This window comes from Streptomyces sp. S.PB5, assembly GCF_030403745.1.
GTDB lineage: Bacteria > Actinomycetota > Actinomycetes > Streptomycetales > Streptomycetaceae > Streptomyces.
In genome coordinates this window covers 1-111959 of record NZ_JAQMWP010000022.1, presented here as the reverse complement: position 1 = coordinate 111959, position 111959 = coordinate 1, and the positions used below count along the sequence as shown (strand labels likewise).

General features: G+C 69.5%; 109 protein-coding genes and 1 pseudogene (1 of these 110 running past the window's edge). 46 read left to right on the top strand and 64 right to left on the bottom strand.

The features are described 5' to 3' along the window. Positions 1 to 322, top strand: partial view of an ATP-binding SpoIIE family protein phosphatase gene (locus PH203_RS41220; protein WP_289927178.1) — the end only. 1763 nt of this gene lie to the left of the window's left edge; only the last 322 of its 2085 coding nucleotides appear in the window; its start codon lies beyond the left edge, outside the window; it ends in the stop codon at positions 320 to 322. A 62-nt stretch (positions 323 to 384) separates the two neighbouring features. Here PH203_RS41220 and PH203_RS41215 read toward each other — a convergent pair whose 3' ends face one another. Beyond that, positions 385 to 2667, bottom strand: a complete 2283-nt coding sequence (locus PH203_RS41215; RefSeq protein ID WP_289927177.1) for a transglycosylase domain-containing protein — start codon at positions 2665 to 2667, stop codon at positions 385 to 387. A 259-nt stretch (positions 2668 to 2926) separates the two neighbouring features. Here PH203_RS41215 and PH203_RS41210 point away from each other — a divergent pair, with 259 nt between their 5' ends. The 5 genes from PH203_RS41210 (at position 2927) to PH203_RS41190 (ending at position 7752) form a co-directional block, all read left to right on the top strand. Next, a complete protein-coding gene (locus PH203_RS41210; protein WP_289927175.1) occupies positions 2927 to 3859 on the top strand; it encodes an SPFH domain-containing protein in 933 nt (310 codons plus the stop codon). Next, on the top strand, positions 3856 to 4095 hold the full coding sequence (locus PH203_RS41205; protein WP_289927173.1) for a hypothetical protein: 240 nt from the start codon (positions 3856 to 3858) through the stop codon (positions 4093 to 4095). Before PH203_RS41210 ends, PH203_RS41205 begins: the two co-directional genes overlap by 4 nt. Positions 4096 to 4211: 116 nt before the next feature. Beyond that, positions 4212 to 4736: a PadR family transcriptional regulator gene (locus PH203_RS41200; RefSeq protein ID WP_289927171.1), complete on the top strand. Its 525-nt coding sequence runs from the start codon at positions 4212 to 4214 to the stop codon at positions 4734 to 4736. Further along, positions 4733 to 5419, top strand: a complete 687-nt coding sequence (locus PH203_RS41195; protein ID WP_289927169.1) for an ABC transporter ATP-binding protein — start codon at positions 4733 to 4735, stop codon at positions 5417 to 5419. Before PH203_RS41200 ends, PH203_RS41195 begins: the two co-directional genes overlap by 4 nt. Continuing rightward, entirely contained in the window at positions 5416 to 7752 is a 2337-nt protein-coding gene (locus PH203_RS41190; RefSeq protein ID WP_289927167.1) for an FtsX-like permease family protein, read from the top strand. Before PH203_RS41195 ends, PH203_RS41190 begins: the two co-directional genes overlap by 4 nt. Positions 7753 to 7826: 74 nt before the next feature. On the opposite strand, the gene PH203_RS41185 is transcribed toward PH203_RS41190, so the two are convergent. From PH203_RS41185 to PH203_RS41155, 7 genes are all read right to left on the bottom strand, one after another. Beyond that, positions 7827 to 8255: a hypothetical protein gene (locus PH203_RS41185; RefSeq protein ID WP_289927165.1), complete on the bottom strand. Its 429-nt coding sequence runs from the start codon at positions 8253 to 8255 to the stop codon at positions 7827 to 7829. 4 nt (positions 8256 to 8259) lie between these two features. Beyond that, complete coding sequence (locus PH203_RS41180) at positions 8260 to 8646, bottom strand: roadblock/LC7 domain-containing protein (RefSeq protein ID WP_046262351.1); 387 nt, start codon at positions 8644 to 8646, stop codon at positions 8260 to 8262. A gap of 114 nt (positions 8647 to 8760) precedes the next feature. Further along, positions 8761 to 9624 (bottom strand): MarR family transcriptional regulator, encoded by an 864-nt coding sequence (locus tag PH203_RS41175; protein WP_289927158.1) that lies wholly within the window; start codon positions 9622 to 9624, stop codon positions 8761 to 8763. A gap of 310 nt (positions 9625 to 9934) precedes the next feature. Continuing rightward, positions 9935 to 11254: an AI-2E family transporter gene (locus PH203_RS41170; RefSeq protein WP_289927157.1), complete on the bottom strand. Its 1320-nt coding sequence runs from the start codon at positions 11252 to 11254 to the stop codon at positions 9935 to 9937. 178 nt (positions 11255 to 11432) lie between these two features. Continuing rightward, positions 11433 to 12134, bottom strand: coding sequence for a transglycosylase SLT domain-containing protein (locus tag PH203_RS41165; RefSeq protein ID WP_289927155.1), 702 nt, complete (start codon positions 12132 to 12134; stop codon positions 11433 to 11435). Positions 12135 to 12515: 381 nt separating this feature from the next. Next, complete coding sequence (locus tag PH203_RS41160; protein ID WP_289927153.1) at positions 12516 to 13841, bottom strand: PhoH family protein; 1326 nt, start codon at positions 13839 to 13841, stop codon at positions 12516 to 12518. 344 nt (positions 13842 to 14185) lie between these two features. Beyond that, positions 14186 to 14959, bottom strand: coding sequence for an isoprenyl transferase (locus PH203_RS41155; protein ID WP_289927152.1), 774 nt, complete (start codon positions 14957 to 14959; stop codon positions 14186 to 14188). 807 nt (positions 14960 to 15766) lie between these two features. Between PH203_RS41155 and PH203_RS41150 the strand changes: the two genes are divergently transcribed. Then, positions 15767 to 16912: a winged helix DNA-binding domain-containing protein gene (locus tag PH203_RS41150; RefSeq protein ID WP_289927150.1), complete on the top strand. Its 1146-nt coding sequence runs from the start codon at positions 15767 to 15769 to the stop codon at positions 16910 to 16912. A gap of 1 nt (position 16913) precedes the next feature. On the opposite strand, the gene PH203_RS41145 is transcribed toward PH203_RS41150, so the two are convergent. From PH203_RS41145 to PH203_RS41135, 3 genes are all read right to left on the bottom strand, one after another. Then, positions 16914 to 17738, bottom strand: a complete 825-nt coding sequence (locus PH203_RS41145) for a class I SAM-dependent methyltransferase (protein WP_289927148.1) — start codon at positions 17736 to 17738, stop codon at positions 16914 to 16916. 216 nt (positions 17739 to 17954) lie between these two features. Beyond that, positions 17955 to 18227, bottom strand: a complete 273-nt coding sequence (locus PH203_RS41140) for a hypothetical protein (RefSeq protein WP_289927147.1) — start codon at positions 18225 to 18227, stop codon at positions 17955 to 17957. A gap of 44 nt (positions 18228 to 18271) precedes the next feature. Then, positions 18272 to 19042, bottom strand: coding sequence for a hypothetical protein (locus PH203_RS41135; RefSeq protein WP_289927145.1), 771 nt, complete (start codon positions 19040 to 19042; stop codon positions 18272 to 18274). Positions 19043 to 19528: 486 nt separating this feature from the next. On the opposite strand from PH203_RS41135, the gene PH203_RS41130 reads away from it, so the two are divergent. Further along, positions 19529 to 19834 (top strand): hypothetical protein, encoded by a 306-nt coding sequence (locus PH203_RS41130; RefSeq protein ID WP_289927144.1) that lies wholly within the window; start codon positions 19529 to 19531, stop codon positions 19832 to 19834. A gap of 566 nt (positions 19835 to 20400) precedes the next feature. On the opposite strand, the gene PH203_RS41125 is transcribed toward PH203_RS41130, so the two are convergent. Continuing rightward, complete coding sequence (locus PH203_RS41125; protein WP_289927143.1) at positions 20401 to 20955, bottom strand: hypothetical protein; 555 nt, start codon at positions 20953 to 20955, stop codon at positions 20401 to 20403. Here PH203_RS41125 and PH203_RS49805 point away from each other — a divergent pair. The 6 genes from PH203_RS49805 (at position 20890) to PH203_RS41100 (ending at position 24790) form a co-directional block, all read left to right on the top strand. After that, complete coding sequence (locus PH203_RS49805; protein WP_354671304.1) at positions 20890 to 21381, top strand: DUF6082 family protein; 492 nt, start codon at positions 20890 to 20892, stop codon at positions 21379 to 21381. The genes PH203_RS41125 and PH203_RS49805 overlap by 66 nt on opposite strands. Positions 21382 to 21406: 25 nt before the next feature. Then, positions 21407 to 21721, top strand: a complete 315-nt coding sequence (locus tag PH203_RS41120) for a hypothetical protein (protein ID WP_289927141.1) — start codon at positions 21407 to 21409, stop codon at positions 21719 to 21721. Between the two features lie 3 nt (positions 21722 to 21724). Next, on the top strand, positions 21725 to 23029 hold the full coding sequence (locus tag PH203_RS41115) for a putative T7SS-secreted protein (RefSeq protein WP_289927139.1): 1305 nt from the start codon (positions 21725 to 21727) through the stop codon (positions 23027 to 23029). Positions 23030 to 23148: 119 nt separating this feature from the next. After that, the gene (locus PH203_RS41110; protein ID WP_289927138.1) at positions 23149 to 23496 is read left to right on the top strand and encodes a hypothetical protein; all 348 of its coding nucleotides are present in this window, start codon (positions 23149 to 23151) and stop codon (positions 23494 to 23496) included. Continuing rightward, positions 23493 to 24140, top strand: a complete 648-nt coding sequence (locus tag PH203_RS41105) for a hypothetical protein (protein ID WP_289927137.1) — start codon at positions 23493 to 23495, stop codon at positions 24138 to 24140. The genes PH203_RS41110 and PH203_RS41105 overlap by 4 nt, the downstream gene beginning before the upstream one ends. Next, a complete protein-coding gene (locus tag PH203_RS41100; protein WP_289927135.1) occupies positions 24137 to 24790 on the top strand; it encodes a hypothetical protein in 654 nt (217 codons plus the stop codon). The genes PH203_RS41105 and PH203_RS41100 overlap by 4 nt, the downstream gene beginning before the upstream one ends. A gap of 72 nt (positions 24791 to 24862) precedes the next feature. Here the strand turns inward: PH203_RS41100 and PH203_RS41095 are convergent, their stop codons facing one another. Together PH203_RS41095 and PH203_RS41090 are read right to left on the bottom strand one after the other, a co-directional pair. Further along, positions 24863 to 25894, bottom strand: coding sequence for a hypothetical protein (locus tag PH203_RS41095; protein WP_289927134.1), 1032 nt, complete (start codon positions 25892 to 25894; stop codon positions 24863 to 24865). Then, positions 25882 to 26538: a hypothetical protein gene (locus PH203_RS41090; RefSeq protein WP_289927132.1), complete on the bottom strand. Its 657-nt coding sequence runs from the start codon at positions 26536 to 26538 to the stop codon at positions 25882 to 25884. The genes PH203_RS41095 and PH203_RS41090 overlap by 13 nt, the downstream gene beginning before the upstream one ends. A gap of 557 nt (positions 26539 to 27095) precedes the next feature. On the opposite strand from PH203_RS41090, the gene PH203_RS41085 reads away from it, so the two are divergent. Next, positions 27096 to 27461, top strand: coding sequence for a DUF192 domain-containing protein (locus PH203_RS41085; RefSeq protein WP_289927130.1), 366 nt, complete (start codon positions 27096 to 27098; stop codon positions 27459 to 27461). A gap of 56 nt (positions 27462 to 27517) precedes the next feature. Here PH203_RS41085 and PH203_RS41080 read toward each other — a convergent pair whose 3' ends face one another. Together PH203_RS41080 and PH203_RS41075 are read right to left on the bottom strand one after the other, a co-directional pair. After that, on the bottom strand, positions 27518 to 27718 hold the full coding sequence (locus tag PH203_RS41080) for a DUF397 domain-containing protein (RefSeq protein ID WP_289927129.1): 201 nt from the start codon (positions 27716 to 27718) through the stop codon (positions 27518 to 27520). Positions 27719 to 27726: 8 nt separating this feature from the next. Next, positions 27727 to 28563, bottom strand: coding sequence for a helix-turn-helix transcriptional regulator (locus tag PH203_RS41075; RefSeq protein ID WP_289927128.1), 837 nt, complete (start codon positions 28561 to 28563; stop codon positions 27727 to 27729). 180 nt (positions 28564 to 28743) lie between these two features. On the opposite strand from PH203_RS41075, the gene PH203_RS41070 reads away from it, so the two are divergent. Together PH203_RS41070 and PH203_RS41065 are read left to right on the top strand one after the other, a co-directional pair. Continuing rightward, entirely contained in the window at positions 28744 to 29157 is a 414-nt protein-coding gene (locus PH203_RS41070) for an ATP-binding protein (protein ID WP_289927127.1), read from the top strand. 287 nt (positions 29158 to 29444) lie between these two features. Then, positions 29445 to 30215: a DUF899 family protein gene (locus tag PH203_RS41065; RefSeq protein WP_289927124.1), complete on the top strand. Its 771-nt coding sequence runs from the start codon at positions 29445 to 29447 to the stop codon at positions 30213 to 30215. A 218-nt stretch (positions 30216 to 30433) separates the two neighbouring features. Here PH203_RS41065 and PH203_RS41060 read toward each other — a convergent pair whose 3' ends face one another. From PH203_RS41060 to PH203_RS40995, 14 genes are all read right to left on the bottom strand, one after another. Continuing rightward, positions 30434 to 31066 carry an OmpA family protein gene (locus tag PH203_RS41060; protein WP_289927123.1) on the bottom strand — a complete coding sequence of 211 codons (633 nt, stop codon included), beginning with the start codon at positions 31064 to 31066 and terminating at the stop codon, positions 30434 to 30436. A gap of 8 nt (positions 31067 to 31074) precedes the next feature. Further along, the gene (locus PH203_RS41055; RefSeq protein WP_289927121.1) at positions 31075 to 31662 is read right to left on the bottom strand and encodes a hypothetical protein; all 588 of its coding nucleotides are present in this window, start codon (positions 31660 to 31662) and stop codon (positions 31075 to 31077) included. Positions 31663 to 31696: 34 nt separating this feature from the next. Continuing rightward, on the bottom strand, positions 31697 to 32296 hold the full coding sequence (locus PH203_RS41050) for a pilus assembly protein TadG-related protein (protein WP_289927120.1): 600 nt from the start codon (positions 32294 to 32296) through the stop codon (positions 31697 to 31699). Then, a complete protein-coding gene (locus tag PH203_RS41045) occupies positions 32296 to 32490 on the bottom strand; it encodes a hypothetical protein (RefSeq protein ID WP_289927119.1) in 195 nt (64 codons plus the stop codon). The genes PH203_RS41050 and PH203_RS41045 overlap by 1 nt, the downstream gene beginning before the upstream one ends. A 152-nt stretch (positions 32491 to 32642) precedes the next feature. After that, positions 32643 to 33437, bottom strand: coding sequence for a response regulator transcription factor (locus PH203_RS41040; RefSeq protein ID WP_289927118.1), 795 nt, complete (start codon positions 33435 to 33437; stop codon positions 32643 to 32645). Between the two features lie 44 nt (positions 33438 to 33481). Continuing rightward, complete coding sequence (locus tag PH203_RS41035; protein ID WP_354671303.1) at positions 33482 to 34849, bottom strand: histidine kinase; 1368 nt, start codon at positions 34847 to 34849, stop codon at positions 33482 to 33484. Between the two features lie 104 nt (positions 34850 to 34953). After that, positions 34954 to 35841, bottom strand: a complete 888-nt coding sequence (locus PH203_RS41030; RefSeq protein ID WP_289927116.1) for a DUF5936 domain-containing protein — start codon at positions 35839 to 35841, stop codon at positions 34954 to 34956. 13 nt (positions 35842 to 35854) lie between these two features. Next, entirely contained in the window at positions 35855 to 36799 is a 945-nt protein-coding gene (locus PH203_RS41025; protein WP_289927113.1) for a type II secretion system F family protein, read from the bottom strand. An 8-nt stretch (positions 36800 to 36807) separates the two neighbouring features. Continuing rightward, positions 36808 to 38145, bottom strand: a complete 1338-nt coding sequence (locus tag PH203_RS41020) for a CpaF family protein (RefSeq protein ID WP_289927111.1) — start codon at positions 38143 to 38145, stop codon at positions 36808 to 36810. A gap of 13 nt (positions 38146 to 38158) precedes the next feature. Further along, on the bottom strand, positions 38159 to 38509 hold the full coding sequence (locus PH203_RS41015; protein WP_289927110.1) for a TadE/TadG family type IV pilus assembly protein: 351 nt from the start codon (positions 38507 to 38509) through the stop codon (positions 38159 to 38161). 1 nt (position 38510) lies between these two features. Further along, positions 38511 to 38879: a pilus assembly protein gene (locus tag PH203_RS41010; RefSeq protein WP_289927108.1), complete on the bottom strand. Its 369-nt coding sequence runs from the start codon at positions 38877 to 38879 to the stop codon at positions 38511 to 38513. Continuing rightward, positions 38876 to 40105 carry an AAA family ATPase gene (locus PH203_RS41005; protein WP_289927107.1) on the bottom strand — a complete coding sequence of 410 codons (1230 nt, stop codon included), beginning with the start codon at positions 40103 to 40105 and terminating at the stop codon, positions 38876 to 38878. The genes PH203_RS41010 and PH203_RS41005 overlap by 4 nt, the downstream gene beginning before the upstream one ends. 5 nt (positions 40106 to 40110) lie before the next feature. Next, entirely contained in the window at positions 40111 to 40818 is a 708-nt protein-coding gene (cpaB, locus tag PH203_RS41000; RefSeq protein WP_289927106.1) for a Flp pilus assembly protein CpaB, read from the bottom strand. A 39-nt stretch (positions 40819 to 40857) separates the two neighbouring features. Further along, positions 40858 to 41787 carry a hypothetical protein gene (locus tag PH203_RS40995; RefSeq protein WP_289927228.1) on the bottom strand — a complete coding sequence of 310 codons (930 nt, stop codon included), beginning with the start codon at positions 41785 to 41787 and terminating at the stop codon, positions 40858 to 40860. 261 nt (positions 41788 to 42048) lie between these two features. Here PH203_RS40995 and PH203_RS40990 point away from each other — a divergent pair, with 261 nt between their 5' ends. Then, entirely contained in the window at positions 42049 to 43737 is a 1689-nt protein-coding gene (locus tag PH203_RS40990) for a glycoside hydrolase family 18 protein (RefSeq protein ID WP_289927105.1), read from the top strand. A gap of 100 nt (positions 43738 to 43837) precedes the next feature. Further along, entirely contained in the window at positions 43838 to 44038 is a 201-nt protein-coding gene (locus tag PH203_RS40985; RefSeq protein WP_289927104.1) for a hypothetical protein, read from the top strand. Between the two features lie 36 nt (positions 44039 to 44074). Here PH203_RS40985 and PH203_RS40980 read toward each other — a convergent pair whose 3' ends face one another. Further along, complete coding sequence (locus PH203_RS40980; protein ID WP_289927103.1) at positions 44075 to 44431, bottom strand: hypothetical protein; 357 nt, start codon at positions 44429 to 44431, stop codon at positions 44075 to 44077. 152 nt (positions 44432 to 44583) lie between these two features. On the opposite strand from PH203_RS40980, the gene PH203_RS40975 reads away from it, so the two are divergent. Both PH203_RS40975 and PH203_RS40970 read left to right on the top strand, forming a co-directional pair. Then, positions 44584 to 45093 (top strand): SigE family RNA polymerase sigma factor, encoded by a 510-nt coding sequence (locus PH203_RS40975; RefSeq protein WP_289927102.1) that lies wholly within the window; start codon positions 44584 to 44586, stop codon positions 45091 to 45093. A gap of 73 nt (positions 45094 to 45166) precedes the next feature. Next, on the top strand, positions 45167 to 46426 hold the full coding sequence (locus tag PH203_RS40970) for a hypothetical protein (protein ID WP_289927101.1): 1260 nt from the start codon (positions 45167 to 45169) through the stop codon (positions 46424 to 46426). Between the two features lie 9 nt (positions 46427 to 46435). On the opposite strand, the gene PH203_RS40965 is transcribed toward PH203_RS40970, so the two are convergent. Both PH203_RS40965 and PH203_RS40960 read right to left on the bottom strand, forming a co-directional pair. After that, positions 46436 to 47755 carry an Nramp family divalent metal transporter gene (locus PH203_RS40965; protein WP_289927100.1) on the bottom strand — a complete coding sequence of 440 codons (1320 nt, stop codon included), beginning with the start codon at positions 47753 to 47755 and terminating at the stop codon, positions 46436 to 46438. 91 nt (positions 47756 to 47846) lie between these two features. Next, positions 47847 to 48395 (bottom strand): ATP-binding protein, encoded by a 549-nt coding sequence (locus PH203_RS40960; protein ID WP_289927099.1) that lies wholly within the window; start codon positions 48393 to 48395, stop codon positions 47847 to 47849. A gap of 263 nt (positions 48396 to 48658) precedes the next feature. Here PH203_RS40960 and PH203_RS40955 point away from each other — a divergent pair, with 263 nt between their 5' ends. Next, positions 48659 to 50002 (top strand): M14 family metallopeptidase, encoded by a 1344-nt coding sequence (locus PH203_RS40955; RefSeq protein WP_289927098.1) that lies wholly within the window; start codon positions 48659 to 48661, stop codon positions 50000 to 50002. A gap of 106 nt (positions 50003 to 50108) precedes the next feature. Here the strand turns inward: PH203_RS40955 and PH203_RS40950 are convergent, their stop codons facing one another. From PH203_RS40950 to PH203_RS40930, 5 genes are all read right to left on the bottom strand, one after another. After that, entirely contained in the window at positions 50109 to 50669 is a 561-nt protein-coding gene (locus PH203_RS40950) for a hypothetical protein (RefSeq protein WP_289927097.1), read from the bottom strand. 101 nt (positions 50670 to 50770) lie between these two features. After that, positions 50771 to 52249, bottom strand: coding sequence for a gluconate:H+ symporter (locus PH203_RS40945; protein WP_289927096.1), 1479 nt, complete (start codon positions 52247 to 52249; stop codon positions 50771 to 50773). 152 nt (positions 52250 to 52401) lie between these two features. Continuing rightward, positions 52402 to 52812 (bottom strand): RidA family protein, encoded by a 411-nt coding sequence (locus PH203_RS40940; RefSeq protein WP_289927095.1) that lies wholly within the window; start codon positions 52810 to 52812, stop codon positions 52402 to 52404. Beyond that, the gene (locus tag PH203_RS40935; protein WP_289927094.1) at positions 52809 to 53573 is read right to left on the bottom strand and encodes an IclR family transcriptional regulator; all 765 of its coding nucleotides are present in this window, start codon (positions 53571 to 53573) and stop codon (positions 52809 to 52811) included. Before PH203_RS40935 ends, PH203_RS40940 begins: the two co-directional genes overlap by 4 nt. Then, positions 53570 to 55027, bottom strand: a complete 1458-nt coding sequence (locus tag PH203_RS40930; RefSeq protein ID WP_289927093.1) for a PfkB family carbohydrate kinase — start codon at positions 55025 to 55027, stop codon at positions 53570 to 53572. The genes PH203_RS40935 and PH203_RS40930 overlap by 4 nt, the downstream gene beginning before the upstream one ends. Positions 55028 to 55135: 108 nt before the next feature. Here PH203_RS40930 and PH203_RS40925 point away from each other — a divergent pair, with 108 nt between their 5' ends. Further along, positions 55136 to 56401 (top strand): amino acid deaminase, encoded by a 1266-nt coding sequence (locus PH203_RS40925; RefSeq protein ID WP_289927092.1) that lies wholly within the window; start codon positions 55136 to 55138, stop codon positions 56399 to 56401. A 47-nt stretch (positions 56402 to 56448) separates the two neighbouring features. Then, the gene (locus PH203_RS40920) at positions 56449 to 58065 is read left to right on the top strand and encodes a D-aminoacylase (RefSeq protein WP_289927091.1); all 1617 of its coding nucleotides are present in this window, start codon (positions 56449 to 56451) and stop codon (positions 58063 to 58065) included. Between the two features lie 3 nt (positions 58066 to 58068). Here PH203_RS40920 and PH203_RS40915 read toward each other — a convergent pair whose 3' ends face one another. The 3 genes from PH203_RS40915 to PH203_RS40905 form a co-directional block, all read right to left on the bottom strand. Beyond that, entirely contained in the window at positions 58069 to 59001 is a 933-nt protein-coding gene (locus PH203_RS40915) for a serine protease (RefSeq protein WP_289927090.1), read from the bottom strand. A gap of 104 nt (positions 59002 to 59105) precedes the next feature. Next, entirely contained in the window at positions 59106 to 60884 is a 1779-nt protein-coding gene (locus PH203_RS40910; protein ID WP_289927088.1) for a P-loop NTPase fold protein, read from the bottom strand. Between the two features lie 78 nt (positions 60885 to 60962). After that, positions 60963 to 61598 carry a hypothetical protein gene (locus PH203_RS40905; RefSeq protein WP_289927087.1) on the bottom strand — a complete coding sequence of 212 codons (636 nt, stop codon included), beginning with the start codon at positions 61596 to 61598 and terminating at the stop codon, positions 60963 to 60965. Positions 61599 to 61724: 126 nt separating this feature from the next. On the opposite strand from PH203_RS40905, the gene PH203_RS40900 reads away from it, so the two are divergent. From PH203_RS40900 to PH203_RS40875, 6 genes are all read left to right on the top strand, one after another. Continuing rightward, a complete protein-coding gene (locus PH203_RS40900) occupies positions 61725 to 62936 on the top strand; it encodes a pyridoxal phosphate-dependent aminotransferase (protein WP_289927085.1) in 1212 nt (403 codons plus the stop codon). A gap of 85 nt (positions 62937 to 63021) precedes the next feature. After that, positions 63022 to 63435 (top strand): hypothetical protein, encoded by a 414-nt coding sequence (locus PH203_RS40895; protein ID WP_289927084.1) that lies wholly within the window; start codon positions 63022 to 63024, stop codon positions 63433 to 63435. A gap of 212 nt (positions 63436 to 63647) precedes the next feature. Continuing rightward, on the top strand, positions 63648 to 64712 hold the full coding sequence (locus tag PH203_RS40890) for a hypothetical protein (protein ID WP_289927083.1): 1065 nt from the start codon (positions 63648 to 63650) through the stop codon (positions 64710 to 64712). Positions 64713 to 64725: 13 nt separating this feature from the next. Continuing rightward, complete coding sequence (locus tag PH203_RS40885) at positions 64726 to 65940, top strand: toxic anion resistance protein (RefSeq protein ID WP_289927082.1); 1215 nt, start codon at positions 64726 to 64728, stop codon at positions 65938 to 65940. Further along, positions 65937 to 67496, top strand: coding sequence for a VWA domain-containing protein (locus tag PH203_RS40880; protein WP_289927081.1), 1560 nt, complete (start codon positions 65937 to 65939; stop codon positions 67494 to 67496). The genes PH203_RS40885 and PH203_RS40880 overlap by 4 nt, the downstream gene beginning before the upstream one ends. Beyond that, positions 67483 to 68073, top strand: coding sequence for a hypothetical protein (locus tag PH203_RS40875; protein ID WP_289927080.1), 591 nt, complete (start codon positions 67483 to 67485; stop codon positions 68071 to 68073). Before PH203_RS40880 ends, PH203_RS40875 begins: the two co-directional genes overlap by 14 nt. 81 nt (positions 68074 to 68154) lie before the next feature. Here the strand turns inward: PH203_RS40875 and PH203_RS40870 are convergent, their stop codons facing one another. From PH203_RS40870 to PH203_RS40840, 7 genes are all read right to left on the bottom strand, one after another. Then, positions 68155 to 69333, bottom strand: a complete 1179-nt coding sequence (locus tag PH203_RS40870; RefSeq protein ID WP_289927079.1) for a hypothetical protein — start codon at positions 69331 to 69333, stop codon at positions 68155 to 68157. Further along, positions 69330 to 70091: a PP2C family serine/threonine-protein phosphatase gene (locus tag PH203_RS40865; RefSeq protein WP_289927078.1), complete on the bottom strand. Its 762-nt coding sequence runs from the start codon at positions 70089 to 70091 to the stop codon at positions 69330 to 69332. The genes PH203_RS40870 and PH203_RS40865 overlap by 4 nt, the downstream gene beginning before the upstream one ends. A 42-nt stretch (positions 70092 to 70133) precedes the next feature. Beyond that, positions 70134 to 70895, bottom strand: coding sequence for a hypothetical protein (locus PH203_RS40860; protein WP_289927077.1), 762 nt, complete (start codon positions 70893 to 70895; stop codon positions 70134 to 70136). 32 nt (positions 70896 to 70927) lie between these two features. Beyond that, positions 70928 to 71857, bottom strand: a complete 930-nt coding sequence (locus PH203_RS40855) for a hypothetical protein (protein WP_289927076.1) — start codon at positions 71855 to 71857, stop codon at positions 70928 to 70930. Between the two features lie 91 nt (positions 71858 to 71948). Continuing rightward, complete coding sequence (locus PH203_RS40850; RefSeq protein WP_289927074.1) at positions 71949 to 72305, bottom strand: hypothetical protein; 357 nt, start codon at positions 72303 to 72305, stop codon at positions 71949 to 71951. Between the two features lie 85 nt (positions 72306 to 72390). Beyond that, entirely contained in the window at positions 72391 to 73350 is a 960-nt protein-coding gene (locus PH203_RS40845) for a serine/threonine-protein kinase (RefSeq protein WP_289927072.1), read from the bottom strand. A 292-nt stretch (positions 73351 to 73642) separates the two neighbouring features. Continuing rightward, the gene (locus PH203_RS40840) at positions 73643 to 75466 is read right to left on the bottom strand and encodes a phosphoenolpyruvate carboxykinase (GTP) (RefSeq protein ID WP_289927070.1); all 1824 of its coding nucleotides are present in this window, start codon (positions 75464 to 75466) and stop codon (positions 73643 to 73645) included. A gap of 340 nt (positions 75467 to 75806) precedes the next feature. Here PH203_RS40840 and PH203_RS40835 point away from each other — a divergent pair, with 340 nt between their 5' ends. The 4 genes from PH203_RS40835 (at position 75807) to PH203_RS40820 (ending at position 79581) form a co-directional block, all read left to right on the top strand. Next, on the top strand, positions 75807 to 76520 hold the full coding sequence (locus PH203_RS40835; RefSeq protein WP_289927068.1) for a hemolysin III family protein: 714 nt from the start codon (positions 75807 to 75809) through the stop codon (positions 76518 to 76520). 116 nt (positions 76521 to 76636) lie between these two features. Further along, complete coding sequence (locus PH203_RS40830) at positions 76637 to 78181, top strand: DHA2 family efflux MFS transporter permease subunit (RefSeq protein WP_289927066.1); 1545 nt, start codon at positions 76637 to 76639, stop codon at positions 78179 to 78181. Positions 78182 to 78183: 2 nt separating this feature from the next. Beyond that, on the top strand, positions 78184 to 78822 hold the full coding sequence (locus PH203_RS40825) for a TetR family transcriptional regulator (RefSeq protein WP_289927064.1): 639 nt from the start codon (positions 78184 to 78186) through the stop codon (positions 78820 to 78822). 33 nt (positions 78823 to 78855) lie between these two features. After that, complete coding sequence (locus tag PH203_RS40820; RefSeq protein ID WP_289927062.1) at positions 78856 to 79581, top strand: Mut7-C RNAse domain-containing protein; 726 nt, start codon at positions 78856 to 78858, stop codon at positions 79579 to 79581. On the opposite strand, the gene PH203_RS40815 is transcribed toward PH203_RS40820, so the two are convergent. The 7 genes from PH203_RS40815 to PH203_RS40785 all read right to left on the bottom strand — a co-directional run bounded on the left by PH203_RS40815 (position 79578) and on the right by PH203_RS40785 (position 89475). Beyond that, positions 79578 to 81989 carry a galactose oxidase-like domain-containing protein gene (locus PH203_RS40815; protein ID WP_289927061.1) on the bottom strand — a complete coding sequence of 804 codons (2412 nt, stop codon included), beginning with the start codon at positions 81987 to 81989 and terminating at the stop codon, positions 79578 to 79580. The genes PH203_RS40820 and PH203_RS40815 overlap by 4 nt on opposite strands. Then, positions 81986 to 83191, bottom strand: a complete 1206-nt coding sequence (locus PH203_RS40810) for a glycosyltransferase family 2 protein (protein WP_289927059.1) — start codon at positions 83189 to 83191, stop codon at positions 81986 to 81988. The genes PH203_RS40815 and PH203_RS40810 overlap by 4 nt, the downstream gene beginning before the upstream one ends. After that, positions 83188 to 84807, bottom strand: a complete 1620-nt coding sequence (locus PH203_RS40805) for a phospholipid carrier-dependent glycosyltransferase (protein ID WP_289927057.1) — start codon at positions 84805 to 84807, stop codon at positions 83188 to 83190. Before PH203_RS40805 ends, PH203_RS40810 begins: the two co-directional genes overlap by 4 nt. Then, entirely contained in the window at positions 84804 to 86072 is a 1269-nt protein-coding gene (locus tag PH203_RS40800; RefSeq protein WP_289927055.1) for a glycosyltransferase, read from the bottom strand. Before PH203_RS40800 ends, PH203_RS40805 begins: the two co-directional genes overlap by 4 nt. A 160-nt stretch (positions 86073 to 86232) precedes the next feature. Next, positions 86233 to 88266, bottom strand: a complete 2034-nt coding sequence (locus PH203_RS40795; RefSeq protein ID WP_289927052.1) for a thioredoxin domain-containing protein — start codon at positions 88264 to 88266, stop codon at positions 86233 to 86235. A gap of 141 nt (positions 88267 to 88407) precedes the next feature. After that, positions 88408 to 88908 (bottom strand): transcription elongation factor GreA, encoded by a 501-nt coding sequence (gene greA / locus PH203_RS40790; protein ID WP_289927051.1) that lies wholly within the window; start codon positions 88906 to 88908, stop codon positions 88408 to 88410. A gap of 168 nt (positions 88909 to 89076) precedes the next feature. Next, complete coding sequence (locus PH203_RS40785) at positions 89077 to 89475, bottom strand: DUF4307 domain-containing protein (protein WP_289927050.1); 399 nt, start codon at positions 89473 to 89475, stop codon at positions 89077 to 89079. A gap of 127 nt (positions 89476 to 89602) precedes the next feature. Here PH203_RS40785 and mca point away from each other — a divergent pair, with 127 nt between their 5' ends. Continuing rightward, the gene (mca, locus tag PH203_RS40780) at positions 89603 to 90463 is read left to right on the top strand and encodes a mycothiol conjugate amidase Mca (RefSeq protein WP_289927227.1); all 861 of its coding nucleotides are present in this window, start codon (positions 89603 to 89605) and stop codon (positions 90461 to 90463) included. Beyond that, complete coding sequence (locus PH203_RS40775) at positions 90456 to 90719, top strand: hypothetical protein (protein ID WP_289927049.1); 264 nt, start codon at positions 90456 to 90458, stop codon at positions 90717 to 90719. Before mca ends, PH203_RS40775 begins: the two co-directional genes overlap by 8 nt. Positions 90720 to 90750: 31 nt before the next feature. Here the strand turns inward: PH203_RS40775 and PH203_RS40770 are convergent, their stop codons facing one another. Next, complete coding sequence (locus PH203_RS40770; protein WP_289927048.1) at positions 90751 to 93951, bottom strand: tetratricopeptide repeat protein; 3201 nt, start codon at positions 93949 to 93951, stop codon at positions 90751 to 90753. 252 nt (positions 93952 to 94203) lie between these two features. On the opposite strand from PH203_RS40770, the gene PH203_RS40765 reads away from it, so the two are divergent. Then, positions 94204 to 97170 carry a M36 family metallopeptidase gene (locus PH203_RS40765; protein ID WP_289927047.1) on the top strand — a complete coding sequence of 989 codons (2967 nt, stop codon included), beginning with the start codon at positions 94204 to 94206 and terminating at the stop codon, positions 97168 to 97170. A gap of 90 nt (positions 97171 to 97260) precedes the next feature. Here PH203_RS40765 and PH203_RS40760 read toward each other — a convergent pair whose 3' ends face one another. The 3 genes from PH203_RS40760 to ilvA all read right to left on the bottom strand — a co-directional run bounded on the left by PH203_RS40760 (position 97261) and on the right by ilvA (position 100579). Further along, complete coding sequence (locus PH203_RS40760; protein ID WP_289927046.1) at positions 97261 to 98118, bottom strand: ABC transporter permease; 858 nt, start codon at positions 98116 to 98118, stop codon at positions 97261 to 97263. Continuing rightward, positions 98115 to 99125, bottom strand: a complete 1011-nt coding sequence (locus tag PH203_RS40755; protein WP_289927045.1) for an ATP-binding cassette domain-containing protein — start codon at positions 99123 to 99125, stop codon at positions 98115 to 98117. The genes PH203_RS40760 and PH203_RS40755 overlap by 4 nt, the downstream gene beginning before the upstream one ends. A 215-nt stretch (positions 99126 to 99340) precedes the next feature. Further along, entirely contained in the window at positions 99341 to 100579 is a 1239-nt protein-coding gene (gene ilvA, locus PH203_RS40750; RefSeq protein ID WP_289927043.1) for a threonine ammonia-lyase, read from the bottom strand. A gap of 163 nt (positions 100580 to 100742) precedes the next feature. On the opposite strand from ilvA, the gene PH203_RS40745 reads away from it, so the two are divergent. The 3 genes from PH203_RS40745 to PH203_RS40735 all read left to right on the top strand — a co-directional run bounded on the left by PH203_RS40745 (position 100743) and on the right by PH203_RS40735 (position 102697). Beyond that, a complete protein-coding gene (locus tag PH203_RS40745; protein ID WP_289927041.1) occupies positions 100743 to 101249 on the top strand; it encodes a MarR family transcriptional regulator in 507 nt (168 codons plus the stop codon). A 640-nt stretch (positions 101250 to 101889) separates the two neighbouring features. Continuing rightward, entirely contained in the window at positions 101890 to 102393 is a 504-nt protein-coding gene (locus tag PH203_RS40740) for a sigma factor-like helix-turn-helix DNA-binding protein (protein WP_289927040.1), read from the top strand. 55 nt (positions 102394 to 102448) lie between these two features. Continuing rightward, complete coding sequence (locus PH203_RS40735; RefSeq protein WP_289927038.1) at positions 102449 to 102697, top strand: hypothetical protein; 249 nt, start codon at positions 102449 to 102451, stop codon at positions 102695 to 102697. A 5-nt stretch (positions 102698 to 102702) separates the two neighbouring features. Here the strand turns inward: PH203_RS40735 and PH203_RS40730 are convergent, their stop codons facing one another. After that, positions 102703 to 103857 carry a cystathionine gamma-synthase gene (locus PH203_RS40730; RefSeq protein ID WP_289927037.1) on the bottom strand — a complete coding sequence of 385 codons (1155 nt, stop codon included), beginning with the start codon at positions 103855 to 103857 and terminating at the stop codon, positions 102703 to 102705. A 162-nt stretch (positions 103858 to 104019) separates the two neighbouring features. Between PH203_RS40730 and PH203_RS40725 the strand changes: the two genes are divergently transcribed. From PH203_RS40725 to PH203_RS40715, 3 genes are all read left to right on the top strand, one after another. Beyond that, positions 104020 to 105138 carry a hypothetical protein gene (locus tag PH203_RS40725; RefSeq protein ID WP_289927036.1) on the top strand — a complete coding sequence of 373 codons (1119 nt, stop codon included), beginning with the start codon at positions 104020 to 104022 and terminating at the stop codon, positions 105136 to 105138. Positions 105139 to 105244: 106 nt separating this feature from the next. Next, positions 105245 to 105910, top strand: coding sequence for a HEAT repeat domain-containing protein (locus PH203_RS40720; protein WP_289927034.1), 666 nt, complete (start codon positions 105245 to 105247; stop codon positions 105908 to 105910). Positions 105911 to 105929: 19 nt separating this feature from the next. Beyond that, entirely contained in the window at positions 105930 to 106934 is a 1005-nt protein-coding gene (locus PH203_RS40715; RefSeq protein WP_289927032.1) for a MerR family transcriptional regulator, read from the top strand. A 30-nt stretch (positions 106935 to 106964) separates the two neighbouring features. Here the strand turns inward: PH203_RS40715 and msrA are convergent, their stop codons facing one another. Then, positions 106965 to 107471: a peptide-methionine (S)-S-oxide reductase MsrA gene (msrA, locus tag PH203_RS40710; protein WP_289927031.1), complete on the bottom strand. Its 507-nt coding sequence runs from the start codon at positions 107469 to 107471 to the stop codon at positions 106965 to 106967. Positions 107472 to 107758: 287 nt separating this feature from the next. Here msrA and PH203_RS40705 point away from each other — a divergent pair, with 287 nt between their 5' ends. Genes PH203_RS40705 through PH203_RS40695 form a run of 3 tightly spaced genes read left to right on the top strand, consistent with a single transcriptional unit; the run spans position 107759 to position 109264 of the window. Beyond that, the gene (locus PH203_RS40705) at positions 107759 to 108277 is read left to right on the top strand and encodes a DUF6232 family protein (RefSeq protein WP_289927030.1); all 519 of its coding nucleotides are present in this window, start codon (positions 107759 to 107761) and stop codon (positions 108275 to 108277) included. Further along, the gene (locus tag PH203_RS40700; protein ID WP_289927029.1) at positions 108274 to 108612 is read left to right on the top strand and encodes a hypothetical protein; all 339 of its coding nucleotides are present in this window, start codon (positions 108274 to 108276) and stop codon (positions 108610 to 108612) included. Before PH203_RS40705 ends, PH203_RS40700 begins: the two co-directional genes overlap by 4 nt. 58 nt (positions 108613 to 108670) lie before the next feature. After that, positions 108671 to 109264, top strand: coding sequence for a DUF4291 domain-containing protein (locus PH203_RS40695; protein ID WP_289927027.1), 594 nt, complete (start codon positions 108671 to 108673; stop codon positions 109262 to 109264). Between the two features lie 29 nt (positions 109265 to 109293). Here PH203_RS40695 and PH203_RS40690 read toward each other — a convergent pair whose 3' ends face one another. From PH203_RS40690 to PH203_RS40680, 3 genes and pseudogenes are all read right to left on the bottom strand, one after another. After that, positions 109294 to 110544, bottom strand: a complete 1251-nt coding sequence (locus tag PH203_RS40690) for a hypothetical protein (protein WP_289927026.1) — start codon at positions 110542 to 110544, stop codon at positions 109294 to 109296. Positions 110545 to 110756: 212 nt separating this feature from the next. Further along, positions 110757 to 111587: an ABC transporter permease gene (locus PH203_RS40685; protein ID WP_289927024.1), complete on the bottom strand. Its 831-nt coding sequence runs from the start codon at positions 111585 to 111587 to the stop codon at positions 110757 to 110759. Then, positions 111584 to 111959, bottom strand: a pseudogene (locus tag PH203_RS40680) (ABC transporter); the annotation flags it as partial. The pseudogene PH203_RS40680 and the gene PH203_RS40685, both read right to left, overlap by 4 nt.

The window sequence follows — 111959 nt, the reverse complement described above, 5'->3', positions numbered from 1 at the left end:
CCGTGCCCGCCGGCTGGCCCGGCGGGCCCTGTCCCGCTGGGGACTCGAGGAACTGAGCGACTCCGTCGAGCTCTTGGTGAGCGAGGTCGTCACGAACGCGGTGCGGTACGCCTCGCGGCCGGTGACCCTGCGGCTGCTGCGGACCGATGTGCTGCGCTGCGAAGTCGGCGACGACGTGCCTCAGTTGCCGCGACTGCGGCAGGCCCGGGCCACCGACGAGGGCGGGCGCGGGCTGTACCTGGTGAACAAGATGGCGCGGCGCTGGGGCGCGACCCGGCTGAGCACCGGCAAGGTCGTCTGGTTCGAGCTGAACCGGGGCTAGACCCGCACCTGGGCCCGAACCGACAAAAGGGCGCCCGGCCTTCGCGGCCGGGCGCCCTTCCGTTACTGCTCTCCCCCTGGGTCCACCGGGTCCGTGCCGTCAATCGGCGGCTTCGTCGTCGGCGTCTGCGTGGGTGTCTGGGTGGGTGTCTGCGTCGGGGTCTGGGTGGGCGTCTGAGTGGGCGTCTGGGTCGGGGCCTTGGTCGTCGGGGCCTGAGTCGTCGGCTCCTGGCTCGTCGGCTCCTCCGTCGGCGTCCGGCTGGGCGTCTGCGACGGGGTGAACGACGGTTCGACCGCCGCGCCCTGGTCGGTGTCCAGGTCGAACTCGGCGTCCGTGGACGTCACTCCGAACATGTACGCCGCCCAGATCTGCGCCGGGAAGCCACCGCCGTTGACGCGGTCCTCGCCGCCGGCGCCGTACATCTTGGCCTGCTTCTTGGTCTTGAAGTCCTCGCCGAACAGGCCGACCGAGGTGACCAGGTCGGGCGTGTAGCCGGTGAACCAGGCCGAGAGGTTGTCGTCGGACGTACCCGTCTTGCCGGCGACCTCCTGGCCGTCGCGCAGCGGGTTGTTGCGGACGGCCCTCCTGGCCGTACCGTCGTCGACCACGCCCGTCAGCACCGAGGTCACCGCGTCGGCGGTCTCGCGGCTGATGACCTGGTCGCCGATCGCGTCGCTCATCTCGACCGGGGCGCCGTTGCGCTCGGCCGACTTGATGATGGTCGGGGTGACCTTCTTGCCGTGGTTGTCGAGGGTGGCGTAGACGCCGGCCATCTGGATCGGGCTCGCGCCCATCGTGCCGAGCGTGTAGGCGGGCAGCGCCTTCATGCCGCCGGTGTCCATGCCGAGCTTCTCGGCGGTCGCCAGGACCTTGTCCATGCCCACGTCGACGCCCATCTGCGCGAAGACGGAGTTGATGGACTTGTTCATCGCCGTCTGGACGGTGACGTCGCCGTAGTCCTCGTCGTCCTCGTTCTCCGGGGCGAAGGCGATGTCGCTGCCCTCGACCGGACGCTTGCTGGTGCCGTCGTAGACCGTGTCAGCGGTGATCTTGTCGCCGTCCTGGGTCTCGGCGCCCTCCTCCAGGGCGGCCGCCAGGATGACCGGCTTGAACGTCGAGGCGGGCTGGTAGTCGGTGCGGTTGGCGTTGCTGTAGTAGTGCTTGGTGTAGTCCTCGCCGCCGTACAGGGCGACGATCTTCCCCGTCTTGGGGTCGACGGAGGCGGCACCGGCCTGGATGTTCTTGTCGACCGCCCGCTCGTCCGGGTCCAGGTTCTCGGTCAGCTGGGTCTTGACGGCCTTCTCCAGCTGGGCCTGCTTCTTCTTGTCGATGTTGAGGGTGATGGTCCAGCCACCCTTTTCGTACTGCGCCTCGGCCTCGTCCTCGGTGAGGTCGTCGTTGGCCATCAGCTGCTTGACGAGCTGCTGCTTGGCGAGCTTGACGAAGTAGCCCTTCTGTCCCTTGAGCCCGGCCTCGGGCTTGGGCTCCTTCGGGACGGGGAACTTCATGTCCGCGCGCTCGGAGGCGTCCAGCCAGCCTTCCTCGACCATGTTGTCCAGGACGTAGTTCCAGCGCTGCGTGACCAGTTTCTTGCTGGTCTTGGAGGCGACGTTCCAGTCGTACTGGCTCGGCGCCTGCAGCAGCGCGGCGAGGTAGGCGCCCTGCTCGACGCTCAGCTCGTCGGCGTCGACGCGGTAGTAGGCCTGTGCGGCGGCCTGGATGCCGTAGGCGGTACGGCCGTAGTAGCTGGTGTTGATGTAGCCCGCGAGGATCTCGTCCTTGGACTTCTCGCGGTCGACCTTGAGCGAGATCACCAGCTCCCTGAGCTTGCGGGTGACCGTCTGGTCCTGGGTGAGGTAGTAGTTCTTGACGTACTGCTGGGTGATCGTCGAACCACCCTGCTTGCCCTTGCCGGACAGCGTGTTGAGCAGACCGCGGGCGGTGCCCTTCAGGTCGATGCCGGAGTCCTGGTAGAAGGACTTGTTCTCGGCGGCGACGAAGGTGAGCTGGACCTTCTTGGGGATCTTGGCGAGGTCGACGTTCTCGCGGTTCACCTCGCCGTCCCGGACCAGGACGTCGCCGTTGCTGTACCGGATGGTGTTGCTCTGCTTCTGGGCCAGCGCGTTCCCCTCGGGGACCTGCACCATCATGTACAGCACGATGAACGCGCCGATGCCGAGCAGGCAGAAGCCTAGGAACGCGCCGAGGATCTTCTTCCAGGTGAAGAGCCGGCGTATGACGCTCTTCTCGCTGCCGCCGCTCGCCATCCTCGACGAACGGCCTCTGGGCGCGGCACGGCGGCGACCGCCGCGCTGTCGCGCTCGTCTTTCTTCCGCTCGTCCCATGGGTCCGTTCCGCTCCGCTTCGCTCGTGTGTGCGCACGCGTCACACAGGTTCGCCGCTCAGGTCAGCTCAGAAAGCTAACACCGGGAGATGTGACAAAGGGCGGCCGATCCGGTCTTTTGCGGACGTGACAATCAGCACCCATTCCTTACGGAACTGACGAGCGAACGACTCGAAGGGTTGCCTTCGCCGGTAAAAGTGCTATCACTTAGATAGACCAGAGCTATGCCGGATGACGGCATACGAGAACGGGGGAACCCCATGACCACCCACGACGACACCACGGTCGACGTACCCGAGATGCCCGCACCGCGCGTGCGGGAGTTCGCCGCGCACAGCATCGGCGGAGGGCTGGCCCTGCTGCTCGGGCTGCTGGGGCTGTTCGCGGGCGCCGGAATGATTGCGGCCGCTACGGCGGTCCCGGCGACCGGCGCAAAAGCCGCGCTCATCGTGGGCGGCATCCTGGTCGGGATCGCCGCCTTCCTCGCCATGTGCGGGCTGAACATGGTGGCGCCGGGCGAGGCGCGGGTCGTGCAGCTCTTCGGGCGGTACCGGGGGACGATCCGGCAGGACGGGCTGCGCTGGGTGAACCCGCTGACCTCGCGCACCAAGATCTCGACGCGGGTACGGAACCACGAGACGGCCGTCCTGAAGGTCAACGACGCCTACGGCAACCCGATCGAGCTCGCCGCGGTCGTGGTGTGGCGGGTCGAGGACACCGCGCAGGCGACCTTCGAGGTGGACGACTACATCGAGTTCGTCTCGACGCAGACCGAGGCGGCCGTCCGGCACATCGCCATCGAGTACCCGTACGACGCCCATGACGAGGGCGGTCTGTCGCTGCGCGGGAACGCCGAGGAGATCACCGAGAAGCTCGCCCTGGAGCTGCACGCGCGCGTGGAGGCGGCGGGCGTCGAGATCATCGAGTCCCGCTTCACCCACCTCGCCTACGCTCCCGAGATCGCCTCGGCGATGCTCCAGCGGCAGCAGGCCGGGGCGATCGTCGCGGCGCGGCGGCAGATCGTGGACGGCGCGGTCGGGATGGTCGAGGCGGCGCTGGCCCGGATCAGCGAGCAGGACATCGTGGCACTGGACGAGGAGCGGAAGGCGGCGATGGTGTCGAACCTGATGGTGGTGCTGTGCGGGGACCGCGCGGCCCAGCCCGTCCTGAACACGGGGACCCTCTACCAGTGACGGCCCCCGCCGGGGGTTCGGCCCCTCAAGGTCGCTCACAGCGCAAGCAGGTGCTGCTGCGCCTGGATCCCGCGGTGTACGAGGCACTGGCCCGGTGGGCCGGGGACGAGCTGCGCTCGGCCAACGCCCAGATCGAGTTCCTGCTGCGGCGCGCCTTGAAGGAGGCGGGGCGGCTGCCGCGGGACGCCGGCCCGCTGCCCCGCCGGGGCCGTCCGCCGGTGGATCCAGAGACCTGAGGTCCGTGTAGCAGAACCGTGACAATCGCCTCCCACCTGCGGCTGGGCGCCTGTTCCCACGGTCTACACACTCGACGTATACATGCGGGGTATACACCGCATGTACAGTCCTCCCCATGTCCATCGGTCACACCCTTTTGGGACTCCTGGAGTCCGGGCCCCGCCACGGCTACGACCTGAAGCGGGCCTTCGACGAGAAGTTCGGTCACGACCGGCCGCTGCACTACGGCCAGGTCTACTCGACGATGTCCCGCCTGCTGAAGAACGGTCTCGTCGAGGTCGACGGCATCGAGGCGGGCGGCGGTCCGGAGCGCAAGCGGTACGCGATCACCGAGGCCGGCATCACCGACGTACAGCGGTGGCTGGCCACGCCGGAGAAGCCCGAGCCGTATCTGCAGTCGACCCTCTACACGAAGGTCGTCCTGGCGCTGCTCACGCACCGCGACGCGGCCGACATCCTCGACACCCAGCGCTCGGAGCATCTGCGGATGATGCGGATCCTCACCGACCGCAAGCGGAAGGGTGACCTCGCGGACCAGCTGATCTGCGACCACGCCCTGTTCCATCTCGAAGCCGATCTGCGCTGGCTGGAACTGACCGCCGCGCGCCTCGACAAACTCGCCCAGGTGGTGGCCCAGTGACTCCTGCCGGTTCCCTTCTCGTGGCCGACGACCTGCGCAAGGCGTACGGCCCGACCCTCGCGCTCGACGGCGCCGAGTTCTCCATCCACCCCGGTGAGGTCGTCGCCGTGATGGGCCCCTCCGGGTCCGGCAAGTCGACGCTGCTGCACTGTCTCGCCGGGATCGTGACGCCCGACTCGGGCTCGATCATGTACAACGGGCGCGAGATGGCGACCATGAACGACGCCCAGCGCAGCGCGCTGCGCCGCTCCGAGTTCGGGTTCGTCTTCCAGTTCGGCCAGCTGGTCCCCGAGTTGACCTGCGTCGAGAACGTCGCCCTGCCGCTGCGGCTCAACGGCACCTCCCGCAAGGAGGCCGAGAAGACCGCGCTCGGGTGGATGGAACGGCTCGAGGTCGACGACCTGAGGAAGAAGCGGCCCGGGGAGGTCTCCGGCGGTCAGGGGCAGCGCGTCGCGGTGGCACGGGCGCTGGTGACCAGCCCGCGTGTGCTGTTCGCCGACGAGCCGACCGGCGCGCTCGACTCGCTCAACGGCGAGCGGGTCATGGAGCTGCTCACCGAGGCCGCGCGGTCCACCAACGCGGCCGTCGTGCTCGTCACGCACGAGGCGCGGGTGGCGGCCTACTCCGACCGCGAGATCGTCGTACGGGACGGCAAGTCCCGGGACATGGAGCGAGTCGTATGAGTTCCGCAGGGGGACAGTGGGCGCGGGACCTCGCGATGGGGGTCAGATTCGCGTTCGCCGGAGGGCGCGAGGGCTGGATCCGGGTGCTGCTGACGGCCGTCGGGGTCGGTCTCGGGGTGGCGCTGCTGCTTCTGACGACCGCGATCCCGAACGCCATGGCGACGCGCGACGAGCGGGAGACGGCGCGCTCCGACATGAGGTTCAGCGCGGAACGGCTGAAGAAGGCGGACGACACGCTGGTCGTCGGGTACATCACCACGACGTACCACGACAAGAACGTGCGGGGACGGGAGTTGGAGCCCGAGGGCGCCAAGTCGCCGCTGCCGCCCGGGGTTTCCGCCTTCCCCGAGCCGGGCGAGATGGTCGTCTCCCCCGCGCTGAAGAAGCTCCTGGACTCCGACGACGGCAAGCTGCTGCGGGAGCGGCTGCCGGAGCGGATCGTCGGGACCATCGGGGAGAGCGGGCTGGTCGGTTCGGCCGAACTCGCCTTCTACCGGGGCGCCGAGAACCTCGCATCGAAGATCGACGGCGGCACCGTGAACCGCATCGACCGGTTCGGGGAGCCCAGCCCGCCCTCGGAGCCGCTCGACCCCGTACTGCTCCTGCTGATCCTGGTCGTCTTCGCGGTGCTGCTGACGCCCGTCGCCGTCTTCATCGCGGCGGCCGTACGCTTCGGCGGCGAACGGCGCGACCGGCGGCTCGCCGCGCTGCGGCTGATCGGCACCGACGTGCGGATGACCCGGCGGGTCGCGGCGGGCGAGGCGATGGCCGGGGCCCTGGTCGGACTGGTCCTGGGCACCGGATTCTTCCTGATCGGACGTCAGATAGCGGGCTCCGTAGAGGTCTTCGACTACAGCTTCTTCCCGAGCTATCTCAACCCCTCGCCCCTGCTGGCCCTGCTGGTCGCCGTCGCGGTGCCCGCGGCCGCCGTGCTGGTCACGCAGTTCGCGCTGCGCGGGGTCGTCATCGAACCGCTCGGCGTGGTGCGTACGGCGAAGCCCTCGCGGCGCCGGCTGTGGTGGCGGCTGCTGCTGCCGCTGGGCGGATTCGCGATGCTCTACCCGATGATCGGCCAGGGCCGTGACGGCGGGAACTTCAACCAGTACCTCACCATCGGCGGTGTGATGCTGCTGCTGGTCGGGGTGACCGCGCTGCTCCCCTGGGTCGTCGAGGCCGTGGTCGCACGGCTCGGCGCGGGACCGGTCGCCTGGCAACTGGCCGTCCGCAGGCTCCAGTTGAGCAGCGGTACGGCGGCCCGCATGGTCAACGGCATCGCGGTGGCGGTGGCCGGGGCGATCGCCCTGCAGATGCTGTTCGCCGGCGTCGACAGCCAGTACACGGAGGACAAGACGCAGAAGGTCACCGGCGCGCAGATCGCCGTGGACGTGCCTTCGGGGAGCCCGGTGGCCCCGATCAAGGAGAAGTTCGCGGCGACCCGGGGCGTCGAGCACGTCTACGACCTCTCCGAGGGGTACCTCGTCAGCAGCCGTGTCGACCCGGAGAACTTCGCCCCGGTGTCCGTCGGCACCTGCGCGTCCCTGAGCAAGGTCGCGACGCTCCCCTCCTGCCGGGACGGCGATGTGTTCGTCCTGAAGACCGGCGACTACGACTACGACACGAAAGCAATGGTCAAGAGCGGCAGCAAGCTCTGGTTCGACGACTCCGACGACGACAAGACGACGAAGTCGGTCGCCTGGACCGTCCCGGACCGTCTCACGACCGTTCAGGGCACCGCGGATGCGAGCCGGGTCGGCCGCGCGGGCCTGCTGCTGACGCCCTCGGCGCTGCCTTCCGGAGCCGACCGGCTGCTCACCGGCGAGCTGTACCTCGGGCTCGACAACGCCGTGCCCGACGCCCTGGAGTACGTCCGCAACACGGGGGCGATCATCGATCCGTACAACGAGCCCATCGAGTTCACCTCCAGCGTGCGCGACCAGAACTACGCCGCCATCCGCGGCGGCCTGTTCATCGGCGCCACCTGCGTCCTGCTGCTGATCGGCGCGAGCCTGCTGGTCTCCCAGCTGGAGCAGCTGCGCGAGCGCAAGAAGCTGCTGTCGTCGCTGATCGCCTTCGGCACCCGGCGCTCCACGCTGAGCCTGTCGGTGCTGTGGCAGACGGCGATCCCGATCGGCCTCGGGCTGGTGCTGGCCTCGACGGTGGGGCTGACACTCGGCGCGGTCCTGCTGAAGATGACGGACACCCCGGTCTCCGTGCACTGGCCGAGCGTGCTGTCGATGACGGGCGCGGGCGCCGCGGTCGTCCTCGTGGTGACCCTGCTCAGCCTGCCGCCGCTGCTGCGGCTGATGCGGCCGGACGGACTGCGGACGGAGTAGCAGTAGTCCGGCTTTCCGGACGGGGGCCCCTCCTTCACCGGAGGGGCCCTTTCGATGCGCCCGGCTCGATGCCGTCAGAGGCTGTACTCCCGCACCACGCGCCGCACTTGGGCGAAGAGCATGCCCACGTTCACGGACTTGCGGCACACCACCACGGCCACGACGTCCTGTTGCTCGTTCAGCCGGACGAACAGGTGGGTGAGGTTCTCGCTGTTGACCAGGATCTCCTGGAAGAAGTGGTTGTCACTGCTGATCCCGCGGCGCTCCTTGAAGACGTCCTCGATCATCACGACCGTACGGCCCTGGAAGAGGTCGAGGGTCGCGCCCGCGAGCAGGTCCAGGACCTCGGGCGGGTGGTTCTCGACCGTCTCGTACGACAGGAGCATGCCGGTGGACATGTCGACCACGCCCGAGGCGACACAGTCCGGAGCGTCCGTGCGCAGGGATTTGACCAGGCCCATCACCTGGTCGGAGAAACCGGGGGTCATACGCTTCGTCGCCATCCCTTCAGACTCCTTCTGCTGCCTTGTGCGTGAGGATCGACCCGATGCGGTCGAGGGCGGGCTGGGTCGCCCTGTGCAGCCGGTCGACATCCATGCCCTCGTCGCCGAGGACGACCATCAGGGCGGTGTCGCCGACCGCGTAGAAGGCCGCGCAGCCGTGACTGCCGTAGGTCACGGTCTGGCGCAGGGTGCCCCGGGCGGTCGCCTGGGCGGTACGGCGGGCGAGCCCGAGGCCGGCCGCGGCGAGGGCGGCGAGGCCCTCGGGGTCGATGGAGTCGGCGGTGTCCGCCGCGATGAGCAGTCCGTCGGCGGCGGCGACGGCGGTGTCGGTGATTCCGGTCACCTGTTCGCGCAGGCCCCGCATTTCCAGTGCCAGTGCTTCGTGATCCATGTACTCAACTCCCCAATTTCTGTTCGGGTCTGATCGGCTTCGCGATGCGAAGGCCCCTTCGGGGGCTCATATGAGGGCCACAAGGGCTGTGACGGCCATGAGGGCTATGAGGGCCTATTTGGGAGCTCCGTTTCGCAGCCGGAAGAAGCCGCCGGGTTTACGGCGGGGCAGGTCACCGGGGTCGGGGGGTTGCGCGGTGGACGGCTGCTCGGGAACGGGCACCGGTTCGCGCTGCCGGATGCCCTCGGGGAGGGGCCGGACGGGGATCGGCAGGGTCTCCTCGGGGCATTCCAGGAGCCCCTCGTCGAGCATCCGGGCCATCTCGACGGTGACGGTGTAGACGCCGCGTCCGGTACGGAAGGCCAGGTCGCGGGCGGTGCTGCGACCGTCGGCCTGAGCAAGCAGCTCACGCTGGAGGACGGTGAGCGGACCGGTTCCCGCCCCGGGGACGGGCGTGGGGCGCTCCCGGTCGGGGCGTACGGGGTGGGACAGGGCGGCCAGTGCGCCGAGCCTCCGACTGGCCTCCTGCAGCAGCCGCCGCGGCGTCTCGCCCACGGCGACCGTGGCGAACGGCTCGGTCTCGGCGACGCGTTCACAGCCGTGCACCCGGCCGGCGAGGACGGCGAAGACCGCGTCGTGCAACGCCATCACACACACGACCTTGAGCTGGGCGGCACCGGCGTGACCGCGGGCGATCAGCCCGGCCACCGGCCAGCGCGCCCCGCCCGACTCGCGTACCAGCGCGGCCCATTCCTCACCGCTGACCCGGCCGGAGCGCAGCAGCAGCGCCTCGGGCCCCGGGGCGCCCGGACTCTCGGCCCCGACCACGAGCCCCCCGCGCAGATGCAGGGTCCCACCGGGCGCCCCGGCGACCCGCAACTCCCCGCTGAACTCCTCCCGCCCGCACACCGACAGGGCGTGCGCCACCAGATCGTGGCCGACCTGATCGAGGTCGAGGGAGTCACGAAGGCCCGACATCACTCCCCCTGGCATTTCGCACATACGCCTGGCGCGTAGCACTGAGGGGGGTATGTGTATCAGCCGCGGGGCATATTTCGGCCGGGTTATTCCGTCCTGCTCCCACCTGACGGAATTTGAGATGAAGCGCCGCCCAATTCGCTTTGTTCGGCGCTCATTTGAACGATTCCATGCCGACTGTCGGCGGAACCATCCAGCCCGTCCGGAGCTTGAGGACGAGGCCCCTTAAGGGCCGAAGCGGGGGTCTGGGGGCGGCAGCCCCCAGGGTCGGGACGGGAAGGGGCGGCGGGGCGAGGAAAGGTCCGCGCGGCTACGAGGCCGGCGGCGGATCCTGCGACGGTGACGCCGGCTCCACCACCGCCGCGTCCACCGCCGTCGCCCCCCGCGGCCGAGGCGCCTGCTTCAGCGCCTGTTCCCGGGAGTACAACCGCAGATACCCCACCACCGTGTTCGTGACGGCCACCAACGGCACCGCGACCACCGCACCCCCGATCCCGGCCACCATCCCCCCGGCCGCGACCGACAACACCACCGCCAGCGGATGGACCCGTACCGCCCGCCCCAGAATGAACGGCTGGAGGATGTGCCCCTCGATCTGCTGCACCGCCAGCACGACGACGAGGGACATGACCGCCGTGAACACACCCTGGGTCACCAGCGCGACGACCACCGCGAGCGCGCCCGAGACCACCGCGCCCACCAGCGGGATGAACGCGAACAGGAAGATGAAGACCGCCAGCGGAACGGCCATCGGGACACCGAGGAAGTAGATGCCGAGGCCGATGAAGATGGCGTCGATCAGAGCCACTATCACCGTGCCGCGGACATAGGCGGTCAGCGTGCGCCACGCCCGGGGACCGGCCCCCGCCACCCCCGGCCGGGCCGCCGCCGGCACCAGCTTCAGCGTCCACTCCCAGATCCGCTTGCCGTCGTACAGGAGGAACAGCGTCGAGAAGGCCGCGAGCAGTATGCCCGTCAGCGCCTCCACCACGACCGTCACGCCTTCGAGGCCCGCCGATGTGATCTGGTCCGTGTTCGCGCCGATCGCGTCCTGCAGATTCTGGGAGATGTCGTTGATCTGCTTGTCGGTGACATGGAACGGGCTGTTGAGCAGCCAGTCCCGCAGCTCGTCGATGCCGTCCTGGACCTGGTCGGAGACGTTGTCGATGTTCTCCATGACCTGCCAGGTGACGAACCACCCGATCAGGCCCATCACGACGAAGCCGAGAATCGCGGTGAGCGCGGTCGCGAGGCCGCGCGGGACGCCGTATTTCCGGAGCCAGGAGACCGTCGGCTGGAGGAGCGCGGTGATCAGCAGCGCCGCCACGAAGGCCAGTACGACGAGCTGGACCGCGCTGATGACCCGCATCAGGACCCAGACCGTGCCCGCGAGGACGAGCAGCCGCCAGCCGGCCTCGGCGGCGACCCGCATGCCCCAGGGGACGACCTGCGCGGGGTCGGGACGCTCGATGACGACGGGAGCCGAGTCGTCCTCGGGCGCCGGCGGGGGCTCCTCGGAGCCCTGCGCGGTCTCCTCGCGCTCCGCCTCCGCGCGCCGCTCGTCCAGCCGCTCACCCATCTCGGTCAGTCCATGGCCGAGCCGTCCGAGCCACCCAGGCACTCTCGACATGATCCGTATCCGTCCCTTTCCCCCGTCTGTGCCCACCACTCCCCCCTGGAGGCCCCTGAGTCGTCCGGGGCCTGCGAGTCGTGCGTCGGTCCGTCAGACCGTAACAGGGCGAAAGCCCCTCACCGTAGGACGGGGAGGGGCTTCGCGGGGTTGAGCGAGGGGCCGGGGCCGGGCGGCCCTAGTACCACCGATTGGCCTGCCAGAAGTCCCAGGCACCGCACGGGCTGCCGTAACGGCTTTCCATGTAGTTGATGCCCCACTTGATCTGGGTGGCCGGGTTGGTCCGCCAGTCGTCGTCGACGGAGGACATCTTGGAGCCGGGCAGTGCCTGGAAGAGGCCGTAGGCGCCGGAGGAAGGGTTGGTCGCCGTGTACTTCCAGCTGGACTCGTGATCCACGATGTTGCTGAAGCACGTCCACTGGTCGCTCGCCACCATCTGGCGCGCCATCGCCTGGATCTGCGCGACGGTGTAGGAGCTCTGGACCGGGAAGCTGGCGGAGCTCCGGGAGGCGGCGGCCTTGGCCTCGGCGCGCTCCTTGGCTTCCTTCGCCGCCTTCTCGGCGGCTTCCTTCTTCTCGATCGCCGACTTGGCGGCAGCCTTACGGGCCGATTCCTCGGCATCCTTCTTGGCGCTCGCGTCGGCGGCGATGGCCTGGACATTGGCCTGCTGCGTCAGGGACGCGGTCTGCACCTGGGCCTGCTGGCCCGCGGGTATGTCCGCGAGGAGCGTCGAATCGGCGGCTGCCGCTTCCGCGTCGTTCGTCTGCGCGGTGCTGCCCGAGGCAACGCCGACGACGCTTCCGACAGCGGTGACCGCGGTGGCAGAGGCCACTGCGAATCCCCGGACCGAAATCGGACTCACACGGTTTCCTTCCAGCATCGCCCGCTTCGGTGACCCTGGCGGACGCAATCTTGCCCCTTGGCGCTGGCCTCCCAACTACGGGTCACGGGAAGCACGGGCCCGGTGGGCAACTCCCGTGAGGGAGGCGCCGCATGGTGCTCGGGCGGCATACGACGTCGACTATGGAGTTGAAGCTGGTGTTGCTGTGGTGCCGTACCGCTGGGGGTACAGGTGTGTCGTATGCGGGGCCTGACAGGAGTGAGACTCTGCCGTAACCGGACGCCGGGTGGCAATTCTGAGTTGCGTGTGAAAGCTCACATCTCGTTTGACCCCAGGGATTCTGAGAAACCGCAACACGCGAAGGCGCCGCCCGGCTAGGCTCTTGGCCTTTCCGGACGGCGCCAACTGGCAGGTATTACCTCAGATTTGCCCGTCTTCGAGCATTTCGGTCACAAGGGCCGCGATCTGGGACCTCTCGGACCTCGTCAGCGTGACGTGGGCGAAGAGGGGATGCCCCTTCAGCTTCTCCACGACGGCGACGACACCGTCGTAGCGCCCGACCCGCAGATTGTCCCGCTGGGCCACGTCATGGGTGAGAACCACCCGCGAATTGGCGCCGATTCGGGACAGAACGGTCAGAAGCACATTCCGTTCCAGCGACTGCGCCTCGTCCACGATCACGAACGCGTCGTGCAGCGAGCGCCCGCGGATATGGGTGAGGGGCAGGACCTCGAGCATCCCGCGCGCGGTGACCTCTTCGATGACCTCGCGGCTGGTGACCGCGGACAGTGTGTCGAAGACCGCCTGCGCCCAGGGGCTCATCTTCTCGGCCTCGGAGCCCGGCAGATAGCCCAGCTCCTGCCCGCCCACCGCGTACAGCGGACGGAAGACCATCACCTTCTGGTGCTGACGCCGCTCCAGGACCGCTTCCAGGCCCGCGCACAGCGCGAGCGCCGACTTGCCGGTGCCGGCCCGGCCGCCCATGGACACGATCCCGACGTCCGGGTCGAGCAGCAGATCCAGAGCGATACGCTGCTCCGCGCTGCGCCCCTTGATGCCGAACGCCTCCCGGTCGCCCCGCACCAGGCGGATGTTGCCCTCGGGAGAGACCCGGCCCAGCGCCTTGCCGCGCTCGGACTGGATCGTCAGACCCGTGTGCACGGGCAGGTCGGCGACCTCGGGGACGTACACATGGCCTTCCTCGAAGAGGATGTCCACCTGTTCGCCCGGCAGGGTCAGTTCGGACATTCCGGTCCAGCCGGAGGAGTCCGTGATGGCGAGTTCGGCGCGGTACTCCTCGGCGAGGAGACCGACCGACGACGCCTTGATCCGGAGCGGGAGGTCCTTCGACACCACGGTGACGTCGAATCCCTCGGCCTGCAGATTGCGGGCGACCGCGAGGATGCGGGAGTCGTTGTCCCCCAGGCGGTAGCCGCTCGGCAGCACGCTGGGGTCCGAGTGATTGAGCTCGACACGGACGGTTCCGCCGAGTTCCCCGATCGGGAGGGGGGCGTCGAGGCGGCCGAACCGCACCCGGAACTCGTCGAGCAGACGCAGGGCCTGCCGGGCGAAGTAGCCGAGTTCGGGATGGTGCCGCTTGGCCTCCAACTCCGTCACCACGACGATCGGAAGCACTACTTCGTGCTCGTCGAAGCGGCTCAGGGCGTTCGGATCGGCCAGCAGAACGCTGGTGTCGAGAACATAGGTGCGCCGGTCAGGCAGACGACGCTTTGTGCTGGTCACCACGGAAGGACGTACCCCCTCGGATGAGGTCGGGGAGCGACGGAGTGGAGCTGGACCGGTCGACGGCCTCGATGCACGCTGTGCATGGGCCGGCAACCGGCCCTCCACTGCTTCTTCCGTGCTGGAACCGCACGGCAGGGCTGGTGCAAAGGGCCTCCCGGGCGAACGGCTCCGGTGCCGCCCGCTGAGGATCCGACACCCGTGGTTCGGGTGTCGACCTGCTTGGCTTATGCCCTCGAACATGCGCCGCCATGCCAGCGCATATGACGGCGCGCTGGTGAACTCTTTGTTACTTCCGCACCAAATGGGGTACCTGGGGTGCCCTTACGGGAGTGCTGCCGTGTCGGTCAGCCGCCGTAACGGCGGTGCCGCGCCGCGTAGTCACGCATGGCACGGAGGAAGTCGACCTTGCGGAAGGCCGGCCAGAAGACCTCACAGAAGTAGTACTCGGAGTGGGCCGTCTGCCACAGCATGAATCCGGACAGCCGCTGTTCGCCGCTGGTGCGGATCACGAGGTCGGGGTGCGGCTGGTCGCCGGTGTAGAGGTGGCGGCCGATCGCGTCGATGGTGACGGACTCGGCGAGCTCCTCCATCGAGGTGCCCTTGTCGGCGGCGTCGAGCATCATCGACCGCACGGCGTCCACGATCTCCTGGCGGCCGCCGTAGCCGATGGCGAGGTTGACGAGTATCCCGTCGATGTGGGCGGTGGACTCCTCCGCCTCCTTGAGAGCCGTCTGCATCTGGGCGGGCAGCAGGTCGGGCGTGCCCACGTGGTGCACACGCCAGCGGCCGTCCGCGGCGAGGGTGCGGACGACGTCCTCGATGATGCCGAGCAGCGGGCCGAGCTCTTCCTGGGCGCGGTCGAAGTTGTCCGTCGACAGCAGCCACAGGGTGACCACCTCGACGTCCGTCTCGCTGCACCAGCCGAGGAACTCCTCGATCTTCTCGGCACCCGCACGGTGGCCGTGGACGGTGGTGGCTTTCGCGGCCTTCGCCCAGCGACGGTTGCCGTCCATGATGACGCCGATGTGCTTGGGCACCTGAGCGTGGTCCAGGTGGCCTTCCACCCGGCGTGCGTAGAGCCTGACCAACAGGCCGCGCAGCTTGTCGCGCAGGTTCACGTGATTTGCCCCTCCGTGCGGATGCGGGTCCCCGCGCGGGAAGCCTACCGGGGTGTGCAGTGGGTGTTGCCTGTGGGGTGCGGGCGGGGTTGGGGCGCCAACTGTGGGGGGTGGTTCTGGTTCGCGGGCGGGTGCGGCGTTCGCTGTGGCCAGTCGCGGCCCCGCGGCGGAGCCGCTGATGCCACAGCCCCGCTCCCCTTAGGGGGGTGCGCGTGCCGCCCTCTTGGACGTGGCCCCTGTGCGCACAAAAAACGGGCCGGTCCGTGGGGGGGAGACGGACCGGCCCGAGGGGGGGTTTCCACCATAACCCTTCGTAAGTGATGCTGCGTGCATCGGCGCGATACAACTACTCTCCGGAGTCGCTCGGCGACGGCGCGATGGGCGCGGAAGGGGCGGTTCATGGCGGATTCATGGCCGAATCGCAGCGGATTTCCCCCGGATCGGGCCCCGGTCCTCGCATCGCCCATGCGTGTGACCTCGGTCGGGAACGTCCGCTTGACGCCGCGGGGCCAGAAGGCAGGGGCACCGCGCAGCCCCCTCCACTGCGCGGTACCGCCCGCGCAGCTTTGCTGACGCGAATTACCTTGGTCTGAACTTACGTGAGAGCGGAGTAAGAAGCGAGCCGACGGTGATAACGATGTGGAGACCTGGCGAATCCCATGAATAGAAAGGGAGGATGAGGGGTCGATGCGCAGATTGCCCGATTTGCTAGTGAATGGCCGTCTCGTTTGCGGCGGGCGTCGCGGCCCGCGCGCCGGCTCCGCACAGCGGACAGATTCCGGCCTAATTCCGCCCTAGCGTCGGACCATGACGATTACCTGGACCGAGGCGAGCGCACGGCGACTGGAGCGGCAATTCCTGGCCACTCCCGCGAAAACGGGCACGACGGTCTCCGATGTGGTCGCCTCGATGCTCGGGGCGCACGCCCAGGTGCTGTCCGCGGCCGAGCTGTCGGTGGGTGTCCGGACCGAGGGGGCGACCCGGGCGGATGTGCGCGCGGCCCTCTGGGAGGAACGGTCCCTGGTGAAGACCCACGGCCCACGGGGGACCGTACATCTCCTCCCCGCCGATGAACTCCCCCTGTGGTGTGCCGCGTTGACCGCGGTGCCGGGCACCGGGGGCTTCGCGGCGGACGCACGGGTCACCGAGGAACAGGCCGAGCAGATCGTGGCGGCGATCGCGGACGCCCTGGACGGGGTGTCGCTGACGGTCGACGAACTGGACGAGCAGGTCGTGGCCCGCACGGGTCCCTGGGCCGGCGACCTGGTGATGCCCGCCTTCCAGACCCTCTGGCCGCGCTGGCGCCAGGTCCTGCACCGGGCCGGCCAGTCCGGCGCCCTGTGCTTCGCCCCCAACCGGGGCCGCAAGGTGACGTACACCCGCCCACCCCACTTCACTCCGCTGCCGGCCGAAGAGGCGCTGCGGACTCTCGTACGCCGCTATCTGCACGCCTACGGTCCGGGGACCCCGGCGTGGTTCGCGAAGTGGCTTGCCGCGCCGGTCGGTTGGGCGAGCGCCCTGTTCGGCCGGATGGCGCAGGCGGGAGAGATCGAGGAGGTCGGCTTCGAGGGGGCGGTGGCGTGGGTGGCGGCGGGCGACACGGAGTTCCCTCGGGACCGGCCGTTCCGGGGCGTGCGGCTGCTGCCGTACTTCGACGCGTACGGCATCGCCGCCCAGCCCCGTGAGCTGCTGTTCCCCGGTGCCGCGTACGCGCGGGCGCTGGCGGGCGGGCAGGCCGGCAACTTCCCGCTGCTGCTGGTCGACGGGGAGGTGGCCGGGGTGTGGCACCAGCGGCGCGCGGGACGTCGTACGACCGTCACGGTCGAGCCGTTGCGGAAGCTGACCGCGCGGCAGGAACGCGAGCTGGGCGAGCAGGTGGAACGGGTCGGCGAAGTGCTGGAGGCGCGGCCGGAGTTGGTGATCGGGGAGGTGACGGTGGGGCCGCACGCGTGAGTCAGCGGTGCTTCCCGGGCGCCGGGGGCCTGCGGGCGTCGAAGAGGTGGCGGGTGCTGTGGGCGACGAAGGGGCCCTCGGACTCGATCCGCTCGTGCAGGGCGCGGAGCCGGGTGTCGTAGGCCTCGACGGTGAAGTCCGGGACCATCCACACCACCTTGCGCAGGAAGTGGACGACGGCTGCGATGTCGTGGAACTCGATGCGGAGCCGCTCGGCACGCAGATCGACGATCTCAAGGCCGGCCGCCTCGGCGTCGGCGCGCTCACGGTCGGGGTGGCGGCCGGGGAGGCCGCCGGCGAGGGTGTCGTGCGACTGGGGCCCGAGGAAGTACTCCACCAGCTCGAACACACTGCGCGGTCCGACGTGCTGGGCGAAGTACGTACCGCCCGGCCGCAGCACCCGCGCGATCTCCGCCCAGTCGGGGGCGACGGGATGCCGGCTGGTGACGAGGTCGAAGGTCCCGTCCGCGAACGGCAGCGGGGCGCCCTCGGCCGAGGCGACGACGGCGACACCCCGCGGGCGGAGCAGGGCGGTCGCCTTGGCGACGTTGGGCGGCCAGCCCTCGGTGGCCACGGCGAGCACGGGCACGCTGGGCGCCGCCCTGCCGAGGGCGAAGTCCAGTACCTCCCCTCCCCCGGTCTGGATGTCGAGCGCGGCGGTGGCGTGCGCGAGGCGCTCGGCCTTGGCGGTGGCGTACCCCCACGAGGGACGCGCCTCGGTGGCCCGGCCCTCGAACCAGGAGAAGTCCCAGCCTTCGGTGGGGACGGCGGTGGCTTCGGTGATGAGGGCTTCGTAAGTGGGGTGGGGGGTGGGGTGGTCGGCCATGGAGGGATCATCGCAGGGGGGTATCGGTGAGCGCCGCCGAGTTTTCGGGTGGGGCGGAGGTGACGGTTGGAAGGAAGACAAGTCCCGAAGAACTCGGCGTCGGATCCTTGTCCAGGTCCAGGATTTCAACCTTGGTTCGAGCGGGTCGCGCGCACCAGAGACGTGCCGGGCCGGAGTCCTCTCAGACCCCGGCCCGGCACGACGAACCTCGGCGTGTCAGCGTCGCGCTGCCCTGCTCATCAGGAACTCGGCGGTCGCGCCCACCAGCAGGGCGAGGCTCACACCCAGCACGCCGGCGTTGATGACGGACGGCCCCTGGGACCACGCCCAGGCGCAACCGGCCAGGAAGGCGACCACGATGGCGATGCGGCCGGCGGTCGTGGAGGTGACACGCAGCGGCTGCTGCCCGGCCAGGCGCCGACGGTACTTGAGCACCAGGATCACCGCCGCGACCGCGATGAGGACGGACGGTCCTGTGAAGGTTTCCATGCCCTCGATCCTCTCTGTACAGATATCCAGTGGAGGGAGGCGGGTTACTTGCAGTAGCCGCCGGAGTATTCGTGCGGGAGGAACGTGGGCACCTTGACCTCCACGCACTTGTTGTCCGAGTCGGCGTTCCAGGCAACCCGGGAAATGTTCGCCGCGTTGAGGACGCCGTACGCGTCGAACGGCGGCGGTGCGGCAGCGAAGAGCACGGCCACGAAGCCCGCGTTCGCGGCCAGGTGAGACGTCTCCTTCTTGTTGAAGTACACCGTGCCGCTGATGATCCCCCACGTCCATTTGGGGTCAGCGACGACCGGGAAGGCGGTGTCGGCGTTCGGGGCGACCGTCTGCGTGACGGTGTTGCCGTCGACTGTGTAGGACGTCGGCACGGCCTTGCCGTCGGCGTCCTTGGCCCACGGGGTCTCCAGACCGCCGATGACCGTCCCGGAGGCGTTGAAGACGGCCAGCCCGCCCTCCGCGGTCTGACGGATCGTCGCCCCGTCGAGCAGGGACAGAGTGAACGACTGCTGTCGTGGGGCGTCGGCGTTGCCGAGTGTGAACAGCGCGCGGAACCCCCCGTCAGTGGTCGCCTGCGCGGCTGCGGTGACGGATACGTCATTCCCCGCGAAAACGCTGGTGTCAGCCGTGCTGGACTGTCGCTTCGCCCCGGTCGCAGGCAGCGTGAGGGCGACGGTGGTGTCCCCCTTCGTCGCCTTGATGGGCTCGTCGCCGCGAACCGGGAGCGTCACCTCGGCGCCGTTCGCCGTCGTGCTCGCTGCGGCTGAGCGCAGGTTGTCGGTCCCGGTCGCGTTTTCGATCACCGCTGCGACGGGGGCGGTGGGGTGGGAGGTGGAGTGAGCGGTGTCAGCCACTGCGGCGGGCGCCAGAGACGTGGTCAGTGCGGCTGCGCCGGCGAGTATGGAAAGTCCGGCTGTTGCACGTCTGCACATGGAGTTGTTCCCCCAGAAGTAGTTCCAGTCCGCTGGTCAGTGCGGACTGATCAACTTCTACACGACCAGGCGCAAACGTTCGCCATGGGGATTTCCCTGGGTTCGCGGGAATTAAATCAACCATTTAGTCAGCCTTGACCGTCAGATGGTGAACTTGCGACCCATTGGAGAGGAAGTTCAAGACAACCGGCGAGAAGTCACCGCCAGAAGGGCTGTCGACAGATTCCTGTGTGAAGTCCATCACTGAGGCGAGGCCGTCGAACTGTTGCTGCCCTCTCTCCCGGATCAGTCCTCCCCACTCCGGCAAACACAAGAAGCACGGCATGAGCGTCGACGGTCCGATTGAGAATGACAGAAATGACATCGATGATGCCCTCTGCCAAGAGATCGGAATCCCGCCGCGTCAGTCTTGGTGTCCTCGCCGCACAGGGCACCGGGCGTGCAGATCGGTCGGCGTCGAGCTCCGGCAAGGGGAACAGCCCGCGCGACGCCGCCGCTCCGGACCGCGAGGTCGTCGAGGTGCGGGGACAAGGAGGCGTCGTCTCGGTCGCACAGGTGTGCTCCGATTTCGAGGGCAAGCTGGGGCGCAAGCTGACCGACAGGGAGTTGGCCGAGACGGTCGACCATGAATTGCAACGGGATCGAGCACACGCAGGTGGGTGATCGGGTCCTCGTCGTGGTGGCCGACGACACGGAACCGGCGACTTGTCCTGTACGTCGAAAGGCCATGGCTGAGAGGGCAGTTATGGCTGCGAGAACGGGTACGGCTGAGAGAACGGGCATAGGGCGAGTCGTCGTCGCCGTCGCGATGGCTGCCGGGGTGCTCACGGGCTGTGCGACGGCCGGTGAAGACGGAAGGGAGGCCCGATCGGCCTCGTCCGGTCGGACAATTCCCTTCGACCTCTACACACATTGCGGAATCGACGAAGCCCGTATCGGCTCGACATATTTCGAAGCGGTGACTCCGCTCTCCGACGGTTCGGGAAATCCGCCCGAGGGGTGGGACAACCCCACCCAGCGCGGCACGATGACCTTGAAGTCCGAGACGGAGGCCGTGTTCACGGATGATGCCGGGCATGAGGTGCGGTTTCGTGTGAGGCCGGGGGCGAGTGATTTTAAGCGGGTCTGCGCATAGTTGGCCCGCACCAAGGGGCTGCTCGGGCGGGAGTCCCTCGACGGGCCCATCCCGCTCTCCCGGCCGCCGCTGACACCTGACTCGTCACCGATCATCAGGATGCGATAGCGGCAACCCAGTCGGCGGTCCTCACAACGGTCGGCCCGGCTACTTCATCGCCACCAGAGATGTACGCGACCCAGCGAAGTTCGTCGCAGGCGAAGAAGGACTCGCCCCATGTGTCCACCCAGATTCGCACCCTGTCCTCGCTGGCCTGTGTCAGGTCCCACCAGGCCCAGCCGCGGAATTCGGAGTCGGGGTCGAACTGGAACAGCCACTCCTGCAGATCCCACGGCCCTCCCTTGACGGCCGCCGCGTAGCGATCCGCGCCACGGCGGGCGAAATCGGGAACCGCCCCGGCCAGACCGCTGCCGGCGGCGGCGAACCAGCCGGGAACGGTGTCGACGGGAAGGTCGTCGTCATCGAATGACGCGGACACAGCCAGGTCCAAGGCCGCACTCAGCACGGACCGCAGCCTGCGGCTGTATTCCTCGACCGGGCTGTTCGTCACGACATCGAACGCGCACAGGACGGGAGGGGCGTCATGCACCGGCGGCCTGAGCGTCAGCCGGACCTTCTCCTGCTCGATGTCCTCGACCTCGTGCAACATTTCAGAGGTTCTCCGTCAGCCTTCCTGGACCACTCTGCCCAGGTACTTCGCCACTTCTTGCCCCCGGACGGGAACACCACCGTGACGTCCACGCGCCAACACCTCTATCTGAAGCAGGTGTTGTCCCCCCGGGAAATGATGTTCGAGCTCGGAACCCTGCCAGATGCACATCTGAGACAAGGCGCCGGCAGCATCTTCTCCATGGATCCTGGGCGGGCCTTCCGGACAGCGAGCCGGGGTGTGCGGAGGGAGTCCCCTGCGCAGGCCGCGATCCGGCCTGTGTCCGGCAGACCCAGTTGCGCCAGCACAGCAGGGATGGGAGAAAGTGCAGCGGCATGCAGCGCCGCCTCGTGGTCAGCAGGCCAGGAACGGGGAGGAGTGTGCCGTGACTGCGCCGATGGGTTGAGCCCAACGGGAACACCCTGACCACGCAAGTGCAAACGGAGAGGCCATGGGGAAGCATGACCGCCTAGTAGTTGACTACACGCTTCTGGGTGATTCGAAGACGAACCTGAAGGACATCAAAAGGGCTCTCAAAGGCGTCGACAGACACCGCGATGACATCCATGGCATCTGGGGCCATGACAGCGTCGCTGACAAAATGGGTGACTTCGTCGACAACTGGGACAACTATCGGCGTGAACTCCTTGAAAACGTCGAGGAGTTGGGCAAGCACGTGGAGACCGCACTCAAGAGCTTCGAGAAGCTGGACCTCGATCTCGCGAACGCGAACAAGAAGAAGCACGGCAAAAACGGGGGAAACTGACCGATGGGCACGGGTAAGGGCAGGCGCCGACCGGTCGACTGGCATCCGCTGGCGGAGAAGGACCCCGTCCCCGGCGATCCGGAGGACATCCGCGACGAGGTCACCAGGATGACGAACCTCGCGTCGACCCTCCGCGACCAAGCCGCCATCCTGCGCAAGGCCGCCACCGGCGACGCCCTGCAGGGCAAGTACGCCGACAAGATCCGCGAGAAGTCCGACGACCTCGAGAAGCATTTCCGCGAGACGGCGGCCCGCTACGAACGCGTGGTCGGCGACCTCGGCAACTGGGCCAACGAACTGGAAGGTTTCCAGGAACGAGCCGACAGCGTCCTTCGAGCCGCAAAGGCGGCCGATGAGCAACGCGCCGCTGAGGTGAAGAAAAAGGAAGCCGAGGCCGAGAACGACGGCAAGGGCAGCAGCAAGATTTCGCCGGAGGATTCCGACCCCGACAGCCATCTGGCGCTGTACCACAAACAGCTCGCGCAGATCCGTGGCGAACGCGACTCCCGCGCCCGGCATTACGCCGAGAACATCGGCCGCGACATCTCCGACATCATCGAGGACAGCTGGTGGGAGGACCGCAAGGACTGGGTGCACGAGCATGCGGACACGATCAAATCCGTCGTCGAAGCCCTGAGTTGGATCGCAACCGGCATCGGGGTCATGGCCCTCCTCTTCACACCGGTCGGATGGATCGCCACCGCCATCACGATCACGACCATCAGTCTCACCGCGCTGGTCGGCATCGGACACGCGGCGCTGGCAGCCTCCGGTGAGGGGAGCTGGGCGGATGTCGCCATGGACGTCTTCGCGTTGGCGACCTTGGGATTCGGCAGCGTTGCGATGAAAGGCGTGAAGTCCTCGGTAACAGCGCTCAAGACCGCAAGCCGGGCGGAACGGTTCCAGCGCTACGCAAATCTGCGCAAGCTACTCAATAGGAATGTCATGCGGTACGGTGCCGACTCGGTCCGTGGCTCGAAAGCGGCGCGCGCACTGCAACCACTGCGACAGCTCGGGGCACGAGAGGTCCGCCCCGGGGCGACCCGGCTGGAACGGCTACTGGGGGGCGACGGGGAGGTCATCAGCGCGAGCAAGTTCGCGAAGGCTATGCGGGCTGAGTTCGGGGGGAATTCCGGTGTGCGGTCGGCGGCTGACGCGACAGAAGAGGCCGTGAGGAATTTCCGCTTGAACTACTTGGCGGCCACCTCCGTAGACCTCGGAGACAAGGTCGGCGAAAAGGGCCCCTGGAAGGACCAGTACGGTGATGCCAAGAATGTCCTGACGCGTGAAGTCGGGAGCCGCTGGTGAAGAATCCCGCACAAGGTTCGACCGACATCAACCAGGCACATTAAGATTCGCATCCAAGTTTTCTGGAGTGGGAGATAGTGGCGACTGTCCCGGCAAAAAGCCCAGAAGAGTCTCGAGCCATGAAATACCTTGCCGTTTTCACTTTGACGCCTATCCTCTGCTTTGCCTTCCAGGACCTCGGAAGTAAACATGGAGGACTGGACTGGCTAACCTATGGATATGCGGCTTGGCCGATGATGATTGGGCCTGTCCTGATGCTGCTCCTGTTCATCCGGAACCGAGAGCTGATCCGTGACCCGCGGAGGGGCGCCAACTTCTCCCAGGTGATCAAGATGGTCTCCTTCCTCTACCTGATCCCCAACCTATTCGCGGCACTCGGCTACACCTGGCTGGCCTGGATTTCAGTGCTCTCCATCCTGACGATCTTCGCAGCCGACCGCCAGCTCAAGAAGCAGCCCCGCGCATGAACACATCCGACCTGGAGAAACAGCCGCTCCCCCTCAAGACGACCGCACCCCACCGCTACGAACTCATCCTGCCCCCCGGCTGGGTCCGCATCCCCCTGCGCGAGGGCACGAAGGAAGCACTCGAGAAGGTCCTCTTCTCGCACATGGGCCAAGTCCCCGAGGGCATCCCCCGGGACGACGCGATGCGCTTCCGCCTCGACATGCGTCGCCAGTTGGAGAAGCAGGCCCGTGCCGCCCGGAGAAACGGGGGCCTTGACCTCTACCTTCCGGTGCGCCCGCGCGGGGGAATCTTCCTCATGGCCTCGTTCATCGTGGCCGAGATGCCGATCGCTCAGGAGCATGCCGTTCCGCCGGAGGCGGTGCTCGCTCAGCTGGTCGACGACGGTGTGCCCGGCGGAGTGGCGACAAGGGTCGACGTAGCGGGGGCACCCGCACTGCGCCGTGACCACCGTCCCGCCCTTGACGAGGAGGAACTGCCGACACGGCGGGTCGATTACGTGATCCCCGTGGCGAACGATCCCGGCCGCTGGCTCAGCATCACCTTCTCCACGCCCGGTGACGGCGACGTCGACAGTGAATTCACCGGTGTGCTGGTCGAGTTGTTCGATGCGGTGGTCAGTACGTTCAGATGGAGTCACGAGTGAGCTGGCTCAACGTCAAACACGCCATGGATCTGTCTCCTTGGATCCGCATCCCGCTCATGTGGCCGGAGCCGGGACTTGAGGACGTCGAGGAGGCGCAGAGCCCGGAGGCGTGGGCGCGTTACTGGGCTGAGGGTCTCTGGGAGGATTTCGCGCCGGAGAAACCGAAGCCGGGCGAAGTCGAGCTGCTGACCGACATCCTGTTGATGTACGCCCTCCGGGCCCCCGCCGCCTATCCGGACTTCGAGGTCTTCCTCCATCTCCCACACCCACGGGAGATCCCGCTTCCCGCGTACGTCGACCTGGTCGAGGTCGAGGAGGGCGAAGACCGGGAAGCGGCGCTGCGTGAGCTGACCCATGCCGATGCGACCTACACCATCGAGCCGCCTGTCGTCGAGGACTTCGACTCGCCGTATCTCGGCGCCGGCATGCGCGTGCTGCGCTACTACCAGGACGAGGACAGCAACGAGGTACACGTCGGCCTTCGTTACGCCTGGCGCTACGAGAAGGGCCCGGAAGCCGCGGACGTCCTGATCATCCTGGCCGACCCCGACGCCGGCCGGATCCTCCGGGCTCTCGACGACGTGGACGAATTCGCCCGCACCATCCGGATCAGCCCGGATGAGGAAGCGGACGCCTGGCAGTCCTCATGATCTCGACCATCTGCCGCTCGGCGGGCCCGGGCGCCACTCGGTGCCCTGGCCCGCCGCCGCGCTCACCACCACTCAGCGGTTGACGGCCTGGATCTCCTGTACGACGACGTCCTGCGTGGCGCCGAAGCTGCCGTCGGGCAGGTCGCCGCCCGCGTTGCCGGTGCCGGTCCAGGTGATCTTCCAGGTGACCGTGGCCTGGAGCGGGTACGTGCCCTCTCCGGAGGAGCGCAGGTATTTCACTCCACAGGGTGGTGCCTGGTCGGCCTTGCCTTTCGCGTACGGCTCGCCGATGCGGCCGTTGTTGATCTCGCAGACGCCGGACGCCGGGTAGGTGACGGCGTCGGCCGTGCCGGGCTCGATCTTCAGGGAGACCGGTTCCGCGGTGGCGGTTGCCGAGATACCGATCGCTTGGACGGAGGCCGTGACGGAGACCGGCTTGAAGTCTGCGGCGTCGAGCCAGGACCAGGTCGGGAGGTTGACCTTGGTGGCGTTCGCGGGGGCCAGGGTCACCTCGGTGCCGGGGACGCGGATCTCGTTGTAGGCGAGTTCGGCGAGGATCTCAGGGGTGACGGCGTTCTCGATGTCGGCGGGCGGGGCGTCGCCCGTGTCCACCCAGAAGGGGCCGTCGTCGCAGGAGTCCCAGCCCGGGGGGTAGCTCTCGTCGACGTAGGAGTCCCACCAGTAACCCTTGCCGGTCTTGTCCTTGTTGAAGCCCTTTTCCTCGTCGTCTGCGTTGTACTTCTTCCGCTGCTCGGCGTCCCACTCCCAGCCCGTCGAACCGGCCTCCCAGATCGGCTCCAGAGTCTTCTGCAGCTGCTCCGGGGTGTACTTCGGGGCGTACCAGCAAGGGGGCGGCGTCCAGGAAGTAGTGGAGGTCAGTGCGCCCGTGGAGTTGCCGCTGCCGTTCTTCGAACGGTCGAAGACGACGCCGACGGTCACACCCAGCGTGCCGTCGTCGTTGGAGTTGGCCCCCTGGTTTGTATCTCCGTCGCCGACATCACCATGGTCGTCCAAGTCCGCGAAGGCGGTCTGTGACGCGAAGGCAGAAGCAAAGACGAGCGTCAGAACCGTTGCGGCTCTCGCCAAGTTCCTTACGGCTGGCATGCCTTGTTCCCCCTGTCGGACACAACGTTGGCGGTCTGCCACACACCGTCGGCGTTCTTGGTCAGACTCGAGTGGTACAGCACGTAGGAGTTGGCCGTGGCCGCCTCCTTGTCGACCTTCTGCGTCTTCCTGTCCTTGACGTACGCCTTGCTCTCGTCGGAGCAGTAGGTGACGTAGGCCTTCGCCTTCCCGGAAAGTTCCACTTTGTAGTCGAAGTACTTGATCTCACCCACCCAAGTATCACCGGAGTCGATGAAGCGCCGGATGTAGGTGATCGACGACTCCAAGGCCTTGCCCGTGTTGTAGAAGCCGAGCGCCTCTGTCCCTGTGTCCCCCTCGAAGATCGCCTCATTCAGAGAGCTGACGCTCAAAGTGCTGTCCGACAGAGCCGCGTCCTTCGCCGCATCGCCGGTCTTCTCGTACTCGAAGACGTTCTTGGCGTCCGACGGGAAGGTGATCTTCGGGCGGCCGGCGGCCTCCGATGGGCTCGGGCTCGGGGACGACGTGTCCTTCCCCGTGTCGGCTCCCGCGATCTTGTCCTTGTCGCTGTCCTTGGAGCTGTCATCGCTCCCGCACGCGGACAGCGTCAGGGCCGCGGTGGCGGTCAGTGCGATCGCTGCGAACAGGGTGGGGCGGCGGTTCACGGATGGCTCCCGGTGAGGCGAGGCTTCTCTTGAGCGAACCAAAGCTATCCAGCGGCGTGCGGCGGCACCAGGGTGAAGCTTGTCAACGATCGAGCCGTATGAGACCAAATCGGACGGTCCCAGGCCTGGTTGGGCGGTAACGGTTGCGTAACGCGGCGGGCTGCTTGATGGGGGCCGCGGCGAACACGTCATTCCAGTTATGAACGAGCAAAGGAGAAAGCGGCTGAGCGGTTGAAGACGGGACTTGATCTTCTCGACGGCTCACACACCCTTGCAGGTGTCCTGTTGAGAGATCGGACGGCAACCGGCTCTTCGGACGGTCTGTGGACTCTGACGCGCTCGGGCGCAGGGATGCCGAGGCTGCGTTGTCGCTGTCCGCCGTTCCCGCTGCTTGGGCGCCGCCGGCTCCCGGTGGGGCGAGGCTCCTCTCGGGCGAGGCAAAGGTATCGACCGGCGACGGTGGGCTCCTCCCTGGCCCCATACAGAACCTGCTCCCCAGCCGATACGTTCGGTTCGCACGGCACGACATGCCGGGCGGGGCGGAAAGGTGGTCTGTGGTGGGGCGAATGCGGGACGGGCAGGGCACGTTGGTCGTGTGGGGGGAGTCCGCGGATGTCTCCGTGCCGTTGGAGATCGCCGCCTCCTACCGGGCTCGTACCAAGGGGCTGCTCGGGCGGGAGTCGGTTGAGGGGGCCATCCTGCTGTCGCCTGCCAACAGCGTGCACACCTTTCGTATGCGGATGGCCATCGACGTCGCGTATCTCGACCGCAGGATGAAGGTCATCGCCGTACGGACGATGACGCCCGGGCGGCTGGGGAGGCCTCGGCTGCGTGCTCGGCATGTGTTGGAGGCGGAGGCCGGGGCCATGGCGGGGTGGGGGCTGCGAGTCGGGGCGCGAGTGGAGGTGTCGGGCCGCGGGTGAGCGGCCCCCGTCGGGTCACGCCATCGCCTCTCCCTGGGGCGTTGCGGCCCGACCGACTAACCCTGCTTGGGTTGATCGGACTTCAGGGCTTCGATGAAGGGGGTGAACGAGGTCGCCGGGAAGGTGAGGGTGGCGCCGGCCGGGGTCTTTGTGTCGCGGATGGCGATGTGGGTGGGCGAGTTGGCTATCTCGACGCAGGCGTCGCCGTCGCCCTCGCCTGAGTAGGACGACTTCCGCCAGTTGCCCGAGGGGGTCATTCGGTGCCTCACAGCTCTCTCGCCAGCTCGTGGATGAAGTCACGCGACCGGTCGGGGTCGAGTGACGCAGCCTCCACCATACGGAAGCGCATTCGATAGCTGGTGAGCTGAGATTCGGCGTCGAGAAGGATTGAGCCATGGGGCGCATCTCGCACCACGGTGTCCAACTTGGGCAAGGGCCCTCCCGCATACGTCATAGTGCTCGACGCCCTGGCAAAGCCGTTCAGGTCGAAGGGGATGACGCGCACGGTGATGTGGTCCGCCTTGGAGAGCTCAAGGAGATGGGCGAGCTGAGTCTTTGCGGTGTCGCGGTCGCTGACTCGGATCCGGAGCGCCGCCTCATGGATCACGGCTTCGTAGGGGATCCGGCTCTTCTGGCGCGCCTTTCTATGCTGGATGCGCAATTCAAGCTCTTCACCGGTGAGTTCTGGCAGCCTGGCTGAGAAGACGGCACGTGCGTAGTCCTCGGTCTGAAGCAGACCCGGCACGAACAGCATGTCCACGCTCCATAGAAAACGGGCGTGGTGTTCCAACTCGGACAGGTCCAGGAAGGGCTTGGGCAGCAAACCCCGGTACTCCTCCCACCAGCCACGGGTCCTGTCAGCCGCCATCGCCGCCAATGCGTCGATGAAGTCCTTGTCCGTGCAGGCGTAGTGGGATGCGAGTCGGCGCACTCGCTGCTCGCTCACGCCCACGACTCCAGATTCGATCTGGCTCACCTGGACACGTTGCACTCCGACAAGCGCCGCCGCCTCGATGGCGGTGAACCCAGCGGCTTGGCGGAGCCTGCGCAGCTCGACCGCCAGGCGCATCTGACGTGCGGTCGGTTCACGCCTCTGCGACATCAACAGCTCCTCGTTCGGGGGCGAATCACGCGATCAGCTTGCTAGACGTTACACGTTACGCCTACCGTCAGTGATGCAACGCACACTCTGCGGAAGTGCACCGCTCCGCCCTGCCATGCCATGCCGGCTGCGGCAACGCCACCGCGCCCAACTCCCCCTCATCCAAACGGAGTTCTTCGCATGCCCGAAAACGATCCCGCCCCCTGGGAGTACTGCCTCTACATCCCGAACGACCCCAGAGCCGTCACCGTGAGCCGCCGCACCCTCCGCCTGATCCTGACGATGCACGACCTCATCGGCCTGGTAGACCTCGACGAACTCCTAGCGGCGGAGCTGGTCTCCAATGCCGTACGGCATACCAGAGGGCCCGCGGCCCTTCGGGTGCGTTGGTCGGAGGGGGTGCTGCGGATCGGGGCCTGGGACGCCGACCCTGAACCACCCGAACCGCCGGGGACGTTGGCGGAGATCACCGACGCGGAGGAGGGCAGGGGGTTGGCGCTGGCCCGGGCGTGCGCCACCACGTGGGGATGGCATCCGCTCGCCAGGAACGGCAACCGGGGGAAGCTCGTGTGGTGTGAGCTTGCCGCAGCTTGAGAGGTGACCGTTGGGGGGCGGCTGGCCGGGGCGCTGGGCGCTGAGCGGGTTTTCCGGGTTCTGCGTCTGGGGTTCTGCCCGCAACGCGTGACGGAGTTCATGCGGCTAAGGACGTCGGTGCGGGCTTCCGGGCGGTCGGCGCGGTCGGCGCGGTCGTGGGCGAGAGGTCCCCGGTCGCAAGCTTGAAGGGGAGACCCCCGGACTTGGGCTCGGCTCGGTCGGGAGGCCCCTGGGCTCGGGCTCGGCTCGGGCGATGAGTTCTTGCGGGCCGCCCGGTCAGTACCGGCATGACTGAGATGAACACGCCGCCGGTCGTCTCCCGCCGGGAGTGGCTGGCCGCCGTCGACACCCTGCGCGACCGGGAGAAGGCACACACCCGGGAGGGCGATGCGATCGCCGCCGCCCGGCGACGCCTGCCGATGACCGAAGTGGACCCGTCCACCCCGCTCGTCACGGGCCACGGGACCGTCCCTCTGATCGACGTCTTCGAGGGCCGCACCCAGCTGTTCGCCTCGTACCACATGTGGCACGACGGCCGCTCCGCCGCCGGCCAGTGCGAGGGCTGCACCTTCTTCACCGGCCAGGTCCGCGAGCTGTCCTATCTGCACCAGCGTGACGTGACCTTCGCCGCCTTCTGCCAGGGCCCCTACGCCGAGTCCGACCGCTACCGCCGCTTCATGGGCTGGGAGATGCCCTGGTACTCCGTCCCCGCCGAGTCGTACGAACGGCTCCTCGCGGACCGCCACTTCGGGATGAAGGCCAGCTACTTCCGTGACGGGGACCACGTCTACGAGACGTACTGGACCACCGGCCGAGGCGTCGAGCCCATGGCCGCGTCCTACGGGATTCTCGACATGACCGTCCACGGACGGAAGGAGGCCTGGGAAGACTCCCCGCCCGGCTGGCCGCAGCCCTACGAGACCGACGGCCGACAGTTCCGCAAGGACGGACGGCCGACAGCACAATGGGCACGGATCACCGCCGGCCACGACGACAACCTCCACAACACACCCCCCGGCCCCGCTACCCCGAGCTGCTGCTCCCGCCCTGTCGCATAGACCTCACCTGACCACCACCAACCACACTCACCCGGCGATTGGCAGATCTGTTCCACTCGAGGCTGCGCCGACCTGGGCTTTCTCACCCACCTCATGGAACAGATCCGCCAATCGCTCCCCTCCTGGATCGGATGCGTGTCCATCGGGCGGGTGGTGCTGGGGAGCGTCAGGTTTGGTCGGGTGACATGTACGGGTGCGGCCGGGGGCGGTGATCCCCGTCAGTCCTCCCCCCGCGGGAAGGACACTTCCACCCGTCGGTTCTTCTTGCGGCCCGTCTCGGTCGAGTTGTCGGCGATGGGGTACTGCTCGCCGTAGCCGCGGATCTCGTAGGTGATGCCGGCGTCGTTGAGTTCGGTCTCCAGGACGTCCTGTACGGCGTTGGCGCGCTGTCGGGACAGGACGTCGCCGTGGGCGGAGGAACCGAGGTTGTCGGTGAAGCCGAAGACTCGGATCCTGGTGGCGTTCTGGGCCTTGATCTCGTCGGCGATGGCGGCGATGCGGGCCTTGGACTCGCCGCTGAGCTTGGCGCTGTCCTTACTGAAGAGGACCTCGGCCTGGAGGGCGAACTTGACGTCGGCGTTGGTGTCCTCGCGGCGTTCCTCCCCGCCCTCGTCCTCGACGACCTGCTTGATGTCCAGGACCTTGGGCTCGGCGAGGGTGCCGCCCTCGGGGAGTTTGAGGTCGGGGTCGTTCGGGTCGACCTCGACCGGGGCGGAGGCCGAGGCCTCGGTGCCCGGAGGGACGCTCGGGTCCCCGTCGGCGCGGGCCGCCACGGCGCCGTACAGGTTCGTGGCGACCATGACCGTGGCGGCGGTCATGACCAAGGCCATGCGGGGGGCGGTGAAGGTCATGGGCTGCCTCACCCGGAGATCTTGATCGTGGCGCTGGAGAAGGTGGGGAGTTGGAGGCTGACGTCCGTCGTGCTCTCCGGCGGGGACGGGAACTGCATGAAGACGGGGAGCTCCTCGCCTGCCTTGAGGATCGAGAAGCCTGTTGTCGTCAGCGGGCGGCCGTCCGTGTCGCGTAGAACGTAGTAGCGCTTCTTCCCCTTGGAGTCGACGAGGGTGGCTCCGCCGAGCGACCTGCCGTGTGCGATGACCTCGGTTTCGTCGCCGCGCACCCCGGACGGCACCGTGACCGACTTGGCGCTGTCGTTCTTCAACGTGCCGTTGACCGTGACGAATCCGCCCGCGTCGCGCTCGGCGGTGGTGATCTGGAGGATCAGGCCGCTCGTGCCCTTCAGTTCCGCTTGGGGCTCGTCCGACTCGCCCTCCTGAGGGCTCGGGTCGGAGCCTCCGTCCCCTCCCTTGGAAGCAGACGCCGTCGTCTCCGGCTTCTTGTCGTCGTCGCCGCCCCCGCCGCAGCCGGCCACACCGACGGCCAGTCCGGCCGCGACGGCCAGCGCGACGATTCCCCTGCGGGCCTTCGCAGTGAACCGAATGCTCATGCGTCTGCTTCCTTCGTCACTCGTCGTTCGCTTGTCAGTCGGCCAGATGGACTTCGAACAGGTCCTGGGGCTCGGGCAGACCGGTGAGGTCGTCCGGGTCCAGATCCCAGTTCCTGCCGTCCTCGCAGGTGAGGCTCGGCAGTACGTCGTCCCCCGCGTCATCGGCAGGGAGTTCGAACGTACACAGGGGTTCGATCTCGGCGGTGGCGGATGCCGTCGATCGCTTATCCGCGGTGCCGGGGATGACGGACTCCCCCACGGTCCTGTTGGTCCTGACCTCGACCTTGTAGACGAGTGGCTCCGGGTTGTCGCATCCCAGAAGTTCGGCGTCGTTCTGCGCCGCGAGCTCTCCCGCACGCCCGCACGAGGGCTCCAGGCCCGCCGCATTGCCGTCGAAGATGTCCTGCCACTTGGTCGGGTCGAGGACGCCCTCCACCCACTTGCCCGCCAGTTGGTCCCGCCGGTCCTGCGCCGCCGCGAGGGCCGCCGCGTCGGCGGCCGTCTGGGCTCCGTTCCGGTTTGCCGCGGCCTGGCCGACCGCAAGGTACGCGAACGCGAGAAAGAGCAGGCCCCCCACCACAGTGATGTAGATGGGGAACGCCTGCCCTGAGTCTCGGTATGCGCCTCTGCGCATCAACCCGTGATGTTGCCGATCTGCGTGGTGATCGCGTCGGCAATCTGGCCGCCGAAGTCCGTGCCGAGAAGGACCAGGATGATCGCGACGACCACCGCAATGATCCCCAGATATTCCACGGCCGTCTGGCCCCTGTCGTCCCGCGCGACCCGAGCCTTGAGGTACGAGACGGTGGTGTTGGCCCAGTTGCTCATGGTGTTCCTCTCCGCTGTCCGTGGTGCGGGGAGCGTACGGCGGAACAGCCCTCCCGGCCCAGGGTCCCAGGGCCCAATTCCGGGCCCAAAGCGGAATCCGCGCCCGCGTCTTCCCCTCAGCCCTCATCTCAGCCGTCTTCTCGGCCCTCATCTCAACTCACCCCGAGCCATTTCGCCGCGGCCTCCGCGCGGCTGGTGCTGTGGAGCTTGGCGAAGATGCGGTTGATGTGGTTCTTGACCGTCTTCTCGCTGATGAAGCAGGTGGCGGCGATCTGCTGGTTGGTCATGCCCGATGCGATGAGGTCCATGATCTCCGCCTCCCTCGTGCTGAGTTGGAACCGCGACTTGTCAGACTGTCCCACATCTGATTGCAGTTGCGAAAGTGCTTTGACGAAACTCAGTCCAGACTTGGGACTTTGCTGCAAATTTTCGTGTGCAGTCGCACTTGGTTGAATCGGGGTCGTGACCAGGGCGTCCGCCGCCGTGGGCGTGAAGTGGGCTTTGCCGTTCCCGATGTCCCGTACGGCGTCGACCAGTTGGTCCGCCGTGAACTCGCCGTGGACCAGATAGCCGCCGGCGCCCCGGCGCAGGGCCTCGTGGACGATCTCCGCCTCCCGGCTGTAGGTGAGCATCACCACCGGGGCGATGCGGACCAGGTGTGGGAGGGCCGAGATGCCGTCCACGCCCGGCATGCGGACGTCCAGGAGGATCACGTCGGGGCGGTGGACGCGTGCTGCCTCGTAGGCCTGGCGGCCGTCGGCGGCCTCCGCCACGACCGTGATGTCCTCGCGGCCGGAGAGGAGGGCGGTGAGGCCGGCGCGTACGACGGGGTTGTCGTCCGCCACCACGACGCGCAGGGTGCCCGGTCGGGCCGCGGGTGGCGGGAAGCCGTCGAAGGGGTCGGGTGGCTGCGCGGGGCCGGGGTGGGGAACGGTCTGGTCCGGCATCGGGCGGCCTCCTCTCGTGGGGTGGGGGACGGGGGTGGCGTACGTCATGTGTCGGTGAGGGCCGCCAGCGGCAGTTCCAGCCGGACCTCCGTGCCCTTGGCGTGGACCCCGCGGCCGATGCGGATGCGGGCGCCGACCGAGGCGGCCCTCTCGACCATGCCGACCAGGCCGAAGTGGCCGGTGCGGCGGAGGTTTTCGAGGCTGGTGCCGGGGGCCAGGCCGCAGCCGTCGTCGTGGACGCTCAGGAGCAGCAGGTCGCCCTGGACACCGGCGCTCACGTCCACGTGGTCCGCGGTCGCGTGGCGGTGGGCGTTCTCCATCGCTTCCGAGGCGATCGTGAGGAGTTGACGGGCCACGGCGGGCGGGACCGGGGGGAGCGTGGTGTGCTCGCCGGTGGGACGGTAGGTGGCGGGCAGACCGGTGCGGGTGCTGAAGTCGCGGGTGCGGGCCGCCAGTTCCCCCAGTACGTCCGTGCCGTGCGAGGGGTCGGATTCACGGCGCAGGTCGGTGAGGAGCTCCCTGGACTCGGCGGCGGCCCGGCGGGCCGAGCGGGCCACCAGTTCCGCCTGCTCCCTGATCAGCTTCGGGTCGTCGGTGCGGTGAGCCGAGTTCGCCAGGCCCTCCGCCGCGAGCGCGACGCCGTACAGCGTCTTGGCGACCGAGTCGTGCATCTCGCGGGCCAGGCGGGCGCGTTCGGCGGCGACCGCCTCCGTGGCGGCCAGGCGGGCCTTCACCGAGGTCAGGGCCTGGGTCGCCGCGCCGAAGCGGAACATCAGGTTGCGCAGGGTCACTCCCATGGCGCCCGTGACGACACACAGGCCCGGCAGGAGCAGCGCCTCGGCGACCGTGGGGTGCAGGTCCTTCGAGGCGGCGTAGACCGTGACGAGGATCAGGCCCTGGAGGGAGGCGAAGCAGCCCGCGCCGCGCCAGCCGTAGACGAGGCCTGCGAGGAGGGGGGTGCAGACGCTGACGTACGCCAGCGTGGTGTCCGGGCCCGCCGAGATCAGGAGCAGGGCGCCGAAGAGGGTGTCCACGGCGAGGAGGGTGGGGTGGCGCAGGAGGAGGGGGCCGAAGCGCTCCCAGTCCCGGAAGAGGACGTACGAGGTCATGAAGGTGACCAGGACGGCCGCGGCGACCAGGCGGGCTCCCAGGCCGGGGGCGGCGTTGAGGAGGGCGGCGGGGGAGGCCAGGGCGATCATCGCCAGGCGGAAGCCGAAGACCTGACGGCACATGGCCTGGAGGGCGTTGAGCTGGATGGGGAGGGCGGGGGTGGGGGTGGGGGTGGGGGTGGTGCTTGCGTCGTCCGGTGCCGATTGGCGTACCTTCGGGGTTTCCCCACCGTCCGCGACCGAGCTGTCGGCTACCGCGCCTCCCCGCATACGGATTCCCGGGAGCGGCTTCGTCATCGCCATCGCTGTCCTCCCCGACTCTCGCCCATCTCTCCCCGCCCTTACCAGCCCGTCTCCGCGCCCGTACTTGCCCCTCTCCCCGCCCCTGCTCGCCCCTCTCCCCGCCCCTACTCGCCCGTGATCGAACCGAAGTCCGTCCCCGAGCCCAGGATCAGGCCCGCGCCGAGGAGCAGCATCGTGGCCGGGACCATGAACGTGGTGATCATCATGGTGGCCTTGGGTACCGCGCGGGCCGCCTTGCGGCGGGCGTTCTGGGCGTCCGTGCGGCGCATGTCCTTGGCGAGGGCGATCAGGGTGTCGACGATCGGGGCGCCCAGCTCCTCGCCCTGCTGCAACGCCGTCACGAACATGGCCACCTGCTCGGAGTCGTTGCGACGCCGCAGCTCCGCGAAGGCCTGGCGGCGGCTCATGCCGAGGTCCATCTGGCGCAGGGTGATGTGGAGTTCGTCCGCCCAGGGACCCTCGTACTTGGAGGCGACCCGGTCCAGTGCCTGACGGAAGCCGAGGCCCGCGCTGACCACGACCGCCAGTACGTCGAGGAAGTCCGGCAGCGTCCGCTCGATCACGTCCCTGCGGATCCGGATCGCCGACCAGATGCCGACCTCCGTCCAGAACGCGGCGAACGCGAAGAGCAGCAGGGCGACGACGAAGCTGCCCCGCATCAGGAACAGCAGGCCGCCGAAACCGCCCAGGAAGCCGTACACCGCCCTCCGCGCCGCGTAACGGTCGATCGTCAGACCGCCCGGGTTGCCCGCGAGGTCGATCTTGCGGCGGTACTTGGCCACCTGCTTGGGGCCCATCAGGCGCAGGACCGCGGGCGCGTAGCGCATGCCCAGGCGGTCGATCACCGAGTCGACGGCGCTCGTGCGCGTGGACCCGATCTCCAGGGCCAGAGCCAAGTCTCCCGGCAGCTTGGCGTCCGCCCGGTACAGCCGGATGCCCGCGAAGATGCCCCAGACGGCGATGCCCATCGCCAGGGCGAGCAGATACTCCATGTCCCAGGCCCCCTCAGACGTCGATCCGGGACAGGCGGCGGATCAGGATGAACCCCACCGCATAGAGTCCGAACGCGATGATCACCGCCGCCTGGCCGAACGGGGAGCCCGTCATACGGTCCAGGGCGCCCTCCTTCACGCTGTTCATCAGCAGCAGCGAGCCGATGCCGAGGACGGGGACGGCGTACGAGGTCATGTTGACCTGGGAGAGCTGGGTGCGGACCTCTCGCCTGGTCTCCTTCCTCTCCTCCAGCGTCTCCGTCAGGTTCCGCAGGGCGCCGACCACCTGGCCGCCCGCGCGGTTCGACAGCACCAGCGTCGTGACGAGTACGACCAGTTCGCGGGACGGCAGGCGCTCCGCCATTTCGTCCAGCGCCTCGTCCAGCGAGGCGCCCAGGGCCAGTTGGTTGGTGACCTTGCCCAACTCCTCGCCCGCCGGGGCCTCCAGTTCCTCCGCCGCCATGCCGATCGCCGTGCGCAGGGCCAGGCCCGCCTGGGTCGCGTTCGCCAAGATCCGCGAAAGCTCCGGGAGTTGGTTGATGAACTTCTCGATGCGCTTCTGGCGCTGCCAGTTGAGGAACTGCAGCGCCGCCCAGATGCCCAGCAGCCCGGCGATCGGGCCGAAGAACGGGGCCAGGGCGGCCTGGCCGATCAGCCACAGGCCGGCCGCCGTGGACATCATGTAGACGAAGAACTCGCCCGGTGTGATGTCCAAGCCTGTCGCTGCGAGGCGGAGTTCGAGTTTCCGGCCCGGTTTGGTGGCGCGCAGCCGGCGGTCCAGTTTCGGGAAGCGGCGTCGGCGGACGCCCTGCGGTATCTGGCCGGTCGCGGAGAGCCGGTCGACGAGGGCCTGGCGCTGGGCCTTGCCCATGGCGTACGCGTGCAGGCCCGCCACGGCCAGGCCGCAGGTCAGCAGGGTGATGCCCGTGGTGAGGGTGATCAGGGAGTCGAGTTCCATGGGGGCACCTACCTGGCTTCTCGGGTCGTCAGCTCGAGCACGGACTGGGCCACGCCGAAGGCCTGGGGGATCGGCTGGCCGGCCATGTAGAGGCGGTCGGCGGTACGGCGTGGCATCGGGTAGAGGTCGAACTGGCCGTAGACCCTGCCGTCCGCCGCCATCGGCTGGGCGTTGAAGCGGGCCACCGTGGCCAGGCGGTAGGGCTCGCCGCCGTGGCTGTCCAGGATCGCGATCTCGGTGATCCGGCGGGCTCCGTCCGGGAACCGGGTCAGCTGGATGAGGACGTCGACGGCGCTGTTGATCTGGTCGTGCAGTGCCTCGAAGGGGACTCCGACCTCGGACATCGATGCCAGGGTCTTCAGCCGCATCAGGGCGTCCTCGGTGCTGTTGGCGTGGACCGTGGCGAGGGAGCCGTCGTGGCCCGTCGACATCGCCTGGAGCATGTCGAGGGACTCGCCGCCCCGGACCTCACCGACCACGATCCGGTCGGGGCGCATACGCAGGGAGTTGCGGACCAGGTCGCGGATGGTCACCCGGCCCTTGCCCTCGACGTTGGGGGGACGGGACTCCAGGCGGATCACATGCGCCTGCTGGAGCTGGAGTTCGGCCGAGTCCTCGATGGTGATGATGCGCTCGTGCTCCGGGATCAGGCCGGAGAGGGCGTTGAGCAGTGTGGTCTTCCCGGTGCCCGTCGCGCCCGAGACGATGATGTTGAACTTCGCCTGCACCAACCCCGCGAGCAGGTACAGCATGTGCTCGTCGAGCGAGCCGAAGCCGATCATCTCCTGGAGGGTGAAGGAGCGCGGGAAGCGGCGGATGGTCAGGGTCGCGCCCGTGAGCGACAGGGGCGGGATGATGACGTTCACCCGCTCACCGGACGGCAGTCGTGCGTCGACCATCGGATTCGACTCGTCCACCCGCCGGTTGACCGTCGACACGATCCGCTCGATGGTCTGCATCAGCTGGTCGTGGGAGGGGAAGCGGAGCGGCAACTGCTCGACGCGGCCGCCGCGTTCGACGAAGATCGCGTCCGGGCCGTTGACCATGATCTCGGTGATCGACGCGTCTTCGAGGAGCGGTTCCAGGATGCCGAGGCCGAGTGCCTCGTCGACGACCCTGCGGATCAGCTGAGAGCGCTCGACCGTCGACAGGACCGGGCCCTCGCGGCTGATGATGTGCCCGAGCACCCGCTCCAGACGGGCCCTGCGCTCGGCCGCCGCCAGCGAGCTCATCTCCGCGAGGTCGATCTCCTCCAGGAGCTTGGCGCGGTAGGAGGCGACGAGATGCCCGTCCTCGCCCCGGCTGCCGTTCTCCTCGGGGGTGCTGATGCGTGCGCGCAGGCTCATGGTCGTACCTCGTTCAGTGGTCGAGCGGCATGGTGGCGGTCTTGTTGGCGTCCCCGAAGTCCCAGCCCGGGACGATGGAGGGGATGTCGACGGTGGCGGTGACCGTGACCGAGTCGCCGCCCACCGCCGCGGAACAGGCGACGGACAGCCAGTCGCTGATCGCGGTCGTGCAGCCTTCCTGCGCGCTGTTGTCGAGCGAGGCCGCCCGCGCCCCCGCCCTGGCCGCCGTACCGGCCTGCTGGGCGGCGTAGGCGATCAGCCCGACCTGTACGCCGGCCAGTGCGACGAGGAGCAGGATCGGGATGAACCCGAGGTACTCGATGGCCACTTGGCCGCGGTCGCGGACTTTCGAGTCGTACGACATCTCAGTCCTTCTCCTCCTGGACCGCCCCCGCGTGGCCCTCGACGGTGAACGGGAAGCCGATCGCGCCGGGGAAGAGAACAGGCACTCTCAGGGTCACATCGGCCGTGACGTAGTCGCCGTCCGCCTGACAGTCCACCTCGGCGTCCCCCTGCCACGCACCCGGCAGATCCTCCCTGCCCGCCGCTTCGCACGCGGCCTGTCCCTCGGACGCCGTTCCCGCCCGTACCGCCTCGTCCGCAGCATTCCCCGCCAGCGTGAAGGTGTATCCCACCAGCACGAACTGCCACACCAGCACCAGCGTCAGGATGATCAGCGGGGTCATGCCGAGGAACTCGATGGTGACCTGGCCCGCGTCCCGGCGCCTTCTCATGGCCCGAGCTCCTTGCGGCGGCGAAAGCCCAGCCCGGTCTTCTGTGTCCCTTCGACCGTCTTGACCAGGCCGAGCTCCCCCGCGAGCCCCCACAGGGCCTGCTTCACCGCGCTCCTGCTGTCCAGCTCATGGACCCGGCCGGCGTCCACCACCCCTTGCAGTTCCTTGAAGTTGGCGGGGATCGCGACCCTCGCCACGGCCGTGCCGGTGATCTTCTGGATGAGGGGCGGCTGGATCTCGGTGCCCTTGGTGTGCCGGTTGACGACCACGGTGGTCTCCTCGGCCTTGCGGATCTGGAGCCGGTCCCACATGCGTACGGCCCGTTTGGCGCCGCGGACCGCGATCACGTCCGGGGTGGTGACCAGCAGGGCCGTGTCGGCCATCTCGACCGCCGCCGCGCCCGCGCCACCTATCTGGGCGCCGCAGTCGATGACCACGACCTCGTAGCGGGAGCGCAGGGCGCTGACGATCTGGCGGGCGGCGCGGTCGGTGACCTCCTCGCCGCGTTCGCCCTCGCCGGGGGCCAGCAGAAGGGCGACGCCGGTGTCATGGCGGAAGACGGCGTCGGCCAGGACGCGCGGGGAGATGTCGGTGATGGTGGCGAGGTCGGCCACCGAGCGCCTGAACTGGACGTCCAGGAAGGAGGCGATGTCCCCGGTCTGCAGGTCGAGGTCGACCAGTACGGTGCTGCGGCCCGACGCCTGGGCGGCCAGGGCGAGTTGGATGGCGGTCAGGGTCGTGCCCACTCCGCCCTTAGAGCCGCTGACCGTGACGACGGTGCCGCCGACTCCGGTGAACACATCGACGGCGGCGCCCAGATGGCGTCGTACGCCGACCGACCACTGGGCGACCGCCTGGACCCGGACGGCCAGTTCCTCGTAGCTCAGCGGGAGGGCGACGAGTCCGCGGGCGCCGTAGTCCATGGCGGCCTGGAAGAGGCCGGGGCTTGCGTCGGAGGTGACGAGGATGACACCGACCGCGGGGAAGCGCAGGGCGACCTCGCGGATGAGTTCCAGCGCCGGGACCGGGCCGATGCGTTCGTGGACGACCACGACCTCGGGGAGTTCGTCGACCGACTCGGCGGCGAGACGGGCGAGGGTGTCGATGAGCTGGGTGGAGTCGACGACCGGGGCGACCGGCTCGGCGTCCGGGAGCTGGCTGAGGAGCGTGGTGATGGAGCGGACGGCGTCCGCGTCGCCTACGGCCGGGAGGATCCTCGTGGGCATGCGGCTCACTTGTCCTTCGTGAGTTCGTACGTACGGTCCTGGTCGGGGACCGGAGCGGGATCGCCGGGGGCCACCAGGGCGAGGCGGACCCGCTCGGCGAACGACTCGGCGTAGGTGAGGCGCTGGGCGTCGAGGGTGGAGAGGGCGAAGGTGATGGGGACGGCCTCGGTGGTCCGCCGGTTGCGGTCGCTCTCGTCGGGTTCGAGCGAGGTGAGCCTGCCGACGTCGAGGACTTTCGCGTTGGTCACGATGATCTTGGACTGGGCGGGAGCACCCTCCCGCTCGCCCTCGAAGGTGGCGTACACGTTGACCGTGGAGCCCGGCGTGATCTTGCCGGCCACTCCGGTCGCCGCGTCGATCATGATGGCGACCTCCTGCTGCCCGGGCTGCAGAGCCGGCTGCGCCACGATCATGTCGCTCTGCAGCAAAGAGCCCTTCTTGAGGGTCGTCACCGCGATCTTGCCCTCGATGTCCCGGAGGTCGGTGACCGCCGTGGAGGACAGCCAGCGCTCGGGCATCTCGGTCTTCTCGAACTGGCCCGCGCTGAGTGCCGTGTAGGGCTCGATGTCGCCCTTGAGGCGGTACGCGGTGACCTCGGGGCCGACCTTGGACTTCACGTCGTTGATGACGGAGAGGACGCCGGCGAAGGCCGCGAGGGCGCAGACGACCGACAGGATCAGGAGTATCACGCCGCGGCGCTGACGGGAGTTCATGGACCGTGCAACCTCATTGGGGGATTAGGTCGACAGGGCTCACCCGGCGGTGAGTTGATTCTGCGGATACTGCTTCCGGGACTGGTTCTGGGCCTGGGTCTGGTTCTGGGCCTGGTGCTGGTTCTCGGTGAGCGGTGAAGTGGCGGAACAGAACACGCAGCGGTCGCCGATGACGTCGATGCCGCACCAGTGGCAGGAACTCTGCCGGACCGACGTGACCAGCTGGTAAAGCACCGAGAGGTCGGGCAGGAAGGAACAGAACTCGACGAGCTTCGGGGTGCCCCACCAGGGTGCCGACTCGGCGGGCAGGGTGGTCTCGCGCAGTCCCTGGACGTTCCAGGCCGGGGCGAGGGTCGTGGTGACCCAGTCGGACTGGAACTGCTGCCCCTTGGCGACGAGCATGGACGTACGGAACTCGGGCCCGCCCAGGGCCGCTTCGGGGCCGATGCGGACGAGCTGCGGTTCGGGATGGGCGATCACACCGAACTGACTTCCCGGAACCCATGACTTGGCATGCGACTTGAGGCCCACGGGCACGCGGTCGAGCTTGGTGACGGAGCCGAGGACGGCGCCGGCGTGGATGTAGTGGGTGAGGAGCCGGCCGGCGGACGCGAGGACACCCGGGCTGAGGTCGCAGGACGCCAGCTGCCGCAACTGGCGGGCGAGGACGGCGAGTCCGAGCGGCGGCAGATCCGGACGGAACAGGGCGATACGGTCGCTCTCCAGGAGCGACCGTACGGTGTGCAGGCGCCGCTCGACCGCCTTCGGCACCGCCTGGGAGCAGACGACGATCACATGCCCGTACTGCTCGACGAGCCCGTGGATGCGGCCCAGCGAGCGCTCCAGCGGTTCCCTGTCGAGGTCCTTGAGCACGGCCGCGGGCACGGTCCGCTCGTCCTGCGGCGGCAGCGCCATGTCGGCACCGGTCACGGCGATGGCAGTTGGCACGCGCAGCTCCCCACTCCCCATGCCCGCCGGCCCGACCGGCGTTACTCCGGCACACCCAGTCGACTTCACTGCGTGACTATGTGAGCACTCTAACCACGGGCATGTGACCGGAGAACAGCGTTTCTTCAGCTGACGACAACTGTTATTGCGCAAGGTTCCCCAAAATAGGGCGGATTGCATATGCCGATGAGTCATGAAGGACTCGTGAAGGTGACCGCGGAGATGGTCGAGATGGTCTGGACCTATTGACGGACGGGATTGGTCTGAACCAATCTCATTGTCATGGCCATACTCAGACGACGCTCGTCTCGCTTCTGGTCGGCAGCGGTACTCGCCGCCCTCGCCCTCGGCGCCTCCGGCACCCATCCGGCCGCCGCCGCGGACATCAACAACGCCAAGAACGCCGGCTTCGAGTCCGGCCTGACCAACTGGACCTGCACGGCGGGCAGCGGTACGACCGTGTCGTCGCCGGTGCACGGGGGCGCGGCCGCGCTGAAGGCGACGCCGGCCGGGCAGGACAACGCGAAGTGCACCCAGACGGTGGCGGTCAGACCCGGTTCGACGTACACGCTGAGCGCATGGGTGCAGGGCGGCTACTCGTATCTGGGCGTCACCGGCACCGGCACCACGGACGTCTCGACCTGGACCCCCGACTCCTCGTCCTGGAAGCAGCTGACGACGACCTTCACCACGGGCGCCTCGACGACCTCGGTGACGGTCTACACGCACGGCTGGTACGGACAGGCGGCGTACTTCGCGGACGACGTGTCGGTGTACGGCCCGGACGGCGGCGGTGGCACCGACCCCGAACCGACGGTCCCGGCGACCCCGAGCGGTCTCGCCGTCTCGGGTACGAGCTCCTCCTCCGTCTCCCTCGCCTGGAACACGGTCTCCGGCGCCACGGGCTACAACGTCTACCGCAACGGTACGAAGGTGACGGCGGTGACGGGGACGTCGGCGACGGTGACCGGGCTCGCCGCCTCCACGTCGTACTCCTTCCAGGTCACCGCGACGAACTCGGCGGGTGAGTCGGCCAGGTCGACGGCGGTCACCGGCACGACGACCACGATCCCGACCGGACCGGCCCTGCCCAAGCACGCCGTCACCGGCTACTGGCAGAACTTCAACAACGGGGCCACCGTCCAGAGGATCTCCGGCGTCCAGTCCCAGTACGACATCATCGCGGTGGCCTTCGCCGATGCGACGACGACTCCGGGTGCGGTGACGTTCAACCTGGACTCGGCCGGGCTCGGGGGCTACACGGTCGACCAGTTCAAGGCGGACATCGCGGCGAAGAAGGCGGCCGGGAAGAAGGTGATCGTCTCCGTCGGCGGTGAGCGCGGCACGGTGACGGTCAACGACTCGACGTCGGCGGCGAACTTCGCGAACTCGGTGTACTCGCTGATGCAGACGTACGGCTTCGACGGTGTCGACATCGACCTGGAGAACGGCCTCAACGCGACCTACATGACCCAGGCGTTGCGGTCCCTGTCGGCGAAGGCGGGCTCGTCGCTGATCATCACGATGGCCCCGCAGACCATCGACATGCAGTCGACGTCCAACTCCTACTTCCAGACGGCCCTGAACATCAAGGACATCCTGACCGTCGTCAACATGCAGTACTACAACAGCGGTTCGATGCTGGGCTGCGACGGCAAGGTCTACTCACAGGGGTCGGTGGACTTCCTGACCGCGCTGGCCTGCATCCAACTGGAGGGCGGCCTCGCACCGTCCCAGGTGGGCCTCGGGCTGCCGGCCTCGACGAGCGGGGCGGGCAGCGGGTATGTGTCCCCGACAGTCGTGAACAACGCGCTCGACTGTCTCACCAAGGGCACCAACTGCGGCTCCTTCAAGCCCTCGAAGACCTATCCCGACCTGCGGGGCGCGATGACCTGGTCGACGAACTGGGACGCGTCGGCCGGGAACGCCTGGTCCAACGCGGTGGGTCCGCACGTGCACGGGCTGCCGTAGCCGGTCTCCGCGCAAGGGTCCTGACGCAGGGTTCCTGGCGGAGGGGGCCCAACAGAGGGGGCCCGGCAGAGAGGCCCTAACGGGCGGTGACCTCTTCCTCGTGGCCGCGGCGATGGCGGGCCCGGCGGCCGCTGCCGAACCGGGCGGCCAGCCGTTCCGCGGCCACGAGGACGAGGGCTCCGAGGGCACCGCCCAGGGAGTTGAGGGTGAAGTCATCGATATCGGCGACTCACCCGCCCCCGCGCGCATCTGCGTCAGCTCGATCAGGAAGCTGACTCCTGCCGGCCCGGCCGGACGGTGATGGTCCCGTCGGCACCACCGGCGCCGTACCGCCGGTCTAGCCCATCGGACGGTAGTGGCCCAGCACCGCCGCCAGCCCCGCGAACCACTCCCGCAGGCGCTCCCGTGGCTTCGCCTCCACCACGCACTCGTAGAACTGGCCGTCGAGATGGACCACCGCCACCATCAGCGCCTTGCCGTTGGGGCTCGCCTTGTAGTGGACGCGGCGGATCTCCGGCCAGTCGAACTCGGCCTCCACCCCGTTGATCTCCAGGGTCACGCCCGAGACGTCCACGGTCACCGAGCTGCGCCGGTCGACGGCCAGGAACTCCGGGCCTACGGGGACGGGCGGCGGGGGCATCTGCGGGGGCGGGCCGAAGCCCTGGGGCGGCTGGTGGTGCGGCGGGTGCGTCATCTTGAGTCTTCCGGTGCGGCGGACCTGGGCTCGGGTGCCTACGGCAACCTATCCGCACGATCCCCGGAACGTCGTGTGAAACATTTCCAGGGGGCCACCGCATCAATGAAGTGAGAGCGCGAAGTGAGCGCGCCCACCAGCAGGGGGAACACATGAGACAGGTCCTTGCGGACCAGTACGCGGAGTTCGCGGCGGCGCGCGCGGGGCATCTGTACCGCTCCGCGTGCCTGCTCACCGCCGGGGACACGCATCTCGCCGAGGATCTGGTGCAGGAGACCCTGGGCCGGCTGTACATCAGCTGGCACCGGGTGACCCGGGTCGGCAACCCCGCCGGGTACGCGCAGACCGTCCTCACCCGGACCTTCCTCGCCCATCAGCGGCGGCGCAGCAGCAAGGAGCGGGCCACCGACTCCTTCCCGGAGCGGGCGTACGCCGGACACGGCGACGTACCGCTGCGGCTGACGCTCCTGGAGGCGCTGGCCCGGCTGCCCGCGAAGGACCGGGCGGTGGTCGTCCTGCGCTACTGGGAGGACCGCTCGATCGAGGAGACCGCGGACGCGATGCACGCCAGCTCCGCCGCGGTCCGCACGCGCTGCACCCGGGCGCTCGGGCGGCTGCGGGAGCTGCTCGGCGAGGACCTCGGCGAGTACGCCCGCTTCTGACGGCCCGGATGAACGGCCCTCCCGTCCCTACGACTTCATATTTCACTCGGACCTCGCGAAACGGTGGTTTGCCATGCCCGTACAACAGCACAGCGATCCCTTCGAGGATCGTGTCGCCGCCGAGCTGCGCGCCGCGGGCGGGACCTTCGACGCCGACCTGACCTCGCTCACCTCCGCGGGCCTGACGCGAGGGCGGCGGCTGCGGCTGCGGCGCCGGGCGGCCATCGCGGGCGGGGCGGCCTCGCTCGCGCTCGTGGGGGTGGGCGGGACCCTGCTGCTGCCGGGCGGGGGTGCGGATGCGGAGCAGGCCACGGTGGGGACGAGCGCCACGGCGAGCGCCTCACCGTCGGTGCCGCCCGTGTCCGCCCAGGAGATGATCGGCACGCTCAAGGAGCTGCTCGGGTACGGCAAGTTCAGCCAGGAGAGCAGTCGCGGCACGGCGGACCAGCTGGGTCCGTTCGCGACGCTCGTCTGGGACGACGGGGACGGGGCCTCGCTCGTCTCCCTGGGCCTGGACCGGGTGGAGCCCGGCAGCGACCAGGCCCGGCAGTGGACCGAGTGCCCGGACAAGGCGATCACTCCGCACGACCGCTGCACGTCGAACCGGCTCGACGACGGCTCGGTGCTGACGATCCTGCAGGGCTACGAGTATCCCGACAAGCGCGAGCCCACCAAGCGCTGGGTCGCCGACCTGGTCACCCCGAGGGGGCAGCATGTCTCGGTGTCGGAGTGGAACTCCGCGGCCGAGAAGGGCGGTTCGATCACCCGCCCGGAACCACCGCTGGACGCGGCCGAGTTGAAGAAGCTGGTGACCGCGCCGGCGTGGCTGAAGGCGATCGACGCGATCCCCGCGGAGCCCGATCCCACCGCGGCTCCGACGGAGACCTTCACCCCCGTCACCGACATCCGCAAGACCCTCGTCGACCTCCTCCCCGACGGGGCGGAGCCGGTCGCGCGGGGCGGCGACGCGTCCGGGTGGGGCTATGTCGTGGTCGACGACGGCAAGGGCCGGAGCATGGTCGAGATCAATGTGCAGCCGGACATGGGGGACCTCCTCGGCGAGGGCCTCTTCGAGGGCGCCGAGCAGGTCGGCGACGGCACGATGCTCATCGAGCGCCGGGACTCCGGTGACAAGGACGTGCCGGGCGCGGTCCGGTGGACCGTCGACACGGTGCGGATCAACGGTCTGCGGATCTCGGTCAGCGCCATGAACGCCGCCGGGCCGCACGACGCCCCGAGCCGCGCGAAGCCCGCCCTGACGATGGAGCAGCTCCGGGAGATCGCGCTCAGCGACAAGTGGGCGCCGACCCGGCAGCAGTTGCACGGGAGTTAGAAGAAGGAGCTAGAAGAACTCCGACCAGGGCTGGTCCCAGATCTGCTTCACGCACAGCACCAGGAACAGCAGCCCGGCGATCGCCAGCATCGCGTTGCTGACCGGTCCGTTGCGCCATTCGCGGGGCGTGCGTGAGGAGTTGAGGAGCCACATCAGGGTGCCGGCGAGGAAGGGGAGGAAGGCCGCGCCCAGGACGCCGTAGAGGATGATCAGACGGAAGGGCTGGCCCTGGAAGAGCAGGACGATGGGCGGGAAGGTCAGCCAGAGCAGGTACGCGCGGAAGGGCCAGGAGCGTTCGCGCGCACCGGAGGCGACCTCCTCGCCCTTCCCCTGTCCCTCACCGCGGAAGCGGGCGACGAAGTCGGCGAACATCAGGCTCACGCCGTGCCAGACGCCGATGAGGGAGGTGAACGAGGTGGCGAAGAAGCCGATGAGGAAGAACTTGGCGGTCGCCGAGCCGTACTCGTCCTCCAGGATGTCGCCGAGCTGGATGAGTCCCTTGTCGCCGGAGGCGATGGCGATGTTCGCGGAGTGCAGCAGTTCGGCGCCGACGAAGAGCATGGAGATGACGAAGACGCCGGTGGTGGCGTAGGCGACGCGGTTGTCGAGCCGCATGACCTTCATCCAGCCCGTGTCGGTCCAGCCCTTCGCGTTGACCCAATAGCCGTACGCGGCCAGGGTGATGGTGCCGCCGACGCCGCCGATGAGGCCGAGGGTGTTGAGGATGGAGTCCTTCTCGTCGGGGAGGACGGGGAGCAGGCCGGCGAAGGCGTCGCCGAGGTTCGGGGTGACGCGGATCGCGAGGTAGACCGTCACGACGAACATGACGCCCACCAGGACCGTCATGACCTTCTCGAAGATCTCGTACCGGTTGAACCAGACGAAGACCAGCCCGGACAGACCGCAGGCGATGGCCCACCACTTGAGGTCCATCACGTCCGGGAACAGCGCCTGCAGCGGGAGCGCGCTCGACGACATCGCGGCCGCGCCGTAGACGAAGCCCCAGATCACGACGTACGCGACGAAGAACCATGAGGTCCAGCGGCCGAGGCTGGCCCAGCCGTCGAAGAGGGTGCGGCCGGTGGAAAGGTGCCAGCGGCCGGCGGCCTCGGCGAGGGAGATCTTGACGAGGCAGCCGATGACGGCGGCCCACAGGAGGGTGTAGCCGAAGTTGCTGCCGGCGACGAGCGTGGCGACGAGGTCGCCGGCGCCGACGCCGGTGGCCGCGACGACGATGCCGGGGCCGATGTATGTCCAACTGGACTTGCGGGGTTGGGGGTTGCCGGATGTTGCCTGGGTGTCCGTGGGGTTGCCCGTGGTGTCCGCCATGAAGGTCAAGGAACATCAAAGAGACCGGGTGGACAAGGGGGCGTGCAGAAGATCCACCTCAAGGGACGCGGGGCGCGCTCGGCCCTCGCCGCTACCCGCAGCCCGAGGACCGCCCCCGGCGGCAGGACGAACCGCCCCCCGCCAAGGCCGCGCAGCCACACGTGCCGAGCTCGAACCAGACGGTCTTGCCGGGCCCGTCCTGATGGCAGCCCCAGCGCCGGGCGAGCGCGTCCACCAGGAACATCCCGCGGCCGCTCTCCGAGGTGCCCGCCTCCAGCACCTGGGGGGTTCGCCGGCCGACATCGGCGACCTCGCAGCGCAGTACGCCGTGCGAGGCGATCAGGGTGAGCCGGAAGCGGCTCGCGGTGGGGGTACCTCCCACGTCATTCGGACTGTGGGAGTGCAGCAGGGCGTTGGTGGCCAGTTCGCTGACGAGCAGCTCGGCGGTGTCCACCAGGTCCTCCTGGTCCGCGAGCCCCCAGCCCTCCAGCTGCCGGCGGACGGCGGCGCGGGCCTCGCGGACGGCGTCGGGGCGGGGGGCGTACTCGACGCTCAGATGGCCTGCCCCCAAAGGGGGTTGGGGGTAAGCGGCGTACCGAGGATCGGGGTCCGGGAGGCGTCCCCCGGAGAGTTGCAGCATGGCGTCAGGATGTCCGTCCCGCAGGTCCGGCGCACGGGGAGGAATACCCGATTTCCTACCTGTGTACGCCAGTTCGGGGGTACGCGGGTACGAGCTCGGCGCCCGCGGCCCGCCGGGTTCCGGCCATGGCTCCTTTGTCGACTCTTGACCTGCTCATGCCATGAGTGGACGATGAGCGCCACACCCGCACCTGTGAGTCACCTGTATCCCCACTTACTCCAGCCCCGGAGATCCCGGAACCCCTGGAGAAACTAGGAGACTTCATGCGACTTCGCATACGAGGTTCAGGCACCCGCGGCAGACGCACCGCCGCGTTCGCCGCCCTGCTCGCCCTCGCCCTCGCGGCACCCCTCGCCCCGGGCGCGAGCGCCGACAGCAGCACCGAGGCGGCTCCAGCGGCGGACGACATCCGCCAGTACGAGGTCCACACGCACGCGACCGTCAAGGAACGCTCGGCCCTCCAGCAGGCCGGCGTGGCGATCGACGAGGTGGACGAGCACGGTGTCGTGATCTCCGGCCGTGCCGACCAGATCAGGAAACTGCGCGCGCAGGGCTACGAGATCACCGCGCTCGGCGCGGTCCCCGACCGCTCCTCCGCCGCGGACTCCGAGCTGGGCATCCTCGACTTCCCCTCGGCCGACTCGCGGTACCACAACTACGCGGAGATGACGAGCGAGATCAACACGGTCGTCGCCGCCAACTCCTCGATCGCGAGCACGCGCGTGATCGGTACGTCGTACCAGGGCCGGAACATCGTCGCCATCAAGATCAGCGACAACGTGGGCACGGACGAGTCCGAACCGGAGGTCCTCTTCACCCACCACCAGCACGCCCGTGAGCACCTCACGGTCGAGATGGCGCTGTACCTCCTCAACGAGCTGACCTCGGACTACGGCACCGACTCCCGGGTGACCAACCTGGTCAACAGCCGCGAGATCTGGATCATCCCGGACCTCAACCCCGACGGCGGCGAGTACGACATCGCGAGCGGCTCCTACCGCTCGTGGCGCAAGAACCGCCAGCCCAACTCCGGTTCCTCGTACGTCGGTACGGACCTCAACCGGAACTGGAACTACCGGTGGGGATGCTGCGGCGGCTCCTCCGGCTCGACGTCCTCGGAGACCTACCGCGGCACGGCGGCCGAGTCGGCACCCGAGGTCAAGGTCGTGGCGAACTTCGTCCGCAGCCGGGTCGTCGGCGGCGTCCAGCAGATCAAGGCCGGCATCGACTTCCACACCTACAGCGAGCTGGTGCTGTGGCCGTTCGGCTACACGACCGCCGACACCACGACGGGCATGACGGCCGACGACCGCAACGCCTTCGCGACGGTCGGCCAGAAGATGGCCGCGAGCAACGGCTACACCCCGGAACAGTCCAGCGACCTGTACATCACCGACGGGTCGATCGACGACTGGCTGTGGGGCAACCAGAAGATCTTCGGCTACACCTTCGAGATGTACCCGTCGTCCAGCGCCGGGGGCGGTTTCTACCCGCCCGACGAGGTGATCGCGCGGGAGACCTCGCGCAACCGGGACGCGGTGCTGCAGCTGCTGGAGAACGCGGACTGTATGTACCGGTCCATCGGCAAGGAAGCGCAGTACTGCTAGCAGGGGTGGAAAGGCTGTCGGGGAGCTGCGGACCGGTGGTGGCCGGTCACGCAGTTCCCCGCGCCTCTAGGGGGACTGCCCCTAAGGGGACTGCCCCTAAGGGGAACTACTCGTCCTCAGTTTCTTCGCCGGTGTCCTCGTCCTCGAAGTAGGCGTCGAGTACGGCGTCCAGCTGCTCGTCCCACTCCTGGAAGCGCGCCCGTGACGTGGCCTCGATCTCGATCGGGTACCAGCGGCGGTCGGGCGTATGCACGGTGACCGTGTACCGCTTCCCGAACCGCGGCGACTCGGTCTCGACCGCCCCGATCTCGTCCCAGCGGAACTCACACCGCTCCTCGTCGAGGCTCAGGCGCACGCCCTTAGCGTCGGCGACGATCTTCGCGCGGCGGTCGGAGGCCTCGAAGACGGGGCCGTCGGCCGCCGCGTCCTCTTCTTCCTCCTCTTCCTCCGCCGCCGGCCCGCCGGAAGCGGCCTCTCTGTCGGAGGCGGCATCCTCCTTCACGAGGGACGCCTTCTCCCGGGACTCCTCGTCGCCCTCGGACTCGACGTCCTTGGTCTCGGCGTCCTCGGGCTCGCCGGACACGGGCGAGGTCAGCCCGGGGATGAAGGCCGGGTCGAATCCGGCGCCCTCCAGGGGCTTGCTGCTCGAACCTATGCGCTGCTCCACAGCCCGAAGTATGGCCGACGAAGCTGTGCCATGGGGCGCCGGGGTCAAACCCGTGAGGCTTCTGTGCCGTATGCGGCGGAAGACCCGTGGCGCCCGGCCGGCTAGACGAACAGGCTCAGTACCGCCGCCGCCACGAAGCCCACCACCGACAGGACCGTCTCCAGGACCGTCCAGGTCTTCAGGGTGTCGCGCTCGCTGATGCCGAAGTACTTCGCGACCATCCAGAAGCCTCCGTCGTTGACGTGGGAGGCGAAGATCGAGCCTGCCGAGATGGCCATGATGACGAGGGCGACGAAGGCCTGGGAGTGGTCTCCCTCGGAGAGGAGGGGGGCCACGATGCCGGCCGTCGTCACGATGGCGACCGTCGCCGAGCCCTGGGCGACCCGCAGGACGACCGAGATCAGGTACGAGAGGACGATGATCGGGAGACCCACGTCGTTGAAGGTGTCCGAGAGGGCCTGGGCGACGCCGCTGGCCTTGAGGACGGCGCCGAAGACACCGCCCGCGCCGACCACCAGGAGGATGTTGCCGACCGGCTTCAGCGAGGCCGTCGAGACCGTCTCCAGCGACTTGCGGGACCAGCCGCGCCGGATGCCCAGCAGGTAGTACGCGAGGAGCAGGGCGATCGTCAGGGCCACGAACGGGCTGCCGAAGAACTCGATCACGGAGCGGGCGGTGGAGGGGTCCAGGGCGATCGAGGAGAAGGTCGCGGCGAGGATCAGGATCAGCGGGGTGCCGATGATGCCGAGGACCGTGCCCAGCGGCACCGGGGTCTCGCGGGGTTCCACGCCCTGCTCGCGCTGCTCGCCCAGCACCGCGAGCTTCGCCTCCGCCGCGGCCTCCACCATGTCCTGCGGTACGGCGACGAAGATCCGGCGGCCGATCCACGCCGAGAACGCCCACGCCGCCAGGACGGCCGGGATTCCGCAGACCACGCCCATGAGGATGACCCAGCCGAGGTCCACCTTCAGCAGACCCGCCGCGGCCACCGGGCCGGGGTGCGGGGGCAGGAAGGCGTGGGTCATCGACAGGCCGGCGAGCAGCGGGAGGCAGTAGAGGAGGATCGACTTGCCGCTGCGCTTGGCCGCCGCGTAGACGATGGGGGCCAGGACGAAGATGCCCACGTCGAAGAAGACCGGGATGCCGAAGATGAGGCCGGTCAGGCCCATGGCGAGGGGTGCCCTCCTCTCCCCGAAGAGGTTGAGGAGACGGGACGCCAACACCTCGGCCCCGCCACTGACTTCGAGGATCGCGCCGAGCATCGTGCCGAGGCCGATGATGATCGCCACATGGCCGAGGATGCCGCCCATGCCGGACTCGATGGTCGAGACGGCGTCGGAGCGCTGGACCGTGCCGAAGAGCTCCGTGACCGACAGGCCGGCGAGGAGGCCGACGGCTATGGAGACGGCCAGGAGGGCCACGAAGGGCTGGAGTCTGGCCTTGATGATGAGGAAGAGGAGGAGGGCGATACCGATGGCGGCGACCGTGAGGAGGCCTGCGGTGCCGTCCACGAGGAGGAGCAGACCGCCGGTGTGCGGGGGTGTCTCGGTGGCGGGGGTTGCGGCGAGCGGTTGGGACATGGGGGTCCTCTGCGTAGGTACATGAAGCTTTCGGGCAGGGGGGATCGCGGCATGGCCGCCCGGTGGGGGCGCTCGGCGGGGGCCATGCCGGTCGGTTACGGCGTGCGGGAGTTTCGGTTACGGCGTGCGGGAGTTGAGGGAGAGGCGTCGGCTCAGCCGAGTACGGCCAGCGCGTCGATCTCGATGAGGAGTCCGGCGGGGAGGCCGACGTAGACCGTCGTGCGGGCGGCCGGGGGCGCGGTGAGGCCCTGCTCCTCGAAGTAGGTGTTGTAGATCTCGTTCATCTCGGCGAAGTGGTCCACGTCGGTCAGGTAGACGCGGATCATCATCACGTCGTCCCAGCTCGCGCCGCCCTCCTCCAGGATCGCCTTGACGTTGGCGAGGGTCTGGAGGGTCTGCTCGCGCAGGGTGGGACCTGCGGGCGTGGGCGGCTTGCCCTCCTCCGCCGGGAGGAAGCCGACCTGGCCGGCGACCTGGAGGATGTTGCCCTTGCGCACGCCGTGGGAGAACTTCGCGGGCGGAGTGGTGTGAGTTTTGGGAGTGAGGGCGATCTTCTCGGTCATGGGGTGACTTCCTTGACGGGGGTTCTTCCTGAGTACTCGCTGCTGATCGTGTCCGCGGTGCGGCGGACCAGCGGGAGGAGGGTGAGGAGTTCGTCGACGGTCACCACGACGTTGGGGGCCGAGACCGACATCGCGGCGACGACCTTGCCGTCCGCGCCGCGGATCGGTGCGGCGACGCAGTTGATGGACTCCTCGTGGCCACCGAGGTCGGTGGCCCAGCCCTGTTCGCGTACGCGCTCCAACTCCTTGAGGAAGGCGGGGGCGTTGGGGGTCGAACGGGACGTGTACATGGGGTAGTCGAGCTTGTCGGCGAGGGCGCGGCGCTCGGACTCGTGGAGATCGGCGAGGAGCAGCTTGGCCACGGCCGCGACGGTGATGGCGACGGGTTTCCCGATACGGGAGTACATGCGGACCGGGTAACGGCTCTCGACCTTGTCGATGTAGAGGACCTCGTCCTCCTCGTACACGGCGAGGTGGACGGTGTGGCCGCACTGCTCGTTGAGGCGTACCAGGTGGGGGTGGGCGATCTCCCGGATGTCCAGGTTCTCCATCGCCTCCTGGGCGAGGGCGATGAGCCGGGCGCCGAGGCGGTAGCGCTGGTCGGACTGGCGGTAGACCATGCCGTGTTCGTGGAGCGTACGGAGGAGGCGGAGCGCGGTGGACTTGTGCACGCCGAGGCGGTCGGCGACCTGTCCGAGGTCTGCGGGGCCTTCTGCGAGCAGCGGCAGGATGCTGAGTGCTCGGTCGACGGTCTGACTCATGGGGTGCGTACCTCCTCCGGGGCCTGCGCGGCTTGCGTCCAGCCGGGGCCGAGTCGAAGTGTCTCCCAGGTGGCGTCGTCGAGGGCGGCGAGGTGGTCGGTGGTGTCGCGGGTGGGGGGTGCGGCCAGGTCGCCGGGGGTGGTGAGGGTGGCGGCGGCGTGGAGGTGGGCGTGGCGGAGGCGGGTCTTGAGGGGGAGGCCTCGGAGGGTGGCGGAGAGGAATCCGGCGGCGAAGGCGTCTCCGGCGCCGGTGGTTGCTACGACGTCGACGTGGAGGGCGGGCACGAAGGTGACGGTGTCGTGCGCGAACGGCGGAGTCGGCTCGGTCGGTTCCGAGGCGCTCGGGGTGGGGGCTGAGGCCGGGTCGGCATCGCTGACCCGCGCTGGCGGGGTGCCTCCCCCGGAGGGGGGACCCCCAGCGCCCGCCCGTGCCGCCCCAGGCGGCACGACTGCCCGCAGGCTGGGCGGGCTGGGCTGGTTCGAAGCGCCGACCGGCTGGGCGGGCGCCGGCCCGGGCTCCTCGGCTGCCGGCAGGCTAAGCCGGCTTGGCGGGTTTGCAGGGGTGCCGACCGGCTGGGCGGGCGCCGGTCCAGGCTCCTCGGCTGCCCGCAGGCCGGGCAAGTCGTTCGACTCCGGGTCGGTGACCGGCTCAAGGGGCGCGGGGAACTGCGCGCTCAGCCCCCGCTCCGCCGCGGATGACACGAATGCTGTGGCGCCCCTTCCCCCTTGCTTGACCACCAACACGCCCGGTTCCGGGAGCAGTTCGCGGATCGCTGACGGGCCGCCGGTCACGCCCCAGGCCTGCTCCGCCTCGTCCTCGCCCACGAACACCAGGTCCGCCCGGCGGGCCAGGTCCAGCACCACGCCCGCGCCGCCCGCGTCCCTCCACAGGTCGGGACGGTGGTTCACGTCGAAGGAGATCAGGGGACGGCACTCGCCCGGAGACGTCAGCTCCTGGAGCAGGGCCAGGCAGTCGGTCGACAGTGCCGCCGTGATTCCCGTCAGGTGCAGGATCCGGGCCGCGCGCACCGCGCCCAGGTCCACGTTGGCGACGCTCATCGCCGATGCCGCCGAGCCGGCCCGGTAGTAGGCGACCTCGTGCGCGTCCGTGCCCCGCTCCCCCGCCGTACGGAAGTACACGCCCGTCGGACGCGCCGCGTCGCGTCGTACCGACGTCACGTCCACGCCGTACGAGCCGATCGCCTCGACCAGGTGGTCCCCGAATCCGTCCGCCCCGACCCGGCTCACCCACCGAACCGCGTGGCCGGCGGCAGCCAGCCCGCACGCCACGTTCGACTCCGCACCGCCGATCCCCCGTTCGAACGAGGGCACATCGGCGAGCCGCCCGGGGCGGGTGGGGAGGAACGTGACCATGGACTCGCCGAGCGCGACGACATCCACGACGTTCACGACGTCGACAACGTCCACGGCGTCCACGGCGTCGGGGGCATTCACGATGGACGCAGCTCCTTGTCATCTCGGGTGCCAGGATGTTAGACAGCGGTAAGCGATATACGCAATGGACGTTGCACACAGTGCAATAACCCTGATCAGGGAGGCCCCGTGTCCCCGCTCGACCGCCTCGCAGAGGAGCTCGTCGACCACCGCTTCAAGGGCCTCCCCCCGGACGCCGACGGCCTCACCGTCCGCGAACTGGCCGCCCAGCGCCGCAACCTCTTCACCGGCGGCTTCGCGACCCCCGTCCTCGCCCTCTCCGCCGAGCGCCTCCAGCACAACCTGGAGCTCATGGAGACGTACTCCGTCCGCCACGGCCTCGCCTTCGCCCCGCACGGCAAGACCTCCATGGCCCCGCAGCTCTTCCAGCGGCAGATCGACCACGGCGCGTGGGGCATCACCCTCGCCGTCCCCCACCAGGTACGCGTCGCCCGCGCCTTCGGCGTCCAGCGCGTCTTCCTCGCCAACGAACTCGTCGACCCGGCCGCGCTGAAGTGGATCTCCGCCCAGCTCGACACCGACCCCGGCTTCCGTCTCGTCTGCTACGTCGACTCCGTACCCGGCGTCCGCCTCATGGACGCGGCGCTGCGCGACGCCGGCGCCGCCCGCCCCCTCGACGTCGTCGTCGAACTCGCCGCCGGCGACGGTGCCCGCACCGGCGTCCGGACCGAGGCCGAGTGCGCCGCCGTCGCCGACGCCGTGGCCGCCGCGCCGGCCCTGCGGCTCGTCGGTGTCGCCGGGTACGAGGGAGAGGTCCCGCAGGCGAACCCCGAGCGCGTCCACGCCTGGCTGCGCCGGCTCGTCTCCCTCGCCGTCGAGTTCGACAAGGCCGGGCGGTTCGGGAAGACCGACGAGATCGTCGTCAGCGCCGGCGGCAGCGCCTGGTTCGACGCCGTCGCCGACGTCTTCGCCGAGATCCCCGAACTCTCCTGCCCGGTACTGAAGTTGCTGCGCTCCGGTGCGTACGTCTCGCACGACGACGGCCACTACCGCAAGATCACCCCCTTCAACCGGGTCCCCGAAGAGGGCGCCCTGGAACCGGCGTTCCGGCTGTGGGCCCAGGTCGTCTCCCGCCCCTCCCCCGAGCAGGCCTTCGTCAACGCGGGCAAGCGGGACGCGGCGTACGACCTCGGTCTGCCGCTGGCCCAGGTCGTACGCCGGGACGGCGTCGAGCGTCCGGCCACCGGTATCTCCGTCACCGCCCTCTCCGACCAGCACGCGTGGCTGCACACCGGCCCCGAGGCCGATCTGCAGGTCGGCGACTGGCTCGGCATGGGGCTGTCCCACCCGTGCACGTCCTTCGACAAGTGGCCGCTGATCCCGGTGGCCGAGGCGGACGGCACGGTCGTCGACTACATCCGCACCTACTTCTGATACATCGCCTACTTCTCCTGCTTCTCATCCCGAGGGGGCGCACAGCCATGGAAGAGCTCGTCATCCGGGACGCGGACGTCGTCGACGGCAGCGGTGAGCCGTCCTACCGCGCCGATGTCGTCGTCGACCGCGGCCGGATCGTCTCGATCGTCAAGGAGGCCGCCGACGCCGGCTGTCAACGTCCCGAGGCCCGGCGCGAGTTGGACGCCGAGGGGCTGGTCCTCTCCCCCGGCTTCATCGACATGCACGCCCACAGCGACCTCGCCCTCCTCCGCGACCCCGACCACAGCGCCAAGGCCGCACAGGGGGTCACCCTCGAAGTCCTGGGCCAGGACGGGCTGTCGTACGCCCCCGTCGACGACCGCACCCTGGCCGAGGTCCGCCGCGCCATCACCGGCTGGAACGGCCACGGCGACGACATCGACTTCGACTGGCGGTCCGTGGGCGAGTACCTGGACCGCCTGGACCACGGTTTCGAAGGCCTGGGCGTCGCCGTCAACGCGGCCTATCTGATCCCGCAGGGGACCGTGCGGATGCTCGCCGTGGGGTGGGAGGACCGGGAGGCGACTTCCCAGGAGCTCGACCGGATGCGGCAGTTGGTCGCGGAGGGGATGGAGCAGGGCGCGGTCGGGATGTCGTCGGGGCTCACCTACACCCCCGGCATGTACGCCAAGGACGCCGAACTGACCGAGCTGTGCAGGGTCGTCGCCCGGTACGACGGCTACTACTGCCCCCACCACCGCTCGTACGGGGCGGGGGCTCTTGAGGCGTACGAGGAGATGGTGGCCCTCACCCGGGAGGCGGGCTGCTCGCTCCATCTCGCCCACGCCACCATGAACTTCGGCGTGAACAAGGGCCGGGCTCCGGAGCTGCTGACGCTGCTCGACGAGGCCCTGGCAGCAGGCGCCGACATCAGCCTCGACACCTACCCCTACACCCCGGGCTGCACCACGCTCATGGCGATGCTGCCGAGTTGGGCGAGCGAGGGCGGACCGGAGGAGATCCTCAGGAGGCTGGCGGACGACGAGACCGCCGAGCGGATCCGGCACCACCTCGAAGTCATCGGTTCGGACGGCTGCCACGGGGTGCCGATGGAGTGGGACACGATCGAGATCTCCGGCGTCACGGACCCTTCGCTGGCGGAGTACGTGGGCCGCCGCCTGGACAGTTGGGCGACCGCCCGTCATCTGCTCCTCGCCGACCGGCTGGCCCCGTCGATCCTCCAGCACGTCGGCCACGAGGAGAACGTCCGCACGATCATGCGGCATCCCGTCCACACCGGCGGCTCCGACGGCATCCTCCAGGGCGCCAAGCCGCACCCGCGGGCGTACGGCACCTTCCCCCACTATCTCGGCCGCTATGTGCGGGAGTTGGGCATCCTCTCCCTGGAGGAGTGCGTCGCCCACCTCACCTCTCGCCCGGCGGCCCGACTGCGCCTGCCGGACCGGGGGCTGATCCGCGAGGGGTACCGGGCCGACCTGGTCCTGTTCGATCCGCGGACGGTGGCGGCGGGTTCGACGTACGACAACCCCCGGACGCTTCCGACGGGTGTCCCGCATGTGCTGGTCGACGGCCGGTTCGTCATCGAGGACGGCCGGCGGACGGACGTACTGGCGGGGCGGGCGGTCCGTCGTAGTCCCGTACGACGGAACGCCACCCGGTGATCGCTACGGCTTGGGCAGCGTGCAGGCGCTCGCGTTCAGGTTGAGCTGGTTGCCCGTGGTGAAGCAGGCCGGGATGTTGTAGATCTCCTGGGCGTAGTTGATGCCCTGCCGGACGGTGACGGCACCGGTCTCGCTGACCTCGCACGGGTTGTTGACCGTGCAGGACTCGCCGTCCTCGTTGCCGGTGTTGTTGACGGCGACGACCTTGCCGGTGGACTGGTCGATGACCGGCGAGCCGGAGGTGCCGCCGATGGTGTTGCAGGAGGAGGTGTAACGGACCGAGTCCTTCCAGGTCCAGTCACCCTCCTTCAGGCGGTACGCGAACCCGTCGATGTTGCAGTTGTAGAGCGTCTTCCAGTAACCGGAGGCCACGGTGATCGCCGTACCGGCGGTCGGGTGGGTGTCCTGGACGGTCAGCGCGGAGATCCCGTACGAGTTCCGAATCGTCGCGTAGGTGCTGGTGAGCTGGTAGAGCGAGACGTCCGTGTCGGTCATCGTCGCGTAGGCCAGCTTGCTGGCGCGCAGGGTCGCGACCCGGCTGCCGGAGGAGTTCAGCAGACCGAAGGTGCGGCTGGAGGCCTGGTTGGTGATGACCTCGCCGGGCGCAGGGAAGCCCGAGGTGAGGCAGTGGCCGTTGCTGAGCACCAGCGCCGGGTCGGTGTCCAGGGAGCCCGGGAAGCGCACGACCGAGCCGGAGCAGTTGCTGAGCGAGACGGTCCCGGCGAGGGTCACGGCCTGGATCCGGGCCGAGGGCTGCACGGTCTGGTTGACGGCCGCCGTGGCGGACGTGACCAGGTCGTGCACGACCGATGTGGCCGTCTCCGTGTCCACGCCCTTGCCGACGCCCGAGGCCGGGGAATCGGCCGCGACCGCGGGTGCCGTACCCATCCCGGCGAGTGCCAGGACACTGAGTGCGGCGACGAGAGGCTTTCTCATGTGGGGGTCACCTCTTGCGACTTGGACGGCCGGAAATCTTCCGGCCGCCGTGATTTTGACATGCGCATTGTGAAGAGAGGTGGGTAACCCGGCAAGAAGTTGTGTCAAGCCAGCTCGCGGACGGTGGCCGGATCCGGCGGTCGGCGCCCGGCGGTCAGCACGGAGTCGACGTACTCGTACAACTCCGAGGGACGCGTGGCGATTTCGGCGCTGAGGCCGCTGCTGCGCTGCTCCCCGTTCGGCGTGACCCGGGCCGTGTAGAAGATGGCCGGTCCGTCGTAGCGGCCGCTCTCGCGCCAGCGCTGGAGCGCCGCGAACCCGGCGTCGCCGTCCATGCCCCGCGAGACGTCGGAGATCAGCAGGTCGACACGGGTGGGGCCGGTGAGGATGCGCTCGGCGCTGCGGGCGTCCTCGGCGAGCGCCACTTTCGCGCCCAGCGACTGCAGACGCCCGGCGATCCCGGCGTTGTTGTCCGGGTGGTCGTCCACCCACAGCACGAACGACCCCGCGTACGGGCGCGGCCGCCCCTCGTCCTCGTCGGCCGCCACCGACGCGACCGGGCCGACCCCGCGTCTGAGCCGCTCGACCAGTTCGGTGGCGCCCGGCATGGCCAGCAGCTCCTCGACCAGCGTCACGAAGTTCTGGTCGCGCTCCAACGCCGGGAAACCGATGGGCAGATACTCCTCAAGCCGGGCCAGTACGGTCCCCCACTCGTCGGGGTCCGCCAAGTCCGGTGCGGCGAGGCCGTGTTCGGCCAGATGCCGCACCGTCGTCTGCCACGACTCCCCGTCCGGCGTCACCGCGGGCTGTCCGAGCACTCTCCGGGCGACCCGGTAGTCGAGGAACTCCTCGGCCGTGTTCCGGTGACCCCGGTCGCTCGCCAGCAGGGTCCGGTAGAAGTCGGCGTACAGATGCTGGAGCAGCAGCGTGCGGATGACCGCCTCCGACTCGTACTGCTGCCACACCGGATTGAGCGAGCACTCCAGCCCGAACCCGTTGATGAGCCGCTTGATCCGGCGCGGATTGCGTGCCGAGCGTTCCGCGATCAGCCGCACCAGCGTCTCGTCGGCGAGCAGTTCATGGACCCCTGACCGCTCGGCGCACTGCCGTACGTACCCCTCGATGTCCTCGTCCCCCGTCACCGGGATCCGATAGCTCGTCTGGAAGATCTTCTCCATGAACGCCGAACCCGCCGGCCCCAGATCCCTCAGCAGCCCCGACGGGCCGAGCGCCGAGCGGTCGCAGCCGATGACGAAGGCGAGGCCAGGGACGTCCAGGTAGACCTTCACCGCCTCGCACACCGCGAGGACCGTATCCTCGGAGCAGCGGTCGAGGTCGTCGATGAAGACCACGAGGAGGCGGCGCGGTTCGTGGGGCGCCGACTCGGCCCACTGGGTGGCGAGGTCGCGCAGCGCCTCCCGCATGTCGTTGCGGGCCTTGGCGTCGACGGACAGGTCGCGCCAGAAGCGGTTGACGATCCCGGCCGCCCCGAACGGCGCCGCGACCACGGTCAGGACCGTCTGCACCGCCCGGATCAGCAGCGAGTGCTCTTCGATGTGGTGCAGCGCGCGCCGCAGCCGTCGCTTGTCGAAGCGGGCCAGGACGGATTTGATCAGCCCTTCCAGGGCGTCGGCACCCGAAGCGGTCCAGGCGTTGTACCAGACCGTCTCGACGTCCTGGTATCCCTGCTTCAGCTCCGCCTCGACCAGCCGCATCAGGCTGCTCTTGCCCATCCCCCAGCCGGCGTCGACGGCGAGGGTGAAGGGCGTCGAGGTGCGGGAGTCGTGCAGAAGGCGGGCCAGTTCGCGGGCGGCGCGGCCGGTGCCCAGGAGGTCGGAGGCCGGGTCGGCGACCGGCTCGTCGTTCAGCAGCGCGAATTCCATGTCCCCGTCGCCCCGTCGTCCCGTGACCGGTTCACCCCGTCGTCGTGTCCGGCGAGGTCAACTTACCTAGAACGTCGGTTACTTGGGGCGCTTGGTGTTGCCCTGCCCCTTGCCCGGGTTGCCGTTGGCGTTGCCCGGGTCCGACTCGGTCTCGGTGGCGGTCGGGGCGGGGGCGGTGGAGGCGCCGGACGTGGGCCGGCCCGACTCCTGCGGCGCCTTCGACGCGTCCGCGGACGGCGAAGGGGAGCTGCCGGACCCCGCGGCCCCGGACGACGCCCCGGTCTCCGGCGACCCCGCACCGGACGACGAGCCCGGCGCAGTGCCGTCCTCGCCGGGCGCGGCGGAGTCCCCGGCCGACGGCGAACCCGTACGACCGCGCTTGCCCTCGGCGTCGCCCGACGGCGCGCCGCTGCCCGAGAACGCGAATCCGGCGATCAGCGCGGCCGCGGACACGGCGCCCACCGCGCCGGCGGCGACCGCCGCCTTCCGGGAGCGCCAGGGGCTGGGCTTGCGGCGGGAACGGGATCGCCGGGAGGGCACCCGGGGAAGCTGGGCGGTCTCGTCGTACGCGCTCTGCCAGCCGTGCGCGGCGGCGGGATCCGCGTACTCCTCGTAAGAGGGTGGAGGTTCGGTCTGCGGGTGGTACACGTTCGGCGGAGCCTGGGGCTCGGTCGGCTCGTGTGTCCCGTTTCCGTACGGGTCTGGGCTGGACATGGCCGCGCATTGTAGGGACGGGTGGGGCCGGTGAGACAGCTACCGGCGATAACGGGCCAAACCGAACTGTCTCAAGTGGTGGAAAACACGACCCGCTGCGCGTTACCCGGCCGTAAGCTCCGTGACATGCAGGTGATCCAGTCGACCAAGCTCGCCAACGTCTGTTACGAGATCCGGGGCCCGGTTCTCGAGGAGGCCATGCGGCTTGAGGCGGCGGGCCACCGCATCCTCAAGCTCAACACGGGCAATCCGGCGGCGTTCGGCTTCGAGTGTCCTCCCGAGATCCTGGAGGACATCCTCCGGAACGTCTCCTCCGCCCATGGGTACGGGGACGCGAAGGGGCTCCTCGCCGCACGCCGGGCCGTCGTCATGCACAACCAGACCCTCGGCATCGAGACCGACGTCGAGCACGTCTTCATCGGCAACGGCGTCTCCGAGCTGATCGTGATGGCGATGCAGGGGCTCCTCGACGACGGGGACGAGGTGCTCGTGCCGTCGCCCGACTATCCGCTGTGGACCGCCGCGGTCTCGCTCTCCGGCGGCACCGCCGTCCACTACCACTGCGACGAGCAGTCCGACTGGATGCCGGACCTCGCCGACATCGAGCGGAAGGTCACCGACCGCACCAAGGCGCTCGTGATCATCAACCCGAACAATCCCACGGGTGCGGTGTACGACGAGGCGATGGTGCGGGGGCTCACCGATATCGCCCGCCGGCACAATCTGCTGGTCTGCTCGGACGAGATCTACGACAAGATCCTCTACGACGGTGCGGTGCACATCCCTACGGCCTCGATCGCCCCGGATCTGCTGACCCTCACCTTCAACGGCATGTCGAAGGCGTACCGGGTGGCGGGGTACCGGACCGGATGGATGTCGATCTCCGGGCCCCGGGCGCACGCCGAGTCCTATATCGAGGGACTGACGATCCTCGCGAACATGCGACTGTGCGCCAACCAGCCGGGGCAGCACGGCGTGGTCGCCGCGCTCAGCGGGCGGCAGACGATCAACGACCTGGTGCTGCCGGGCGGGCGGCTGCGCGAGCAGCGGGACGTGGCGTACGAACTGCTGACCCAGATCCCGGGTGTGACCTGCGTGAAGCCCAAGGGCGCCTTGTATCTCTTCCCCCGGCTCGACCCCAAGGTCTACAAGATCAAGGACGACCGGCAGCTCGTTCTCGATCTGCTGCGGCGGGAGAAGATCATGGTCGTCCAGGGGACCGGGTTCAACTGGAGCGAGCCCGATCACTTCCGGGTGGTGACGCTGCCGACGGCCCGTGATCTGCGGGATGCGGTGACCCGGATCGGGAACTTCCTGGACGGGTACAGCCAGCCGTAGACGGTGCGTGATCTTTTTGAGGACAGCTCAACTTTAGACTGAATCTAAGCTAGGATGGTTTCCTGACTGCACAGGAGGCCACCTCATGTACGAACCGATCCGCACCAAGTCGGTCCACAGCACGGTGGCCGCCACCACGTCCGACTTTCCGCACCGGACCCGCGAGGAAGAACTGGAGTTCCAGCTCGCGGGGCACCTGGCGGCGTTGCTGGCGGTGACGGACGACCTGCGTTCGGCTTCTCCCTCGGCCGACCTCGACACGGCTGCGGAGCGACTGGCCGAGCAGGTGACCCGGCTCCGGGCCGGCGCGACTCCCCTCCGGGTCGCTTCCGAGGGGGACGGGCAGCTTGAGTCTCTGCACCGGCGGGCGCATGCCCTGGCGGGGCGGGCGCTGGTGGTGGCGGCGTCGCGTGCGGATACCGCGGCGGCGATTCTTGCGGCCGAGCGGATGGATGCGCACGCCGAGGCTCTGGAGCCTCGGGAACTCGCGTCCCATTGAGCGGCCCTGGCCCGTGTGCACCCGCAGCGACGCACGGGCCAGGCGCCACATAGCTCGGGGATTCGCCGTTTATCGCGGCTGCGGGTTCGTTGTGGTTGATCGCGCCGTTCCCCGCGCCCCTTTGGGGCGCGTTTCAGTACCGGGTCCGGTATGACACCCCCCGTTCACCCCCTGCGCCGGGGAATGTTGGGTTCCGCGAGCACTCTTCCCCTGTGAGACGAATCATCGGAATCGTCCTCGCGGTTCTGCTGATCGGCGGAGTAGCGGTTGCCGTCGCAGTGGGCCGGGGAAACGAGGACAAGGGCACGGCAACGAAGACCGTGCGAGGTGTGATCGGATCGGAGAAGGCGGAGTTCTTCGGTGATCCGAATGTGGTGAAGGCCCTGGCCGCCAAGGGATTCACCGTGAAGGCCGAGACCTCCGGGTCCTGGGCCATGGAAGAGCTGGAACTCAAGGGGTACGACTTCGCGCTGCCCTCCAGTCAGGCGCCGGCGACCGAGATCGCCGCCAAGTACAAGGTACGAGGGACTCTTCCCCGGCCCTTCTACTCGCCCCTCGTCGTCGTGGCGCACAAGAGCGCCGCCGAGGTGCTGGCCGGGAACGGGCTGGCGGCGCTGGACGGGGAGCACCGGGGCACGCTCAAGATGGGCGCCTACCTGGATGCGGCGCGGGCGGACCGGACCTGGCAGGAGCTCAAGGGGGCCGAGAAGTACGGGGAGTTGAGCGGGACGCTCTATCTCTCCAGCACCGACCCCGAGTCCTCCAACTCCGGCGCGCTCTATCTCGCCGCCGCCTCCTACGTCGAGAACGGCGGCAAGGTCGTCGCGAGTGATGCCGAGGTCGAGAAGGCAACTCCCTTGCTGCGCAAGCTGGTCAGTGTGCAGGGCGCCCAGCAGTCCAGTACGGACGCGGCGTTCCGGGACTTCGTCAGCGGGGCCGGCAATCCCCTCGTGCTCGTCTACGAGTCGCAGGTCGCCTCGCTGCTCGCGGGCGGGGAGCAGCCGGACGACCTGGTCGTCCTCTACCCGGACACCACGGTCAACAGCGACCACACCGTCGTACCGCTGACCGAGAACGGCAAGGCGCTCGCCGAACTCCTGTCCACCGACCCTGAGTTGCGCAGGCTGGAGCTCAAGCACGGGTTCCGGCCGCAGGGCACGGCCGCCGGGTTCGCCTCGGCCGGCACCTATCTCAAGCAGGAACTGACCGGCGTCCGCCAGGCGCCCGTGCCCACCTCCGCGGTGCTGCACGAGCTGGCGCGACGGGCGCGGGGATGACGGGGGGCAGACAATGAACGACTTCAACAACGCCAGTCAGAACAGCAGTCACCAGCACACCCTCAGCGGGGACGACGTCTTCACCCTCACCCCGCCGGAGGCCGTTCCGGCCGTGCCCCGGGAGAAGGCCGGCGGGCTCGTGCCCGTCGACGAGAGCGTCCGCAGCGGGATGGCGCAGAAGGCCGCCGACTATGTCGCCGGGCTCGCCGCGCTGGACGCCCGGTCGCCCGAGTTCGCGGGGAAGGTCGGGGAGATCACGGCGCTCGGCTCCGGTGAGATGCGGAGCGCCGCCGCACAGTCCAACCGGATGCTGGAGCGGACCATCCGCAGTCTGCCCGACAAGGGCGGGGACGCGCAGACGCACGTCGCGGGGTCGCTCGTCGAACTGCGCCGGGTGGTGGAGGACCTGGACCCGCGGGACCTGGCCGCCGCCAAGGGCCGGAAGTTCCTGTCCCGGCTGCCCGGGGGCAACAAGGTGCGGGACTACGTCGCCAAGTACTCGTCCGCGCAGGGCACCCTGAACAGGATCGTGGGGTCGTTGCGCGGCGGACAGGACGAACTCCGGCGGGACAACGCCGCGTTGCAGACCGAGCGGGTGCGTCTGTGGGAGACCATGGGCAAGCTCCAGGAGTACGTGGTGCTGACCGAGGCCCTGGACGCGGCCGTGGAGCGGCATGTCGACGGCATCGCCGACCAGCAGCAGTCCGACGCGCTCCGCGCCGATGTGCTCTTCCCCGTCCGGCAGAAGCACCAGGACCTGCTCACCCAGCTCGCGGTGTGCGCCCAGGGCTACCTCGCCATGGACGTCGTACGCCGCAACAACGAGGAGCTGATCAAGGGCGTCGACCGGGCCGCCACGACCACCGTGTCCGCGCTGCGGATCTCGGTGATGCTGGCCTCCGCGCTCGACAACCAGAAGAAGGTCATCGAGCAGGTCAACGCGCTCAGGGGGACGACCGAGGAGCTGATCCGCGGCAACGCGGAGATGCTCGCCACGCAGAGCGGGGAGATCCAGCGCATCGCCGCCGATCCGGCGGTGGGGGTGGAGACGCTGCGGTCGGCGTTCCAGCAGATCTACCGGACGCTCGACGCGATCGACACGTACAAGGTCCAGGCGACCGAGGCGATGGCGTCGACGGTGGAGTCCCTGACCTCCGAACTGCAGCACGCCTCCGCCTACTTGGAGCGCAGCCGTTCGCAGGGGGCGCTGGAAGGGGGGCTCGGATGAGACGACCTCTCGCCCTGGCCGTCGCGGCCCTCGCCCTGCTCTCCGCGTGCACGACCGGGACCTCCGGCGGTTCCGGCGACGGCGTGAGCACCCCGGGCGTCGCGGGCTCCTACGAGCCCGGCACCCTGCGCGTCCTCGCCTCCAGCGAGCTCAGCGACATGACCCCGGTCCTCGAACGCGTCGAGAAGGACACCGGCATCAAGGTCCGTCCCGTCTATCTGGGCACCCTCGACGCCGTGGACCTGCTCGCGAAGGGCAAGGCCGACGGGGCGTACGACGCGCTGTGGCTGTCCTCCAACGACTATCTGCGGCTGCGCCCCGACGCGGCGAAGAAGGTGGTCTCCGAGACGTCGGTGATGTCGAGCCCGGTGGCGATCGGGATCAAGGACTCCTCGCTGCGGACCCTCGGCTGGAAGCCGTCCCAGGTCACCTGGGCGCAGGTCGAACAGGCCGTCCGGGACGGCGAGTTGACGTACGGCATGACCGACCCGTCCCGCTCCAACTCCGGGTTCTCCACACTCGTCGCGGTGGCCTCGGCCCTCTCCGGCGCCCAGTCGGCGCTCACGGACGCGGACGTCACGAAGGCGACCCCGCGGCTGAAGGAGTTCTTCACGGGCCAGAAGCTCACCTCCGGCTCCTCGGGCTGGCTGGCGGCGGCGTACGAGCGACGCGGGAACGTCGACGCGCTCCTCAACTACGAGTCCGTCCTGAAGGGCATCCCGGGTCTGACGGTGATCCGCCCCCGCGACGGTGTCGTCACCGCCGACTACCCGCTCTCCTCCCTCGCCGCCACCGACACCGCGGTCCGCGAGGACGTCCGCCGGCTGGCCGAGGCCCTGCGCACGCCGGAGGTCCAGCTTGACATCACCGTGCGCACCAATCGCCGCCCGGTGGTCCCCTCGGTGGCCCCCGCGTTCGGTCTCGACACCGACCGACGGCGTGAACTGCCCTTCCCAGGCAGCCGCTCCGTAGCCGACGGCCTCCTGGACTCGTACGAGAACGAACTGCGGCGCCCCTCGCGGACCGTGTACGTCCTCGACACCTCGGGCTCGATGGAGGGCGACCGGCTGGAGCGGCTGAAGAAGTCCCTCGCCGGGCTCACCGGTGACTTCCGGGAGCGCGAGGAGGTCACGCTCATGCCGTTCGGGTCGGAGGTGAAGAGCGTCCGGACGCATGTGGTGGACCCGGCCGATCCGCAGTCCGGACTCGACGGGATCCGTGCGGACACCGAGGAGCTGGAGGCCGACGGGGACACCGCGATCTACACCTCGCTGCAGAAGGCGTACGACCATCTGCGCACCGAGAAGGACGTGTTCACCTCGATCGTGCTGATGACCGACGGCGAGAACACCACCGGGGCGGACGCCGGGGAGTTCGACGGCTTCTACCGCGGGCTGAGCGGGCCCCAGCAGCAGATCCCCGTCTTCCCCATCCTCTTCGGCGACTCCGACCGCGCGGAGCTGGAGCACATCGCCGAACTGACCGGCGGCCGTCTCTTCGACGCCCAAAAGGGCTCGCTGGACGGCGCCTTCGAGGAGATCCGTGGCTATCAGTGAGTATCTGGAGTCCCGCAAGAACATCGCGGGCAGCGTGTGCGGGCTCGTCGGACTCGGGATGACCTTCACGGGGGTGGCGGGCCCCTACTGGCCCGTCGTCGTGGCGGGGCTGTACGGCGCGGGCGCGCTGATCGCCCCGCCGGAGCGGCCCGCGCTGCCGGACTTCCCGGACCCGTCCGCCCAGCTGGAGGCCCTGCGCGGCGACTTCGAGAAGCTGCGCGCCTATCTCGCGGAGGTGGAACTGCCGCCCGCCGCGGCCGGCCGCCTCACCGAACTGACGGAACTGCTGGGCGCGTTGCTCGACCCCGGCTGGGCCGCCGAGCTGCTCGCCCAGGACCCCGAGAGCGTGCACGTGCTCTCCCGGTCGGTACGGCAGGACCTTCCCGAGGCCGTCGACACGTTCGTACGGACGCGGTGGTGGACGCGTCTGGCGCCGGGGCAGGAGTCGCCGGAACGGCACCTGGAGCGGCAGCTCACGCTCCTCCAGGAGGAGGGCGAGCGCCTGGCGACGGCCCTTCGGGAGACGGAGGCGCGGCGGCAGGAGTCGCATACGCGGTACTTGGAAGACCGGGCGTAGGCGCTCCGCTGGAGGGGCCGTGTCGAACGCGCGGGCCGGTGGGGGCTGATCGCGCAGTTCCCCGCGCCCCTTTGGGGCGCGTTAGCCCCCGGCCCCGTCCAAGATGATCCCCCCGATCACGATGATCAGGATCAGCGCGGCCACCAGGCACGCCACCTTCAGTGCGCCGAACCGGGCTCCCGCCGGCTCCGCCTGCGGTACCGGCGACGGGGGCGGCAGTGGTACCGGGCGCGGGCCATTGAAGACGTCGTGGCCCGTGGTCGCGGCTCGGGTGCACCACGGGCAGGCCGGCAAGTGGGCGCCGTAGGCGTGCAGCGGGCGGGCCTGGCAGATCTGGATCTGGGAGCGCTGTCTGTCCAGGGCGCGGAGCCATGCCTCCGCCGGAGGGCGGGCCGCCGGGGCGTGGACGCCGGGGCCGAAGGCCGAGCGGGCCAGGGTCAGGAGGTCCGGCGGGAGGACCGAGGGGTCGATGGTGCCGCGAGGGATGACGACCTGGTCGGGGCGGACGACGTAGGAGCAGCTGGCGGCGATGTTGTCCTTGACGGTGGACTCGGAGGTGCTGTCGTGGGGGACGCCGCCGAAGGGGTGGTTGCCGGCGGTGAGGAGCTGGTAGACGAGGACCGCGAGGGCGAAGTCGTCGCTGGAGCGGGTCGCGGGGCCGCCCGCCTGGCGTTCCGGGGCGGAGTAGTCGGTGGTGTGCATCAGGCACGGGAACGGCTCACCGGTCACCGGGTCGGTGAAGGCGATGGAGTCGCAGTCGAGGAAGGTGACGAAGCCGTTGGCGTCGACGACGACGTTGCTGCTGGAGAAGTCGCCGATGACGAGGTGGTCGTGGTGCATGCGGGCCGTCATGAAGGCGAGGTTCCAGGAGACGCCCACCAGGAACCGCCAGTCCGCCTGCGGGAAGAGGCGCAGCCGCTGGGCGCGGGTGAACAGGCCGACCAGCTGGACGTGTTCGGGCTCGCCGAAGCGGTGCATGGCGTAGCCGAGGAACGCGCCCTCGGGGCTGCGGGCCATCGCGGTGGGCCAGGCCAGCTCGGGTGGCTGGTTGCGGTCGGTGGGGCGGGCGGCGAGGGGGGACATCGTCAGCATGCGGGCCAGCCGGCGCTCCTGGTCGGGGCCCGGCGGGTCGCGGTAGAGCTTGACGACGGTGCCGTGGTCGCCCTCGACCGGGAAGACGGCCGCCTGGCCGCCGCCCTTCAGCGGCTGCTCCGCCAGGACCACCGGCTTCCCGTCCAGATGGACGACGCGCCCGCTCATGGGCGCCCCTGGCGCACGGCCCGCAGCAGTGTCTTGTCGTCGGCGTTGAGCGCGGTCAGCCGGTCGGACCTGAGCAGCGCGGCGAGGTTGTCGTGCGCCGAGTCGGAGACCGGGCCCGGACCGTCGAGGGACCGGAAGACGGCGTCGGCGAACGAGGCGTTGGGGGTCGGGGCGCCGCTCCCGGAGCGGGACAGGGCGGCCTGGGCGAGACCGTCGGTGGAGAGCAGGACGCCGTCGATCCCGGCGTCCGAGACACAGTCGGTGTGCACCCAGCGGGCCGCCTCCGCCGAGGTCAGGAACACCGTCTCGTTGCTGTACTCGCTGGCGTCCGCGGCCTGCGGCAGCAGATGGAACTGCCGTTCGCCGTCCTCGACCCCGGCACGGAGTACGACGAACCCGTCGCCGACGGAGAGATGGCCGAGCCAGCCGGGGGCGAGGACCACGACGGTGAGGGTGGTCGCGAAGTCCCCGGCCGCCGGTCCCGTCGTGTCCAGGAACACCTTGGTGACCTCGTGGAACGCGTCCGTGAGCAGGTCGTGCACGGCAGCGCCGGGCGGGCTGTCGACGGCCGCGGCGGCCCGTCGTACGAACCGTTCCGCGGCCAGCTCCACGGCGAGCCGCGAGCCCTCGTCGGAGCGTGGCCGGCTGCCGGCGCCGTCCGCGACGGCGAGCACGGCGACCGGGCCCGACTCGGTGTGGGCGCAGGCGTCCTGGCAGGGCAGCCCGTCCCGGCGGTGCCGGTAGCCCTCGACGCTCATGCCATGGATCCGCCAGCCTGCGCTGCCCCGGCCGCCCATCGCCTAGCTCTCCCAGGCGGGGCGCTGGGTCTTGAACTGGCTGAAGATCTTCTCGAAGACCTCGTCGCCCGCGCCCTTCTGTTCGGCGTTGGCGCTGGCGGACATCATCTGGAGGAGTTCGCGGAACGGGAAGCCGTGGATGGTGGCGTTGAACTTCGGCGCGAACGCCCGCAGGACCTGCTCACCGGTGTCGGTGATCCCGCCGACGCCGATCGCGTAGAGGCGGAAGCGGCGGGCCTGCTGCTCGTCGGCGAGCACGGGGACAAGGCGGTGCCAGGAGTCGGTGCGGCGGCCGGTGGCGTCGGTGGGGATGCCGTCGGTGACCAGGCAGATCTGCGGGCGGTAGTACTGCAGTCCGGAGGCGCGGAGTTCGGCCTTGCGGGCGGCGACGATGTGCATCGACAGCTCCAGGGCCTCCGTCATCAGCGTCACGCCGGCGGCGGCGAGCTGCGGCGGGTGGAACGCGTGCGCGGGGACGAACGGGCTCACGGGGGTACCGGGCGCGAGGGGTTGGGGCCCCCGCCACGCTGCGACACCCTGCCCGCCGAAGGTGACGACGGCGACCTCGACGCTGTAGCTCAGCGCCACGTCGTCGTGCAGCTCGCGCGTCCACTCCACGAGGGCGTTGTTGAGGGTCTGGATCGGCGGGCCCGCCATGGAGCTCGATGTGTCGAGGCACAGCACCAGCGGCAGCCGCTGGGCGTTGTTCTCGAACTCGATGTCGGCGTACTCCGCCGGCAGAGTGGGCGAGTATTCGCTGGACATGGGCTTCTCCTGGTGGAGCGGCGGTACCTGGGTCAACGGGCGTGAGCGTGACGCCCAGCGGCGGGCGGAAAGGCGTACAGGAGGTCTTGGTCCGGCCCGTCGGCGACATCCACCCGTGAACCGGGCGGGGGCGCCGCCTGCCCGGGCTCGGCCCACACCGCCCGGTACAGGACCCGGTCGAGCTCGACGTATCCCTGCGGGTGCAGATCGGTACGGACGACGGCGGGGTGGGTGGGGCCGGTACGGGTGGCGGAGCGGGCGCGGGGGATACGGGCGGGGGTGGTGCGGAGGGCGCGGGTGGGTTCGTCGGCGATGCGGGCGGTGGACGCGGTGGCGGGGGCGGTGCGGGTGCGGCGTACGACGAGGACGAAGACGGTGAGGAGGAGGGCGAGCAGCGTGGCGGTGGCGGGGAGGAGCCACTTCTCGAAGTCGCTGCCCTTGTTCTCGGCCGCGTCCGCGACATAGGAGCGGTGCTCGATGACCCGGCGGCTGCTGATCAACTCCTGGCCGGAGACCGGGTCCTGCTTACCGTTCTGGACGACCAGGTCGTCGCACAGGGACTTCCGCGGCTCCGTGCAGAAGGTGGTCAGCTCGTCGTGGGTGCTCTGTTGCAACCGGTCGATCCGGGCGTCCGGATCGACGAGCCGGTTCTCCCGCTTCGCCAGGATGAGGAGCACGGTTCCGCCCTCGCCGGTGGAGACACCGGCCGGCACCTGGACCGCCAGTTTGTCGCTGTGCTCCTCGATCGTCTTGATGATCTTCGCACGCGTCTCCTTGTCGCCTTCGAGCGGCAACGCGCGGTCGAGGCTGAGGGTGACGGGATCGTCGTCGAGCCGCCCCGTCCAGCACTTCAGCCGGTCGGAGAGGTTCCCCTCTTCGCACGGAGCCGCCGCCGCGGGAACCGCCGGCAGCAAAGCGAACAGAATTCCGAGAAAGACGACGACACGCAGCACTCGCCCCATGGGCACCCCCGTGGCCCGAATAAGACCCGTGCTCATAGTGGAGCAACTGACCCGCTCCGGAAAGGGGTTTACGCAATCACACGTCCCCCTTCTACAACTGGAACACCTGATGGCAACGGGTGAACATCTGTCGCGCCCGTTCCACCCAATCGCTGGCCAAAGCATCGAAGTCCGTCTGCGTGACCCGGCAGGTCAGCGGCAGATCGCACACCCCCGCGAGACACGGCCGCGGCCCCCGCACATCCCACACGGAAAGCATGGGATTCAGCTGTTCGGTATTCCAAGCGTTCGACGCCGCCGCGGCCAGCGCCAGTTGATCCTGGCGCAGGAAATTCCCGTCGGTGACGAAGGCGACGAGCAGCCGCTTGGTGGTCATGAATCTGACCGTGAGCATGCGCCCCGTGTCCTCCAGATCGAATTGCAGGGACACCGAATCGGTGTCGGTCACGATATGGAGATTCCGCCCGGCCCCCCAGTTCCGCACCAACTGCCGCCAGTGCGTGCCGATTTCGTGCGCCGGGCCGATCGAGGACTCAGACAGTGCCACGGCCCACCGCCCGCGCGACCATCGCATCGGTCAGACCGGCGTCCAGCAGCGCCTGGGCGTGCAGCATCAGACAGGACGGCACGGAGACACTCGAGCCCGCCTTCCGCCGGGCGTTGAGCTCGCTCACCCGGATCTCGATGGTCCGCCGCACCTTCGGCGGGGGCCACGAGGGCGCGGACTCCGGGGCCTGCTCCAGCAGTTCGGCCAGCAGCTCGCCCAGCCGAGGCCGCTCCTCGGGCCGCTTGGCGAGGCACCGCGCGATCAGCGGGCGCATGCCGGGCGGTACGCCGTCGAAGTCCGGTTCGCCGAAGACGACCTGGTAGCGCACCGCCTCCCCCGTGCCGTGCGGCGGATGTCCCGACAGGGCGTACACCAGCACCCCGCCGAGGGAGAACACATCGCTCTCCGGCCCGACCCGCGCCCCCTTCATCTGCTCCGGAGACATGAACGGCGGCGTCCCGACGATGAGTCCGACCTGGGTGAGGCTGGGCGCCCCGTCCACGCGGGAGATCCCGAAGTCGATGACGCGGGGTCCGTCGGAGGCGAGCAGCACGTTGGACGGTTTGAGGTCCCGGTGCACCACCCCCGCGTGGTGCACCGCCTGCAGCGCCTCGACGAGGAACGCGCCGAGCCGTCGTACCTGCTCCTCGGGCAGTGGCCCGTCCGTGCGGACCGCCTCCGCGAGGGACGGTCCGGGCACGTACATCGTGGCCAGCCAGGGCAGTTCGGCCTCGGTGTCGGCGTCGATCACCGCCGCGGTGTAGGCGCCGCTGACGACCCGGGCGGCCGCGACCTCGCGCGCGAACCGTTCCCGGAACTCGGGTTCGGCGGCGAGTTCGGGGCGCACCACCTTCACCGCCACCTCGCGCCCGGCGGGCGAACGCCCGAGATACACCCAGCCCATGCCGCCGGAACCGAGCCGCCCCACGATTCGGTAGGGCCCCACCTTCAAAGGGTCGCTGACCGGTGTGCGCACCCCGCTCACCTCATTTCGGGGTTCGTTGCAGGATGTCCTGAGTGTCCCGCGAAATCCCCGTCCGCACACCGAAAAGGACGAAGGCCCGGCATCGCCTCCCGTCGGGGCGGACGGGACGCGACGCCGGGCCCATGGCTCCGCACGCCGTTGTACGGAACCTCGTCGGCATCACACCGCGGCCGGCCGTGACGATCGCTGGTCAGGGCACATCCCAAACCGGCCGCGGAGTCTTACGGGTGATCCTTCGCAGGGACCGGCGGGATCAGCCGAGGCGCTCCACCAGCGCCCGGTACTCGTCCCACAGCTCCTTCGGGGTGTGCTCACCGAAGGTGTTGAGGTGCTCGGGGACGAGCGCGGCCTCCTCGCGCCAGACCTCCTTGTCGACGGTGAGGAGGAAGTCCAGGTCGGACTCGGAGAGTTCGAGGCCCTTGGTGTCCAGCGCACCCTTGGCGGGGAGTACGCCGATCGGGGTCTTGACGCCCTCGGCCTTGCCGTCGAGGCGCTCCACGATCCACTTCAGGACGCGGCTGTTCTCGCCGAAGCCGGGCCAGACGAACTTGCCCTCGTCGTTCTTGCGGAACCAGTTGACGTAGTAGATCTTCGGGAGCTTCGAGGCGTCCTTGTCCTTGGCGACGTCGACCCAGTGGCCCATGTAGTCGCCCATGTTGTAGCCGCAGAACGGCAGCATGGCGAAGGGGTCGCGGCGCAGCTCGCCGACCTTGCCCTCGGCGGCGGCGGTCTTCTCGGAGGCCACGTTGGCGCCGAGGAAGACGCCGTGGTTCCAGTCGAAGGACTCCGTCACCAGCGGTACGGCGGTGGCGCGGCGGCCGCCGAAGAGGATCGCGGAGATCGGCACGCCCTTGGGGTCCTCCCACTCGTGCGCGATGATCGGGCACTGCGAGGCGGGGACGGTGAAGCGGGCGTTGGGGTGGGCGGCCGGGGTCTCGCTGTCCGGCGTCCAGTCGTTGCCCTTCCAGTCGGTGAGGTGGGCGGGAGTCTCCTCCGTCATGCCCTCCCACCAGATGTCGTTGTCGTCGGTCAGCGCCACGTTGGTGAAGACCGAGTTGCCCCACAGGGTCTTCATCGCGTTGGCGTTGGTGTGCTCACCGGTGCCGGGCGCGACGCCGAAGAAGCCGGCCTCGGGGTTGATCGCGTACAGACGGCCGTCCTCGCCGAAGCGCATCCAGGCGATGTCGTCGCCGATCGTCTCGACGGTCCAGCCGGAGATCGTGGGCTCCAGCATCGCGAGGTTGGTCTTGCCGCAGGCGGACGGGAAGGCGGCGGCGACGTACTTGGGCGCGCCCTGCGGCGGGGTGAGCTTGAGGATCAGCATGTGCTCGGCGAGCCAGCCCTCGTCGCGGGCCATGACGGAGGCGATGCGCAGGGCGTAGCACTTCTTGCCGAGCAGGGCGTTGCCGCCGTAGCCGGAGCCGTAGGACCAGATCTCGCGGCTCTCGGGGAAGTGCGAGATGTACTTCGTGCTGTTGCACGGCCACGGGACGTCCGCCTCGCCCTCCGCGAGGGGCGCGCCGAGGGTGTGCACGGCCTTGACGAAGAAGCCGTCGGAGCCGAGCTCGTCGAGGACCGGCTGGCCCATACGGGTCATGGTGCGCATGGAGACGGCGACGTAGGCCGAGTCGGTGATCTCGACGCCGATGGCGGAGAGGTCGGAGCCGAGGGGGCCCATGCAGAACGGGACGACGTACATCGTCCGGCCCTTCATCGAGCCGCGGAAGACACCGTTCTCGCCCTGGAAGATGTCCCGCATCTCGGCGGGGGCCTTCCAGTGGTTGGTCGGGCCCGCGTCCTCCTCCTTCTCGGAGCAGATGAAGGTGCGGTCCTCGACGCGCGCGACGTCGGTCGGGTCGGAGGCCGCGTAGTAGGAGTTGGGGCGCTTGATCGGGTCGAGCTTCTTGAAGGTGCCCTTCGCGACGAGCTCCTCGCACAGGCGCTCGTACTCGGACTCGGATCCGTCACACCAGACCACGTTGTCCGGCTGGGTCAGCTCTGCGATCTCGTTCACCCACGAGATCAGTTCCTGGTGCTTGGTGGGGATGACGGGGGGAGCCGCGATGTCGCGCGCCACGATTGCTCCTAGGTGAGGGATTTTTTGTTGGAGGCCCCGTGGGGGCTGCGGCCCGGATGCTTCATGAGGGATCTCCTGGCGCTCATCCGGTGCCGACCGCACTCATCTGATCATCCGTCCCGAGTGCCCATCTGTCCAGAAGGCCTCACACTTGAGCGGAGTGAGGATTGCCACGTGACTGCGTGTCGTCAGGGTGTTGCCAACCGTGCACTTTGGATTCGCTTGACGATTCCTTGACCCCCGCCCGAAGCGTCAACTCCCGTGAGATGATGGCCACTCTCGTCCGGTATTCAGGCTGCACTCATCCGCAACTTACGGTTCCGTAGGTACGATGCCGGACATGACTGCGTCCGCCTCCGACACGCCTCTGGACTCGCCCGCCACCGGCCGCCGTCCCGTCGCGCTCTCCCTGTCGCAAGAGATCAAGCCCAAGCTCCGGGGCTGGCTGCATCTCGGCATGTTCCCGGCCGTGCTCATCTCCGGCCTGGTGCTCACCGCCCTCGCCGACTCCAGCCGGGGCCGCATCGCCTGCGGAATCTTCGCCCTGACGGCCTGCCTGCTGTTCGGCGTCAGCGCCCTGTACCACCGCGGCAACTGGAGCCCGCGCATGGACGGCGTGCTGCGCCGACTGGATCACGCCAACATCTTTCTGATCATCGCCGGCACCTACACCCCGCTGACCCTGCTCCTCCTGCCGGGCGCCAAGGGGCAGTGGCTGCTGTGGGGCATCTGGGGTGCCGCGCTGGCCGGAATCATCTTCCGGGTGTTCTGGGTGGGCGCCCCGCGCTGGCTCTACACCCCCTGCTACATCGCGATGGGCTGGGCGGCGGTCTTCTTCCTCCCGGACTTCATGCGCACCGGCGGTATCGCGGTCCTGGTCCTGGTGATCGTCGGCGGTCTGCTCTACAGCGCGGGCGGCGTGATCTACGGCCTCAAGCGCCCGAACCCCTCCCCGCGCTTCTTCGGCTTCCACGAGGTCTTCCACTCGTTCACGCTGGCGGCGTTCACGGTCCACTACGTGGGGATCTCGCTGGTGGCGTACCAGCACGCATAACCGAAACACCGCTCTTCAGGGCCACGGCTTCAAGCCGTGGCCCTTTTTGGTGTGCGGGCAGCGTGCAGGCAGACACCAGTTGACAGGAACTACTTTTTGAGAGCTACTCTCATTTCATGGATACTTCCACTTCTGCCCCCGATCCCCGCCGCTGGTGGGCCCTCGGCGCCCTCGTCGCCAGCATGCTGACCCTCGGCTTCGACACCACGATCCTCAACGTCGCCCTGCCCACCATGGCCGCCGACCTCGGCGCCACCACCGGCGAACAGCAGTGGATGGCGGACGCGTACGTCATCGTCTTCGCCGCGCTGATGCTCCCCGCAGGCCTCCTCGGCGACCGCTTCGGCCGCCGCCGGATGCTGGTCACCGGGCTCGTCGTGTTCCTCGCCGGCTCCCTCTTCGGCGCGCTCGCCGGGGATGTGACCGCGGTGATCGCCGCCCGGGCCGCGATGGGCGTCGGCGCGGCCCTCATCACCCCGCTCGCACTCTCCGTGCTGCCCACGCTCTTCGCCCGCGACGAACAGCCGAAGGCGACCGCGATCGTCTCCGCCGCCTCCGCGCTCGGCCTGCCGCTCGGCCCGATCATCGGCGGCTGGCTGCTCAACCACTTCTGGTGGGGCTCGGTCTTCCTGGTCAACGTCCCGATGGCCGCACTCGGCATCGCCGCCTGCGTCTTCCTGCTCCCCGAGACCCGTGACCCCGCCTCCCCCAGGGTCGACACCATCGCCACCGCGCTCACCGCGACCGGACTCGGCGCCCTGATCTACGCGATCATCGAGGCGCCCACCCGCGGCTGGGGCGACACCCTGGTCCTCGCCATGTTCGCCGCCTCCGTCGCCCTGATCACCGCCCTGGTCCTGCGCGAGCGCCGGGCCGAGCGCCCCATGCTCGACATGACCCTCCTCGCCCACCGCGGCTTCCTCTTCAACACCGTCGCCGCGACCCTGGTGATGTTCGTCCTGTCAGGGCTGCTGTTCGTGCTGCCGCCCTACCTCCAGGCCGTCCTCGGCAACGACGCCCTCGGCACCGGCATCCGGCTGCTCCCGATGATGGGCGGCATCCTGCTCGCCTCCCGCACCGCCCCGCAGGCCGCGACCCGCTTCGGCGCCCGCGCCACGGTCAGCGCCGGCCTGGTCGTCCTCGCCTTCGCCGCGTTCCTGGCCAGCCGTACGACGGTGGACTCCGGCTACGGCTTCACCGCGCTGTGGCTCGCCATCACCGGCGTCGGCTTCGGCTTCTCCCTCATGCCCGCCATGGCCGGTGCCCTCGGTGCCCTGCCCCGCGACCGCGCCGGCAGCGGCTCCGGACTGCTGATGACGCTGCGCCAGGTCGGCGGCGCGATCGGTATCGCCCTGCTCGGCAGCCTCCTCGCGAGCACCTTCCGGGACCGGCTCGACGTCACCGGACTGCCCGCCCAGGCCGCCGACACCGCCGGGGAGTCCGTGGTCGCCGCCCACCTCGTCGCCGACAAGGCGGGCTCGGCGGAACTGCTCGCCTCCGCGAACAGCGCCTACGTCCACGGCATGGGCGTCGTCATGCTGGTGTGCGGCGCCGCCTCCCTCGTAGCGGCCCTGCTCGCGGCGGCGTTCCTGCCGGGCGCACGGAAGGACGACAAGAGCGCGGACACCCCGGACATGGCTGCCGAGCACGCCGATGCCTGACAATGAACCGCATGACACCCGCACGCCCCCTCCGCCTCGACGACGGCTCCCAGCTGGGACTTCGTGAGCGGAAGAAGATCAAGACCCGGACGGCGATCCGCGACGCGACGTACGCCCTGATCAAGGAGCAGGGCTACGACGCCACCACCGTCGAGCAGATCGCCGAGCGCGCCGAGGTGTCGCCGTCCACGGTCTTCCGCTACTTCCCGACCAAGGAGGACATCGTGCTCACGGACGAGTACGACCCGATCCTCCTCAAGGAACTGAGCGAGCGTCCGGCGGACGAGCCGTGGCCGGACTCGCTGCGGCACGTGATGAAGAAGGCCATCGTCTTCGGGCTCGAACAGGAACCCGAGGTCACCCGGCTGCGCTCACAGCTGCTCGTCCAGGTCCCCGCGGTCCGGTCGCGGATGCGGGAGCACATCGCGGTCACCAGCCGCATGCTCGCCGAGGGCGTCGCCCGGCGCACCGGCTGGGACAAGGACAGCCTGGAGGTCCGCGTCCACACGATGTCCCTCATCAGCGGCCTCGCGGAGATCTCCGAGTACTGGGCCGAGAACGACTTCCAGGACGACCTCGCCGACCTCGTCGACCGCACGATGGACGTCCTGGCACACGGCCTCCCCGTCCGGAAATCCTGAGGCCACGGGCCGCCCGCGTGACATCCTGACCGGGTGAACGGACCGGAGATCCACGTCGAATTCGCCCCCAGTCTGGCCCTGTTCGTCCCGCACGAACGCCGCCGGGGCGCCACCGCGCTCACCACCGACGGCGTCTCGACCCTCGGCCATGTCGTCGAGTCCCTCGGCGTCCCGCTGACCGAGGTCGGCACGCTCGTCGTGGACGGCCGCGAGGTCCCGAGGTCGTACGTCCCCGCCGCCGGCGACTCCGTGTCCGTACGGGACGTCGACCGCCCCCAGCGGGTGCCCGGCGCTCCCCTGCGCTTCCTCCTCGACGTCCACCTCGGCACCCTCGCCCGCCGGCTGCGGCTGCTCGGCGTGGACACCGCGTACGAGTCGACGGACCTCGGGGACCCGGCCCTCGCCGCGCTCTCCGCCGCCGAGCGGCGGGTCATGCTCAGCCGCGACCGCGGCCTGCTGCGCCGCCGCGAACTGTGGTCAGGGGCCTACGTCTACAGCACCCGCCCCGAGGACCAACTCCGGGACATCCTCGATCGGTTCAGGCCCGAGCTGAAGCCCTGGACGCGCTGCACCGCCTGCAACGGACTGCTCCGCCAGGCCACCAAGGAGGAGGTCGCCGACCAGCTGGCGGGCGGCACACACCGGTCGTACGACGTGTTCGCGCAGTGCACGGACTGCGGGCGCGCGTACTGGAAGGGCGCGCACCACGAACAGCTGGAAGCCATCGTGGAGCGCGCCCTGGCGGAGTTCGCCGGTTAACCCTTCCTCAAGTCCGCCTTTCCGCAGGCGATTCCGTCCCCGTTGCGGTCCAGCCGCAGCGGGTCGTCCTTGCCGTTGACCTTCAGGCGGCCGTAGTCGTTCTTCTTCAGCCAGTCGCAGCGGGCCTTGGTGGTGGCCTTCACGGTCGGCGGGAAGTCGGTCGGCACGCAGACGTTGATCGAGCCGTAGTGCCGGTCGCAGCCGGAGACCGTGGGGCTGACCTGCTGCGAGGTCCGCTTCTTGCCGGGCTTGGTCACCTTGCCGGAGAGGTCGTCGGCGAAGTCGTGGACGTGCGCCGAGGGGGCTTCTCCGGAGGTCGCGTTCAGGGCCGAAGGCCCTTGCAGATGAACCCACTTGGCGACCGACGGCACCCCGTTGGCATCGACCGCGAAGAGCATGTACCAGCCGGGCGGGGCCAGGTTGGGGTTGCTCGTCACGTTCAGGTCGACGTTGTTGCCGTCCACCGACAGCGGCAGGTCCACGAACCGCTGGTTCGGGTCCGAGGAGTGCGTGACCGCGGCCGGACGGATCAACTCGGCCTTGGCGATGGGCCGGTCGACGGTGATCCGCTGGGTGTCGCCGTAGGTCCACTCGGTGTCGATGACCGAGGTGATCGACGGACGCGTGCCCTTGAAGAGATAGGGCGGGGTGTAGATCGACACGTTGTGGTTCCAGGTGCCGTTGCCCGGGTTGTCACCGGTGGTCATCACCCGGCCGTCGGGCAGCAGGAACGCCGAGGAGTGGTAGCCGCGGGCCTGGGGGTCGGCGGCCACCGGGTCGAAGGTGCCGGTCTCCGGGTCGTAGAGCGAGGACTCGAAGACCGGATCGGCCCGGTTGTGCAGCGCGCCGCCCGTCTCCAGCACCTTGCCGTCCGGCAGCAGTACGGCGGAGACGTACATCTTGCCCTGGTTGCCGGTCTGGGGGACCTTGCCGTTGCCGAGGTCGACCGTGCCCTGCGGGATCGGCGGACCGGCGACATACGACGGATTGGCCTGCTTGAGGTCGATGACGTCGGTGAGCCGGTTGCCGTCCGGGTTGGAGTCGATGTTGCCGCCGCCGAGGGTGAGGACCCTCTGGTCCTGCGCCGGCGGCAGCAGCACGCTCGCGGACTGGTCGCGCTCGTCCTTGTTCTGCAGGCCCGGCACCTGGGTGACGGTGTTGGCGTTGTAGTCGTAGATCGCGGAGCCGGTGCCCGGGATGTTGTTGCCGAAGACATGGCTGCCCGAGTAGAAGAGCCGCCCGTCCTGCATCAGGATCATCGACGGGTACAGACCCCAGTACGACCAGGTCTGGTTGACCTTCCAGAGCTCCAGCCACTTCTTCTCGGCGTCCGACCACAGCTCGGCGGTCACCGAACCGGTGGAGTCCTCGCGCAGCCCGCCGAACGAGATGACGTCACCGTTGCCGAGGATCGTCGCCGACGGATACCAGTGGCCGTCGTTCATGTCGTTGGTCTTGCTGTAGGTCTCGGTGACCGGGTCGAAGATGTACGAGTCCTTGTACCCCTCGTAGCCGTGCCCGCCGGGGACCGGGTACGCCTTGTTCCCGCTCATCACCAGCACGCGCCCGTCCTGGAGCTGGACGTGCCCGGCGCAGAACATGTCCTTCGGGGTGGGGACGATCTTGTAGGTGCCGGTGGCCGGGTTGTAGACGGCCGAGGTGAAGGTGCCCGCGTTGAACTGCTCCTCGCTGTTGCCGGAGCCCGCGATCAGCAGCACCTTGCCGTTGTTGAGGACGACGGAGTGCATGGAGCGGACCGGGTTCTGCGTGGGCAGCACGTCCCAGCGGCCGTTGGCGCACTGATCGGGCGTGCCGGTGCACTGCGCGGGCGGGAGCGGGTCGGCGACCTGTTCCATCGTGTAGTCGTCGGTGGTCGCGGAGCCGGTGCCGTACACGGAGACGCCCCAGGAGATCCGGTCGGTGCCGGTGGGCACTTCCGGGGTGCGGACCGTGGCCTCGGTCCAACCGCCCGCCATCGGCAGTGTCTTGAGGTCGGTCCAGTACTGCCAGCCCGCCGTCGTGTCGTGCCGGAAGACCGTGATGGAGGTGTCCGGGGTGGTCGACTTGTACCAGAGCCCCAGGTCGTACTGCTTGCCCACGGTGACGTTCGGCGCGCACGTCGCGGACTCGGTGATCAGCGCCTTGCGGTCGCCGTCGACCCGGCGGGTCAGCTCGACCTTCATGGCCTTGGAGCCGGAGTGGGCGTCCGAGGTGTGGGTGAACGTGAAGTCGTTGTCGCCCCAGCCGGACTTCTCCCAGCAGTACGGCATGCCGTCGGTGCCGGCGGTCTCGAAGCCCGGGTTCTTGATGAGGTTGGCGGCGGAGGCGGACTGGGGCGTGGAGAGGAGCAGCCCCGCGGTGAGGGCGCCCACCCCCAGCAAGGCGGTTCTTCTACGGTGTCGGCTCACACGGCTCTCCTTGCTGTACGACTTGCTGCACGACGTGCTGTACGGCTTGCGGTACGCCCCCTGCGGGGCAGATAGACCAGCGCCTCGGTCCCTACGAAGCGCAGGACGAACGTCGTCACCAGCGCGAGCGCGGTGGCGGACAGCACACCCATCCCGAACCGGTGCACGAACAGCGCGATCAGCGGGATCCGCAGCACCAGATCCGCGTTGGCGAGCAGCGCGAACCGTCCTGCGCGGTCCCACCAGCGCCGGTGGAAACGGCGGTCGCGGAACAGCAGATGCTCGATGAGCAGGAAGTTCCAGGCGACACCGAGCTGGTTGGCGAGGATCTCGGCCGGTACGTAGTGCATGCCGAGGAGGGTCAGGACGTACAGACCGAGCAGGTTGGGCACGAAGCCGGTCGCGCCGATCAGCCCGAAGCCGACCATGCGCGCGACCGGCGAGGCCGTGCGCAGACCCACCAGGTGGCGCAGGAAGCGGAAGCCCTCCTGGGCGCTGGACTTGGACTCGCCCGCGAACCGGTCCTGGAAGACGAAGGGCACCTCGGTGACCGCACGGGGGCGGCTGCGGACGGCGAGTTCGAGGAGGATCTTGTAGCCGAGGGGCTTGAGGGCGTCGGCCGTGATGTCGCTGCGCCGGATCGCGAAGAAGCCGCTCATCGGGTCGCTGATGCCGTGCAGCCGGCGCGGGAACAGGGACTTCGTCAGCCAGGTCGCCCCACGGGACACTGCCACCCGGTAACTCCCGGCGAGCCCGGCCCGGCTGCCGCCCTTGATGTACCGGGAGGCGACCACGAGCCCGGCGTTCGCCCGCTCCCCCGTCGCCACCAACTCCGGCACCAGGGACGGTGGATGCTGGCAGTCGCCGTCCATGACGACGATCCAGTCGGACGTCGCCGCCTTCATCCCCTCCACGACCGCCCCGCCGAGCCCGCCGACCGGCTCCTCCCGGTGCAGCACGGTCACCGGGAACGGGCAGTCCTTCGCGGCCTCCTGGATGACCTCGGGGGTGTCGTCGGTGGAGTCGTCGACGAAGACGACCTCACAGGGCAGCCGCGTCGGCACCGACTCGGTGATCTGGCGCAGCAGTTGGCGGATGTTCGCGGACTCGTTGAACGTCGGGACGACGATGGTGACCGCGCCCGGCTCGGGGATCTCGGTCGGCCGTACGTCCGGGACGGGAGCGGTGTACTCGTGGGTCATCGGGCGCCTCCGGAGGCCGTTTCGATCTGCCGGATCTCGATCCGGTCCGCGCCGGTGCCGAAGACGGCGACCGGTGTCGAGTGCTGGATGGCCGCCTTCACGTTCGGCAGATCGGCCGCGTCGCGCCGTACGGTCGGGGAGGCCACGACATAGTCGAGGTCCTTCCAGCCGCGAGGCATCGTCTTGGTCACCGCCGGGTCGAGATCGGCCTTGTAGAACCAGATGACGCCGAGCCCGGGCCGGTACCCGGCGTGCACCAGGTCCAGCCACAGCGCGTCGTCCACGAGTACCCGTGTCCGCCCCGGGTCCTCCACCTCGGTCGCCAGCCACTTGGAGGCCGCCTGGTAAGGCGCGTTGGCGTCGGCGGTCACGGCGGTGCGGTCACCGTCGTACCAGCGCGGTACGACATAGGCGCCCGCGGAGATCGCGAGGACGGCGGCGAGGGCGTACCGGCCGCCCTGGTGCAGCCGGCGGCTCTTGTGCAGGACGGCGTGGGCGACGGAGGCGGTGCCTCCGGCGAGGACCAGCGCCAGGAAGGGCAGTGCCTGGATGACGTACATCGCGGGCAGATAGCCGTTGGGGCGCAGGGCGAGCGCGGCGAGGATCGCGACCGTCAGGGCCGGTCCGGCCAGCGCGCGGGCGGTGACCGACCAGCGCCAGGTGGCGAGCAGGAGCAGCGCGCCGAAGAGTCCGCCGAGGGGCAGGACACGGTCGTAGTAGAGCCAGGACTGCAGGACGCCGTACGAGCCCGATCCCTGGTCGAGGATGAAGCCCGAACCGGGCCTGGTCATCTGGTACTTGACGCCGTCCCAGAGCGAGACATGGCCGCCGCCCGGCAGCAACTCGCCCTTGAGCAGGGCGAACAGGGGGTAGGCGAAGCCGATCAGGGTGCATGCCGTGATCGCGCCGGTGAGGGCGAACTTGCGGGTGTCCTTGTGGCTGTGGCGCCACATGGTGAGCAGGAGTGCTGGCAGGACGACGAGCATCGTCTCCTTGGTGAGCACCGCCGTCGCGGCCGCGATGCCCGCCCCGAAGTGGTGCCAGAGATGACGGCTCGGGGAGGCGGCGAGGGTGAACGCCAGGAGCGTCCACATCACCGCGAGGTTGTCGAGGAAGATCTCCCGCTGCAGGACGACGGAGAGCGGGGAGAGGCCGAACAGGGCCATGCCGAGCCCGGCCGCCCAGCGCGGCAGGGAGAGACGGCGGCCGAGCACGTATACGAGGACCGCGCTGATCCCGCTGATCAGCAGCATGACGGCGCGCATCGAGCCGACGGTCATCGACTCGGGGCTCAGCAGCTTCGGTATCCAGGTCAGGACGGCTATCTGGATCCAGCCGAGCGGCGGGTGGTCGTACCAGTAGGTGTAGTGGGCGAGGCCCCTGCCCTCCTGGACGGCCCAGGCCTGGGCGAGGTAGGTGCCCTCGTCGTCGCTGAGGGTCGGGTAGTCGGCGATGTTCCAGCCCTGGACGGTGAGGATCGCGATGAGAAGCGCGCCGCACAGGAGGAGGTCGGGCCGTCTCGACGGGCGTGTTCGGTCGGTCGAACCGGTTTCAGACACAGGCTGCCGCTGCGCGGGGACCTTGGCAGTGGTCACCGCGGGGAGGGTGGAGGTCACGCAGGGACGTCCTCTCGGATCGCCGGGGTCTTGTTCAGATGCGCACCGACATGAGTGGTCAACTCCCAGTCGTTCCGGCCGCGTTGTTCGCGCCATACGGCGCGGACGGCGGCCCCGGCGAGGAGCACCTGGTAGAAGGGGCCGCCCACGATGAGCTTGAGGTAGTGGACGAAGCGGACGCGAAGGCCGTACTGCTTGCCGAAGTCGTGCAGTCCGACGATCTCGAAGACGAACGTGACGAGCGCGGTGACGGCCGGCAGGAAGGTGATGAAGGCGATGCCGACAGGCACGTCGAGGAAGAGCGCGACCGCCGCGTTGAGCGGGATGATGACGCCGGTGAAGGCCTGCATGAACGGCGTCATGAGGGTGTACCGGGCGAGCAACCGCTGGCTGAATCCGGGGAGTTGCTTCCAGTCCTTCTTCCGGTAGACCTGCAGGAACCCCTGGTTCCAGCGGGTCCGCTGCTTGAGCAGGGACATCAGCGAGCCCGGGGTCTCCTCGCGGGTCACCATGTCGGAGTCGTAGGCGACGACGACCTTCTTCCCGACGGACGACAGCCGGACGCCCAGGTCGCAGTCCTCGGCGAGGCAGTCGGGATCCCAGCCGTCGGCTTCCCTGAGGGTGTCCGTCCGTACGAAGACGGTGTTGCCGCCGAGCGGGATGAACCCCTTCTGCGCGTGCAGATGGAGCCGCGACCGGAACCAGAAGAAGTACTCCAGGCAGTTGCGCAGGCTGTACCAGCTGGAGTGGAAGTTGATGAGCTGCACCCCGCCCTGGACGACATCGGCGCCGGTGGTCCGGAACGCGTGGTCGACATGCGCGAGCAGCTCGGGGTGCACCTGGTCCTCGGCGTCGAAGACCCCGACGACATCGCCGCGGCAGTGCGGCAGCGCCGTGTTCATGGCCTTCGGCTTGTTCTTCTTCTCGTGGGTGTCGACGACGACCCGGACGCGCGAGTCGCGAGCGGCGGCCCGCTCGGCGACCTCGGCGGTCTCCGGGTCGTCGTGCCCGACGATCACGATGATCTCGAAGTCGGTGTGGCTGGACTCCAGCAGCCGCTGGATGGTGTGGTCCAGCACGGCCTGTTCGTGCCGCGCGGGCAGCAGGAGCGAGAACGACACGTGCTCGCCCCCGTCCGGCCTGCTGAACCGGGTGGACGCGAGCACTTCGGGCGTACGCCACGCGTGCATCTGCCACCACAAGGTGAACGCCGCCATCCAGAACAAGGCCAGCGAGACAGCAGCAATAAGGACAGACGTCAACAAGAAAGATCCCCCCAGATCCCAAAGCCCCCTGTCGTGACAGCCGGGTCGCCGCTGTCACGTCACTGTGGAGAGGTTAGGGAAGATCTGTGAAGTGCGAGAGGTCTTCCGATAAATAGTATGTTTCGCGGGAGTGTGGTGACTTCTGGCGTTAACTTCGAGTTCAGCTGCTCAGCACCGTACTCAACCGATCAAGGTCGGTTGTCGGGGCGTCACACGTGAAGTTACGACAGACATACGCGGCCGGTTCACCACCGACGAGGGGCCGGTCGGCGAGCAGCGGCAGTTCATCGCTCCCCGGTGTACCGACCGCGACGACGGCACCAGGGGCGGTACCGAGAAGTGCCGTACGGTGCAGGGCCCTCGTCCCCGGGTCGTCGAGCGAGGGCCCGACGACCGCGACCTCCCGCGGCCCGTCGAGCAGCGCCTCCGCCACGGCGAGCCCCCACCCGATGAACCGCGGCACCCGCGGCCCGAGCGCCTTGACGACCCCCAACGCCCGTTCGGCGGCGGCACGATGAGGTTCGGCACCGGTCTGAGCGGCGTAGGAGAGCAGCGCCCCGGCGGCCGCGGTCCACCCCGAGGGGACGGCGTTGTCGGTGGGATCCTGGGGCCGGCGGATCAACTGCTCGGCGTCGGAGGCGGTGTCGAACAGCGCACCGGACTCCTCGTCCACGAACCGGGCGAGCACATGGTCGAGCAGGAACCCGGCGAACTCCAGCCAGACCCCCTCCCCGGTGACGGAGGCCAGCGCGAGGAACCCCTCCGCCACATCCGCGTAGTCCTCCAACACCCCCGCGTTGGCCCCGACATGACCGTCCTTGCTGGTACGCGAGAGCCGCGCCTGCTCATCCATGTGCAGCCGTACGAGGAGGTCGGCGGCCCCGACCGCGGCCTCGACGAGGTCGGGCCGGTCGAAGTAGGCCCCGGTCTCGGCGAGCGCGGCGATCGCGAGCCCGTTCCAGGCGGCGACCACCTTGTCGTCCCGGCCGGGGGCGGGGCGCCGACCACGGGCGTCGAGGAGCCGGGATCGTACGGACTCGATCTTCGCGGCGTCGAACACGCCCTCGTGCTGCGGAAGTTGGAGAACCGAGGCTCCTTCCTCGAAGGTCCCCTCCTCGGTGACACCGAAGTGGTGAGCGGCGAGCTCGGCGTCCTCGGCTCCGAGAACCTCGGTCAACTGCGCGGGCGTCCAGGCGTAGTAGGCCCCTTCGACATGCTTGCCGGTCCCGTCGTCGCTGTCGGCGTCGAGCGCGGAGGCGAAACCGCCCTCGTTGGTACGGAGTTCGCGGACCATGAAGTCGGCGGTCTCCAGGGCTACGCGGCGGGCCAGCTCGGAGCCGGTTGAGCGCCAGAGGTGGGCGTAGACGCGGCAGAGAAGGGCGTTGTCGTAGAGCATCTTCTCGAAATGCGGGACCACCCACTCCCGGTCGACGGAGTACCGCGCGAACCCGCCCCCGAGCTGGTCGTAGATCCCACCGCGAGCCATCCGCTCACAGGTGTCCTGCGCCATCTGCAGCGCGCCCTCGGAGCCGGTCCGCGCATGGTGGCGCAGCAGGAACTCGACGACCATGGACGGCGGGAACTTCGGCGCCCCGCCGAACCCGCCGCGCTGCGGGTCGTACTCCCGGGTGAGCCCGAGCAGTGCCGCCCCGAGCTCCTCCTGCCCCGGAGCCTGCGTGTCGCCGTAACCGATCTCCCGTCCCGCGAGATCCCGCACGATCTTCCCGGCGACCTCGGCGACCTCGTCGCGGCGGTCGGCCCAGGCGGTGCTCACGCCTTCCAGTACCTGCCGGAAGGAGGGCATGCCGTGCCGGGGCTCGGGCGGGAAGTACGTCCCGAAGTAGAAGGGCTCGGCGTCCGGGGTGAGGAACACCGTCATGGGCCAGCCGCCCTGCCCGGTGGCGGCCTGGACGGCCTCCATGTAGACGGCGTCGACGTCGGGGCGCTCCTCGCGGTCGACCTTGATGTTGACGAAGTGGGCGTTCATGTAGGTGGCGACTGCTTCGTCTTCGAAACTTTCCCGAGCTAGCACATGGCACCAATGGCAGCTGGAATACCCGACGCTCAGGTGCACCGGAACGTCTCGACGTCGTGCCTCAGCAAAGGCCGCTTCCGACCAGGGCCACCAGTCGACGGGGTTGTCGGCGTGCTGGAGGAGGTACGGGGACGTCTCATGCGCCAGTCGGTTCGGCATGCACCCCATCCTTGCGCACGTCGCAACGCACACGCACCCACGCCACCAGCATGCGTCACAGCCGGTGGAAGTACCGCTCGGCGACGGCATGACGAAACCCCCGGCGCCGAAAGGCGCCGGGGGTCCGCCGAAGAGAAGGAATCAGGCGCTGTAGGGCTCAGCCTTGAGGATCTTCACGGAAGCCTTCCTGCCGTTCGGCAGCTCGTACTCCGCGTCCTCGCCGACCTTGTGACCGATCACCCCGGAGCCCAGCGGGGACTGCGGCGAGTAGGTCTCGATCTCGGAGCTGGCGTACTCGCGAGAGGCCAGCAGGAAGGTCATCGTGTCGTCCTCGTCGCCGTCGAAGGCGATCGTCACGACCATGCCGGGCGCCACCGCACCATCGGCGGACGCCGGGGCCTCGCCGACCTTGGCCTTCTCCAGGAGCTGGGTCAGCTGGCGGATACGGAGCTCCTGCTTGCCCTGCTCCTCCTTGGCCGCGTGGTAACCGCCGTTCTCGCGCAGGTCGCCCTCCTCGCGCGCGGCCGCGATCTTCGCGGTGACTTCCTCGCGCGCGGGACCAGACAGGTACGCCAGCTCTTCCTTGAGCTTGGTGTACGCCTCCTGCGTAAGCCAGGTGACGTCTTCGCTGGTCTGGGTCACAGGTGCTCCTCGTAGGTACTGGGAATACAAAGCATCGCCCTACCCAGAAGAATGTTCCTTCACGGATGGGCGAAACCACGAGCCTAACAATTCAGCGGCCGTAGGGGGAGGACATAAGCCATCAGAATTACGTCAATGCAGGTCAGCGCCTACGTAATGAGGATGACGTCAGTCGGCGTGACAGCCCAGGAGCTCGGCCGTGGTGCCCGGTGACGTCGTGCGCAGGGTGACGACCTTGTCGATGCGGGTGGCGTCCCCGTCGAAGCGGAAGTCGGCCCGGCCGACCTCGGCGCCGTTCTCCGCCTGGGAGCGGATCGTGCAGTAGCCGGAGGCGCCGGCGTCCTTGCGGACCTCCAGATGCACCTTCACCGAGTCCTGGCCCTGCTCGAAGGTGATGACCTCGGCGCTGATCTTGTTCTGGCCGACGTAGTGCCAGGCGAAATAACCCAGCAAGGCCAGGAACAGGGCCCCGAGCACGGCACCGGCGATCTTGAGCTTGTGGTCGGCGCGCTCGTCCGAGGAACGGCCGTATCGACCCTCGGGCAGCCTCGTGCTCGCCGTACTCATGATCGTCCTCCGGACCCCGGAATTATTCGCCCCCCGATTCGGTCACTATAGAAGCCGCCGATCGCCTCAGAAGACACCGGGGCGCCGACTTAACAAGGATTGAGTCTTGACTGACCAGCTGCGACTGATGGCCGTTCACGCCCACCCCGACGACGAGTCGAGCAAGGGCGCGGCCACCATGGCGAAGTACGTGTCCGAGGGGGTGGACGTGCTGGTCGTGACCTGCACGGGCGGGGAGCGCGGCTCCATCCTCAATCCGAAGCTGCAGGGCGACAAGTACATCGAGGAGCACATCCACGAGGTACGCAAGAAGGAGATGGACGAGGCCCGCGAGATCCTCGGCATCAAGCAGGAGTGGCTCGGCTTCGTCGACTCCGGCCTGCCCGAGGGCGACCCGCTGCCCCCGCTCCCCGAGGGCTGCTTCGCCCTGGAGGACGTCGACAAGGCCTCCGGTGAGCTCGTCCGGAAGATCCGCTCGTTCCGTCCCCAGGTCATCACGACGTACGACGAGAACGGCGGCTACCCGCACCCCGACCACATCATGACCCACAAGATCTCGATGGTGGCGTTCGAGGGCGCGGCGGACACCGAGAAGTACCCGGAGGCGGAGTTCGGCCCGGCGTACCAGCCGCAGAAGCTCTACTACAACCAGGGCTTCAACCGGCAGCGCACCGAGGCGCTGCACAACGCGATGCTGGAGCGGGGCCTGGAGTCGCCGTACGGGGAGTGGCTCAAGCGCTGGAACGAGATCGAGCGCACCGAGCGGACGCTGACCACGCACATCCCGTGCGCCGACTTCTACGAGATCCGCGACAAGGCGCTGATCGCGCACGCCACTCAGATCGACCCCGACGGCGGCTGGTTCAAGGTCCCGCTGGAGATCCAGAAGGAGGTCTGGCCGACGGAGGAGTACGAGCTCGCGAAGTCCCTCGTCGATACCTCCCTCCCCGAGGACGACCTCTTCGCGGGCATCCGGGACAATGCCTGACATGAGCGCAAGCGTGAGCCTGGCAATGACGCACTTCGCGACCCTCGCCAAGGAGGTGGACGAGGACAAGGTCACCCCCGGTGTCCTCGGTTTCATCGTCTTCGCGGTGATGGCGCTGGCGGTGTGGGGCCTGATGAAGTCCCTGAACCGGCAACTGGGCAGGGTCGACTTCAAGGAGTCCTCGGCCCCGGAGTCCGGGGCCGAGGAGTCCGCCGCCGACACCAAGGCCGCCGGATCCAAGGCCGCCCAGAGCTGACGCCCCGGGGTACGGCGGGGGTGGCCGGCGGTCAGCCCTTGGCCGGTACCGCCACCCCCATCACCTCCCGGGCATGCCGGTTCGGCACCATGCCGAGCCGCCAGGCCTGCCAGCCCGCCTCCAGGTTCACCCCGCGCTCCAGCAGAAGCTGGTACGCCTCGACGTAGTCGTCCAGCTTCTCGTCCCGCAGGGCATGGCCCGCGCGGGACAGCCGCGACAGTTCCTCCTGCGCCACGGCCGTACCGACCTCGACACCGCCCGGAGCCGCGTACGGCAGGAGGGTGCAGCGCAGGAAGCGGGCCCAGTCCTCGCCGCGGCGGTCGGCGTACGAGGTGAACAGGTCGAGCGCCTCGTCGCACAGGGTCAGCGCCTGCTGGGTGCGGGCGTTGCCGGCGTCCACGACCGCCAGTTCCAGGCAGGTCCACGCCTCGCCGTGGCCCACGCCGATGCGCTGGAAGTCCGCCCGGGCATCCACCAGGAGCTGGCGGGCGAAGCCCGAGTTGCGCAGCGAGCCCGTCTGGGCCGCCCGCTGGTCGCGGGTCACCCGGGCCGAGTGGTGCCGGGCGCAGGCCAGGCCGTAGACGTCGCGCATACGGGAGAACATCGTGCGCGAGCGCTCCAGTTCGCGGACCGCCAGATCCAGGTTGCCCGTCTCCTCCAGGGCCTGGCCCAGGTAGTACACCGTCCATGCCTCGCCGCGCGCGTCCTCGTTGTCGCGGTGCCGTGAGGCCGCCTGGCGCAGACCGTCCACCGCCGGAGAGGGGTCACCGGCGACCAGCCGGGCGCGGGCCAGCTGGGTCAGGGCCCAGGCCTCGCCGCGGGCGTCGCGGGTACGGCCGTACAGATCCAGGGCGGTGCGCAGCTCGGCCTCCGCGCGCGGGACGTCGCCCATGCGCAGACCCAGCTGGCCGAGCTGGAAGTGGGCCCAGGCCTCGCCGTGCACTGACTCGCCGGCGCGGTGCAGGACCAGGGACTGGGTGAGCAGCTCCAGGGCCTTCGCCACCCGCGCCCGGTCACGTTCCACCGCCGCCAGCGCGTGCATCGTCCAGGCGCGGTCCGTCGCCAGCTCGGGGACCGACTGCAGCTCCAGGGCCTCGTGGAGCTTCGTCGCGGCCTCCGTCAGATTGCCCTGGTGGTGCAGGGTGATGCCGAGCGAGCAGAGCGCGCGGGCCGTGCCCGCGTCGTGATGGGCCTCCATGTACAGCTCGACGACGGAGGTCAGGGTCGTACGGGCCTTGTCCAGCTCGCCCAGCTGACGGGCCGCGATGCCCGTGCGCCACTGCACCGAGCGGACCAGCAGACCCTGGTCCACGGCCTGCGCCAGCTCGCTGATCTCGCCCAGCCGGTAGAGGTCGCCACGCAGGAGGCAGTAGTCGCACAGGGCGCCCAGCAGATTCAGCACCGCACCCTGGTTGACGCCCTCCGCGTGCCGCAGGGTCGAGGTGATGAAGCTCGACTCGTCGTCGAGCCAGCGCAGCGCCTCGTCCAGGGAGGTGAAGCCGTGCGGGCTGAAGCGGTCCGAGCGGGTCGACATGTTCCCGTCGACCAGGCGCAGCACCGAGTCCGCGAGCTCGGCGTAGTTCACGATGAGACGTTCCTGCGCCGCCGTGCGCTCCGCCGGTTCCTCCTCGTCCAGGAGACGGGCCTGGGCGAAGGCGCGCACCAGGTCGTGCAGCCGGTACCGGTCGCCGCGGACCTGGTCGATCAGGCCCGCCCGGGCCAGCGCGACCAACTGCCGCCGCGCCTCCGCCTGATCGGTGGCGAGCAGGGCCGCGGCCGCCGCGGCACCCAGGGACGCCCGGCCCGCGAGCGCGAGGCGCCGCAGCAGCCGGCGGGCCGGGTCCGACTGGTCGGTGTAGCGCAGCCACAGCACCCGCTCGATCGGCTCGACCGGACCGTACGCACCCAGGTCCGAGGCCAGTGCGCGCGGTGAGCGGGGCCCGAGGGACGAGCCCGCGATCCGCAGCGCCAGCGGCAGCCCGCCGCACAACTCCCTGATCCGGTCCGTGGATTCGGCGTCGTACGGACCCGTCGCGTCCTGCGCGGCCGCGCCCAGCAGCTCCTCCGCGCCCGCCGCGTCCAGCGACTCGACCGGCAGCTGGTGCACCCACGCCGGCAGATCGGCGGGCAGGTCCAGAGCGGTGCGGGCGGTGACCAGGACCAGGCTGTCCGAGCGCTCCGGGACGAGCGTGCGAACCTGCTCGGGGTCGGAGGCGTCGTCGAGGACGATCGTCACCGGCAGCCCCGTCAGATGCTGGTGGTAGAGCTCGCCGAGCCGCTTGACCTGCTGGTCCGGCGAGGACCGCTCACGGAACAGCAGCTGCTCACGGGGCGCCCCCAGCCGGTTCAGCAGGTGCAGCAGCGCGTCCCGCGTCGACAGCGGCGAATCCTCCGGACTGTCGCCGCGCAGATCCACCACACACGCGCCACGGAAGTAGTCCTTCAGATCATGGGCCGCGTGCAGCGCGAGCGCCGAACGCCCGCTGCCGGACGGGCCGTGCAGTACGACGACGGTGGGCCGGGTCTCCGTACTGGCCCTGGCCGCCTGCACCCACTGCCGGATCCGCCCCAGCTCCTGCCGGCGCCCCGCGAACGCGGCCACCGGGTCGGGGAGTTGACCGAACGACTGCTGCAGCACACTCCGCCCGCGCGCCGCCGCGCTCTTGTCGGCCCCCTTCAGCCGCGGCCCCGTCTTCTTCGGCCCCGTCGAGGCGCTCAGCACCCGCTGCTGATCGAGGAACGGCCGGATGCCGCGCACCTCCAGGGCCGCCAGCCACGCCAGCCGCAACTGCTCGGGGCCGCCCGGCTGGCCCACCGCGCCCGCCTGATGATGCGCCGCCGGCAGATGCGCACCGGCGACCTTCACCACCGTCGCCGCGGCACCCGCCACTCCGACGGCCGCGCCGGCACCCAGCGCCGTGCCCGTGCCGGTCCCGAGCACCAGGTCGGTCACGACGGCCGCGAGCGCGGCGACTCCCGCGACCATCAGCGGAGTCCCGCCGCCCTCCTTCGCATACCGCTGCCCGAACGTCAGCTGCCCGGCCGCTGCTTCGTCCAGAGCGCGCGTATAGGCCTCGTACTCCTCCGCGGCGCTCTGCGCCATGGCATCCAGCGCACCCCGCCCCCGCGCCATCAGCACCGGCCCGTCGGTACGCCCGCCGGAGCGCCGCACCTCCTCCTCCACGGCCCGGGCCAACAGCCGCTCGGCGTCCACCCGATGGCTGTCCCGCATGTCCCGTCCCCCTCCGGTGACAACTCCTTTGCTTATGAGTGTCCTTCGGGAGGGGCGTGAGCGCGAGAGGGCCGCGATCACGACCGGTCGGGCACACGTTAACCAGGGGTGACGTTATTCCCGGGACCTGTGAGCCTCCTGTGAATCTTGAACTTTCAGCCTTCCAACCGCGCTGGGCGCCCTGGGAAGTTGAGGCGTACGACTCGGCCGCTCCATCGCGGCCGTTGGACCTCTCCCCCATGAGGGCGCACCATGGCGAAAGCCTCCTTCGGGCGCAGAACGCGCGCGACCATATTCACCGCGACGGCCGGCCTTTCGCTGGCCGTCGCTTTGCTGCCCGGCGGCGCGAACGCGGCCCCGGGCGATCCGGCGGGCCGCCCCGCGGCCGACTCGGGCTCCCCGGCGGGCTCTCCGGCGGGCGACAGCACGCCACTCATACCCTCGCAGCAGTCGCTGGCACGGAGCGACGCCCGGCTGACGCAGGCCGAAAAGCGGCCCGGCGTACGGAAGTTGCGAGGGCAGCTCGGAGCGCAGGGCGTGCTCGAACTGGACCCGGCCACCGGGACCGCACGCCAGGTCGCCCGGCTCGACGGGTACCTGACGTCGGCCAGTGGAGCCGACCCGGAGGACATCGCCCGGCAGTATCTGCGGGCGCACCCCGATGTGTTCGGGCTCTCCGCGGACCAGGTTCGAGGACTCACCCTGCGCAAGCAGTACACCGACGTCGCCGGGATACGGCACCTGTCCTTCGTCCAGTCGGTCGACGGTGTCCCGGTGTTCGGCAACGGCGTCAAGGCGAACGTCGCCCGTGACGGACGGCTGATCAGTGTGCTGGGCTCCCCGGTGCGGGGGCTGCCGTCCGCGCTGGCTCCCGCGCGGATCACCGGAACTCAAGCCCGGCGCATCGCCGTTCGCGACATCGCGGGCGGCGCGGACGCCAGCGGCGGCGGCTCGGACAGCGCCAAGCAGGTCGTGTTCACGGCGCCGGGCGGCGCGGCCCGACGTGCGTGGCGGACGGTCACCTCACCGGACGGCCAGGGCATGTGGCTGCACGTCGTCGACGCGGCCACCCAACGGGTCCTCTACCGGCAGAACCTGTCCTCCGACCTGACAGCCGAGGGACCCGAAGGCGCCGAGGGCGCCGGCACGCGCGCGGAGCGGGCCGCCGGCCTGTCCTCCGTCACCGGCCCGCTCCGGCGTACCGGCAAGGTGCTGGTCTGGGACCAGTACCCGGGTGCCCGGTCCGGCGGCAAGCAGCGCACCCGGGATCTGACCGCCCCGGGCTGGCTCCCCAAGGACGCCCAGACCCTCAACGGGTCGGTGGCGCACGTCTTCAGCGACGTCAACGGCAACAACAAGGTGGACCCGGGCGAGGAGGTGACCCCGGCGGCCGACGGGTCGTTCTCCTTCCCGTTCAAGCCCTTCACCGGTGCCGGCTGCGGCACCCCGCTGCCCTGCTCGTGGGACCAGAAGACGCCGAACTCCTGGCAGACCAACCGCGAGCAGAACGCCGCGCAGGTCTACTACTTCCTCGGCACCTTCCACGACCACCTGGAAGCCGCTCCGATCGGCTTCACGCGGGCCGCCGGCAACTTCGACAGCCGGGACGGCGACGCCGTACAGGCGCAGACGGACGACGGCGCGGCCCTCAAGGACGGGCTGCCCGACGAACGCCACCTGAACAACGCCAACATGGCTACGCCGCCGGACGGCCAGGCGCCCACGATGCAGATGTACCTGACCGGTTCCATACCGGACCACAACGTGCTGCAGGGCAACTTCGGCGACGACGCCGCCACCGTCTACCACGAGTACACGCACGGTCTGTCCAACCGGCTCGTCACGGACGCCGACGGTGTTTCCACCCTCACCAGCGCGCAGTCGGGCGCCATGGGTGAGGCGTGGAGCGACTGGTACGCCCTCGACTTCCTCAACAACAAGGGCGTGTTGAAGGACGACCGTCGCGTCGACGGCGACGTGAGCCTCGACGCGCCGGGCTGGACCGACGACCTGCCGGCGCGCACCCAGTCGATGGACTGCCCGGTCGGCTCCACGTCGGCGGCCTGCCCCGGAACGACCAAGGCGGGCGCGGGCGGTTACACCTACGGCGACTTCGGGAAGATCTGGCCCACCGGTCCGCAGGTGCACTCCGACGGCGAGATCTGGGGCGAGACGCTCTGGGACCTGCGCTACGCCCTGGGCAGCAGGCTCACCGAGTCGCTCGTCACCCGGGCGATGGAGCTGTCGCCCGCGAACCCCAGCTTCCTCGACCAGCGCAACGCCATTCTGCAGGCCGACACCGTGGTCAACGGCGGCCGTGCCCACTCCCGGATCTGGAAGGTCTTCGCCCACCGGGGCATGGGCTGGTTCGCCGCCTCGTTCACGGGGGACGACGTACAGCCCGACGAGGACTTCTCCCTGCCGCCCGGCCCCGACACCCCGGTGGTCACGCTCACCGGCAAGGTGACCGACGACGCCACCGGCACGCCGGCCGGCGGGGTCACCGTCAGCATCAGCGGCCACTCCTCCGGCTTCCCCGGCGCGGACTTCTCCGCCGTGAGCGCGGCGGACGGCACGTACACGATCCGCAATGTGCCCGAGGGCACCTACCGGAAGGTGTACGCCGCCGGTGCCGGTTACGAGCCCCAGATCCGCACGGTCACCGTCTCCGCCGCTGCCGCCGACTGGGCGCTGCGCCGGAACTGGTCGGCCGCCCCCGGCGGCGCGGAGATCGCGGAGTTCACCGGCCCCGACTACAGCGACTGGGGTTGCGGACCCGCCGCTGTGATCGACATGACGGGCAGCGTCTGGGGTTCGGAAGGCAAGGGCGGCACCAACGGCACCGGGGTCGACCCGGTCCACACCACCGTGCGGCTGCCCCAGGGTGTGGACGTCAGCGAGGTGCGCGTCAATCCGACGTCGGGATGCACGGACGACCTGACGGCGTCCCTCGGGGACTACCGCGTCGAGACGTCCACCGACGGCACCACCTGGGCGACCGCCGCCACGGGCCACTTCACTCCCGCCGACAACGGCCGGGAGAACACCGTGGCCCTCGACGCGGGCACCACGCAGAACGTCCGGTACGTCCGTATGACGATGCTGGGCAACCAGGCAGTCGACAACGGCGTGGACTGCGCGAAGGACTCCAGTCCCTCGGGCTGCCGGTTCATGGACATGACCGAGCTCGTCGTCCACGGCACACCGCACCAGGGCTGACCGACCCGGCAACAGCAGGCCGGAGGGCGGTGTTCCGATTGCGGGACGCCGCCCTTCTGGCCGGGACAGTCGGACCTGTCCGGACATCTGTCAACCGTCCGCCCGGCGGTACTTCCGGACCGCGAGCGTGCGGAAGACGAGGATGATCGCGACCGACCAGATCAGTGACGCCCACACCGGGTGCTGCATGGGCCAGGCGTCGGAGGGCGAGACTCCCGGGTTGCCGAAGAGCTCGCGGCAGGCCTGGACGGTGGCGCTGAACGGGTTCCAGTCGGCGACATGGCGCAGCCAGGGGGTCATGTGGCTGGTGTCCACGAACGCGTTCGAGATGAACGTGACCGGGAACAGCCAGATCAGCCCGCTGGAGGTGGCCGCTTCGGGGGTGCTGACGGACATCCCGATCAGGGCGCCGATCCAGGTGAAGGCGTAGCCGAGCAGAAGCAGCAGGGCGAAGGCGCCGACGACCTTTCCGGCATTGGTGTCGCCGTTGGACCCGACACGCCAGCCGACCAGCACCGCGACCACGGCGAGGACGATCAGGGTCAGCGCGGTCTGCACGGAGTCCGCCAGGGTGCGTCCGGTGAGCACCGCGCCGCGCGCCATGGGCAGCGACCGGAACCGGTCGATGAGTCCCTTGTGCATGTCGTCGGCGATGCCCGCACCGGAGCTGGCGGTGGCGAAGGTGACGGTCTGCGCGAAGATGCCGGCCATCAGGAAGTTCTTGTAGTCGGTGGCGCTGGTGCTGCCGCCGATCTGCATGGATCCGCCGAAGACGTAGGTGAAGAGCACCACGAACATGATGGGCTGGATGAGCCCGTAGATGATCATCTCGGGAATCCGGCTCATGCGGATCAGGTTGCGCTTCGCGACGACCATGGAGTCCCGGAAGGACTGACCGACCGGGTTCGCGGACGGGGCGACGCGTACGGCGTCGGTGACGGCGCTCACTTGGCTGCCTCCTTCTTGGGGCCTCGTCCCCTGGGTTCGGCCGCCTCGCCGTTCTCCGTCTCCTTGGCCTCCGCCACATGTCCGGTCAGGGACAGGAAGACGTCGTCGAGGGTGGGGCGGCGCAGGCCGATGTCGTCTATCTCGGTGCCGCGGACGTCGAGCTCACGGATGACCTCGGCCAGCAGCTTCGCGCCGCCGCTGACGGGGACGGTGAGCCGGCGGGTGTGCTCCTCGACGGTGACGTCACCCTTGCCGAGGCCGCGCAGTACCTCGACCGCGGTCGTGATGTCCTCGCGCTCGTGCACCACGACCTCGACGCGCTCGCCGCCGGTGCGGGCCTTGAGCTGGTCGGAGGTGCCCTGGGCGATGAGCCGTCCGTGGTCGACCACGGCGATGTCATGGGCGAGGTGGTCGGCCTCTTCCAGGTACTGGGTGGTCAGCAGCAGGGTCGTGCCGCCGGAGACGAGCCGTTTGATGACCTCCCAGAGCAGTTGGCGGTTGCGCGGGTCGAGGCCGGTGGTGGGTTCGTCCATGAACATCACGGGTGGTGAGACCACCAGGGCCGCCGCGAGGTCGAGGCGGCGGCGCATACCGCCGGAGTAGGTCTTGGTGGGGCGGTCGGCGGCGTCGGCGAGGTCGAACTGCTGGAGCAGCTCGTCCGCGCGGGCCTTCGCGGCCTTCGCCCTCATCTGGTAGAGCTGGCCGACCATCTGGAGGTTCTCGCGGCCGGTGAGGTATTCGTCGACCGCCGCGAACTGGCCGGACAGGCCGATGGAGCGGCGCACGGCGTCGGGGTGCTTGAGCACGTCGATGCCCGCGACGACCGCTTTGCCGCTGTCGGGCCGCAGCAGGGTGGTCAGACAGCGGACGGTTGTCGTCTTGCCCGCGCCGTTCGGCCCGAGCAGGCCCAGCACCGTGCCCTCCGGCACGTCGAGGTCGACGCCGTCCAGAGCCCTTACGTCGCCGAAGGTCTTCACCAGGCCTTCGGCGTAGATGGCGCCTGGCATATGAGTCTCCACGTCTTCGGGGATTCTTCGAAAAGCCTAGGTTTGCGTATTTCGTTCCGCCCGATGGGCGGCGGAGCGGGCGGAGCGGTGGTGGCGGATCGCCCGCGAGATCTCCCGCGAGACACACCATAACGCGATGTATCGTGTCTCTCAACGAACTTACCCGAACGAGTGATGGAGAAGCTCCTGAGCTGGGAGTTCGGCGCTCCGGCGCCTCAGTCGATGACCGTGTAGCCCGCGTTTCGCAGGGCCTGGCCGACCTCGGCGCAGTGCTCCGGACCCTTCGTCTCCAGGTGCAGCTCCACCTCCGCCTCCGTGAGCCCGAGCCGTGGGTCGGTCCGTACGTGACTCACATCGAGGACGTTAGCGTCCACCACTGACAACACCCCGAGGAGCGTGGCCAGGGCCCCCGGCCGGTCCGTCAGCCGGAGCCGAACGGCCAGATAACGGCCCTGTGCCGCCATTCCGTGGCGCAGTACGCGTTGCAGCAGTACCGGGTCGACGTTCCCACCGGACAGCACCGCGACGACCGGGCCCTCGAAGGCGTCCGGCTCGCTCAGCAGCGCCGCGACCGGGCTCGCGCCGGCGGGCTCGACGACCAGCTTGGCCCGCTCCAGGCTCAGCAGCAGCGCGGCGGACAGCTCGTCCTCGGTCACCGTACGCACCTCGTCCACGAGGTCGCCAATGATTTCGAAGGGCACATCGCCGGGCCGCCCGACCTTCATGCCGTCCGCCATCGTCGCCGGGTTCTCGATCGACACCGGGCGCCCGGCCGCCAGCGAGGGCGGGTACGCCGCCGCGCCCGCCGCCTGCACGCCCACGATCCGCACGTCGGGCCTGAGCGACTTCACCGCGATCGCGACACCGGCCGCGAGACCGCCGCCGCCGATCCCGAGGACGATCGTGCGCACCTCCGGGCACTGCTCCAGGATCTCCAGGCCCACCGTGCCCTGACCTGCGATGACATCGGGATGGTCGAAGGGGTGGATGAACACCGCGCCGGTCCGCTCGGCGTGCTCCTGCGCGGCGGCCAGCGTCTCGTCGACCACCTGCCCGTGCAGCCGGACCTCGGCACCGTACTCCCGGGTGGCGCTGATCTTCGGCAGCGGGGCGCCCTTCGGCATGAACACCGTGGACCGCACGCCGAGCAGGGACGAGGCCAGCGCGACACCTTGCGCGTGGTTGCCGGCGCTCGCGGCGACCACCCCGGCGGCGCGCTCCTCGGGCAGCAGTCCGGCGATCCGGACGTATGCGCCGCGCAGCTTGAACGACCCCGTGCGCTGGAGGTTCTCGCACTTGAAGTGGACGGGCGCGCCCACCAGCTGGGACAGGTGCCGGCTGCCCTCCATCGCCGTCACCCGGGCCACTCCGGTGAGCATCTTCTGGGCGCCGCGCACATCGTCGAGAGTGACGGGCCGCAGGGAGTGCAAGGAGTCAGCCGTGCCGTAGCTCATGACACAAGCATCGCAGTTCACAGGCGCAAGCGGCCGCTGTGACCAACCTCCGAGACCGGTTTGCGCAGCGCCGGTACGGCCCGCCTTCCGGCCGCGTACCCTGTCCCCCAACCCAGCACCCTTTACCTGAAGCGAGCCCCCGGCCATGCCCACAACACCTGAAATGTCGATGGACATGACGACCGTCGGTGACACCGGTCTCCTCGACACGCTGCAGCACGAGGTGGCGGTCTTCGCCCGCCGTGCCGAACAGACCCGACTCGGCGGGGTCGGGCAGGTGCGCAACTCCATGGACCGCGCCGCCTACCTGCTGCTCAACCGCCTCGACAAGGAAGGCCCGATGGGCGTCAAGGCGCTTGCCGCGAGCATGGGCATCGACTCGTCGACGGTCACCCGGCAGGTCGCTCCGCTCGTGGACACCGGGCTCGTCAAGCGCACCTCGCACCCGGAGGACGGACGGGCCGTGGTGCTCCAGCTGTCCCCGCGCGGGCTGTCCCGGCTGGAGGAAGTGCGGTCCTCCCGGCGTCAGTTGATGGCCGAGCTGACACACGACTGGGGCCCCGAGGAGCGCGAGGCCTTCTGCACGCTCCTCACACGCTTCAACACCGCGCTCTCCACCCGTATGGCGGCCCAGGGCCTGCCGGGTGCGGAATCCCCACAGGCCTCCTGAGCCACCCTCACGCGAATCCGTTCCGAGGGGCACGCCGTCGCCCTACGGCCGGACGAGCACAGGCCCCGCGCGGGGCCGTTCCGAGGGGCACGCCGTCGCCCTACGGCCGGACCGAGCGCGGGCCCTCGCGGAAGCCATCACCGCGCGAAGCCGTTCCGACGGGCATAACGCCACCCTGCGGCCGGCCGAGCTCAAGCCGCCCCGCGCGAAGCCGTTCCGAAGGGCACACCGTCGCCCCGCGGCCGGACCGAGCGCGGGCTCCGCTCGGGGCCGTTCCGACGCACACGCCGCCCTGCGGCCGGACGGGCACAGGCCCCGCGTGGAGGCCACCGCCGGCCCGGCCCCGGGCAACCGGCGCACACACGCGCCGCACGCCACCCACCCGACCGCGGCAGCCACCTCGGCTCCGAACCCGTCACACGCGCGTGGAGCCGCAGTTCCCGGGTGGGCCGGACCTCGCCCCCCGCACGCGCCGCACCACGTTCCCCGCATCCGCAGCGCTCCGCAGGCGCGCGGCTCTTGACCCGGAGGCCACCGCTGGCCTCATATGAGACCGGGTCCTCGATTCGTGTGCGGTTTCGTAGGCCGGACTCGGCGTGGGCCCCGTTTCCTCACAGGTCGCTGTCGGACGGGAGGCGCGGTGCGGCAACGGCGTGCGTCCCGAAGTGCCCGCAGGGCCCGGGAGTTCCAGGCGTTCGTCGCGGGCGCGGCCGGGCGGCTGCTGCATGCCGCGACGCTGCTGACCGCGGAGGCGCCGGACGACAACCCGCGCGCGCAGCGCCTGCTGACACTGTCGCTCGCCCACACGTACGCGTGCTGGGACGGACTGCGCGGCGAGGACCCCTACGATCGCACCCGCCAGTACCTGGCCACCCGCTTCGCCCGCGGCGCCTGGCACCGGTACGGCGGTCTGGGCGGCGCCCGCCCGCATCCCACGAGCCCGCTGTTCCGGCTGGCCCCGCAGGAACGGCTCGTCCTCGTGCTGCGGCTCTACGAGGGTGTCGCCGAGGAACAGACGGCCGCTCTGCTGGGCCTGTCGACGGAACGCGTCCGCGCCATCTGCGCGCGGGCGATGACGACACTGCTGCACCCGCCGAGGGGGCCCGCCCCGAAGGTGCGGGGAGCGAAGGTGGCGGCGTCGTGAGGGGGTCCGGGTCGGCGTTCGGGTCCGCGGGTTGCGCGGAGAGGGAGGTGCCGGCATGAACCGGCCGGAGCGTGAGGCCGTCGTACGCCGGATGATGGAGCAGGTGTCGCCGTCCGTGCCGCCCGATCTGCACGCGGAGGTCGTGCGGCGGGGTGGCCGCATGCTGCGGCGCCGACGGGCGGCCCTGCGGCTGATGTGGTTCCTGCTGTTCGCGGCGAGCGTCGCGTTCGTGGTGTGGGCGGTGATGGCCCGCCCGTGGGTGGAGCCGCCGTCGGAGACGACTCCACCGCTGACCGGCTTCTGAGCGGGCTAGCCGAGGGCCTGCTGCAGGTCCTCCAGCAGGTCGTCGACGTTCTCGATGCCCACGGAGAGGCGTACGAGCGCGGCGGGGACCTCCAGGGCCGAGCCCGCCACGGACGCGTGCGTCATACGGCCGGGGTGCTCGATGAGGGACTCGACGCCGCCGAGGGACTCGCCCAGCGTGAACACCTGGGCGCGGTTGCAGACCTCGACGGCCGCCTCCTCGCCGCCCGCGACCAGGAAGGACACCATGCCGCCGAAGGCCCGCATCTGCTTGGCGGCGACCTCGTGCCCGGGGTGGTCCTCCAGGCCGGGGTAGTAGACCTTCGTCACGCGCGCGTGCCGGGTCAGCATGTCGGCGACCTTCGTGGCGTTCTCGCTGTGCCGGTCCATGCGCACCGACAGCGTCTTCGTGCCGCGCAGCACCAGCCAGGAGTCGAAGGGACCCGCGACCGCGCCCATCGCGTTCTGGTGGTACGCCAGTTCCTCGCCGAGCGCCTCGTCGGCGACGATCAGCGCACCGCCGACCACGTCGGAGTGGCCGCCCATGTACTTGGTGAGGGAGTGCACGACGACGTCCGCGCCGAGCGCCAGCGGCTGCTGGAGGTAGGGCGTGGCGAAGGTGTTGTCGACGACGAGCTTGATGCCCGCGTCCCGGGTGATCTGCGCGAGCGCGGCGATGTCGGTGATGCCGAGCAGCGGGTTGGAGGGGGTCTCCACCCACACGGCCTTGGTCTTCGGGGTGATCGCGGCCCGGACGGCGGCGGGGTCGCTGGTGTCGGCGACCGACCATTCCACGCCCCAGCGGGCGACGACCTTCGCGAAGAGCCGGAACGTGCCGCCGTACGCGTCGTTGGGGATGACCACGTGGTCGCCGGGGCTGAGCAGCGTACGCAGCAGGCAGTCCTCGGCCGCCAGTCCGGACGCGAACGCGAGGCCTCGACGGCCGCCCTCCAGGGCGGCGAGGTTCTCCTCCAGGGCGGTGCGGGTCGGGTTGGCGCTGCGGCTGTACTCGTAGCCGCCGCGCAGACCGCCGACGCCGTCCTGCTTGAAGGTCGAGACCTGGTAGATCGGCGGGACGACCGCACCGGTGAGGGGGTCCGCCGTGTTGCCCGCGTGGATGGCCAGCGTCTCGAAGTGCTGACTGATGTGCCTGTCGCTCATGGGCACCGAGCGTAGTCCGCTTGCGGGGAAGGTGTCGTACAGAGCGGGTGGAGCGGTGGCGCGGCAGGGTTTTCCCCCTGCCCTGCGCCGGCGGGCGAGGAGTTTTCCACAGGCCGGGGACCGGGTTGGCCAATTGTCGGCGGCGTCTGGAACGCTTGAGGCATGGAAATTCTTTGGGTCCTGATGGCGGCGGTCATGCTCGGCTTCGTGCTGCTGCCGATTCTGCGGCGCAGGCGCGGCATGATCGAGCAGGTCCCGCCGGGCCACCCGGACGCGGCGGACCCCGCGAACTACGGCTTCGTACGGCAGGAGGAGCTGGACGTCCGCATGCCCGGCCCCGACCAGGACCTGCTGGACGTCCTGGACCTGGTGCAGCGCACCCAGGACCACCGGGCGGCCTCCCAGCTGCTGGCGGGCACCGAGGCGGCGGGCGAGGTGCGCTGGCAGCGGGTGCAGGCCTTTGCGGGCGCCGCCTCCCTGGAGCTGGCGCAGCGGCCGGGCGGGGTGAGCGAGTCGCCGGGCGGTCAGTGGCTGCGGGTGTGGCGGGCCGAGCAGCCCAAGGACGCGGGCGGCGCCGCCGTGCACGCGGAGTTCCTGGTGCAGCAGGCGTGGCGGACGGCGACGCCGGGCACGGACTCGTTCCGGATCATCATGGAGGAGGCGAAGGCGGCGTGCGGCGAGGCGGCGCTGCTGGCCCCCGGTGACCCGGTCCCGTACATCGTGGAGCTGTCGGTGGCCCGCGGACTGGCGTACTCCCGCGAGGAGTTCGAGCAGCTCTGGCTGAAGATCCTGGACCGTGCCCCGGCGCACATGGGCGCGCATCTGGCGGCGCTGCACTACTGGTGCGAGAAGTGGCACGGCTCGCGGGAGCTGGCGATGTCCTTCGCGGAGGCGGCCGCGGCCCGCGCCCCGCAGGGTTCCCTGCTGGCGGCGATGCCGCTGTTCGCGGTCTTCGAGCACCTGCCCGAGGTGAACCTGGTCAGTGGCTTCTACCAGAGCGAGGTCGTCACCAAGGCGATCCACGGCGCGCTGCACGCCGTGCACTCCGCCCGCGCGGACGACCCGATGCTCGCGCACGTCCGCCACATGCTGGTCTTCTTCCTGGTCCGCGGCGAGCGCTGGCAGGATGCCATGAACCAGCTCATACACATCGACGGCCATGTGGGCGCCCTGCCCTGGACGCTCTCCCCTGACCCGGCGGCCGAGTTCGCGGTCTACCGTGCGCTGGCGGTGGCGGGTTACGAGGCGAACGGGGGGAGCCCGGCGACGCTGCCGCACTGAGGCGGCCCGGCGAAGGCGCGAGGACGCGCAGTCGCGCCGTTGAGCCTTTGACCTTGACACGGTGACAGGGCTTTCACTCCTTGCCGAGGAGGTGGTCGCTGTGACCATGACGGGGCAGGACACGGCTGGGGTGCGGGCGCTGCGGGGTCTGGAGGACGGACGGGCCTCGGTGCGGCTGCGGGCCGCGATGGAGGTCGGTGCGGCGCCGGATCCGCGGGGCGTCGGCAAGCTCGTCGAGCGCTGCGCGGTGGAGCCGGAGTTCTTCGTCCGCGACATGCTGACGTGGGCGCTGACCCGCCATCCGGTGTCCGTGACGCTCCCCGCGCTGCTCGTCGAGCTCCGCTCGGAGCGGGCGCAGGCCCGTAGTCAGGCGCTGCACACGCTGTCGAAGATCGGGGACCGGCGGGCGTGGCCGGCGATCACGCGGGAGCTGCTCGCCGACGAGGACGACGAGGTGGCGCGCAGTGCCTGGCGGGCCGCGGTCGTGCTCGTGCCGGAGGGTGCGGAGGCAGAGCTGGCCGCGGTGCTGGCGACGCAGCTCGGGCGTGGCGGGCGGGAGACGCAGCTGAGTCTCAGCCGCGCGCTGGTCGCTCTGGGGGAGGCCGTACTGCCGGTGCTGCGCGATGCCGCGGCGGCGGCCGGCGGGCGGCGTACCCGCACGCACGCGCTCGCCACGGAGCGGCTGCTGCGGGATCCGGACGCCGGGTTCGAGTTCGCGGTCGAGGAGGCGAAGCGCATCGTGGCCCTGGGCGGGTCCGGACGGGAGGGATGACAGGAGGGACGTTCAGGACGTGTTGATCGGTGAGGTGGCGCGACGGTCCGGGGTCAGCGCCCGCATGCTCCGGCACTACGAGTCGCTGGGCCTGCTGTGGCCGTCGGGCCGTACGGGCTCCGGGTACCGGGAGTACTCCGACGACGACATCCGGCGGATCTTCCACATCGAGAGCCTGCGGTCGCTGGGGCTGTCGCTGCGGGAGATCGGGCGTGCGCTCGACGATCCCGGCTTCGCGCCCGCGGCGCTCGTCGACGACCTCATCCGTCAGACCCGTGAACGCATCGCCGCCGAGACCGAGCTGCTCACCCGGCTGCGCCGGATCGACGCGGCCGGACCCGCCGGCTGGGAGGACGTCCTCCAGGCCGTGGCCTTCCTCCGGGCGCTGGGCTCGAAGAGTGCGGCCGCCCGCCAGCGCGCCGCCCTCTCCTCGGCTGGCGAGGTTCCGGTGCCGGTGGAGGCGCTGGTCGAGGCGGTGCTGAGGGAGACGGACCCGAACGTCGCCGGAGCCCTGCGCTGGGCGCTCGCGCGCTCGGGCGACGGCGGCACCGCGCTGCTGGCCGAGGGCCTCGGCTCACCGGAGGCGGCGGTGCGGGAGCGCGCCGTCCAGTCCCTCGCCGAGCTGCCCGGTGAGGAGGCCGGCGCCCGGCTGCGGGACGCCCTCGCGAGCCCCGACGCCGTGGTGCGCGGCCATGCGGCACTGGCGCTGGGCACGCGCGGCGTGGCCGAGGCCGTTCCGACGCTGATCGACATGATCGTGGCCGGCCGGAACGACACGGATGCGGCCGATGCGCTGAGCGTTCTCGCGGGCGACGGTGCGACGGCGGACGAGATCGCTGCCGGTCTCGTCGGCCGCCTCACGCCGGGGGCCACCGAAGCGCCTGCGCGTGTACGGCTCACCCAGGCGCTGGCGGACATCCCGGGGAGCACGGCTTCACGTGCCCTCGTGGAGCTGTCGTGCGACGGGGACCGTGCCGTTGCGCTGACCGCGACGTACCTTCTTCAGCTGCGCGGCGAACGGTGAGCGTGCACCGTTCGCCGGGCGACCCGGAGCTCAGCCCTCGGTGCGAGCCGGCAGCCGCCATCCCGGGCGGGGGAAGTGGCAGGTGTAGCCGTCCGGGTAACGCTGCAGGTAGTCCTGGTGCTCGGGCTCGGCCTCCCAGAACGGACCGACCGGCTCCACCTCGGTGACGACCTTGCCGGGCCAGAGGCCGGAGGCGTCCACGTCCGCGATGGTGTCCTCGGCGATCCGCTTCTGCTCGTCGTCCACGTAGTAGATCGCCGAGCGGTAGCTGAGGCCGATGTCGTTGCCCTGGCGGTTCTTGGTGCTCGGGTCGTGGATCTGGAAGAAGAACTCCAGGAGCGCGCGGTAATCGGTCTGCGCGGGGTCGTAGAGGATCTCGATGGCCTCCGCGTGCGTGCCGTGGTTACGGTACGTCGCGTTCGGCACGTCGCCCCCGGTGTATCCCACCCGCGTGGCCGTCACGCCCGGAAGCCTGCGGATCAGCTCCTCCATCCCCCAGAAGCATCCACCCGCCAGCACGGCCCTCTGCGTAGCCATTACGGTCCTCCCAATCTCTCGGTCCGGTCACTCGGGCCACATCCGTGCTCACACCACCGACGTCCCGTGCTCACCCCCCTCAACGCACGAGGGGTCCGGCCGATTCCACGCCGGCTTCCCGACGGCACCGTCATCCACGAACTCTGAGAGAGAGCAAGCAGGGATGCAATGGACCCCGGTCTGATCAATTTGGGTTAAAAGACATCATCGCTCACGGAGCCGAAACCGCTCCCCTTACTGTCCCCGCTTGTCGGCTTGTTTCCGCCGATAACCAACCGAGGAGGCAGATGGTGGCAACGAGTCACTCAACAGTTCAGGTCCGGGTGAATGAAGGCGTTCTATGGGTGACGGGTGAGGCCTATCCCCTGCGCAACATCTCCCACGTCGGACAGCGCAGGCTGGAGGTCGACAAGGGAGCGGCGTGGAAGAAGTTCATCCTGCGGACTCTCATCTGGCTGGTGTTCGGTTCGTTCGTGATCGCCGGTATGGGAACCCCCGGGGTCCTCGTATGGCTCGCCGTGGAGGCTCTGCTGGTGTGGCGGCTGGTCACGACCCTGAGCAAGCCGACGCTGTACGGCCTGGTGCTCAACACCTCCGGTACGCAGCGTGACGCCGTGTGGTCCACCGACGCCAATGAGATCGACCACCTCGTCATCGAGATCACCAAGGCCATCGGCCACCCGGACATCGCGCAGGTGACGTACAACGTCCAGCACGCCGTGCAGGGCGACCTCATCCAGCAGTACGGGGCCGGGAGCGTGGGCAAGGCGACGCACAACGGTTCCGGCAACATCGTGGCCTCATGAGCGGCGACCGGATCCAGCAGTACGGGGCCGGCAGCATCGGCAAGGCGGAGCACACCGGCTCCGGGGACATCGTGGCCGGCGGCAAGAACGTCCGGGCCGCGGAGTCGACGGCACCGGCGCTCGACGACCTCCTGCGGGAGATCCAGAAGCTGCGGCCGCACCTCGACGAGCACGACCGGGCCGAAGTGGACGCGTCCGTCGAGGAGATCAGCGCGAACCCTTCCGAGGAGCGGTTCAGGAAACTGCTCCGGCAGATCGCCGGAATCGCCACCCTCATCGGGGAAACAGGAGCGCCGGTGATCCTCGCCGTCAGGGCTCTCCTGGGCACTTCCTGAAAGAAACAGGAAGAAAATCAATGGCCGACGGGCTCCCGTCGGCCCCACGCTGTACGCCATGCAAGAACCGCAACGCAGGATCCGAGCGCTCCATTCGGAATCCACCGTCACCGTCTATCAGGCATACCGCCCGGAAATCGGCCTGCCCGCCGCCCGCGAGGGCCGGTTCCCGGCTGTGTGGAAGCGGGACCGGATGACATGGATCAAGCCGAGCTTTCTGTGGATGATGTACCGCTGCGGCTGGGGTGCGAAGGACGGGCAGGAGACCGTCCTCGCGATCGACATCACCCGGGACGGATTCGAGTGGGCGCTGCGCAACGCCTGTCTGTCGAGCTTCACACGCGGTGTGCATCCCGACCGCGCCGCCTGGCAGCGTGAGTTGAGGCGGGCGCCCGCTCGCGTGCAGTGGGACCCCGAACGGGACCTGCGGCTGCAGGCGTTGCCGTACCGGTCCCTGCAACTCGGGCTGTCCGGCGAGGCCGTACGGCGGTACGCCGACGAATGGACGGTCGGGATCCGGGACGTGACCCCGCTCGCCCGCGACATGCACGCACTCGTCCGCAGCGGTGATCTGGACGCCGCCGCCCGGCTGTTGCCCCGGGAACGCCCCTATCCCGTCGGAGACGAGCTCGTCGCCCACCTGCAGGGCTGAGCGGGTCGACCGGTCGTGCCGGGTGCGGGTCAGCTCCGGCTTCCGGACCGACGACGACGGCGCACGGTGACGAGCAGTCCCGCCCCTGTGGCCACCGCGGCAGCGGCCGCGTACGTGATCGGCAGGGCCGGGGAACCGGTCTCCGCCAGGTTGCCGCCGTTCGCAGGCGTCAGGTCGCCGCCGGTCGACGAGCCGCCGGTCGATCCGGCCGAGCCACCGTTCGAACCGCCCGCAGAGCCACCGTTCGAACCGCCCGTCGAGCCACTGGTCGAGCCGCCCGGCGAACCGGTCGGCGAACCGGTCGGGTCCGCCCCCGTGACGTCCAGCGTGATGTCGGCCTTGTCGTTGGCCTTGTCGGGGTCGGACGGCCGTGCCTCGGTGCTCAGCGCCACCGTGCCCTTGGCGTCCGGCACCCGCTTGTCGATCTTGAGCTTGAAGCCGTAGGTCAGCCGGCCGCCCTCGTACAGAGCCCGCTCGCTCGTGCCGCAGTCGTACGTCTCGCCCTTGGCCTTGCAGTAGCCGGGGATCTTGACGACCGACGTTCCGGCGGGCGGTGTGATCACGACTCTGACGGACGGCTCGCCCGGCTTGGTCATGACCCAGGCGGGTCCGGCGTTGGTGAACTCCACCTTCATCGGCAGCGTTTCACCGACGCTTCCCTTCAACTCGGCACCCGTCACCTGGAAGTCGGCCGTGTTGACGGAGGTGACGGGGACATCGACGACCTGCGCAGTCCCCTCGTCCCCGGTCTGGCTCTCGACCAGTTTCACCGTCGGTGCGGTTCCCGCCACCGGCTCAGTGCCGTTGTCGTCGGCCCCCGGATCGTTCTCCCCGACGCGCAGGCGCAGCTCGTCGTGGAGGGCGCGGTCCAGTGCCTTGACGAGGACAGGCCTGTCGGTCGTGTAGACGACGCCCGGCTCGACGGCCTGGTCGAAGCCACAGACCGCGGTCCACCGCTCGGGCATCTCGTCGTAGGGCCGGATGTACTGGGTCCGGCAGTTGGAGGGGACCTCCGCGAAGTCGAGCCCCCGGGTGACGGCGTACGTGATCCACACCTTCTCGGCGGCCCGGGTGCCGTTGTTCGCCACGGTGGCCGACACGTCGAAGGTGCTCCCCGGTGTCACCCCGTCGATCGGCTCGACGCCTCCGACGACCAGGTCGGGTGCGGGTTCATCGGCGACGGCAGCGGGCGCCGCGGCCAGCGCGATCAGTCCGGCAGCACCGAGGACGGCAACAGCGGCACGGGCGGTGCGACGGTCGTGCGGGGGCGTCGTCGGCATGGGGAGAACCTCTGTCGGAGCGCGGGTGAACGGAGGGTGCCCTCGGGGAGAACACCGCTGCGATCCCTAGACTCCTGCCGACCCCGGACAGTTGCCCGGACGAGCGGCGTACCTCGACCCGGATGGACGGCGGACCCCGACCGCACGGGCGGCGTACCCCGACCCGGATGTCGGGGTACGCCGCCCGTGCGCCAAGCAGCTGATCTCTTCCGTCACCTCGGGTCGCGGTTGAAGACCGACTTCGACCAGAAGTAGCCGAGCGCCGCCAGGCCGAGGCACCACGTGACCGCGAGCCAGCCGTTGTGGCCGATCTCGGTGCCGAGGAGCAGGCCGCGCAGGGTCTCGATGGCCGGGGTGAAGGGCTGGTACTCGGCGATCGGCTGGAACCAGCCCGGCATCGCGTCGACCGGGACGAACGTGCTGGAGATGAGAGGGAGGAAGATCAGCGGGAGGGCGTTGTTGCTGGCGGCCTCGGCGTTCGGGCTGACCAGGCCCATGCCGACGGCGATCCAGGTCATCGCCAGGGCGAAGAGCACCAGCAGGGCGAAGGCCGCCAGCCATTCCAGGGCTGTGGCGTTCGTCGAGCGGAAGCCGATCGCCATGCCCACCGCCCCGACGAGGACCACGCTCGCGACGCACTGCAGCACGCTGCCGATGACGTGTCCGATGAGGACCGAGCCGCGGTGGATCGCCATCGTGCGGAAGCGGGCGATGATGCCCTCGGACATGTCCGTGGAGACCGAGACGGCGGTGCCGATCGTGGTGGAGCCGATGGTCATCAGCACGATGCCCGGGACGAGATAGGCGATGTACGCGGACCGGTCCGCCCCGCCTCCCCCGATGCCGGCGCTCATCGCGTCGCCGAAGATGTAGACGAAGAGCAGAAGCAGCATCACCGGCGTCAGCAGCAGGTTCAGGGTCAGCGACGGGTAACGGCGGGCGTGGAGCAGGTTCCGGCGCAGCATCGTCGTCGAGTCGCGTACGGCCAGGGAGATCCGGGTCGGGCGGACGGGGGCCGGAGTCGTTGCCAGGGTGGTGCTCATCGGACAGCCTCCTCGGGCTGGTCGGTGCCGCCGGTGAGGGCGAAGAAGACGTCGTCGAGGTCGGGGGTGTGCACGGTCAGCTCGTCCGCCTCGATGCCGGCCGCGTCCAGCCAGTCGAGGACGGCGCGCAGTTCGCGCTGGCTGCCGTCGCTGGGGATGTGGAGAGCGAGCGCCTCGTCGTCCCGGGTCGTCTCACGCAGGGCGGAGGCGGCGGACTGATAGGCGGCCGGGTCGGTGAAGCGGAGCCTCACATGTCCGCCGGGGATCATGCGTTTCAGCTCCTCCGCGGTGCCCTCGGCGGCGATCTTGCCGTCGTTCAACACCGCGATACGGTCGGCGAGTTCGTCGGCCTCCTCCAGGTACTGGGTGGTG

Excerpts from the sequence above, each read along its gene's own strand:
- PH203_RS41215 (WP_289927177.1), bottom strand. The coding sequence starts at position 2,667 with ATGGGACGAGCGGAAGAAAGACGAGCGCGACAGCGCGGCGGTCGCCGC.
- PH203_RS40770 (WP_289927048.1), bottom strand. The coding sequence starts at position 93,951 with ATGCGGGACAGCCATCGGGTGGACGCCGAGCGGCTGTTGGCCCGGGCC.
- PH203_RS40755 (WP_289927045.1), bottom strand. The coding sequence starts at position 99,125 with ATGCCAGGCGCCATCTACGCCGAAGGCCTGGTGAAGACCTTCGGCGAC.
- PH203_RS41020 (WP_289927111.1), bottom strand. The coding sequence starts at position 38,145 with ATGAGCCTGCGCGCACGCATCAGCACCCCCGAGGAGAACGGCAGCCGG.
- PH203_RS41210 (WP_289927175.1), top strand. The coding sequence starts at position 2,927 with ATGACCACCCACGACGACACCACGGTCGACGTACCCGAGATGCCCGCA.
- PH203_RS41200 (WP_289927171.1), top strand. The coding sequence starts at position 4,212 with ATGTCCATCGGTCACACCCTTTTGGGACTCCTGGAGTCCGGGCCCCGC.
- PH203_RS41025 (WP_289927113.1), bottom strand. The coding sequence starts at position 36,799 with ATGGAACTCGACTCCCTGATCACCCTCACCACGGGCATCACCCTGCTG.
- PH203_RS40825 (WP_289927064.1), top strand. The coding sequence starts at position 78,184 with ATGAACCGCATGACACCCGCACGCCCCCTCCGCCTCGACGACGGCTCC.
- PH203_RS41105 (WP_289927137.1), top strand. The coding sequence starts at position 23,493 with ATGAACACATCCGACCTGGAGAAACAGCCGCTCCCCCTCAAGACGACC.
- PH203_RS40880 (WP_289927081.1), top strand. The coding sequence starts at position 65,937 with ATGAGACGACCTCTCGCCCTGGCCGTCGCGGCCCTCGCCCTGCTCTCC.
- PH203_RS40970 (WP_289927101.1), top strand. The coding sequence starts at position 45,167 with ATGCCCGTACAACAGCACAGCGATCCCTTCGAGGATCGTGTCGCCGCC.
- ilvA (WP_289927043.1), bottom strand. The coding sequence starts at position 100,579 with ATGAGCTACGGCACGGCTGACTCCTTGCACTCCCTGCGGCCCGTCACT.
- PH203_RS41015 (WP_289927110.1), bottom strand. The coding sequence starts at position 38,509 with ATGTCGTACGACTCGAAAGTCCGCGACCGCGGCCAAGTGGCCATCGAG.
- PH203_RS40705 (WP_289927030.1), top strand. The coding sequence starts at position 107,759 with ATGGTGGCAACGAGTCACTCAACAGTTCAGGTCCGGGTGAATGAAGGC.
- PH203_RS41080 (WP_289927129.1), bottom strand. The coding sequence starts at position 27,718 with ATGACCCCCTCGGGCAACTGGCGGAAGTCGTCCTACTCAGGCGAGGGC.
- PH203_RS41040 (WP_289927118.1), bottom strand. The coding sequence starts at position 33,437 with ATGCCGGACCAGACCGTTCCCCACCCCGGCCCCGCGCAGCCACCCGAC.
- PH203_RS41130 (WP_289927144.1), top strand. The coding sequence starts at position 19,529 with ATGACATCGATGATGCCCTCTGCCAAGAGATCGGAATCCCGCCGCGTC.
- PH203_RS40685 (WP_289927024.1), bottom strand. The coding sequence starts at position 111,587 with ATGAGCACCACCCTGGCAACGACTCCGGCCCCCGTCCGCCCGACCCGG.
- cpaB (WP_289927106.1), bottom strand. The coding sequence starts at position 40,818 with ATGAACTCCCGTCAGCGCCGCGGCGTGATACTCCTGATCCTGTCGGTC.
- PH203_RS40795 (WP_289927052.1), bottom strand. The coding sequence starts at position 88,266 with ATGCCGAACCGACTGGCGCATGAGACGTCCCCGTACCTCCTCCAGCAC.
- PH203_RS41110 (WP_289927138.1), top strand. The coding sequence starts at position 23,149 with ATGAAATACCTTGCCGTTTTCACTTTGACGCCTATCCTCTGCTTTGCC.
- PH203_RS40775 (WP_289927049.1), top strand. The coding sequence starts at position 90,456 with ATGCCTGACATGAGCGCAAGCGTGAGCCTGGCAATGACGCACTTCGCG.
- PH203_RS41150 (WP_289927150.1), top strand. The coding sequence starts at position 15,767 with ATGACGATTACCTGGACCGAGGCGAGCGCACGGCGACTGGAGCGGCAA.
- PH203_RS40920 (WP_289927091.1), top strand. The coding sequence starts at position 56,449 with ATGGAAGAGCTCGTCATCCGGGACGCGGACGTCGTCGACGGCAGCGGT.
- PH203_RS40765 (WP_289927047.1), top strand. The coding sequence starts at position 94,204 with ATGGCGAAAGCCTCCTTCGGGCGCAGAACGCGCGCGACCATATTCACC.
- PH203_RS40830 (WP_289927066.1), top strand. The coding sequence starts at position 76,637 with ATGGATACTTCCACTTCTGCCCCCGATCCCCGCCGCTGGTGGGCCCTC.
- PH203_RS41125 (WP_289927143.1), bottom strand. The coding sequence starts at position 20,955 with ATGTTGCACGAGGTCGAGGACATCGAGCAGGAGAAGGTCCGGCTGACG.
- msrA (WP_289927031.1), bottom strand. The coding sequence starts at position 107,471 with ATGGCTACGCAGAGGGCCGTGCTGGCGGGTGGATGCTTCTGGGGGATG.
- PH203_RS40870 (WP_289927079.1), bottom strand. The coding sequence starts at position 69,333 with ATGAGCGGGCGCGTCGTCCATCTGGACGGGAAGCCGGTGGTCCTGGCG.
- PH203_RS40945 (WP_289927096.1), bottom strand. The coding sequence starts at position 52,249 with ATGTCCCAACCGCTCGCCGCAACCCCCGCCACCGAGACACCCCCGCAC.
- PH203_RS40935 (WP_289927094.1), bottom strand. The coding sequence starts at position 53,573 with ATGAGTCAGACCGTCGACCGAGCACTCAGCATCCTGCCGCTGCTCGCA.
- PH203_RS40860 (WP_289927077.1), bottom strand. The coding sequence starts at position 70,895 with ATGTCCAGCGAATACTCGCCCACTCTGCCGGCGGAGTACGCCGACATC.
- PH203_RS40915 (WP_289927090.1), bottom strand. The coding sequence starts at position 59,001 with ATGAGAAAGCCTCTCGTCGCCGCACTCAGTGTCCTGGCACTCGCCGGG.
- PH203_RS40700 (WP_289927029.1), top strand. The coding sequence starts at position 108,274 with ATGAGCGGCGACCGGATCCAGCAGTACGGGGCCGGCAGCATCGGCAAG.
- PH203_RS40960 (WP_289927099.1), bottom strand. The coding sequence starts at position 48,395 with ATGCTGCAACTCTCCGGGGGACGCCTCCCGGACCCCGATCCTCGGTAC.
- PH203_RS41165 (WP_289927155.1), bottom strand. The coding sequence starts at position 12,134 with ATGCTGGAAGGAAACCGTGTGAGTCCGATTTCGGTCCGGGGATTCGCA.
- PH203_RS41030 (WP_289927116.1), bottom strand. The coding sequence starts at position 35,841 with ATGGAGTATCTGCTCGCCCTGGCGATGGGCATCGCCGTCTGGGGCATC.
- PH203_RS40980 (WP_289927103.1), bottom strand. The coding sequence starts at position 44,431 with ATGACGCACCCGCCGCACCACCAGCCGCCCCAGGGCTTCGGCCCGCCC.
- PH203_RS40720 (WP_289927034.1), top strand. The coding sequence starts at position 105,245 with ATGACGGGGCAGGACACGGCTGGGGTGCGGGCGCTGCGGGGTCTGGAG.
- PH203_RS41095 (WP_289927134.1), bottom strand. The coding sequence starts at position 25,894 with ATGCCAGCCGTAAGGAACTTGGCGAGAGCCGCAACGGTTCTGACGCTC.
- PH203_RS40835 (WP_289927068.1), top strand. The coding sequence starts at position 75,807 with ATGACTGCGTCCGCCTCCGACACGCCTCTGGACTCGCCCGCCACCGGC.
- PH203_RS49805 (WP_354671304.1), top strand. The coding sequence starts at position 20,890 with ATGCACCGGCGGCCTGAGCGTCAGCCGGACCTTCTCCTGCTCGATGTC.
- PH203_RS41055 (WP_289927121.1), bottom strand. The coding sequence starts at position 31,662 with ATGAGCATTCGGTTCACTGCGAAGGCCCGCAGGGGAATCGTCGCGCTG.
- mca (WP_289927227.1), top strand. The coding sequence starts at position 89,603 with ATGGCCGTTCACGCCCACCCCGACGACGAGTCGAGCAAGGGCGCGGCC.
- PH203_RS40940 (WP_289927095.1), bottom strand. The coding sequence starts at position 52,812 with ATGACCGAGAAGATCGCCCTCACTCCCAAAACTCACACCACTCCGCCC.
- PH203_RS41175 (WP_289927158.1), bottom strand. The coding sequence starts at position 9,624 with ATGTCGGGCCTTCGTGACTCCCTCGACCTCGATCAGGTCGGCCACGAT.
- PH203_RS40900 (WP_289927085.1), top strand. The coding sequence starts at position 61,725 with ATGCAGGTGATCCAGTCGACCAAGCTCGCCAACGTCTGTTACGAGATC.
- PH203_RS41170 (WP_289927157.1), bottom strand. The coding sequence starts at position 11,254 with ATGTCGAGAGTGCCTGGGTGGCTCGGACGGCTCGGCCATGGACTGACC.
- PH203_RS40990 (WP_289927105.1), top strand. The coding sequence starts at position 42,049 with ATGGCCATACTCAGACGACGCTCGTCTCGCTTCTGGTCGGCAGCGGTA.
- PH203_RS41075 (WP_289927128.1), bottom strand. The coding sequence starts at position 28,563 with ATGTCGCAGAGGCGTGAACCGACCGCACGTCAGATGCGCCTGGCGGTC.
- PH203_RS41050 (WP_289927120.1), bottom strand. The coding sequence starts at position 32,296 with ATGCGCAGAGGCGCATACCGAGACTCAGGGCAGGCGTTCCCCATCTAC.
- PH203_RS40690 (WP_289927026.1), bottom strand. The coding sequence starts at position 110,544 with ATGCCGACGACGCCCCCGCACGACCGTCGCACCGCCCGTGCCGCTGTT.
- PH203_RS41140 (WP_289927147.1), bottom strand. The coding sequence starts at position 18,227 with ATGGAAACCTTCACAGGACCGTCCGTCCTCATCGCGGTCGCGGCGGTG.
- PH203_RS41060 (WP_289927123.1), bottom strand. The coding sequence starts at position 31,066 with ATGACCTTCACCGCCCCCCGCATGGCCTTGGTCATGACCGCCGCCACG.
- PH203_RS40855 (WP_289927076.1), bottom strand. The coding sequence starts at position 71,857 with ATGGGGCGAGTGCTGCGTGTCGTCGTCTTTCTCGGAATTCTGTTCGCT.
- PH203_RS40965 (WP_289927100.1), bottom strand. The coding sequence starts at position 47,755 with ATGGCGGACACCACGGGCAACCCCACGGACACCCAGGCAACATCCGGC.
- PH203_RS40865 (WP_289927078.1), bottom strand. The coding sequence starts at position 70,091 with ATGAGCGTCGAGGGCTACCGGCACCGCCGGGACGGGCTGCCCTGCCAG.
- PH203_RS41045 (WP_289927119.1), bottom strand. The coding sequence starts at position 32,490 with ATGAGCAACTGGGCCAACACCACCGTCTCGTACCTCAAGGCTCGGGTC.
- PH203_RS40745 (WP_289927041.1), top strand. The coding sequence starts at position 100,743 with ATGTCGATGGACATGACGACCGTCGGTGACACCGGTCTCCTCGACACG.
- PH203_RS41145 (WP_289927148.1), bottom strand. The coding sequence starts at position 17,738 with ATGGCCGACCACCCCACCCCCCACCCCACTTACGAAGCCCTCATCACC.
- PH203_RS41065 (WP_289927124.1), top strand. The coding sequence starts at position 29,445 with ATGACTGAGATGAACACGCCGCCGGTCGTCTCCCGCCGGGAGTGGCTG.
- PH203_RS40910 (WP_289927088.1), bottom strand. The coding sequence starts at position 60,884 with ATGGAATTCGCGCTGCTGAACGACGAGCCGGTCGCCGACCCGGCCTCC.
- PH203_RS40995 (WP_289927228.1), bottom strand. The coding sequence starts at position 41,787 with ATGGGGAGTGGGGAGCTGCGCGTGCCAACTGCCATCGCCGTGACCGGT.
- PH203_RS40730 (WP_289927037.1), bottom strand. The coding sequence starts at position 103,857 with ATGAGCGACAGGCACATCAGTCAGCACTTCGAGACGCTGGCCATCCAC.
- PH203_RS40785 (WP_289927050.1), bottom strand. The coding sequence starts at position 89,475 with ATGAGTACGGCGAGCACGAGGCTGCCCGAGGGTCGATACGGCCGTTCC.
- PH203_RS40895 (WP_289927084.1), top strand. The coding sequence starts at position 63,022 with ATGTACGAACCGATCCGCACCAAGTCGGTCCACAGCACGGTGGCCGCC.
- PH203_RS41070 (WP_289927127.1), top strand. The coding sequence starts at position 28,744 with ATGCCCGAAAACGATCCCGCCCCCTGGGAGTACTGCCTCTACATCCCG.
- PH203_RS41180 (WP_046262351.1), bottom strand. The coding sequence starts at position 8,646 with ATGGATCACGAAGCACTGGCACTGGAAATGCGGGGCCTGCGCGAACAG.
- PH203_RS41010 (WP_289927108.1), bottom strand. The coding sequence starts at position 38,879 with ATGAGAAGGCGCCGGGACGCGGGCCAGGTCACCATCGAGTTCCTCGGC.
- PH203_RS40810 (WP_289927059.1), bottom strand. The coding sequence starts at position 83,191 with ATGACCCACGAGTACACCGCTCCCGTCCCGGACGTACGGCCGACCGAG.
- PH203_RS41005 (WP_289927107.1), bottom strand. The coding sequence starts at position 40,105 with ATGCCCACGAGGATCCTCCCGGCCGTAGGCGACGCGGACGCCGTCCGC.
- PH203_RS40695 (WP_289927027.1), top strand. The coding sequence starts at position 108,671 with ATGCAAGAACCGCAACGCAGGATCCGAGCGCTCCATTCGGAATCCACC.
- PH203_RS41190 (WP_289927167.1), top strand. The coding sequence starts at position 5,416 with ATGAGTTCCGCAGGGGGACAGTGGGCGCGGGACCTCGCGATGGGGGTC.
- PH203_RS40735 (WP_289927038.1), top strand. The coding sequence starts at position 102,449 with ATGAACCGGCCGGAGCGTGAGGCCGTCGTACGCCGGATGATGGAGCAG.
- PH203_RS41035 (WP_354671303.1), bottom strand. The coding sequence starts at position 34,849 with ATGGCGATGACGAAGCCGCTCCCGGGAATCCGTATGCGGGGAGGCGCG.
- PH203_RS41120 (WP_289927141.1), top strand. The coding sequence starts at position 21,407 with ATGGGGAAGCATGACCGCCTAGTAGTTGACTACACGCTTCTGGGTGAT.
- PH203_RS40885 (WP_289927082.1), top strand. The coding sequence starts at position 64,726 with ATGAACGACTTCAACAACGCCAGTCAGAACAGCAGTCACCAGCACACC.
- PH203_RS41185 (WP_289927165.1), bottom strand. The coding sequence starts at position 8,255 with ATGGCGACGAAGCGTATGACCCCCGGTTTCTCCGACCAGGTGATGGGC.
- PH203_RS40955 (WP_289927098.1), top strand. The coding sequence starts at position 48,659 with ATGCGACTTCGCATACGAGGTTCAGGCACCCGCGGCAGACGCACCGCC.
- PH203_RS40905 (WP_289927087.1), bottom strand. The coding sequence starts at position 61,598 with ATGTCCAGCCCAGACCCGTACGGAAACGGGACACACGAGCCGACCGAG.
- PH203_RS40725 (WP_289927036.1), top strand. The coding sequence starts at position 104,020 with ATGGAAATTCTTTGGGTCCTGATGGCGGCGGTCATGCTCGGCTTCGTG.
- PH203_RS41115 (WP_289927139.1), top strand. The coding sequence starts at position 21,725 with ATGGGCACGGGTAAGGGCAGGCGCCGACCGGTCGACTGGCATCCGCTG.
- PH203_RS40975 (WP_289927102.1), top strand. The coding sequence starts at position 44,584 with ATGAGACAGGTCCTTGCGGACCAGTACGCGGAGTTCGCGGCGGCGCGC.